This window comes from Prosthecobacter sp., from assembly GCF_044378005.1.
GTDB lineage: Bacteria > Verrucomicrobiota > Verrucomicrobiia > Verrucomicrobiales > Verrucomicrobiaceae > Prosthecobacter.
On the sequence record NZ_JBILYB010000008.1, the window covers coordinates 1 to 83,267 of the forward strand.

At 60.3% G+C, this 83,267-nt stretch carries 76 protein-coding genes and 1 tRNA gene; 34 read left to right on the forward strand and 43 right to left on the reverse strand.

Annotated features, from left to right (window positions below; all coding sequences use genetic code 11):
- On the forward strand, positions 1-1,379 hold a 1,379-nt coding region (locus AC6FTP_RS03035), incomplete at its 5' end, for a heavy metal translocating P-type ATPase (protein ID WP_497205423.1).
- A gap of 18 nt (positions 1,380-1,397) precedes the next feature.
- Entirely contained in the window at positions 1,398-2,501 is a 1,104-nt protein-coding gene (locus AC6FTP_RS03040; RefSeq protein ID WP_497205424.1) for a hypothetical protein, read from the forward strand.
- Here AC6FTP_RS03040 and AC6FTP_RS03045 read toward each other — a convergent pair whose 3' ends face one another.
- The 3 genes from AC6FTP_RS03045 to AC6FTP_RS03055 all read right to left on the reverse strand — a co-directional run bounded on the left by AC6FTP_RS03045 (position 2,502) and on the right by AC6FTP_RS03055 (position 5,418).
- The gene (locus AC6FTP_RS03045; RefSeq protein WP_497205425.1) at positions 2,502-3,422 is read right to left on the reverse strand and encodes a hypothetical protein; all 921 of its coding nucleotides are present in this window, start codon (positions 3,420-3,422) and stop codon (positions 2,502-2,504) included. It abuts the gene before it with no gap.
- A gap of 320 nt (positions 3,423-3,742) precedes the next feature.
- A complete protein-coding gene (locus AC6FTP_RS03050; RefSeq protein ID WP_497205426.1) occupies positions 3,743-4,921 on the reverse strand; it encodes a serine hydrolase domain-containing protein in 1,179 nt (392 codons plus the stop codon).
- A 17-nt stretch (positions 4,922-4,938) separates the two neighbouring features.
- The gene (locus tag AC6FTP_RS03055) at positions 4,939-5,418 is read right to left on the reverse strand and encodes a TPR end-of-group domain-containing protein (RefSeq protein WP_497205427.1); all 480 of its coding nucleotides are present in this window, start codon (positions 5,416-5,418) and stop codon (positions 4,939-4,941) included.
- Between the two features lie 118 nt (positions 5,419-5,536).
- Between AC6FTP_RS03055 and pdhA the strand changes: the two genes are divergently transcribed.
- The 3 genes from pdhA to AC6FTP_RS03070 all read left to right on the forward strand — a co-directional run bounded on the left by pdhA (position 5,537) and on the right by AC6FTP_RS03070 (position 8,046).
- Positions 5,537-6,613 carry a pyruvate dehydrogenase (acetyl-transferring) E1 component subunit alpha gene (gene pdhA / locus AC6FTP_RS03060; protein WP_497205498.1) on the forward strand — a complete coding sequence of 359 codons (1,077 nt, stop codon included), beginning with the start codon at positions 5,537-5,539 and terminating at the stop codon, positions 6,611-6,613.
- A 65-nt stretch (positions 6,614-6,678) separates the two neighbouring features.
- Entirely contained in the window at positions 6,679-7,440 is a 762-nt protein-coding gene (locus tag AC6FTP_RS03065; protein WP_497205428.1) for a Nif3-like dinuclear metal center hexameric protein, read from the forward strand.
- 3 nt (positions 7,441-7,443) lie between these two features.
- Positions 7,444-8,046, forward strand: a complete 603-nt coding sequence (locus AC6FTP_RS03070) for a DNA-3-methyladenine glycosylase (RefSeq protein WP_497205429.1) — start codon at positions 7,444-7,446, stop codon at positions 8,044-8,046.
- 119 nt (positions 8,047-8,165) lie between these two features.
- On the opposite strand, the gene AC6FTP_RS03075 is transcribed toward AC6FTP_RS03070, so the two are convergent.
- Positions 8,166-8,462: a hypothetical protein gene (locus tag AC6FTP_RS03075; protein ID WP_497205430.1), complete on the reverse strand. Its 297-nt coding sequence runs from the start codon at positions 8,460-8,462 to the stop codon at positions 8,166-8,168.
- A 33-nt stretch (positions 8,463-8,495) separates the two neighbouring features.
- Here AC6FTP_RS03075 and AC6FTP_RS03080 point away from each other — a divergent pair, with 33 nt between their 5' ends.
- Complete coding sequence (locus tag AC6FTP_RS03080) at positions 8,496-9,440, forward strand: CPBP family glutamic-type intramembrane protease (RefSeq protein WP_497205431.1); 945 nt, start codon at positions 8,496-8,498, stop codon at positions 9,438-9,440.
- A gap of 57 nt (positions 9,441-9,497) precedes the next feature.
- A tRNA-Leu gene (locus AC6FTP_RS03085) sits at positions 9,498-9,582 on the forward strand.
- A gap of 910 nt (positions 9,583-10,492) precedes the next feature.
- Here AC6FTP_RS03085 and AC6FTP_RS03090 read toward each other — a convergent pair.
- From AC6FTP_RS03090 to AC6FTP_RS03100, 3 genes are all read right to left on the reverse strand, one after another.
- Positions 10,493-11,284 (reverse strand): hypothetical protein, encoded by a 792-nt coding sequence (locus tag AC6FTP_RS03090; protein WP_497205432.1) that lies wholly within the window; start codon positions 11,282-11,284, stop codon positions 10,493-10,495.
- A gap of 198 nt (positions 11,285-11,482) precedes the next feature.
- On the reverse strand, positions 11,483-11,818 hold the full coding sequence (locus AC6FTP_RS03095; protein WP_497205433.1) for a hypothetical protein: 336 nt from the start codon (positions 11,816-11,818) through the stop codon (positions 11,483-11,485).
- Positions 11,815-12,009, reverse strand: coding sequence for a helix-turn-helix domain-containing protein (locus AC6FTP_RS03100; RefSeq protein ID WP_497205434.1), 195 nt, complete (start codon positions 12,007-12,009; stop codon positions 11,815-11,817). Before AC6FTP_RS03100 ends, AC6FTP_RS03095 begins: the two co-directional genes overlap by 4 nt.
- Before the next feature lie 304 nt (positions 12,010-12,313).
- Here AC6FTP_RS03100 and AC6FTP_RS03105 point away from each other — a divergent pair, with 304 nt between their 5' ends.
- Together AC6FTP_RS03105 and AC6FTP_RS03110 are read left to right on the forward strand one after the other, a co-directional pair.
- Positions 12,314-12,454 (forward strand): hypothetical protein, encoded by a 141-nt coding sequence (locus tag AC6FTP_RS03105; protein ID WP_497205435.1) that lies wholly within the window; start codon positions 12,314-12,316, stop codon positions 12,452-12,454.
- A 62-nt stretch (positions 12,455-12,516) separates the two neighbouring features.
- On the forward strand, positions 12,517-12,738 hold the full coding sequence (locus AC6FTP_RS03110; protein WP_497205436.1) for a hypothetical protein: 222 nt from the start codon (positions 12,517-12,519) through the stop codon (positions 12,736-12,738).
- 81 nt (positions 12,739-12,819) lie between these two features.
- Here AC6FTP_RS03110 and AC6FTP_RS03115 read toward each other — a convergent pair whose 3' ends face one another.
- From AC6FTP_RS03115 to AC6FTP_RS03130, 4 genes are all read right to left on the reverse strand, one after another.
- On the reverse strand, positions 12,820-14,280 hold the full coding sequence (locus AC6FTP_RS03115) for a tyrosine-type recombinase/integrase (protein ID WP_497205437.1): 1,461 nt from the start codon (positions 14,278-14,280) through the stop codon (positions 12,820-12,822).
- Positions 14,281-14,662: 382 nt separating this feature from the next.
- Positions 14,663-14,929, reverse strand: a complete 267-nt coding sequence (locus AC6FTP_RS03120; RefSeq protein WP_497205438.1) for a hypothetical protein — start codon at positions 14,927-14,929, stop codon at positions 14,663-14,665.
- Between the two features lie 68 nt (positions 14,930-14,997).
- On the reverse strand, positions 14,998-15,213 hold the full coding sequence (locus AC6FTP_RS03125) for a hypothetical protein (RefSeq protein WP_497205439.1): 216 nt from the start codon (positions 15,211-15,213) through the stop codon (positions 14,998-15,000).
- 225 nt (positions 15,214-15,438) lie between these two features.
- Entirely contained in the window at positions 15,439-15,705 is a 267-nt protein-coding gene (locus tag AC6FTP_RS03130; RefSeq protein ID WP_497205440.1) for a hypothetical protein, read from the reverse strand.
- 330 nt (positions 15,706-16,035) lie between these two features.
- Between AC6FTP_RS03130 and AC6FTP_RS03135 the strand changes: the two genes are divergently transcribed.
- The 6 genes from AC6FTP_RS03135 to AC6FTP_RS03160 all read left to right on the forward strand — a co-directional run bounded on the left by AC6FTP_RS03135 (position 16,036) and on the right by AC6FTP_RS03160 (position 22,744).
- Positions 16,036-16,491: a hypothetical protein gene (locus AC6FTP_RS03135; RefSeq protein WP_497205441.1), complete on the forward strand. Its 456-nt coding sequence runs from the start codon at positions 16,036-16,038 to the stop codon at positions 16,489-16,491.
- 8 nt (positions 16,492-16,499) lie between these two features.
- On the forward strand, positions 16,500-17,216 hold the full coding sequence (locus AC6FTP_RS03140; RefSeq protein ID WP_497205442.1) for an NAD-dependent deacylase: 717 nt from the start codon (positions 16,500-16,502) through the stop codon (positions 17,214-17,216).
- Between the two features lie 85 nt (positions 17,217-17,301).
- Entirely contained in the window at positions 17,302-18,708 is a 1,407-nt protein-coding gene (locus AC6FTP_RS03145; RefSeq protein WP_497205443.1) for a DUF1501 domain-containing protein, read from the forward strand.
- Positions 18,709-18,725: 17 nt separating this feature from the next.
- On the forward strand, positions 18,726-21,032 hold the full coding sequence (locus AC6FTP_RS03150; protein ID WP_497205444.1) for an outer membrane protein assembly factor BamB family protein: 2,307 nt from the start codon (positions 18,726-18,728) through the stop codon (positions 21,030-21,032).
- A 3-nt stretch (positions 21,033-21,035) separates the two neighbouring features.
- Positions 21,036-21,815 (forward strand): SDR family NAD(P)-dependent oxidoreductase, encoded by a 780-nt coding sequence (locus AC6FTP_RS03155; protein ID WP_497205445.1) that lies wholly within the window; start codon positions 21,036-21,038, stop codon positions 21,813-21,815.
- 11 nt (positions 21,816-21,826) lie between these two features.
- Complete coding sequence (locus tag AC6FTP_RS03160) at positions 21,827-22,744, forward strand: dihydrodipicolinate synthase family protein (protein ID WP_497205446.1); 918 nt, start codon at positions 21,827-21,829, stop codon at positions 22,742-22,744.
- Here the strand turns inward: AC6FTP_RS03160 and AC6FTP_RS03165 are convergent.
- The gene (locus AC6FTP_RS03165) at positions 22,736-24,127 is read right to left on the reverse strand and encodes a DUF1501 domain-containing protein (RefSeq protein WP_497205447.1); all 1,392 of its coding nucleotides are present in this window, start codon (positions 24,125-24,127) and stop codon (positions 22,736-22,738) included. The two genes, AC6FTP_RS03160 and AC6FTP_RS03165, sit on opposite strands and share 9 nt — an antisense overlap.
- A 1-nt stretch (position 24,128) precedes the next feature.
- The gene (locus AC6FTP_RS03170) at positions 24,129-27,209 is read right to left on the reverse strand and encodes a PSD1 and planctomycete cytochrome C domain-containing protein (RefSeq protein ID WP_497205448.1); all 3,081 of its coding nucleotides are present in this window, start codon (positions 27,207-27,209) and stop codon (positions 24,129-24,131) included.
- 98 nt (positions 27,210-27,307) lie between these two features.
- On the opposite strand from AC6FTP_RS03170, the gene AC6FTP_RS03175 reads away from it, so the two are divergent.
- Positions 27,308-28,165, forward strand: a complete 858-nt coding sequence (locus AC6FTP_RS03175) for an amidohydrolase family protein (protein ID WP_497205449.1) — start codon at positions 27,308-27,310, stop codon at positions 28,163-28,165.
- Here AC6FTP_RS03175 and AC6FTP_RS03180 read toward each other — a convergent pair.
- From AC6FTP_RS03180 to AC6FTP_RS03200, 5 genes are all read right to left on the reverse strand, one after another.
- Positions 28,162-29,514 (reverse strand): APC family permease, encoded by a 1,353-nt coding sequence (locus AC6FTP_RS03180; RefSeq protein ID WP_497205450.1) that lies wholly within the window; start codon positions 29,512-29,514, stop codon positions 28,162-28,164. The genes AC6FTP_RS03175 and AC6FTP_RS03180 overlap by 4 nt on opposite strands.
- 20 nt (positions 29,515-29,534) lie before the next feature.
- On the reverse strand, positions 29,535-31,064 hold the full coding sequence (locus tag AC6FTP_RS03185; protein WP_497205451.1) for a hypothetical protein: 1,530 nt from the start codon (positions 31,062-31,064) through the stop codon (positions 29,535-29,537).
- 32 nt (positions 31,065-31,096) lie between these two features.
- Positions 31,097-32,449 (reverse strand): polysaccharide deacetylase family protein, encoded by a 1,353-nt coding sequence (locus tag AC6FTP_RS03190; RefSeq protein ID WP_497205452.1) that lies wholly within the window; start codon positions 32,447-32,449, stop codon positions 31,097-31,099.
- Positions 32,446-33,474, reverse strand: coding sequence for a formylglycine-generating enzyme family protein (locus AC6FTP_RS03195; protein WP_497205453.1), 1,029 nt, complete (start codon positions 33,472-33,474; stop codon positions 32,446-32,448). The genes AC6FTP_RS03190 and AC6FTP_RS03195 overlap by 4 nt, the downstream gene beginning before the upstream one ends.
- A 99-nt stretch (positions 33,475-33,573) precedes the next feature.
- Positions 33,574-34,338: a ThuA domain-containing protein gene (locus tag AC6FTP_RS03200; protein ID WP_497205454.1), complete on the reverse strand. Its 765-nt coding sequence runs from the start codon at positions 34,336-34,338 to the stop codon at positions 33,574-33,576.
- A gap of 137 nt (positions 34,339-34,475) precedes the next feature.
- Here AC6FTP_RS03200 and AC6FTP_RS03205 point away from each other — a divergent pair, with 137 nt between their 5' ends.
- Positions 34,476-35,174: a 3-keto-disaccharide hydrolase gene (locus AC6FTP_RS03205; RefSeq protein ID WP_497205455.1), complete on the forward strand. Its 699-nt coding sequence runs from the start codon at positions 34,476-34,478 to the stop codon at positions 35,172-35,174.
- Positions 35,171-36,367: a serine hydrolase domain-containing protein gene (locus AC6FTP_RS03210; protein WP_497205456.1), complete on the forward strand. Its 1,197-nt coding sequence runs from the start codon at positions 35,171-35,173 to the stop codon at positions 36,365-36,367. The genes AC6FTP_RS03205 and AC6FTP_RS03210 overlap by 4 nt, the downstream gene beginning before the upstream one ends.
- Before the next feature lie 9 nt (positions 36,368-36,376).
- Here AC6FTP_RS03210 and AC6FTP_RS03215 read toward each other — a convergent pair whose 3' ends face one another.
- The 14 genes from AC6FTP_RS03215 to AC6FTP_RS03280 all read right to left on the reverse strand — a co-directional run bounded on the left by AC6FTP_RS03215 (position 36,377) and on the right by AC6FTP_RS03280 (position 53,599).
- Positions 36,377-37,162: a hypothetical protein gene (locus AC6FTP_RS03215; RefSeq protein WP_497205457.1), complete on the reverse strand. Its 786-nt coding sequence runs from the start codon at positions 37,160-37,162 to the stop codon at positions 36,377-36,379.
- A gap of 6 nt (positions 37,163-37,168) precedes the next feature.
- Complete coding sequence (locus tag AC6FTP_RS03220) at positions 37,169-38,473, reverse strand: YeiH family protein (protein WP_497205458.1); 1,305 nt, start codon at positions 38,471-38,473, stop codon at positions 37,169-37,171.
- Between the two features lie 127 nt (positions 38,474-38,600).
- Positions 38,601-39,941 (reverse strand): right-handed parallel beta-helix repeat-containing protein, encoded by a 1,341-nt coding sequence (locus AC6FTP_RS03225; RefSeq protein ID WP_497205459.1) that lies wholly within the window; start codon positions 39,939-39,941, stop codon positions 38,601-38,603.
- 145 nt (positions 39,942-40,086) lie between these two features.
- Positions 40,087-41,295 (reverse strand): M14 family zinc carboxypeptidase, encoded by a 1,209-nt coding sequence (locus AC6FTP_RS03230; RefSeq protein ID WP_497205460.1) that lies wholly within the window; start codon positions 41,293-41,295, stop codon positions 40,087-40,089.
- Positions 41,296-41,467: 172 nt separating this feature from the next.
- A complete protein-coding gene (locus tag AC6FTP_RS03235; protein WP_497205461.1) occupies positions 41,468-42,667 on the reverse strand; it encodes an exo-alpha-sialidase in 1,200 nt (399 codons plus the stop codon).
- 41 nt (positions 42,668-42,708) lie between these two features.
- Positions 42,709-44,097, reverse strand: coding sequence for a hypothetical protein (locus AC6FTP_RS03240; RefSeq protein WP_497205462.1), 1,389 nt, complete (start codon positions 44,095-44,097; stop codon positions 42,709-42,711).
- 39 nt (positions 44,098-44,136) lie between these two features.
- A complete protein-coding gene (locus AC6FTP_RS03245; protein WP_497205463.1) occupies positions 44,137-46,875 on the reverse strand; it encodes a hypothetical protein in 2,739 nt (912 codons plus the stop codon).
- A 7-nt stretch (positions 46,876-46,882) separates the two neighbouring features.
- The gene (locus AC6FTP_RS03250) at positions 46,883-47,407 is read right to left on the reverse strand and encodes an RNA polymerase sigma factor (RefSeq protein WP_497205464.1); all 525 of its coding nucleotides are present in this window, start codon (positions 47,405-47,407) and stop codon (positions 46,883-46,885) included.
- 26 nt (positions 47,408-47,433) lie between these two features.
- Positions 47,434-47,883, reverse strand: coding sequence for a TIGR03067 domain-containing protein (locus tag AC6FTP_RS03255; RefSeq protein WP_497205465.1), 450 nt, complete (start codon positions 47,881-47,883; stop codon positions 47,434-47,436).
- A gap of 94 nt (positions 47,884-47,977) precedes the next feature.
- The gene (locus AC6FTP_RS03260) at positions 47,978-49,378 is read right to left on the reverse strand and encodes a sensor histidine kinase (RefSeq protein WP_497205466.1); all 1,401 of its coding nucleotides are present in this window, start codon (positions 49,376-49,378) and stop codon (positions 47,978-47,980) included.
- Positions 49,375-50,052, reverse strand: a complete 678-nt coding sequence (locus AC6FTP_RS03265) for a response regulator (RefSeq protein ID WP_497205467.1) — start codon at positions 50,050-50,052, stop codon at positions 49,375-49,377. Before AC6FTP_RS03265 ends, AC6FTP_RS03260 begins: the two co-directional genes overlap by 4 nt.
- A gap of 77 nt (positions 50,053-50,129) precedes the next feature.
- Positions 50,130-51,497, reverse strand: coding sequence for a DUF1501 domain-containing protein (locus tag AC6FTP_RS03270; RefSeq protein ID WP_497205468.1), 1,368 nt, complete (start codon positions 51,495-51,497; stop codon positions 50,130-50,132).
- A 60-nt stretch (positions 51,498-51,557) separates the two neighbouring features.
- Positions 51,558-52,784 carry an MFS transporter gene (locus AC6FTP_RS03275; protein ID WP_497205469.1) on the reverse strand — a complete coding sequence of 409 codons (1,227 nt, stop codon included), beginning with the start codon at positions 52,782-52,784 and terminating at the stop codon, positions 51,558-51,560.
- Positions 52,781-53,599: an NAD(P)-dependent oxidoreductase gene (locus tag AC6FTP_RS03280; RefSeq protein WP_497205470.1), complete on the reverse strand. Its 819-nt coding sequence runs from the start codon at positions 53,597-53,599 to the stop codon at positions 52,781-52,783. The genes AC6FTP_RS03275 and AC6FTP_RS03280 overlap by 4 nt, the downstream gene beginning before the upstream one ends.
- Before the next feature lie 262 nt (positions 53,600-53,861).
- On the opposite strand from AC6FTP_RS03280, the gene AC6FTP_RS03285 reads away from it, so the two are divergent.
- The 9 genes from AC6FTP_RS03285 (at position 53,862) to AC6FTP_RS03325 (ending at position 64,490) form a co-directional block, all read left to right on the forward strand.
- Positions 53,862-58,067 carry a S8 family serine peptidase gene (locus AC6FTP_RS03285; RefSeq protein ID WP_497205471.1) on the forward strand — a complete coding sequence of 1,402 codons (4,206 nt, stop codon included), beginning with the start codon at positions 53,862-53,864 and terminating at the stop codon, positions 58,065-58,067.
- Between the two features lie 53 nt (positions 58,068-58,120).
- The gene (locus AC6FTP_RS03290; RefSeq protein WP_497205472.1) at positions 58,121-58,795 is read left to right on the forward strand and encodes a YceH family protein; all 675 of its coding nucleotides are present in this window, start codon (positions 58,121-58,123) and stop codon (positions 58,793-58,795) included.
- 143 nt (positions 58,796-58,938) lie between these two features.
- Positions 58,939-59,802: a hypothetical protein gene (locus AC6FTP_RS03295; protein WP_497205473.1), complete on the forward strand. Its 864-nt coding sequence runs from the start codon at positions 58,939-58,941 to the stop codon at positions 59,800-59,802.
- Between the two features lie 84 nt (positions 59,803-59,886).
- On the forward strand, positions 59,887-60,456 hold the full coding sequence (locus AC6FTP_RS03300) for a hypothetical protein (RefSeq protein ID WP_497205474.1): 570 nt from the start codon (positions 59,887-59,889) through the stop codon (positions 60,454-60,456).
- A gap of 46 nt (positions 60,457-60,502) precedes the next feature.
- Positions 60,503-61,438, forward strand: coding sequence for a serine O-acetyltransferase (locus AC6FTP_RS03305; RefSeq protein WP_497205475.1), 936 nt, complete (start codon positions 60,503-60,505; stop codon positions 61,436-61,438).
- A 3-nt stretch (positions 61,439-61,441) separates the two neighbouring features.
- Positions 61,442-62,083 (forward strand): SprT family zinc-dependent metalloprotease, encoded by a 642-nt coding sequence (locus AC6FTP_RS03310; RefSeq protein ID WP_497205476.1) that lies wholly within the window; start codon positions 61,442-61,444, stop codon positions 62,081-62,083.
- Between the two features lie 10 nt (positions 62,084-62,093).
- The gene (locus tag AC6FTP_RS03315) at positions 62,094-63,014 is read left to right on the forward strand and encodes an ABC transporter permease (RefSeq protein WP_497205477.1); all 921 of its coding nucleotides are present in this window, start codon (positions 62,094-62,096) and stop codon (positions 63,012-63,014) included.
- Positions 63,007-63,993: an ABC transporter permease gene (locus AC6FTP_RS03320; RefSeq protein ID WP_497205478.1), complete on the forward strand. Its 987-nt coding sequence runs from the start codon at positions 63,007-63,009 to the stop codon at positions 63,991-63,993. The genes AC6FTP_RS03315 and AC6FTP_RS03320 overlap by 8 nt, the downstream gene beginning before the upstream one ends.
- A gap of 110 nt (positions 63,994-64,103) precedes the next feature.
- On the forward strand, positions 64,104-64,490 hold the full coding sequence (locus tag AC6FTP_RS03325) for a hypothetical protein (RefSeq protein WP_497205479.1): 387 nt from the start codon (positions 64,104-64,106) through the stop codon (positions 64,488-64,490).
- A 2-nt stretch (positions 64,491-64,492) separates the two neighbouring features.
- Here AC6FTP_RS03325 and AC6FTP_RS03330 read toward each other — a convergent pair whose 3' ends face one another.
- The 6 genes from AC6FTP_RS03330 to AC6FTP_RS03355 form a co-directional block, all read right to left on the reverse strand.
- Complete coding sequence (locus AC6FTP_RS03330) at positions 64,493-65,365, reverse strand: hypothetical protein (RefSeq protein ID WP_497205480.1); 873 nt, start codon at positions 65,363-65,365, stop codon at positions 64,493-64,495.
- Between the two features lie 68 nt (positions 65,366-65,433).
- The gene (locus AC6FTP_RS03335; protein WP_497205481.1) at positions 65,434-65,619 is read right to left on the reverse strand and encodes a CPXCG motif-containing cysteine-rich protein; all 186 of its coding nucleotides are present in this window, start codon (positions 65,617-65,619) and stop codon (positions 65,434-65,436) included.
- Complete coding sequence (locus AC6FTP_RS03340; RefSeq protein ID WP_497205482.1) at positions 65,616-67,022, reverse strand: serine/threonine-protein kinase; 1,407 nt, start codon at positions 67,020-67,022, stop codon at positions 65,616-65,618. The genes AC6FTP_RS03335 and AC6FTP_RS03340 overlap by 4 nt, the downstream gene beginning before the upstream one ends.
- A 115-nt stretch (positions 67,023-67,137) precedes the next feature.
- Entirely contained in the window at positions 67,138-70,710 is a 3,573-nt protein-coding gene (dnaE, locus tag AC6FTP_RS03345; RefSeq protein ID WP_497205483.1) for a DNA polymerase III subunit alpha, read from the reverse strand.
- Between the two features lie 49 nt (positions 70,711-70,759).
- A complete protein-coding gene (locus tag AC6FTP_RS03350) occupies positions 70,760-73,255 on the reverse strand; it encodes a protein kinase domain-containing protein (RefSeq protein WP_497205484.1) in 2,496 nt (831 codons plus the stop codon).
- A gap of 56 nt (positions 73,256-73,311) precedes the next feature.
- Complete coding sequence (locus AC6FTP_RS03355; protein ID WP_497205485.1) at positions 73,312-74,241, reverse strand: SGNH/GDSL hydrolase family protein; 930 nt, start codon at positions 74,239-74,241, stop codon at positions 73,312-73,314.
- A 149-nt stretch (positions 74,242-74,390) separates the two neighbouring features.
- Between AC6FTP_RS03355 and bamE the strand changes: the two genes are divergently transcribed.
- Together bamE and hflX are read left to right on the forward strand one after the other, a co-directional pair.
- Positions 74,391-74,783, forward strand: coding sequence for an outer membrane protein assembly factor BamE domain-containing protein (bamE, locus tag AC6FTP_RS03360; protein WP_497205486.1), 393 nt, complete (start codon positions 74,391-74,393; stop codon positions 74,781-74,783).
- Between the two features lie 51 nt (positions 74,784-74,834).
- Complete coding sequence (hflX, locus tag AC6FTP_RS03365; RefSeq protein WP_497205487.1) at positions 74,835-76,172, forward strand: GTPase HflX; 1,338 nt, start codon at positions 74,835-74,837, stop codon at positions 76,170-76,172.
- 3 nt (positions 76,173-76,175) lie between these two features.
- Here hflX and AC6FTP_RS03370 read toward each other — a convergent pair whose 3' ends face one another.
- The gene (locus AC6FTP_RS03370) at positions 76,176-77,336 is read right to left on the reverse strand and encodes a glycosyltransferase (RefSeq protein ID WP_497205488.1); all 1,161 of its coding nucleotides are present in this window, start codon (positions 77,334-77,336) and stop codon (positions 76,176-76,178) included.
- Between the two features lie 83 nt (positions 77,337-77,419).
- Here AC6FTP_RS03370 and AC6FTP_RS03375 point away from each other — a divergent pair, with 83 nt between their 5' ends.
- Positions 77,420-77,791 (forward strand): TSUP family transporter, encoded by a 372-nt coding sequence (locus tag AC6FTP_RS03375; protein WP_497205489.1) that lies wholly within the window; start codon positions 77,420-77,422, stop codon positions 77,789-77,791.
- Between the two features lie 43 nt (positions 77,792-77,834).
- On the opposite strand, the gene AC6FTP_RS03380 is transcribed toward AC6FTP_RS03375, so the two are convergent.
- On the reverse strand, positions 77,835-78,629 hold the full coding sequence (locus AC6FTP_RS03380; protein WP_497205490.1) for a lysophospholipid acyltransferase family protein: 795 nt from the start codon (positions 78,627-78,629) through the stop codon (positions 77,835-77,837).
- A gap of 95 nt (positions 78,630-78,724) precedes the next feature.
- Between AC6FTP_RS03380 and AC6FTP_RS03385 the strand changes: the two genes are divergently transcribed.
- Positions 78,725-79,165, forward strand: a complete 441-nt coding sequence (locus AC6FTP_RS03385; RefSeq protein WP_497205491.1) for a 3-hydroxyacyl-ACP dehydratase FabZ family protein — start codon at positions 78,725-78,727, stop codon at positions 79,163-79,165.
- A 139-nt stretch (positions 79,166-79,304) separates the two neighbouring features.
- Positions 79,305-79,535, forward strand: a complete 231-nt coding sequence (locus AC6FTP_RS03390; protein WP_497205492.1) for a hypothetical protein — start codon at positions 79,305-79,307, stop codon at positions 79,533-79,535.
- A 43-nt stretch (positions 79,536-79,578) separates the two neighbouring features.
- On the opposite strand, the gene AC6FTP_RS03395 is transcribed toward AC6FTP_RS03390, so the two are convergent.
- The 3 genes from AC6FTP_RS03395 to AC6FTP_RS03405 all read right to left on the reverse strand — a co-directional run bounded on the left by AC6FTP_RS03395 (position 79,579) and on the right by AC6FTP_RS03405 (position 81,330).
- Complete coding sequence (locus AC6FTP_RS03395) at positions 79,579-80,193, reverse strand: hypothetical protein (RefSeq protein ID WP_497205493.1); 615 nt, start codon at positions 80,191-80,193, stop codon at positions 79,579-79,581.
- A gap of 27 nt (positions 80,194-80,220) precedes the next feature.
- Positions 80,221-80,397, reverse strand: coding sequence for a hypothetical protein (locus AC6FTP_RS03400; RefSeq protein WP_497205494.1), 177 nt, complete (start codon positions 80,395-80,397; stop codon positions 80,221-80,223).
- Between the two features lie 333 nt (positions 80,398-80,730).
- Complete coding sequence (locus tag AC6FTP_RS03405; RefSeq protein ID WP_497205495.1) at positions 80,731-81,330, reverse strand: hypothetical protein; 600 nt, start codon at positions 81,328-81,330, stop codon at positions 80,731-80,733.
- Positions 81,331-81,538: 208 nt separating this feature from the next.
- Between AC6FTP_RS03405 and AC6FTP_RS03410 the strand changes: the two genes are divergently transcribed.
- Both AC6FTP_RS03410 and AC6FTP_RS03415 read left to right on the forward strand, forming a co-directional pair.
- A complete protein-coding gene (locus tag AC6FTP_RS03410) occupies positions 81,539-82,069 on the forward strand; it encodes a hypothetical protein (RefSeq protein ID WP_497205496.1) in 531 nt (176 codons plus the stop codon).
- A 441-nt stretch (positions 82,070-82,510) separates the two neighbouring features.
- Positions 82,511-83,267: RCC1 domain-containing protein (locus AC6FTP_RS03415; protein WP_497205497.1), on the forward strand; the 757-nt coding region annotated here is incomplete at its 3' end.

An 83,267-nucleotide genomic window follows, 5' to 3' on the forward strand; every position in this document is an offset into this window, starting at 1 on the left:
CTGTGGAGAAATCCGCCGGAGCCAAGGTAACGGGCGGCACGCTCAATCAACACGGCAGTCTGATGGTGCAGGCCGAGCGAGTGGGCGCGGACACGATGCTGGCGCAGATCGTCCAGCTTGTCGGGCAGGCGCAGCGCAGTCGTGCGCCGATCCAGGCACTGGCGGACAAAGTGGCGGCCTGGTTTGTGCCTGCGGTGCTGGTCGCGGCGGCGGTGACCTTTGGACTGTGGTTGTGGCTCGGACCGGAGCCTTCACTGGCGTATGCCATTGCGAATGCCGTCGCTGTTTTGATCATCGCCTGTCCCTGTGCGCTCGGGCTTGCCACGCCGATGAGCGTGATGGTCGGCATCGGTCGTGGGGCGAAGATGGGCGTGCTTATTCGTCAGGCGGAGGCCATCGAGAAACTGGCCGCACTGAACACGCTGGCCGTGGACAAGACCGGCACGCTCACGCTCGGCAAACCCGAAGTCACCGAGGTTCTTCTCTCGCCGCAAAGCCAGCTCAGCATCGACGACGCGCTGCGTTTCGCGGCGGCCTTGGAGCGTCATAGCGAGCATCCGCTGGCCTATGCCGTCATCCAGGCAGCGGAGAAAAAGAAGCTCGCTTTGCCAGACGTGCCCGACTTCCAAGCCACGCCCGCTGCGGGTGTCAGCGGCATGGTCGATGGCAAAGCGGTGATGGTCGGCAAGGCCGACTTCCTGCGCGAACAAGGCATCGAAAATCTCGCCGCACTCGAAGCACTCGCGACATCGCATCAAAGCGAAGGCAAGTCGGCCATCTTCCTTGCCGTGGATCGTCAGGCGGCAGCCGTCATCGTCGTCAGCGATCCCATCAAGCCAACCACTCCCGAAGCTCTCGCTCAACTTCGCGCACTCGGCATCTCAGTCGTCATGCTCACGGGCGACAACGAACGTACGGCGAAGCGCATCGCGAGCACACTTGGCATCGAGCGCTTTCACGCCGGTGTCACGCCGCAGGAGAAGCACACTTTCATCACCCAGATGAAGAAGCCTGGAGTGGTCGTCGGCATGGCGGGTGATGGCATCAATGACGCACCTGCTTTGGCCGAAGCCGATGTCGGCATCGCGATGGGCACCGGCACGGACATTGCGATGGAGACAGCGCCCGTCACGCTCGTGCGCGGTGATCTGCGCGGCATCGTCCACGCCATCCAGCTTGGCCGCGCGATGATGCGGAACATCCGGCAGAACCTGCTCTTCGCCTTCCTCTACAACGCGCTCGGCATCCCCATCGCGGCTGGCATTTTGTATCCCTGGCTCGGCGTTCTGCTCAGCCCGATGATCGCCGGTGCGGCGATGAGTCTGAGTTCCGTGTCGGTCATCGCGAATGCACTGCGGTTGCGCAACTTCCGCCCCTAGGACGCGTTACGCTGAGTCATGAAAGCCATTCTTTTTGCCCTGCTGCTCATCACCCATTTCGCGGAAGCGGAGGTGCGGGTGGAGTCGGTGCCTGAGGGTGGCATTCAGCCGCAGATGCTCGTGGATGCGAAGAGCGAGGTGCATCTCGTCTATCTCAAGGGCGACCCAAAGGCTTGTGACATTCGCTACACGCATCGCGCTTCAACCGAGGCGAGCTGGGCGGAGCCGATCACGGTGAATTCTATTCCGAGATCTGCCATCGCCGTCGGCACCATCCGTGGCGCACAACTGGCACTGGGTCGCGGCGGCAGTGTGCAGGTCGTGTGGAATGGCGTGCCGGAGAAGACCGGCGAAAAGCAGCATCGCTCGGCTCTGTATCATGCGCGGATGACGGCAGGTGCAGGGCAGTTTGAAAAACAACGCGACTGGCTCGGCGATACGGTGGCGCTGGACGGCGGAGCCTCGATCGCGGCGAATTCAGACGGGCGTGTCTGTCTCGTCTGGCACGCGGCCACGGAGCCTGGATTGCGCGAAGGAGCGCGTTTCGTTTTCGTGCGTGAGTCACAGGATGATGGCACGACTTTTTCCGAGCCCAAGCTGCTGAACAAAGAACAGCCCGGTGTCTGTCCGTGCTGCTCATTGCGTGCGCATCTGGATGCGAAAGGAACGCTGCATGTGCTTTATCGTGCGGCGATGAAACCTGATGAGCGAGGCATCGCCATGATCCGCCAACCTCTAGGTGGTGCTGCCAAGATCACGCGGTTGGATGACTGGCGCATCGCCATGTGCCCAATGAGCAGCATCAGCATGAACGAAGTCGCTGGCACCCTGCGTGTCGCGTGGGAGAACGATGGCCGCATCGTGACTGGCGCGCTTGGCGGCGACTTGGAAAAGCTTGGCCCGCCAGGAGCCAAGCATCCTTCTTTGGTCACGAATGGTCAGGGTTCCACGCTGATCGCCTGCATCACCGGTTCAGGCTGGATGAAGGCCGGGCAACTGCACTGGGAACTGCGTGATGCAGCGGGCAAAGTCACCGGAACGGGTGAAGGCGGGAAGCTGCCCGTGTGGAGTTTCGCGGCAGCTTACGCTTTGCTTGATGGCAGCTTCGTGATCCTCCGCTGATCAGCGGTTTTGGAATTCCCCGCCACCGCTCTGCTTGAAGTACTCGTCACGGAGTCGGCGGAGTTCTTGCAGACGTGACATGGTGTCGGAGGTGTTCTGTACTTTCTGCTGCTGCTGGGCGCGGACGAAGTGATTGTTCGTGCCGAGATTACGCCAGGGTCCGGGCGGCACTTCGCTGACATCCACGAAGCGCCAGTCACACTTGCTCATGCTGCGCAGGCCGAGGTAATCACGAATGGCGGGGGAGATGTCGATGCCTGCGCCGTTGTTGCTGGTGTTTTTTGGGCGGGAGCTGCCAAAGACGTATTCGTGGTCGTCCGTGAGGAAGGGGCCGCAGTCCTCCCATTGAGCGTAGCAGACGCGGTTGCCGTATCGGATGGCCAGCCACTGGCCCTGAAGTACGCTTTTGCCGGAGCGCTTGAACTTTTCTTTGAACCAAGGGATGACCTTCGAGGCTTCTGACTTGTGCGAGTTGTAATCAAGGCAGTCGTTGTAAGGCAGAGCGATGTAGAAAGGATTCAGTCCGGGAGTGAAGCCAAGCGGGCAGAAGTTCGAGCCGCGCTTTGCTGGATCGGGGTCATCGTAACCGCCGAAGTTCTTTGCCCACTCCGTATCCCAGGAGCTTTTGTCATTGGGCGTGGGATTGTTTTCCGTCGGTTGCTCACCCACCCAAAAGACCGTGGCCGTGATGTCGGTCTTCCATGGATACCGCGCATATCCCATGCGCGGCATGGTGGGGGAAGTCACGCGAGGAACCGTGACGGATGGCACTGCGGCGGTGAGCGGGGTCTTTCCCTGAGTGGCAGCAGCAGCTCCCGTGGCACTGACTTTCGGCAGAGACTGCGCCATGCCAATACTCCCCAGTGCCAAGCACAAGGCTGGCAGCAATGCTGAGAAGCATGGGGTGGAGAGTGGCTTCATGCTTTCCGGGGGGGAGGGACGGGAAGTTTACCCTCATGGGGCAGGGGCAGGCAATTCTAAAAATGATGGAAGGCATTCAAAAAGCCTGTTCGTCTGACGGGTGCGGCAGGAGTTTGGTACGCGTAGTGGGACACCGGAAAGTAAAAAGTTTTTCCATTGTTTGAACCGATCTCCTCACCCCCGGTCTGACATTTCAGGTCGCTTTTCACGAGATTCGTCCTGAGCCATTTGCCTTCTTTCGCCCGGGAGCTTGAGAAGAACAAAACTCAAGACAAGAACCGCAGCGGGCCGGGATGACGCAATCCCGGCCCGTTCTGTTTTCAGGCGGCTTCGCCGTAAAGGCGCTCAATCATCCCAACGCACTTCGGCCCGGGCAAAGCCCCGGTTTCCATCTGGTTCATGGTGTAGGCGAAGCTGATTTGATTCTCTGGATCGGCGAATGCCAGACAACCGCCGGCTCCCGGATGACCGAAGGCTTTCAACGACGGCCCGTAATGCTGGCGCAGTTTTCCTGGCGGTAGGTCAGGGTTGGTTTGAAGCGGATCTTTCATGACCCCGGCACCAAAAGAAATGGGCGTGCATAGCACCAGATCCTCCTGCTCGGAGAGCGTCTCACCCAGCAGCCGCGTCACTGCGGCAGGCACGATCTCTCGCCCGTTCCAAGTGCCGCCCTGAGCGAGCATGGCGTAAAATTTCCCCAGCCCACTGGCGCTGCCCACGCCACCCATGCTGGCGTAGCCATGCTGCCACGTTCCAGGTTGATTGAAGTCCTGAACGGCATTCAGACCGAGCGGAGAGGCAAAAGTTCGCTGAGTGATGCTACCCGCTGTGCTGAAGGCTTTGAGGAATGGCCGGTCACCATCGGCGATGCTGATTTTCCCCGGATAGACGGTGGCCACCCGCTCATGCTGCGCCGTGGGCAGGCCAATCCAGAAATCCAGCCCGAGCTGGCTGCCGATCATCTCACGGAAATACTCGCCGAGTGAGTCCACCCCCGTGATGCGGCGGACGATCTCGTCCATGAGAAAGCCGAAGGTGCGCGCGTGATAGCCCTGGTTCATCCCCGGTTCCCAGAGCGGGCGCTGGCGTTCCAGCGCCTCCACCACGGCTTCGTAGTTCATGATCGAGACGCGCTCGTCGAGGGCGCACAACCCCGCCGTGTGGGAAAAGAGATGGGCAAAGCTCATCTCGCCTTTTCCTGCGCCGACAAACTCCGGCCAGATTTCACCCACCGGGCAATCGAGCGGCAGTTTCGCCTCATCCAAAGCCATCAGCGCACAGACCGCAGCGGGACCTTTCGTGGCGGACCACACCGGCACGAGGGTGTTGTTTGACCAGGCTCGTGTCCGGGCGCGGTCGGAATGGCCCGAACTCAGCGCGAGTATCTCCGCCCCGTTTTGCCAAATGGAGACGGATGCACCCAGCTCCCCGCGTTCGCGGAAATTGTCCTCGAACCATGAGGTGACGGCGGCGAGGTGACTGGACGTGGGCTTGTGCATCAAAAAGGAATCGAAGATCAAATCGTCTCCAGCTTCTGGCGCAGGGAGAGGAGGTCGGGGTCCTTGCGGGCATCGCGGCGGAGGTCGCCATCCATTTCGAAGGACTGCTTCAGCACTTGGAGCGCCTTTTCCTCCTGCCCGAGGCGGGCCAGATAGCAGCCCACATTGTAATAGTACACCGGTTTTGTTCGCAGCGCCGCCGGGCCACTGGCCAGAAGATCCAGCGCCGCCTCCGTGCGGCCCAGCTCATGCAGGCAAAAAGCTGCGTGGATGAATCCGCCCGGCTCATCCGGTTCAGTGCGGCAGAGTTCCTGAGCCAACCCCAGTGCCTCCGCCCAGCGGTGGTCGTTCATGTGACAGAGCACATTCAGCTCCATCACGTCGGGGCGCTCATGCACCTCAGGCGGCAGGTGTGAAAGTTCGCCCCGGGCCTCTTCATGGAGGCCGAGTTCCACATAGCCCTGTGCGGCCACAATGCGGCGATCCCACTCGTTCATGGTGCGTTCTCTGCTTTCACCCCCATGTGAACAGCATAGCCGCACCCGCGACAAGCCCTTTGTCACCGCCCTCGCCGCTTGCGTCCCGCTCATCTACCGCTACCATCGCGCCCCATTTATGGCCCTCGCAAAAGCCCCCACGCCGAATCCCGCCGCCGTCCCCGTGAATCAGAAGCTCACTGCTGATGATAAAATCGAGATGTATCGCAAGATGGTCCGCATCCGCCGATTCGAGCAGGTGTCCCTCCAGCATTACCAGGCCGGACGCATGGGCGGCTTCCTCCATCTTTATATCGGCCAGGAGTCCGTCGCCGTCGGCTGCGCCTCACTGCTGGGTGAAAATGACCACATGATCACCGCCTACCGCGACCACGGCCACGCCCTCGCCGTCGGCATGGGCATGAACGAGTGCATGGCGGAGCTTTTTGGCAAAGCCACCGGCTGCTCGAAGGGCAAAGGAGGCTCCATGCACTACTTCGCCCCCGAGAAAAACTACTGGGGCGGCCACGGCATCGTCGCCGGCCAGACTCCGCTCGGACTTGGTCTCGCCTACGGCCTGAAATATCGCGGCCTCAAAGGCGCCGCCCTCTGCTTCCTCGGCGATGGTGCCGTGAACCAGGGAGCCTTCCATGAATCCCTGAACCTCGCCGAACTCTGGGATCTTCCCGTCATCTACGTCATCGAAAACAACGGCTATTCCATGGGCACCAGCCAGGAGCGCAGCTCGGCCTTCGGTCAATGCCTCGCCCAGCGCGCTGAAGGTTACGGCATGGCCTGGGATCACTTCATGGGAGAGGACCTCTACGAAGTCCGCGCCCGCGTCGGCCAGGCCCTGGATCGTGCTCACAACGAGAGCAAGCCCAGCATCATCGAGATCTCCACCTACCGCTGGGAAGGCCACTCCGTCGCTGATGCGAACAAGCTCAAGTACCGTACCAAGGAAGAAGTCGAACGCTTCCAGAAAGAGCACGACCCCATCCAGGTCTGGAAAGCCACCCTCATCGCCGAAGGCGTCGCCACCGAAGCCGAGCTCAAGAAGATCGACCGCGAAGCCCAGGCCGAAGCCGAAGCCTCCGCTGACTTCGCCAAAGCCAGCCCCTATCCCGAGCCCGAGTCCATCTTCGAAGACGTGTATTGGGAAGTCGATAACAAGACCGAAGCCGGCCAGACTGGCCGCCACTTCTTCAACGACTGAGCCTGACGCACTGGCGCGGCCGACATCGTCATTCGTTCATTCGGGTTTCGTCATTCCCCACCGCCATGCCCTCGCTCGCCGACCTCACCGCCCATCTCAACACCACGCTCCGCATCGCGGAGCTGCCGGACTACTCCAATGCAGTGAACGGGCTCCAGCTCGAAAACCGCAACGGGCAGGTCACCCGCATCGCCGCCGCAGTGGACGCCACGCTGCCCGTCGTCAAAAAGGCCATCGCTGCCGGCGCGGACTTTCTCATCGTCCATCACGGCATGTTTTGGAGCGGGCTCCAGCCATGGACGGGCGGCACCTTTGAGCGCATGAAGCTCGCTCTGGAAAACAACCTCGCCATCTACAGCGCACATCTGCCGCTGGATGTGCACCCTACGCTGGGAAACAACGCCTGCATCGCCAAAGCCATGCAACTCACGCCGAACGGCGGCTTCCTCGACTACAAAGGCATGTCCGTCGGTGTCACCTGCGAGGCCGAACTGTCGCTCGATGACGTGCTCGCCCGCTTCACCACGGCTCTCGATGGTGGTCGCATCCATGTCTGTGCCGGCGGACCACGAATCACGAAAAAGATCGGCATCTCCTCCGGCGGTTCCGGGTCCGAGATCGCTGCAGCGGCCAAAGCGGGAATCGATACCTTCATAACCGGCGAAGGCCCGCACTGGAGCTACACTCTCGCCGAAGAACTCGGCATCAACGTCCTCTACGGAGGTCACTACGCCACCGAGACCTTCGGCGTGAAGGCGCTGGCGCAGCATGTGCAGGAGCAGTTCGGCCTGCCCTGGAGTTTTGTGGATCATCCGACTGGGCTGTGAGCCATGCCTCGCGGTTTCCTCAAGCCCGACTTCTTCCAGCGCGATGTCCTCACCGTCGCGCATGACTTGATTGGCGTGGAACTGGAGTGGCAGGGCTGCTCCGGCATCATCGTGGAGACAGAAGCCTATGCCGCGGAAGGAGATGCCGCCTGCCACACAGCATCCCGGCCAAGCGCGCGCGACTTTGTGCAAAAGCAGCCACCCGGCACCGCCTACGTGTACCTGAACTACGGCATGTACTGGCTCTTCAATCTGCTCGTCAAAGGAGGTGATCGAGATGGCCTCATCCTCATCCGGGCATTGGAGCCGCGTCGGGGGATCGAGGCCATGCAGCAACGGCGTAACAAACAAAAGCCGCACGAACTCTGCTCCGGTCCCGGCAAACTCGGCAGGGCTCTCGGCATCACCGGCGAGCATCACGGCACGATCATGGCGGGCCGTGGCAAACCCGCCGCCTGTGGTTTGCGTGCCGCTTCAGACACAACACATGTGGTCACGGACATCCGCGTCGGTATCAGCCAGGCCGCGGATTTCCCCTGGCGATTCCTCGCTGCCGATCATCCGCACGTCAGCGTGCCACAAGGGAAAGTGAAGGTGCCGTCGTAGAACGAGTTTTAAACTCGTACACTGGTGCCGCGGGTTTGTAACCCGCCGGTGGGTTTTCAATTCCCTTGAGACATCGAGATGAAATCTCGCTGCACCAGCCTGCGAGTTAAAAACGCGTTTTACTCCTCAATCTTCACCGCCTCACCGTTCTCATCCACGCGCCAGCCGAGGTCTGCGAGCACGTTGTCCACGGTTTGCAGATGTTTGATGGGCAGCCGTTTCCGCTGATACTTGCGGAAGAGCACATCACGCAGCGCCAGCCAGTTTTCCACGGTTGGCGACATCGGCATCCAGGCCTCGCCATCCGGGTGGGCCAGGCGGAAAAGCCATTCGCGGGAGTTCCAGTGGGCGCGGATGTATTGCTTCCGCCCGTCTTCCAAGCGTTCGTGCCATTCGTGGATTTGGTTTTTGGTCATTGAGAGCGCGCAGGATGCGCTAGCTTGCCGCCGATGCAACCCGCCATCACCCCACCTGTCTCCGCGCTGCCAAAGCTGCTCCTCTACCTCCTCGCTGTCATGCTCGGCGGGGCGCTGCTCTCTGCACCGCTTTTTGAGCTGGGGCAGAGCACCCTCGCGTGGCTGAAAAGCTCACCCATGGGTGAAAGCGGCGTCGGGCAGTGGCTCACCAAAGAAATCAACCGCGCCCACCTCACGCGCTACTTCAACCGCGCCGTCCTCGTCTGCGCCATCGTCTTCATCTGGCCCTTCCTGCGCAGCGTTCAGTTGGATCGCAGCCTGTTGCCGAGCTGGAAGCCCTTCGCGTCCGGCCTACGCCAGTGGCTGCTCGGCTTTGCGCTCGCCGCCGGGTTGCTTTTGATCATGGGCTTCGTCTTTTTTCAGCTCGGCGCTTATCGCCTCCGCCCCGAGCCGGGCTGGATGAAGCTCAGCGAGCCCATCACCGCATCCCTGGGGGCTAGCATCGTCGAGGAGTTCTTCTTCCGCGCCCTGCTGCTCGGCCTCTTGCTTCGCACCATGACCACGCGCGCAGCGGTGCTTTGGGCTACCTTCATCTTCGCCATCGTGCATTTCATGAAGCCGCCGGAGGGCTGGCAGATCGCCGATGATCAGGTCGTCTGGCACAGCGGCTTCGCCGTGCTGGCGCAAATCGCTCGCGGGTTTGGCGACATCGACTTCCTGCTCGCCGAGTTTGCCACGCTCTTCGCCGTCGGCTGGGTGCTCACCCAGGCGCGGATGCAAACTGGCTCACTCTGGGCTGGCATAGGACTGCACGGCGGCTGGGTCTTTGGATTGAAATGGTTCAGCGGACTCATGTTATACCAGAAGAGCTGGCTCCCCTGGATCGGCCCGAATCTGAAAATCGGCCTCATTCCGTTGGTCATGGTACTGATCACCGGCTGGCTGGCGCTGCGTCTGCTTCCCCGACAAGAGCGCTGACAATTCATTTGCAGGCTGCGCCGAGTCTGGAATCATGCACGCTTTGCAGCCCTCAATGCCTGAGTGGCGGAATTGGTAGACGCGCCAGACTTAGGATCTGGTTGGGAAACTAGTGCAGGTTCGAGTCCTGTCTCAGGCACCACTCCTTGATTTTCAAGGAGTTATGACTCATGCGAAAACTCGGATTTTCGAGTGAAAATTCTGCGGCTGTGCACCGGCTGTGCATCTGTAGCGACCAAAACACGCCCCGGCAGACGCTCGAGGCCCGCGCATTGGCGAGATTTCCCCGGCCTCCAAATCCATTCCAGAGGCTCCTATCTGATCCCTCTGCCCTTCGTCCGCTCCGGTGTTCCTACTTTGTCAGGAGGTGGGCGGGTGATGCAATAGACCGCTCCAACTGCTCCACAGCGCGCTGATCTGCTTTTGTGATACCTCAGCGCCCGTTGCCACTTCTGCGCTCATCATGCCCCAGAGTCGTAGAAGCTCGCCAGCGCCCACAGAGACGCCCACAGAGACGTTGACTACCTCAGCCCTGCACTTGGCTCTCCCCTGGCGTTATCCAGCGCCATCATGGCTATCTCTCATCTCATCCCCTGGCACTCGACAAAAAAAGAAAAAGGGGGCGGCCCGGCTTTGTGGCTCTTCAATGCGCTTCTGAAAATCAGAAAAAGAAAATCGTCGGTGCTGGATTGCGTAGCAACTCCGGCACCTCATTAAAGACTTCCATTTCATGCTTCCATTACCACTACCATTATAGTGGGGCGGTCTGTGGGGTAGCCTGTGGGGCGGTCTGTGAGTTTGTCGCATGGTTGCAGAGGGGGTTTGGAGCTGTTTTCCGACATCGTCGGCAAACTTCACTGCTGGAGTCGTGCTCGACTTCGTTTCGCTGGGCAGTCTAACTTCAGCGACCATCAGCAAACTGTGGATAGCGCGGTTGGCCTCCGTTCGGCTACCGATCGGCTACCGTTCGGTCTCTGCTGATTATCAAATGACTATCAAATGATTATCAAATGACTATCAGGTCCAACCTCAGGTCCACCATCATTCGATAATCACTTGCTCTGCATCCGTCGAGACAACTCCGCCTGTGCCTCCTGTTTGGCTCTCAGCTTGCCCTTGTAGCCTCCGGCCCGTTTGCCCATCTGCGCATCTGCCCACGCGATCAACTGAGTATCACTGACACCGTAGCCATAGGCGACTGGCTTCCATGCCTCCTTGCCATTCTTGCCCCTGACTCTCGGCGTGTAGCTCATCATCATATCGCCAGCACGGATACGCCTAGCACGCGCTCGGATCACATCGCGGCTGAAGGGCTTCACACCATCCTCTCGGAGTGGGAGACACCGCTCCATGTCAGTCTCAGTGAGATAGCCAAGGCTCCGGCATTGGATCTCCGGCCACGTCACAAAGGCCATTCCCCGCTCGTTCTTGGGCTTCTTGGGATCGTCGCCCACCTTTGACTTGATGGCGCATAAGACCGCGAAAAGATCCCACGTCAGCGGGCCATTATGCTTCCATCCGCAGGCGGGAAAGTAAGCCCGCCAAAACCATTCAAGCGGCAGCATCACAGAGCATCTTTTATCGCCCCGTCTGCCGCATCGCTCATCCATCACGGCCATGAATCGCTCAAGCTTTGCGTGACTTTCCAGACATTCCTTCGTGAGGATTTTTTTATTGTTCGCGCGTAGAATCTCACAGCCCAGCGCCCACGCCTGCCCATCTTCATAGCTCCACGGTCCATCCGGCTCCTCCAGCTTCTCCAGTCTGCCGGGATTCTCGATCTCGAATTTCTCCACAGCATCGCGCCCCGTTTGAATCACTGCCCAGCGGAGAAGTGTTTGCATCCTCTCTCTCTGATCACGCCCATAGGCCAGCGCCCACAGCGTGAATTTCACATAGTTTTCGTTCATCGCTCGTCATGCCTCCATATCACAGCGCGGCCTTGCGCGGCACCGTTGGCGATGGCATGATGGAGCTACCATACTGCATCATGTCAAAGCCCGGCAGCGCCGCCAAGGTGCGCCGGGTTTTGCGTTTCTGTTCTAAGTTAAAATGATAGTTAGACCGCCGCCGCCCTTCTTTTTTTCTGGCGGTATGTCAGCGGCTTCAGATGCAGGCGGAAAGCTCGCCCACTCATGCAGCACATTGATCAAGCATTCCTGCTCCTTGATCTCCGCCTGCAAATCTGGGATTACCTCCACGCCAACAGCCCGCCGCAGAGACTCAATTAGTCCCGGCAGTTCCTCCGCCTGAAAGTAGAGTGCGGGTTCCTTGTCCAGCCCTCGCATGATGCTAGAGGTCTGATCCTGCATGATCACCAGATGCCCGCCCGCGCTCCAGCAGCATTCAAATCCCAGCGGCTTTTCATCGTGTCTCATAGCGCGCCATCCCTCTCGAATCGTTCGACTTCTGCCGCCGTGATCCTGACCAAACGCCCCAGCCTCAACGGCTTGATTCGCCCCTCTCTGATCCAACGTCTGCACGTGACCGGATGTGCGCCAAAGCGGTGTGCGATTTCCGCCACGGTGTAGTGACTCACGCTCTCTTTTGCTAAGGTAGATTCATTCATAGGCGCTCATGATTGGTTCTTCAAAACACATTGGCAATTTCTGGTAGTGAAGTGCGATGAAGTTTGACGCAAGATTGCTTCATCAAAACGCATTGGCAAGGTCCGCTCCAGATTGCCCCGCCAATGTATTCTGACTGATTCTGACTGATTCTGACTGATTCTGGCGATGCTCTAATATGGCAAAACGTTAGGCGCGATTATCCATCCCAATGTATAAAATTTTGCGAGGCTGAATCCATTGAGAGGCGAGCGGGATCTGCACACCGCGCTCCCCCGCCCCCGGCATCTTGATCATGCCGACATCGTGCCGGGATTCTTGGCGGGCTTCGCCACGGGCGTAGTCACCGGTTCCGGCACCGGGAAGGCGATCACCTTCCCCGGCTCCGCCACATCGCCCAGCAAAGCGCCCAGCCCTGCCGTGATCGTCCGCCGCTTGTCCGCATAGTGCCGCGCCGTCGTGTGATCTCACTGGGGCGGTAGCCTTGACAGGCATTGTAGGGTGGGGACATGAAACTCAAAACCCGCAATTTCCTAGAAGCCGCCTCTGTCTATCTCATGAAGGGCGGCTTTCTGGCCGGATTCATCTGGGGTCTGACCTGGGATACCGAGCCTTTCTTGTGGCTTCTTCTCAATGCTTTTTCAGCGGGCGTGTGGTGCTGCGCACCTGGTGCTTTCCTCCTCTGCGGGTTCAAAGTCGCTGAGGATGAGCGCATGAAACGCGGCTGGTAGTTTGCTGCATTTAATGCTGCAAGCCTGATGGAATCAGGGGCGTGAGCGCACAAGCTTCTGACCCCTCCCCCGGCATCTTGGTCATGCCGACATCGCCCCGCGCTTCTTGGCAGACTTCGCCACTGGCGTAGTCACCGGCTCCGGCACCGGGAAGGCGATCACCTTTCCCGGCTCCGCCACATCGCCCAGCAAAGCGCCCAGCCCTGCCGTGATCGTCCGCCGCTTGTCCGCGTAGTGCCGCGCCGTCGTCTGAATGTGGGCGTGCCTCAGCACTTGCTGTGCGGCAAAGATGCCTTGCTCATTCGCCAGCACGCTGCCCAGCTCCTTCCTCAGAGTGTGCAGCTTCTTGTTATCCGTGATGCCCTGCTCTCCCAGCCAAGCATAGAGCGGGCGGAAATGCTCCTCAGCACGGTAGTAGCCCACAGGTGCCTTGTGATAGCGCGCCTTTCGTTTGCACTCGATCACGAAAGGCCCGCGTGCCTGTGCCTGCCAGCCACGCAGCAGCGCCAGCAGCTCCGCGTCACAGTCCACCTTGGCCTCGGACTCCTTCGACTTCGGCTCAAAGTGCTCTGTGCGGCAGATGTGAATCTGACCCAGCTCAAACTTCACCTGATCCCAGAGGAGCGTATCAATCTCCCGCTTCCTCAGCCCAGCCAGCAGACCAAGACAGAAAATCTTGAACTGCTCTGTGCGCGCCGGATCTCCGGCAAGGTCACGCTTTGCCCCGGCGATCAACTGCCGCGCATCCACCTTCGACACATAGCGCTTGGTCCCTTCATCCTCCAACGATACCCCCTTGAGGGGCAGCGGCTCCGGCAGTGAGAGCTTGGCCCGCAGATGCTTCAAGCGGTCCTTGCGATTCGAGAACAGACTCCGCGCACTGCGGATCATGGAGTTCACCGTATGCTTGGCCCGCTGGAGCTTCACCGGGTTCGTGCCATGCTCCGCCAGATAAGCCAGCTTCCACTTTTGCACGGCCTCATCCTTGAGCACACTCAGCGGCAGCGCATCCACCTTCGCCTGCCATGCGCCCACACCGCCACTGTAGCGGTCCCGACGTGAAACGTAGATGATGCGGCCACGGCGATCTTTGAGCACCTGCCCGCTTTCATCCACTGCCGCCTGATCACCGATGCCCGCCACGCCCGCCGCGATGGCGCGGAGTGCCTGCACATAGGCCCGCCCGGTGGACTTCCTCAACTGCACCGTCGTCTCCAGCTCCGCCAGATACTCCCCGATAGTGGCGCAACCTGACCGCCTTGCGGCCTTCGGGTTGTGCTCTGTCAGTGCCTCATCCCATCCCTTCTCCAGAATCGTGCGGTAGATGGCCTGTGCCTTGCCCGCCGCCGCCCGCTTCTCCGACGTGCGGAGCTTGAAGCGATGCCGCTTCCCGAGGTGGGCGATCTGCACGCTGTAGTTCGGACTCTCCTTGCCACCCCTGCCAGCGACCTTTTCCACCCGTTCCTGCCAGTAGCGAATATCAGTGCGGGAAACACCGCCCACACCCTTCAAAATCACCGGCTGTGCATTCTGGCTGTGCACCGGCTGTGCATCTGTAGCGACCAAAAGCGCCCCCTCATGTTCGCTCAAGTTATGAGTGCGTGTCGCTGGAAGCCTTGATCTATAAGGGTTTGTCGTGCTCATGGCCTAACTTGGCATAATCCGACGAAACCCGCAACAACTAGACTTAGGATCTGGTTGGGAAACTAGTGCAGGTTCGAGTCCTGTCTCAGGCACCACTTTGATAATCAACGAGTTACAAAGCGCGGAAGGCTAAAGTCTCAACAAAAGACACCACACTTCCAAAGAAGTCAGTGAAGTCATTGCAGATTTCTCCAGCTCATCTTGTCAGGCTGAGTTGCCACACGGCCACGAGTCTGATGAAGAATGCGGGTAGCATCAGGAGCGCCCTCGGGCGGGCGGGTCAGCTTCCGAACATCATTATTACCCGTTTCTCCGCCAGGGGAGACGCCGCTTCCGCTATCTGTTCCAGCCTCTTCCGGCTGATTTGTTGATCCTTCAGCATTTCCTCGGCCTCCAGCAACAGTTCCGCGCTTGCCTCCGCCGCGTCTTCCGCCATTTGGCTTTCCGGTGGAAACTGCTCCGCTTCCCTCTTCTGTTCCCATGCCTCCTCGAACATCTCGTAAATCAGGTCGTCCGACGCCGTCGCCAACTGGTTCTTCTGACCCATTCGAATCAGGAGTTCCGCTGTCTCTAGGTTGTTTAGTTGCGTCATTAAGTTACTCCTCGGCTGAAGTATCATTCTCCGTGGCAAGGGTTGTCAATGCCATCATAGAGGGCGCTCCAGTCGGGAATTGTGGCCGTGCGCAGCTCGCGCTTCATGCCGCCCATGATTTGCCAGATGCCGGAAACGTAGGGGCGGGACTTCCCACCAGGGAAGGTTCGCTCCATGAAAGCGGCGAATGCCTCAGGGGTGCGGATACCTGCGTCGAAGACGAGCTTTGTCGTCTGCATGATGCCAGCGATGCGCTCCTCTGGAATGTTAACTTCCTGCCGCTGTGAGGCGGAAGGACGGTCGGCGGCAGCGAGCGGGCTACTCTGGCTGGCGGAGTTGCCAACCCATGGCGAGGGACTGGATGGCTTCTCCGAGTTCCTCCCGCTCTGACTCGTTGGTGCTGGCGTTTCGCCGGGCTTTCAGTTCGGCGATCTGTTCGCGAACTGACTTTGAGCTAAATGCGGTCACATGACAATAAAGGCTTCTTCTTTGTTGCCGTCGTGAAAACCTCGAATGCCTCCGTCCTGAGACACTTTGATGCCTAGTCCGAGTTTGCTGAGTTCTTTCGCGGCGGCCAATCGGCCTCCGCCGCTACTTCCACCATCTATTTTCAAAATGGCCCCAACTGCCAAGATGCGGCCTTCAGAGTCCAGAACTGTCGCGCCATCTATGGCGACAAGTTCCTGTCTAAGGCGGCGGTCCAGCGCATAGAACCGATGATGTTCGGTCATAAGTTCGAGAGTCTTTGCCTTTGGTAATCAACAATTTACAAAGTGTGGAAGGCTAGCTAGGCTTTGATTGCGTGGAGGTGGATTACTCCAGTGGCCACCTCTCCGGTGACGGCGGCTGTTTGCTCTTGCGCGAGATGGACCGCGCTGAACGCCTCCCATGCTGGAGCCAGTCTTCTGGCAGAGCGCCGCCTTGCTTGATGAGGAAGCGGCGCTCTACACCAGCACGGCTTGGATTCGCGAGAAGGCGTGAGGAAATCTCAGATCTCGGAAAAATGAACTGGTCATTATTACGGAAGTCTCTCAGGATGGGATCTCTTACCCTATAAAACCATGAGTAACATCGACACACCCAAGGAAAAGAAAGGCATGTCCTGCCTGGCCATCGGCGGCATTGGCTGCCTCGTCATCATCGTCGCCCTTTTCCTGGGAGGTGGTGCGGTCGTGGCGAAGTTCTTCCCCCAGATCAAAGAGTTTGTCGGTGAGTTCCAAAAAGATCCGGAGCGCGCGGCCTTCATGCTCATGTTCAAAGCGAACCCCAATCTCGAGGTCGTGAATGATGACCAGGTGAAGCGCGAACTCACCTTTAAGGTGAAGGGCGAGGCCGAAACCTACACCCTGAATCTCAACGACCTCAAAAACTCCAAAGATGGCAAGATCAAGGTGAAGACCAGCTCGGGCCAGGAGATCGAACTTGATCCCAAAGTGCTCGGAGCTGGTGGCAGCCCTAGCGCCCCAGCCCCTGCGCCGCCTGCACTACCAGCCCCGGCCCCTGCTCCCAACAACTAATCTTCACCATGGCAGGGCTTACACATCCAAGCCTCGTCATTCTCTCCGGCGCCGGACTCTCCGCAGAGTCCGGCGTCGCTACGTTTAGAGGGGCCGATGGACTTTGGGAAGGTCATCGCATCGAAGAGGTTGCCACACCGGAGGCCTTCAAAAAGCAGCCGGAACTCGTGCAGCGCTTCTACAATTTGAGGCGGGCCGCTTTGAAAACGGTGGAGCCCAATGCCGCGCATCACGCACTCGTGCGTCTTGAGCGTGAGTGGCCAGGCTCCTTCCTTCACATCACCCAGAATGTCGATGACCTGAACGAGCGAGCCGGTGCACAGAAACTCCTCTACATGCACGGCCAGCTCAGACAAGTCCGCTGCACGTGGTGTCGCGCCGTGCTGACCTGGGAAGGCGATCTGGAAACCAGCAGCGACTGTCCCGAATGCGCGCGCACTGGCAAGCTGCGGCCGGACATAGTCTGGTTCGGCGAGATGCCCTACTACATTGATGAGATCATGCGTGCGCTGGAGAAGGTGGACATCTTCCTGTGCATCGGCACCAGCGGCGTGGTCTATCCCGCCGCAGGCTTTGCGCGTCTCGCCGCTGAGCATGGCTGTGCTCGACTCATCGAGATGAATCTCGAACGCACCGGCATCAGCGACCGCTTCACGGAACAGCGCCACGGCCCTGCGACGGTCGTAGTGCCAGCCTTGGTTGGGGAGCTATTGTCTGCCTTGTAACTTCAAGCCAGGTGACAGGCTCGCGCTGAAAGCAGCGTATGAACCCGCCACGCTTCCCATGCACACGCCGCTATTCCGTTCTTCCATGGATCGCCGGGCCTTCCTCACGGCCTCGACGATGGGTCTGGCGTCTCTGGGTTTCAAAGGTACGTCGAGGGCCACGACGGGTTCATCTGTCGCAGCACCCACGCTCGCGAAGCCCGCGAAATCGACGGTGCTCTTCTTCCTCTGCGGAGGTTCGTCGCACATCGACATGTGGGACATGAAGCCAAATGCACCGCTGGAGTTTCGCGGCGAGTTCAAACCCATGCGCACCACGGGCGATGACATCGTGCTCTGCGAGCATTTGCCGTTGCTTTCCAAGCAGGCGCACCGCTTCGCCATGGTTCATGGCGTGACGGACGGAGGCAAAGCGACGGGCGATCACCACGCAGGCTACTATTACAATCTCACCGGTCACGCGCCCGATCCCACTTTCAAACAACAGGGCAATGATCGTCGCCCTTATCCCGAAGACTGGCCCTACATGGGCAGCGTGGTGGCGATGAAGCGCCCGCAGCATCCATCACTGCCCTCGCTCATCACCTTGCCGCACAAGCCGAGCAAGCTGCCCTTCACCCGCCCCGGCCAGTTCGCGGGTCGCATCGGCATGGAGTTCGATCCGTTCATCCTCAACGGCAGCTTCGAGGAGCCGCTGAACTTCGCCGCTCCCACGATCTCCATGTCCGGCGGCATGTCATCGGCACGGATGCAGGATCGCAAATCGCTGCTCGGTGCCATGAATGACGCAAGTCGTGATCTCGATCATGAGATGGCCATCCAAAATTATGCGAAGCAGCAGGAGCGTGCCTTTGACCTGCTCTCCTCCAGCAGCACCACGAATGCCTTCGACATCAAATCCGAACCTCTGGCACTGCGCGAGCGCTACGGGCAGGACATCAACGGCATGAGCCTGCTCATGGCGCGCCGCATGGTCGAGGCCGGAGTGCCCTTCGTGACCGTCTTTTGGAAGGAGGACGAAGGCCTGCACAAGAAGTGCAAAAGCGCTGGTGGCTGGGACACGCATGGCAACAACTTCAACTGCCTGCGCGAAAACCTGCTGCCGCAGTTTGACCGCTGCTTCTCTGCTTTCCTGGAAGACCTTTCTTCGCGCGGCCTGCTCGATGAAACACTCGTGCTCGTCACCAGCGAGATGGGTCGCATGCCGAAGGTCGGAGATCGCCGCAGCGGTGGTGTCGGCGGAGCAGGTCGCGATCACTGGACCGCGTGCATGAGCGTCCTGATGGCAGGCGCAGGCATCCAGGGTGGGCAGGTCATCGGTGAAACCGATTCCCGCGCCGAGTATCCCAAAGACCGCCCCATCTACCCCGAAGACATCACCAAGACAGTCTATTACGCCATGGGCATCGACAACCTCGAGGCCCACGACCGCCTCGGCCGCGCCTACAACCTCCTCGATGAGGGCAAGCCTCTCACGGAGCTGTTTGGTTGATCGGTCTTCTTTGATTTATGCATCGCCACTTCCTCGCTGCCCTGTCGCTCGCCGTCACCCTTCACGCCGAGGACTGGCCGCAGTTCCGAGGCGTCAATGCGAGTGGTGTCTCCTCCTCGAAGAACCTGCCGTTGGAGTTCTCGGCTGAAAAGAACGTCGCGTGGAAAGCACGGCTCGGTGATGGCGTAGGCTCCGCCATTGTGAAAAACGGCGTCGTTTTTGCCACCGGCATGGCGAGTGACATGAAAGCAGCAGTGCATGCTTTCGATGCCGCCACAGGCGCTCCGAAATGGCGCACGGAATTTGAAACCGGCACGCTCCCACGCATCACGCCGCCGAACAGTCACGCCTCCTCCACACCCGCCACGGATGGCGAGCGCGTGTATGTCCACTTCAGCACCATCGGCTTGCTGGCGTTTGATGCTGCCACGGGCAAGGAAGCGTGGCGCTACTCCATGCCGCGCCCGGCTTATCTCATGGACTGGGGTGCCGCGACCTCGCCCATTGTGCATGAAGGCATGGTTATCTTTTGTCAGGACGACGACCTCGCGCCCTTCCTCGTCGCCATCGATGCGAAGACAGGCAAAGAGAAGTGGAAGACCCTGCGCAAAGACATGCTCGCCGGCTACGCCGTGCCGGTCATTTGCAAAGGCGACATCGTCGTGGCTGGCAGCGGCAAGATGAAGGGCTACGATCCCGCCACTGGCGTAGAAAAATGGACCTGTAACACTCTGCTGCGAACCATCATGGTCACGCCCGTCGTGCAGGACGACATCATCTACATCGCCGTGCAAAGCTACGGTGACAGCACCCGCACGCTGAAGCACGCGCTGCTGGAGTGGCTCGACACGAATCAAGACAAGATCCTCTCCCGCGACGAGACGCCGAAGGAATTCCACGAGCGCTTCGATGCCTCCGACAAGAATGGCGACAAAATGATCGGCCCCGAGGAGATCGACACCGCTTTCCAATCGCCCGACAACATGGCCGCCGGTGGAAACATCATCCAGGCCATCAAAGGCGGCGGCATTGGCGATGTGACGAAGACGCATCTGCTCTGGAGCATCGACCCCAAGACACCGTCGAACCTTTCATCGCCGCTGCTCTACAACGGCCGACTCTATCTCGTGAAAAGCGGTGGCATGTCGAGCTGCTACGACGCGAAGGATGGCAAGTCGCTGTGGGATCGCACACGTCTCGGCAACTTCGGTGACTATTTCGCCTCAGCGGTCGCTGCGGATGGCAAAGTCTATGTCGCAGGCAAGAACGGATTCATCGTCGTACTCGAAGACGGCCCTGAATTGAAGGTGCTCGGAAAAAACGACATCGGCGAAGAGATCATCGCCACACCGAGCATCGCCGATGGCCGCCTTTTCATCCGCACACGCGAGAACCTCTTCTGCATCGCCAGCGGCGCATCAGGTGCGGCACTGGCCAGCGCAGATGCGAAGACGCAAAGCCTCGAAATTGTATCTCGTCCAGTCAGTGGTTCGCGCGTCTGGAATGGCTACACCGGCAATGCGATGGGGCAGGAGTCGTGGACGGATGCTGAACTCGATCAGCGTCTCGAACAGCTCAAGAAGCTCAATTACACCGCCATCGCCATCCCGAGCAAGATCCAGCCGTTTGAACCGATTCGAGTCGATGGCGATACCGCCGGCCGCAAAGCTTTCGGCGGTGTCAAAACCTTTGCCAATCCCGATGTGGCTGCTATCACCGCACGTCTTCGTGACAAGGCTGCAAAGCTCGGCTTCGAGATCGTCGAGGCCAAACCCGCCCAGGGCTCGGTGCTTCCGCATCCGGAGTTCACCGATGAAAAATCACTGAGCGATCTCGTCACGCCCCTGTGTGGTGAAGGCGTGGCAGAGCGCATGTGGCTCGGCTTTCAGGAGATCGCCAAGGCGAACGAACTCATCGCGAAGCATGACCCCAGACTAGGCATCCCTGCGCCTGACATGCTCACGCGGCACCTGAATTCAAAAGAGATGCTGCCCGAATGGCTCACGCAGGTGAAGACGCACTACTTGAACGCCATGAACGAGATGTATCGCGCCAACACGCGTGCTCGCGAAGGCAGTCGAAGCCTCACGCTGTATCACGCGAAGAAGCTGGAGTTCACCTTTCACTTCATCAGTTGCATCGAGAACCTCTACAAAGCTCATGACTCTACCACCCGCGCCGAGTCTTTGATTGCCGCCGTCGAGTCCATCTACAACGCCCTGAACTCCTACGCCGATGCGGCCCGTGACTCTGGCGACCGTGGTGCCATCGCGCTGCTGAATGAGCATGGTTATCGCGTGCTCGCACAACTCAAAGCCAAGTGACCCATGTCCGTTCTTGATCGTTTCAATCTCACCGGACGTCGTGCTTTGATCACCGGTGGATCGCGTGGACTTGGTTTGGAGATGGCAAGGGCGCTAGGCGAAGCCGGTGCTCAAGTCATCATTGCAGGATCAAACGCCGACCATCTGCACAAAGCCTGCGAGGACTTGTGCAGCGAAGATTTACACGCAACCTCGGTCCAAGCCGATCTCTCGAAACCCGAGGAAGCCGAACGTCTCTGCGATGTCTTGCTGCGTGATCATCCGCCCATCGACATCCTCATCAACAACGTCGGCGGTCGCCGCATCAACACACCCACGGAGGATCTGGCGCTCGAAGACTGGCAGCGCATTATGGATTTGAATCTGACTCAGGCCTTCATCCTCACCAAACGCCTCGGCGGCGCGATGATCCCGCGAAATTGGGGCCGCATCATCAACATCTCCTCCATCAACGCCCTCTGGCCCGGCAAAGCGATGCGTGGTCGCAGCTACGAGACTTCCAAAGGCGCGCTGACGATGTTCACGAAAGCCGTCGCAGCGGACTGGGCCATGCACGGCATCACGGTGAACGCCATCGCTCCGGGGCCATTTTTGACGGATGCGAACCGCCGCTGGATCGGTGAGAAGCCCGAGTTCGAAGGCGAAGTCGCCAGCAGTATTCCGATGGGCAGGTGGGGCAGTCCCGAAGAGATCGCGCCACTCGCGCTCTACCTCGCCAGCGATGCGAGCAGCTACATGACTGGCAGCGTCCTCGTGATTGATGGCGGCAAGCTGCTGTGGTGAAATAAATCAACATGACTCCTTCCAAACACGAACTCCACGGCGTGCTGCCGGTTTTTCAGACGCCTTGGCACGACGATGAAACGCTCGATCTCGAAACACTCGAACGCGAGATCGCGTGGCTCTACGATTGCGGCTCAAATGGGATCGTGATGGCGATGGTGTCGGAAACGCTGCGACTGGACAGCGAGGAGCGGGAGGAGTTGGCTGAGGCGGCGTGCCGTTTCGGCAAAGATCGCGGCGTGGTCGTCATCAGCGTCGGTGCAGAGTCATCCAAAGTCGCGGAGCGATATGCAAAGCACGCTGAATCAGTCGGCGCGGATGCGGTGATGGCGATTCCGCCGGTTTCCATCGGCATCGGTGAAAGCGAGCTGCTGGCGTATTACACGCGCATCATTGAGGCGATCCGCATCCCGGTGATCGTGCAGGATGCGAGCGGGTATGTGGGCAAGCCGATGCCCATCGCGATGCAGGCGAGACTTTTGGACGAGTTCGGTCCCGAGCGCGTGCAGTACAAGCCGGAGGCGAGCCCCATCGGGCCAAAGCTGAGCGAGTTGCGCGATGCTACGCAGGGTCGTGCACGCGTGTTTGAGGGCACGGGCGGTATCGCACTTGTGGATTCCTTCAAGCGCGGTGTGGTGGGCACGATGCCGGGCGCGGATTTGATTCGCGGGCTCGTGCCGCTTTGGAAGGCACTGGAGGCTGGCGATGTGGAGAAGGCGGATCGCATCCACGGGCCGCTTTCGGCACTGATTTCGATGCAGACGAGCCTGGACGGCTTTTTGGCCGTGGAGAAGCATCTGCTTGTGCGGCAGGGCATTTTCAAAAATACGCTCGTGCGCGGCCCAGTGGGCTTCAAACTGGATGTTGAAACCACACGCGAGGTGGAGCGGCAGTTTGATCGGATGATCGCCGCTGTAGAGTCATCCTAGCAACTCGCCAACCACTCGCCCATGCACATCGGTGAGCCGTTGATCACGGCCGCCGTGGCGGAAGGTGAGACGCTCGTGGTCGATGCCCATTTGATGGAGCAGCGTGGCATGGATGTCGTGGATGCTCACGGGATCGCTGGCGACGGCGTTGCCGAAGTCGTCGGTCTCGCCAAAGGTCATGCCGCCTTTGAAGCCGCCACCGACCATGAAAATGCTGTAGCCATTTACATGATGGTCACGGCCTGCGGTGCCACTGACCTTCGGCGTGTGAGGTGTGCGGCCCATCTCACCAGCCCACAGCACGATGGTTTCATCGAGCAGGCCTCGCTGATCGAGATCGATGATGAGCGCGGCAACGCTTTGATCGGTGATGCGGGCGTTTTTTTCGTGGTTTTGCTTCAACTGACCATGCTGATCCCAGGGTGAGTTGTTGCCATCAAAGCTGGGGCAGGTGATCTCGACAAAGCGCACGCCTGCTTCGACCAATCGACGCGCTCGCAGGGCCTGCGTGGCGTAGAAGCGCTGGTGTTCGTCGGTGGAATCGACGCCATACATCTGCTGGATGTGCGCAGGCTCGTTGTTGATATCTGCGATTGTGGGGACGGCGCTCTGCATGAGAAACGCCGTTTCGTAGTTGGCGATGGCACCTTCGATGGCTAGCGCATCGGACGAGCTCGCGGCAAACTCGGCGTCCTGTGCGGCCAGCAGCGCGAGTTTGCGTCGTTGGATGGCCGCCGCGTCGTGCGGCACGATGTTATCGACTGGCACACCCTTTGCGCGGACCATCGTGGCCTGATGACTGGCGGGTAAAAAGGAGCTGCCGAAATTTTCAAGGCCACCATTTGGCACCCAATCATTGTTCAGCACGACATAGCCCGGCAGATTGCGGTTCTCGGTGCCGAGTCCATACGACACCCACGCGCCAAAGCTCGGTGCTTGGCCGAGGATTCGCCCCGTATGCAGCAAAAGATTCTGCTGCCCATGCAACGGCAACTCGCCCACCATCGACTTCACAACGCAGAGCTTGTCCGCCACTTGAGCGATGTGCGGGAAGAGATCGCTCACCCACAGGCCGCTCTGCCCACGCTGCCTGAACTCCCACGGGCTGCCCATCCACACGCGGTTCGCGTTCGACTGCGAGCGCTTTGTCACCGCGCTTTCGCCGATGGCCTTGCCCTCGTGCGTCTTGAGCATCGGCTTCGGATCAAACGTGTCCACATGACTCGGCCCGCCGTCCATGAAACAGAAGATGATGTTCTTTGCCTTCGCGCGGTTGTGCAGCGGTATGCCCGCCATCGCACGCAGCGCCAACATGCCAAAGCCTGTGGAGGCACCCGCCAAAACTTGGCGGCGCGAGCAGAGGCGATGGTCGTGCGTGATCATGTCAGCGGAAATAGATGAACTCCTTGGCATTGAAGAACGCATGAGCGAGCTGCTCCCATGCATCGGGTGTGTCTCCGCCCAGATCATTGAGTGCGGATAACCAGCGGTTCAGTTCCGCTTCGCCAGGTTGGCGGGCAAAAGCGCGGACGAACATGATGCGGATGCGTTCTTCGCTGTTCGAGGCCTTTTGCTTCGTCAGCTCACCCGCCCAATGCTTTGCCATCGCATTCACAAAGGGGTCGTTGAGCAGGATGAGTGCTTGCGAGGGTACGTTCGTGACGTCGCGTCTGCCGGTGGGCAGTTTGAGATCGGGGAGGTTGAAGCCGGTCAAAAACTTCGGTGGCTCCATGATGGACATTTGCAGGTAGATCGAGCGGCGGCCATGGCCGTCGAGCGGGCCGGTGAAGAGGCGCTTCTTGTCGTCTTCGGCGGTGCGATACGGCAGGATCGGTCGGCCGTAGAGCTGTGGATCGAGCCTGCCCGAAACAGCAAGCAGCGAATCACGGATGGCCTCGGCTTCCAATCGACGAGTGGGATAGTGATGAAGCAACCGGTTCGCTGGGTCGCGCTCCCGTGCTGCATCTGTCACGATACTTGATTGACGGAAGGTTTGACTCATCACGAGCTGGCGCACGAGCTTCTTCGTGGACCAGCCTTCGCGGATGAACTCGCGGGCGAGCCAGTCGAGCAGATCGGGGTGCGAAGGCTTGTCGCCGAGACGGCCAAAGTCATCCGGTGTGGCGACGAGTCCCGTGCCGAAGATCCACTGCCACACGCGGTTCACATACACGCGGGCGGTGAGCGGATGCTCGGGATGCAGCAGCGACTCCGCGAGATCGAGACGACTGGTGATGCGATCACTGGCGAGCATTTTTAGCGACGCGGGCTCCACCAGTTCGCCTGGGGTGTCCACATTGCCACGCACGTTGAGCGGATACTTCGCAGGCATCACATCGCGCTCGTCCATGCTGTTCACAGTGCGCGGGAAGGAGATGTTGGATTCGACGTGGCGATAGTCGGCGACGAGTTGGGCGAGCTTGGAGCCGGCATCGGCTTGGTTGGGCAGCAAGCCGTTCGCGAGCAGCCAGTTGAGCACTTGGCGGTCACCAGGCTGCGGTTTCTTCGTGTTCCAGCGCTGCACGGCGGCATTGAACCACGCGGCGATGCGTTCCCATGGATCGTTTGCGGTATTCGCTTCATACAAGCCGGTGAAAGTATCGAGTTCATCCTGAGGCGTGCCGCCAGCATCATGCGTGACGATGCCGGTGATGCTGAGCCAGCTTCGTTTGTCGTGGCCGAAGTCGTTGTTCTTGAGCCCCTTCGCCAAACCGGTGCGCGGCGGGAAATTGGGATTCAGCGCCGAAGTGCAGAACTCAATGGTGACCTGCTGCGCGCCGTTCTTCAGCTCGGCATCGGTGAAGGATTTCCACTGTGGCTCGGCGTTCGTGTAGAAGGAGATGGTTTCGTTTTGGAACGCGTGATCATCGACGACGAGATGGCCGCCAAAGTCGCCACCTGCGAGATTCAGGCTCACGAATTTGCCCGGCACGAGATGCTGCGGCGGCATGCGCAGACTGCCGGGAAGTTTCGAGCTCAACGCATGTGAATGCCAGCCACTCGGCAGCAGTTGCGCGACGACGTTTTCGCCTTCGAGGGCGATGAGTGGCGTGGCGTCGTCGGTTTGGCCGTGCGTGTAGCCATCACCTTCAAAGACCCAATTTTCGAGCGTGGCCGGTTTAAAAACCAAGTTGGCCTTTTGAGCTGCTTCGCAATCTTTTCGCCACGTAGCAGCCAGCTTCGGTAAATCGGCAGGTGTGGCGAGTGGAGTCCCGATACCTTTTAAAGCGTCTTTGTGAACTGAAGCCCAGGTCTGGAGTTTGGAAGGCTCAAAAGGTCGTGCCCAGCGCGTCGTCAGCTCCTGGCGGATGGCATTTCGTAGTTCTTTGAGCTTCGTGATCGCGGCGTCGTTTTTGCCCGGCGCATCGACGATACGCGAGGTCCAGCGCGGCGTGGTGAACATGGCGGCGAGCGCGTAGTAGTCACGTTGCGAGACAGCCTCCAGCTTGTGATCATGACATCGTGCGCAGGCGACCGTGGTGGCGAGGAAGGCTTTGGAGAAAGCATCGATCTTGTTGTTCACCATCTCCTGATGAATGCCGTTGAACATGAGGCTGCTGCCGTGGCGATGCTCGCCCAGATGGTAGAACATGGGGCCGATGAGGCTTTCGTTCGTCTGCGCCCTCGCGTGGATGCGCGGCTTTGGCAGCAGGTCTCCGGCGAGTTGCTCGCGCAGGAGTTGATCGAAGCCAATGTCGTCGTTGAAAGCGCGGATGAGGTAGTCGCGATATTCGTGGGAGCCTTTGGCGGGGTTGTCCCATTCGTAGCCGTAGGTGTCCGTGTAGCGCACGACATCCATCCAATGCCGGGCGAAGTGCTCGCCGAAGTGGGGGCTGGCGAGGAGATGATCGATGTAGTCAGACGGGTCGGACATGTCGGACGAGTCCGACGGTGGCAAGCCGGTGAGCACGAAGCTCAAACGACGCTTCAGCACCTCCGGCGAGGCCGACGGTGCCATCTCGAGCGCGGCGGCATTCAGTGAGGCTTTGATGAAGCCATCAACGCTGCCGTTGGTGGCCGGGCGCATCGGCTTGAGGCTCCACCAGTCGAGACGCTTTTGAAACTCCACTTCCCAGGCATTATCGGCGGCGAGTTCGGTCGTTTTTGTGCCCACTCGCGGATCAGGCGCGCCCTGGCGAACCCATTCGGTGAGCAGTGTGATCTCGGATGCGGGCAGCATCTTCTTCGGCGGCATCTTGAGATCTTTTTCCACATGACTCACTGCCTGGATGAGCAAGCTGGCCTCCGGTTTTCCGGGAACGATGGCCGGGCCACTCTCGCCGCCCTTTTCCCAGCCGCTCTTCGAATCCAGCGCGAGACCACCTTTGATCTTTGCCTCATGCGAATGGCATTCGAAGCAGCGCTGCTTCAGCAGCGGCCCGATCTTGGAGGCAAACAAATCAGCGGCATGAGCCATCGCCGAAGAAAAGGCGCAGATGCAGATGAGAAAGCCACGGGAAGACATGCGCTTTAACCAACGCTGCATGATCGCGAGGTCTCGTGGCTGGGCATCAAAAAGTGATGATCGGCCCGCATGGCTCCGTAATGCTCCATTGCCATCTCATGATCATCGACGTCCACTCCCACGCCTGGAACTTTCCCACCGACTTTTCGGATGACTTCATCCATCAAGCGGGTCGAGCGCGGCCGGGAGTAAAAGTGGACATGAGCGCGACCTATGAGGCTTATCGTGCCACCGCGCCCAAAGATACCTGCACGATTGTTTTCGGCGGCAAAGCGCGGCTCAGCGGCCTGTGGGTCGATGACAAGACCGTGGCGGATTATGTGGCAAAGGATGCGCGGCGCTTGATCGGCTTTTTGTCGGTCGATCCGACGCAGGGGGGCTGGGAGCGTGAGATGCATGTCGGGCACGAAGAACTCGGTCTGCACGGCATCAAGCTGCTGCCAATGTATGCCGGATTCAGCCCGGATGATTCGAAGCTGGAGCCGCTGTGGCAGTATGCGGAAGCAAAAGGGCTGCCTGTGCTGCTGCACATGGGCACCACGTTCATCGCACAGGCACCGCTGGCCTTCACATTGCCGCGCTTGATCGAGCCGGTGGCGCTGAAGCATCCCGGGGTGAAGATCATCCTCGCGCATCTTGGTCATCCGTATGAGGGCGAGTGCCTCGTGACGATTCGGAAGCACGAGAACGTCTTCGCCGATGTCAGCGCACTGCATTACCGCCCGTGGCAGCTCTACAACTCGCTCATGCTCGCGCAGGAATACGGCGTGTGGCACAAACTGCTCTTCGGCACCGACTTCCCCTTCACCACGGTGAATGCGAGCATCGACGGCATCCGCAAGCTCAACGACATGCTGGAAGGCACGAAGCTCCCGAGACTCGATGTGACGCAGATCGAGGCGATGATACACCGCGATTCGTTGGCGCTGCTAGAATTGAATTCAAGCAGAGTCTAGAAAGGCCACTTCCGAGTTCGCCAGCTCCATAACAGGAACACGCCGCTGCCAAGCAGCAGGGTCAAAGCACCGAAGCCGAGGAGTGTACGATCTGTTGTGATCAGCAGATAAATCCAGCCGATAAGCGCAACGAAAGCGGGAAGGGGATAAAGCCACATGCGAAATGGGCGTTCTGCATTTGGCTGGATCTGCCGTAGCATGATTAAGGCCCCAATCTGACCCACAAACTGCACCACGATGCGCGTGGAAAGTAGGGCGTCGATCAAGGTGCCGAGTTTCACAAAAGTGGCTGCCACAGCGATCAAGCCGACCGTCACCAAGGCAACATGAGGAAAGCCGAGACGTGGATGCAGACGTCCAAAAACACGGAAGAAGCTGCCATCTCGTGCGGCTGCATATGGAATGCGTGAGTAGCCCAGAAGCATGGCGAAGCAACAGGCGACCATGGTCCACAGCACGAGCACGGTGAATAGCTGAGCAAAGTCATTTCCATAGATCTTTGCCATCATCATTGTCACCACGGGTTTGTTTAGTCCTTCGGGGCTCACGAACTCACGCCACGGCACCACACCGATGATGGAAAGATTCACTGCAAAGTAGATCAGGGCCACCAGCACGAGGCTGAGCATGACCGCGCGTGGGATGACGCGCCCTGGACGCCTTACTTCATCGCCGATGAAGCAGATGTCGTAGTAGCCGAGGTAGTCATACATGCCAATGCGTGCTGCAGCTCCAAGTGCGACCCATTTGGCAGCATCAAAGGTCCACGCGTCTTCCGGGATATCGAAGGCCAGCTTTGGATCGAAATGCCTCATGCCTGTGAAGATGACGACGCCCATCGCCAGCAAAGCACCGAGCCATAAGGTCACCGTGATCTTCCCGATCGACTCAATCCGACGATAGAGCAAAAAGATCACAAGCAGTCCCACGCCTGCGCCAGCACACAAACGTGTGAAGTCACTGCTCTGCGGCCACAGCGGCTGCAAATACTGCGCCACACCCACATAGGCCGTGGCCAGTTCCAGTGGACCACTGAGGATGAATTGCCAGATGAAAAGGAAGCCCATGAAGCGTCCCCATTTCTCACGCCCATAGCCCTCGCAAAGGTAAACATACGACCCACCCGACTTCTGTAGATTGGCCCCGAGTTCACTCCATACCAATCCATCTGCCAGAGCGATGATCAATGCCACGGCCCAGCCAAGCATCGACTGTGGGCCACCCATGGTCAGCATCAGCGCTGGTATGGTGATAAAGGGCCCTGCTCCGAGCATGTTGGACATGTTCAGTGCGGTGGCCTGCAGGAGGCCGAATCGGCGCTCGGGCTGACGATCGGCATCTGGTGTCATAGGCGATCAGCGAGAACGCTTCATTCGAAACGGAACGAGTACACATCCGCATCCTTGAGTGCAAAACGCAGACGAACTGTCTTCCCGGCGAGCGAGCTGACATCGGTACCACTTTTCCAGACCACAGTGCGCTCAAGAGAATCACCAAAGTGATCCTCGCAGTCGCTCAAAGCGAAGCCGGGCATCGCTTTGCCATTTGCGTCCTGGATTTCGATCTTCACGCCACCGGCGGCGGAACTAGCGAAGTTCATGCTGAGGGCTTTGCCGGTGAAGGTGAAGGGCTTCGTGAGGAGCTCGCCGCCGCTCATCGGCGCATGGATGGAGATGAAGCCGTCGAGCCGCAGCGTGTAGCGGCGTAGTTCGCTGCTCTTGCCGGTCCAGTAGCTTTCGGTGGCGTAGAGACTGAGTTCGTTTGGTGCGCCTTCCATGGATGACTTTGTCTCCACGGGATGCCAGGCGATGTATTGATGACCGTAGTTCCAGGTGCCGGGACGCTGGATGCCGGGCGGGAGGAAGGCTTCATTCCAGCGCTTGAACTTCACGCCATCGCGGCTGGCCATGAAGAGGCCTTCGGTGACGACCATGCCGTAGCGGTCGCTAGCCTTCGAGCGCCATTCGCGGTGCTCGCGCTCCGGCAGTGCACGCATGCTTTCGGACCAGCCACGCTCAAGATAGCGCGTGGGAAAGCCGAGGAGAAGATGAGGGGCACGGTGGTAGGGCTTCACCTGGTTCGTGTAGAGCTGCTCGCTGGGCGAGTCGGTGTAGCTCAAGTCGTGCTGATTTTCCCAATGGATGAAGTCCTTCGATGTCGCCGTGCGGATGGCGCGATCACCGGAGGGCCTCCAGTTTTTCTCATCCGTCGTTCCACCGGTGAAGTAGCGCCAGTAGGCACGGTATTGGCCGCTGTGCGCATCCCAGAAGGCGAGATTTTGCGAATCAAAGGCCCCATCCGTGATCACCGGCGCATCGGCCATCGGCGACCAGCTTAGGCCGTCGGGCGATTTCAGGGCGAGCAGTCCTTTGGGCGAGTTTGAGCGCACGATGGCTTTGTACTTCGCATCGGCTGCAGCAGCCGGATTTTCATCTTTGAAAACAGCGGGATGGCCGCCATCGGGATCGACTTTCCCCATCTTGCCATGTGGGATGACGATGTTGTTGGCCTTCGAGCCTTTGAAGTCATTCAAACCCAGCTCTGGCTTCCGCCAATGAATGCCATCATCGCTTTCGGCGTAGCAGGTGAAGAGCGGATGCTCGCCCGTGTTCACCTTACCGGGCGCGGTGACGGTGAGCTGCCACGACTTGTAATACATCCGGTATTTGCCACCGTCCTTGAAGACGCTGTGGTAGCCGCTGCCACTGCCTTCCCATGGCATATCATGCGTGATGGCGATCTCCTGCGGCTGCGGATGATGCAGGCGCTGCTCGGCCTTGCCTGATAGCTTCTCGATCAAGAAGTCGTCCACGAACAACTCACGACGTGAACCGATATCGATGGCGTGAACAGAAGAAGCCACGATGACGGTGGCGAGAGCAAGCGGGAGGAATCTCATGCTCTGAAACTACGTGGCGGCAGGCCACGAGCTTACGGTGATAGAGTCACCGAATAGATGGCTGACTTCGGCGGCACGACGCAGCGAAGCCATGGTGCGGCGGTGGTTACGGGCATTGATTTGCCGCTGGCATCTTTGATGATGACCACTGAGGCATTCGAGGCGACAGGCATCGTGATTTCGAGAGTCAGCGGCTGATCGTAAAGCTTGGCATCAGTGGCGCAGTCGAGCTGGATGATGAGGCTCCTCGCTTCGGACTTCATCAACGTGAGCTTGGCCGAGTTGCGTTCGGTTTGATACTTGTAGATGTCTGCCATGCCGGCGATCCAAAGCTTGTCTTGCTGCTGCTTGGCGATGTCGAGCGCGGCGCGGAAGTTGGCTTCGGTGCTGCTGAGACCTTCGCCGATGTAGTGGTAATGCACGCGACACCAGAGGCCGCGCTGGAGGTGGGTTTCGAGCGCCTTTCGGAAGGCCTCGACGCGGCCGCCATAGCTGTCGTCCATGCCGAGCGAGCCACTGGAGGCGTCGAACTGATGATATTTGTCGAGGTAGTAGCGCAGGGTGCGCGTGGTGTCCCAACGCGTGCCACCGCCGAGATTGAGGGCCATAAGGTTGCTCTTGCCGGGTGTCAGTTTCCAAATCGCCTCCGCAGCACTGCCGATCTCACGCTCCATCTCTTCATCGCCCCTTGCGCCACGATGATGTGCGGAGTGGTTCGCCAACTCCATGTCGCCCTGCTTCATCACGGCCTCCCATTCGGCGAGTTGCGTTTCAAAGGAGTAGCTTTGACGGCTGCCGGGCTCCTTGGGACCGGGATTGACCATGAAGGTGCCTTTGAAGCCGTATTCGCGCAGGATGGGAATGGCCTTGCTGAGATGCGTGGGATGTGAGTCGTCGAAACGGATGCTCAGCGCGGCGGTGCGACCCTGTGGCCAGTTGGCGATGCGCACTTGAGCGCCGCTGATGGCATCTTGAATCATGCGATCCTTCTCTGAGGTGGCTCGTGGTGCCGGAACTGGTGGCATCACGGCCTGCACGATGAAAGAGCTCACCTTCTCTGTGATCGGCACGAGGAGGTTTTCCCATTCGATGCCGGAGCGCTGCACGAGCATCGCAGCGCCCGCTTCATCACACACCTCGACATCGTTTGCCGGCCAGACGTTGCGTCCGGCTTTAGGCAGCTCAACGCGCACGTTCAGCGGCTGCGTATCGCCGTTGCGGTTGACCTGCACGTGCAGCTTGAACTTGCCCAAACTTGCCGCGCTGATCGTGGCAGTGCCGGAGTAACGCTCGAGCGACACCTTCACGCCGCCGAGATCGGGCGACTGGGCGTTCAGCGTGACCGCGAGCAGAGAGAGAAACAGTCCATGCAGCAGAGTTTTCATGGCGTCGGAATGCTCTTGCCCAGACAGATGCGGAAGCCGTCACGCGAGTCCGAGTAAGTCACGTTCTTGATTCCCAGCCGGACGGCGCAGCGCGCGTTGCCCGGCACATCGAAGTAGTTTCCGCCACGGCACACGGGGCGCGATACGGCACGTTGTTCCGCGTTCTCATAATGGATGTCTTCATGCCCGCCCTTCGGATCGAAGTGGTCGATGACAAACTCCCACACGCCGCCGCACATGTCGGCCAGGCCGAAGCCGTTGCGGCCTTTCTCGCCGTAGTGATCGACGGGCGACACGAACGCGAACCCATCGCTCCACGGCACCTTGGCGAGCGGCCATGCCTTTGTGCGTCCCGGCAGGACATCCATGCTGGAGATGTTCAGCCGGCCTTCGCCGTTCTCGATCTCATTGCCCCACCAGAAGTAGCGGCTTTCCTTGCTGCCACCACGGCAGCCATACTCCCACTCCGCCTCCGTGGGCAGACGGTATTCCATGCCTTCCGGGAGCTGGCCTGCCTTGCGTTCGCGCACAGTCAGCCATTGGCAAAACGCCTTCATGTCGTTGTAGCTCACGCACACGACCGGATAGTCATCCTTGTTCGGGAATCCCCAGTTCGGATCGCGCCAGCTCTTGCCCTTCACGGATTTCCACGGATGCACCACGCTGGTCGTGAGATGATAACCATCCCATTCAGGATCGAACACCTGGGTTTCTCCACCGGGCTTCTCCGCATCGGTCACAAAGCTGGAATCCTCCACAAACCTCCGGAACTGCCTCACGCTGACCTCCGTGCGGCCCATCCAAAAGCCGTACTTCACACGCGTCCGTCGTGGTTGTTCGCCCTCAAATGATTCCCGCGTCGTCCCCGGCTGCGCACCGCCTTCGATGCCAGTGGCCCACGCTTTTTCCTCCGGCGTGCTACCCATCATGAACTCGCCCGGCGGAATGAAAACGACCTCCAGCGGCATTCCGCCGAGATCGATCGCTTTCACCGTGCCTTGGGAGGGATCTTCGGCGTGTGTCATCGCGATGGGAATAGCCAACGCGGCAATGCGGGGGAGAATTATTGCGCGGATTCGTTTCATGGCTGGTTCGTCGGGTTGGATTCGGAGGTGCGGTAGAGGTCACTTATCGAGCGTCCACGTCACCGCGTTCATCAGCAGTGTGCGCACATCCGCGATCTGCATGTCCTCGGGAGCACCGAGGCTGGTGTAAAAGATGCGTGCTTTGTTCGGGCCGTAGGTGCGCGTCCAGGCGACGGGCATCGGAGGACTGGTGTCGGTCTTGGCTATGCCGATGAGGATGGGCGTGGCGTCAGCGACGAGCGGCAAAACTTTGTAAAGCGACTGATGACCGAGGATGTTCGCGGTGTTCACACCCGGGAGCAGCGGGCTGTTTTCAGCTCCGAGGGCAATGCTGACAGCGTAAGGCAGGCCTTTCGTCTCGTAACCAGTGTTCGGTGCGCCGAGGACTTCGTCGGTGAACTCGGGCCAAGGAGCGAGGCTGGGATCGACGACCTCCTTGGGCTTGGGGATGAAGGCATGATTCGCGGTACGGATGCCGAGCAGTGGCTTGCCTGCATCGAGATGGGCGCGGATGGCGGCCATTTGATCCTTCGGCGGAAAACGGCGGCGTGAGAAAAGCACCAGGAGGTCTGCATCCTTCAACGCCTCGACGAGTCCGGCGAAGTGATGGGGCTGCGGCTTGTCGCCGTCGATGATCGTGAACCGATGACCGAGTGGCTTGAGCTGTTTCTCGGCGAAGTCACGCATGGTGCGCGGTGCTTCGTAATTGTTCGAGTCTTCGACGACCATGATGACGATGTTCGAGGCCGGAGCGAGCGCGGTGAGCGTGACAAGCAAGGCGATGACACTGAGGAGACGTTTCATGGTGTGCGTCGATTACGGACCAGTAAGCGCGATTCTTTGGCGGAGTCGGCTCCTGCGGGTGAAAGGACGAGACGTGCCGCCGCGACTCTGCGATGCGACTTCTGATGAAAAATCACCCCTCACTTTTCCTGGTACTAATGTTTGTCTGTTGTGGTCTTGCTGCTGAACCGATCAGCGAGAGGCCTGATAGCATCGGCTACACCTCGCTCTTTGATGGCACCACGTGGACGGGCTGGGATCATCCGGCGCATCTCGACGGTGTGTGGGAGATCGCGGATAGCGTCGTCAGGCTGCGCACGGATGAACCGAAGCTGGTCAGCGGGAAGGACTACAACCTTTCCACCGCGAAGAAGTACAAGGACTTCACACTGATGATCGACTGGCGGCTCACCGGAAAGCCGGTCGTGAAACCGCATCAGTGGCTCACGGACGACGGGCAGTTCCATCTCGACGCCAACGGCAAGGTGATCATGAAGGACAACCTCACCTGGGGCGACAGCGGCATCTACCTGCGCGGTGCCCGTGCGGCGCAGGTGAACATCTGGTGCCAGCCCTGTGGCAGCGGTGAGGTGGGCACGAAGTTTAAAAATCTCTCCGCCACCCAAGCGGAGCGCCTGAAGACCATGCCCAGCGTTCGTGCCGACAAAGGCCCCGGCGAGTGGAACCGCTTCATTATCACGCTGCGCGGTGATCGCGTGGATGTGACCCTCAACGGCACGCCGGTCATCCAAGGTGCCCGCGTGAAAGACATCCCCGCGGAAGGACCGCTCACACTCCAGAATCACAAGGACGCGGTGGAGTTTCGCAATGTGTTCATCAAGGAGCTGAAGCCATGAAACGCATCTTCCACACGATGCTGCTGCTTACGTGCTTCCACACGGCTCACGGCGAGGCATTTCATCGCGACAAGCTGGCGGCGCTCGACGAGGCGGTGCAGCAAGCGATTGCCGATGGCAAGATCATCGGCGCGGCGCTGTGGGTGGAGCGTGAGGGTGAGTCGTATCACAAGGCCTTCGGCCAGCGGGCGCTGAAGCCCCAGCCCGAGGCGATGACGGAAGACACGCTCTTTGATGTGGCGTCGGTCACGAAGGTGCTGGCGTCTGCCAGCGCGGCCATGCGATGCGTGGAGCGCGGACTGGTGAAACTCGACGATCCCGTCTCGAAACACCTGCCCGAATTCACAGGCGATGGCCGCGAGAAGATCACTGTGCACCATCTCCTGCTGCACACCTCGGGGATGCCGGTAAATCTTGATCCGAAGACGCAGCCGTTTCGCAACCACGAGGAGGCAATCGCCCAGCTTTGCCGCACGAGGCCGATGTTTGAGCCTGGAAGCGCGTTTTCCTACAGCAGCGTCGGCAGCATGGTGCTCGGCGCGGTTGTCGAGCACGTGACAGGCCGACGTTTCGACGACTTCTGCACTCGCGAGCTGTTTGAGCCGCTGGGCATGAAGGACACCGTGTTTCGACCTAGCGGCGAGCTGCTGAGTCGTGTCGCACCCTCGAGTGCGCCGGAGCGCGGGCTGGTGGATGACACCGTGGCGCGGCTCGCGGGCGGCGTCGAAGCTCACGCATCGCTTTTCACCACCACGGCGGACGTGGCGCGCTTTGCCCGCATGATGCTGAATCACGGCGAGCTCGACGGCGTGCGTGTCTTCAAGCCTGAAACAATCAAGCTCATGACCAGCGTGCAGAGCCCGCCGGACCTTCGCAGCCCGGCGGCAAAGAACCTGCCCGTACAGCGCGGCCTCGGCTGGGACATCAACACGCCCTACCGCACACCGCCACACGACTACACACTGCCTCGCGGCGCGTTGTTCCCCATCGGCGGCTACGGCCACACCGGCTGGACCGGGCAGATGCTGTGGATCGATCCGTTCTCACGCACCTTCGTGATCTTCCTCTGCAATCGCTACGGCCCGGATGGCAAAGACACCCGTCCCGAGGTGTATCAGCTTCACCATCGCCTATCCACACTCGCCGCCGAGGCGGTGAAGGGATACAATTTCAAATCCGCGCACTCAAAGTGACCCGCACGATCACTTCTCGATCACCAGTCCGGCTCTCGAATCGGGTTTGGCGATGAAGACCTTCGCTTGGTTGCCCTTGCCTTTCACGACGGTGTTTTGGGCGATGAGAAAACGTCCACCGCTGATCGGCGCGATGCCCACCGATGCATTGAACTCCCATTTGCTGGTGAATTGGAACTTGTCATCAGCACGCAGCAGCACGGCTGGCTTGCCATAACAGCCGAACCACCACGCGCCGTCAGCCTGCGCGATGGTTTGGATGCCCATGAGCGTGTAGCCGCTCGCGATCACATGGCGCTTCACGAACCGAAAGTTTTCGTCATACTCATAGGCGTAGTTTTCGTTCACGCCCGGCGGCAAACCGCCAACGATGATGAATTTGCCATCGTACCACGCCATGCCGCCCGCGCCGTGCACCAGCTCGGGCACGCGATGTTTGGCGATCTCTGCAAGCGTGTCACCATCATAGACATATACCCACGAATCGGCCTCGCCAGCCGGCCGGTTGAACTTCGCGAGGTTGGTGGCGACATAAACTCGCCCGGCGAGGAAGCACAAATCGCCGTGATGGTTCGCAACGGGCACCTTTTTGAGCACGCGGCCGTCGGTGTCGGTTTTCACAAGGAAATCCGTCCAGCACCAGTAGATGGCGTCTTTGTTGTTGGTGCAGATGCCTTGGAGATGCCGCGGATACGTGCCTTCGCACGCGGTGGCGTGAAACACAGGTTCTGCTGCGAGAGAACATGCCGTGAGCAACAGCCAAACTGCGACGAGGCTATATGCGAATCGTGTCATGGGCTGTCACTTCCCAAAGAGCCACAGGGCCAAAATCAGGGTCCACGCGATGTTGAAGACCTGGCCACCGAGGAAAGCGATGGCGGGGCGTCCGCCGCCGAGCCTGAAGAGTTCGCCGAGACGTGTCTCCAGGCCGATGCAGACAAAGGCGGCGGCAAACCAAATTTCACGCAGACCTTTGAGCGGCTTGCTGGCAGCCTCAGCGACGGCTGGTGATACGAAGTAGGAAAAGACGATGGAGGCGATGACGAAGCCGATGACGAACTTTGGGAAGCGCTGCCAAATGACGGCAGCCGATGGTTTCTCACGCTTGGCTGTGCCGTCTTTGCCACCACGCATGGTCCACCAGATGGAGAGCACAAAGGCCGCCACGCCGATGAGCACGTTTTGGGAGAGCTTCACAATCACGCCGACCTTCGTCGCCTCTTTGCCCACCTGCTCAGTCGCCGCTGCCACGGAGCCGCTGGTGTCCAGCGTGCCGCCGATCCATGCGCCACCGACGGCTTCAGAAAGACCGAGCTTCTGCACGGCGACCGGCATGAGGATCATCATCGGCACCGCACAGAGCAGCACGATGGAGGTGACATAGGAGAGCTTTTTCCGATCCCCCTGAATGGCACCGCAAGCAGCGATGGCTGCGGAGACACCACAGATCGAAACTGCCGTCGAGAGCATGACGCCGAACTCGTCATCCACCTTGAGCTTCCTCGCGATGAAGAAGCAGGCATACCAAACCACGGGGATCACCAGAGCGCCCTGAATCAAGCCCGGGAAGCCAGCTTTCATCATCTCCGGCAGCAGGATCGTGGCTCCGAGGAGAACAATGCCGACCTTGATGAAGAACTCCGTGCGCACTGCCTCACGCAGCCACTCAGGCACCGGCAGCAGGTGACTCCAAACCATTCCGAGCCCCAAGGCGAAGACGACATATTCGATGCCCCACACCTTGATGCCCGCATTGCCTGCGATCCAATGCGACAGCCATCCCAGAACAAAAACAACGGTGGCTCCACCGAGGAAGGAGAGGATGCGTTTTCCCAACGAAGCCGCGAGAGCCAGAGTCGAGATCACAAGAAAGACAACCAGCAAGGTGCCGCTGAGCGCGAGATTGTCAGTCGCAAAGGCCTTGGCTACTTCGGCTGTACCGCTCCAACCCATCGATGGCATCTTCGGGCTCCAACCATTTGCCACAGCGATCAAAACCGGCAGCGCTGCGAGCACGGCAAGCCAGTCTTCATTCTGCCACCAGCGTGCGGTGGAGGGACCTGGAGAAGGATAGGCGGAGTCGGAGGCAGCAGCGTTGGCAGACATGATGATGGGAAGAGTATGTGTATGTGCGGCTCGCAACGAGCGAGTGTTATCAAACGAGTGCGATGATGGTTGTTTTGCGTTTCATTGCCGCTGCCCCCATGCGATTTTCATCACGGAGAATCGCGGTTCAGTCCGCTCCATGCGCGAGCTTGTTGTTGGCCAGCGTGTTGTCCTTTCCGCCTTCGATGCGGATGGAGGGTGCTGCAGCGCGATCAGGGCGGCGGTCGGCGATGAGGCAACCGGTGATGATGCTGTTGGTCACGTTCTTGAGCAAGAGGCCCGCGCCATCGCTGTCGAGGATGGTGCAACCGGAGAGGTTGAAGGTGTTGCCGTTCTCGATCTGCACAGCGGCGGGATGGCTGCGGATACCGTCGATGTGCAGGCCGGTCAGGGTGATGTCGCGTGAGTCACGGAAGACGAGCCCGCCCTTCGCCGCCTCAGCTTTGCCGCGATAGTAGGGCGGGTTGCGGTCGAAGGTGTTGCTGCCGACGGCGATGTTGCTGCAATTCGTCACGAGCAGGTCGTGCTCGTAGCCGCCGCCGAAGGTGTTGCCGGTGATCACCGCGCCGCGCACATGCTGGAGGTCGATGTTCACCTCCACGTCGCTCAGCACGTTGTCGGAGATGCTCAGGTGGCCCCATTGCGTGGTGTCGTCGTCGCCACGCGGCTTGCCTTTGCCAATGAAGCGCACGTTCGCAGCGCCTGGCGAGGGATTGTGCTGGATGGTGCAGCCGACGATGCTGACTTCGGCGGTGGAGCCGTCGGTGCAGTCGATGAGCACATTCGCCGTCGGCGGTGCCTCGGACGTCATGTTGCTCTCGATGTCGCAGGTGCCGATGTGCAAGTTGCGCACGCCACCGCCGTGAGTGACCACACCGCCGCCTGCGTTGTAGCTGATGTGGCTGCCGATGATGTTCGACTGGTGGAGATCGACGTTGTCGTAAAACACGCCGATGCCGGTGTTGTGATACAAATGGCAGTCGCTGATGATGACGTTGCGATTCCGCACGGTGAGATGGATGCCATGCCGCGCTTCATGCACCGCCACGCGCGTGATGGTGATCTGCATCGTGCCCGTCGCCTCGATGCCATCCGCCTCAGGATGTGCGCCAACGATCTCGATGCCGTCCACCATCGGCGTGCGCTGCCGCTCAAAGATCTCCGGTTTCAGGCTCTTCGGATCCGCCGTGCCGCCATGTGTGCCTTTGAAATGAAACGCCGGTCCCGCGCCTTCCATCACGAAACGCGCCACGCCATCGCCGTTGATCGAGATGAAGACAGTCTTGTTGAGATCGACGACGATGGTTTTCTTCAGCCGGTAGGTGCCGCGCGCAAAACGCACTGCACCGCCAGCATCGACAGTCGTTTGCACCGCCGAAGTGTCATCGGCCTTGCCATCGCCGACCGGTTGGGCGTGCAAAGCGAGTGAAAAAGCGATCAGCGTGAGAAGAAGGAAGCGTGAAAACATGAGATGACCTCATACGCAAATGAGGTGGCCGTTTGCGCGACGCAAAGTTGGCCTCTCACTCCGCGAGAGGCACTCAGCACTGGATTCACTGCCAACGCTCTCGCCTGTCGAACGCCTCATGCTCATCGTGCGGAGAGAGAGATGGCTACTTTGCCGCGAAATACGCCTCAAATGTCTTCGCTAGCCCTTCGCCGAAGGTGATCCAGTGCCTGCCCATCGCGGGCTGCTTGAGCCCTTCGATGTAGTTGCAGTTGAACTCGAGGATGACCGCGTCGATGCCAAAGCGCTTGCACCAGCCCTCGCCAAGTGTGCCTGGATTGTGAAACGAAGGCTTCGTGGAGCCGACGGTGAACCAAGTATGGTTACGCAGGCTTTGCTCAAAGCGGGACATGCGGGCCAGATATGCATCAATGTCGGGAATGTCCGGCCGACTGATGTGAAGCATGCCGTTGCCGTCGTTGTGTAGATCCATGGCAAAGGCCGGTCGACGCCCCTCTTTGATCTCGCCAGCGAGCCAATTCTCCAGCGCGGCGTTTTCGGGTGCGAGTTTCGGATCGGCGGGCTTGTCCCACTTCCGGTTCAGATCCCAGCCACCGAGGTTGAAACGTGTGCCGCCACGCTCGACACCATCCTTGTTAGCCATCGGCAAAATGCACACATTGTAGAGCGCTAGACACTTCTGCGCGTCCTCGTCGCCCTTCAGCAGGCGGCGCACAAGGCCCTCGACTACCCAGTTGCCCACCGGCTCCCACGGATGTGCACGGGCGCGGATGAAGACTTGATTTGGCACGTTGTCTTTACCCACACGGATGATCTCGAGGTCGCGACCCTGTACCGTTTTGCCGATGGTTTCGATTTTCACCAGCGGACTTGTTTTGATCTCGGCGAGGAAGCGGTTCAAATCCGACACGCGATACGGTTCAGCCCGCGCGACGAAGAGCGAGGTGCCAGGCATCTCCAAAGTGACGCGCACACGGCCTTCCTCGGGCGATTCTGTCAGCACAGGCGTCCAGTTATTGCCATCTTGCGAGACGACAACCTGTTTGATCTCCTTCGCCACTGAGCCGGCCTTGCTGTTCCAAACGTTGGCCATGTTTTTCAGCTCCAGCGTGATTTTTTGACCCTTTGCAGCCTGAATGCGGAAGTGAAAATGCCCCGCCGCGCGATTCGGCGAGAGGCGCTCTTGGTCGTAGAGCAGATAGACCAACACCGTGCCGTCCTCCGCGAACTCATACCACAGCGGCGAGGCATTCTCGAAGCTGGTGTCGATGAAATCGAGCGGCGTGGGCGGTGCATCGGCGGCGGATGCAGAAGCGAGCAGCGATGCGAGAAGGATTGAGACGAAGCGAGTCATGGTGATGGAGAGAGTTACTTTACAAACGGCTTATACTCGCGCGCGGCTTTGATGACACGAATGCAATCACCCGCACCGAGCTTTTATAGACCTGCTTGGTCCGCTCAAAGGCTGGCGGAAGCTTCTGCGCGAGCAAGCTCATGGCGATGGAGGATGCACAGTGCGTGTGGTTTCATGGTAAGGATTGGTTGGGCTTTGACCAAAGAATGCGTGCCACAAAGGTCGCGCCCTCGGCCCCGCGTTTGGCGGAGTCCTTCATGAACATGCCTTCGGAGACAGTGACCCAGGACTCATTCGCGTTGATGGCGCTGGCACCGAAGTTGCCCATCTCCGCGCCGCGCTCAGGCACCACGATCTTTTCACTGCTGCGGATGATGTGCAGCTTGTCCGTGTTCAACCGTGCCATGAAGAGCGGCGCGCGATGGCGGACGATGTGGTCGTTGTTTGCACCACGTCGGGTGTAAACGAGAAACAAGCCGTCGCTGTGCGTCAGCCAGTGCTGCTGAGTGTTGTAGCTGCCGAGTTCGGCACCGTCGTCGAAAGTCCAGGGCTTCGGCTCGGCAAACTGAAGGCCATCGTCGCTCACACTGACGTAACCACGAACGTCATTGCGCAGGGTGAGGTAGTAGCGACCTCCAAACACGGTCAGCGAAGGTTCATAAAGTCCGCGGGCGACATCCAGCCGCAGCACGCTGCCGTTTTTGACAAACGCGAGCTTGTCGCCGTCGAAGCGGCACTCGGCCACGGTGGTGCTGAAGCGATCCTTCGTGCTTTTGCCGATGTAAAGCGGCACGAGCAAGGTGCCGTCGGGCTTCACGAGCCATTGTGCGCAGGCGTTGCGGGCGAAGTTGAACTCCTCACCCGCTGGCAGCTCCAGAATCCGCCACGGCGTCCATTTCGAAGTCTTGGGATCGTACACCGCATACACCGTCTGGTGCGCGCGCTTCACATCGTCGAGCTGCTTGCCCGCCGGGCTGTAGCGGACACGCGCGCCGATGGCGATGAGTTTGCCGGTCTTCTCGTGCCAGCCGGGCGTCACATCAGCCACGCTGAGCGTCACACCATCAGGCTGTTTCAGCCAATCCAGCTCCGGTGTCAGCAGCGGCCCGGTCCATGCTCCGTCCACGCCCTCGCGCGTCATGAAATGCAGACCGGAGTAGTAGTCGGAGACTTTGAGATGCTTCTGGATCGTCATCATCACACCGCCGGGCATGGCGGTGGCGCGTGGATGGAACCAGAGGAACTTGCCGTCATCATGTTTCATCACCGTTTCGAGCTTCACGGTGAATTCGACTGGCTCGGCAGCGTGCGAGTGAAGTGCCGCAGCAATCAATAGGATGCTCAGGAAGTGGAGTCGGCTAGCGGATCGCATGTGACTTGTCTCGTGGGTTCTTCGTTGAGTTGGAATCCGGTTTACTTGAGCTTCGCAAACAACTCCTCTAATCCCGCGATGATCTTTGTGGAGGCATCGACTTCGAGGCAACTGGAGCGGGCACGCCAGGTTTCGTAACCGCCAAGCGCGTGATGCTCCGGCGTTGGCAGATAGCCGTGATAGGCGTTCGCCAGCGAAACACTGAAAGTCGGTGCATGACGTTTTTTGAGCTCCAGACCGATCTCGACGAAGACTTCGGCGGGAATGGCCGAGACATGAAGATCGCCTATTTTCATGATCTGAAGCGGTGCGGAGACTTCTTTGGGGAAGTCGGCCAGCAGCACGGTTTCACGTGCATAGACCTGCTCCATCGTTTCCATGCGAGGTAAGAGCATGGAGGTCTTCATGACCTCGCGGGCCTTTTCGACTTCGTCCTTGGTTGGAATGCGCAAACCAAGCTCGAATTCCTTCTGTGCGACTGCGAGCGGTACCGTGTCAGCATGCTTCACGGTCTTCACCGCTGCGGCGACGGCTTGCGCGACATCGTTGGCGACGATCTGGATGCGGCCATACGGCGCTTCTTTGGCCTGACTACCTCGAAAGTCGATGTTGTTGATGTCGCCACTGGTGCCGTTCGACATGATGCCGACGAACTCCGGCCCAGCGCCGAGCAACTGGCCGATCTTCACCGCGAACGCGCCGAAGTAGTCCGCCGAGATGTGCCCGGGGCCGACGCCGCCGACGTAGTGCAGCGAGTAATTCGCGAGCAACGCGAGCGGCTTGCCGTCGGCGCTTTGAACACTGATGAAACAGACTTCGGGATCAGTGGGACCGGCGGGTTCAACGAGGTTCGGGTTGTTGATGCCGGGATTGGTCTTCACCTGATCCGTCGTGACGCCCAGCGGTGTCGGGAGAATGCTGCCGGGTTTCATCTTCCATCGACGATTGAAGACCTGCTGCGGCACCGAGGCGCTGCCGTGGCCGATTATCGCCGGTGCGAGGTTGTTCAAGGCACGCCTCACACCATCGGCGATACGCCGGGCCACGAAGCGCTGATAAATCGGGTTCGGCTCGCTCTGACCGACGGCTTGCAGCGTCCCACACGAATGCGAGTGCGTGGCAGACATCATCATGTTCTCCATCGGCAGCCCAGTGGCCTCGTTCACCATCTTCTTGGCCTCATCAAAGATGCCGCGACCAATGACACAACTGTCCGCGACGACGAACACGAGCTTTGTTTTGCCATCATCGAGCGCGAGGCAGCGGGCATTGAGTTCATCGTGAATGACCGTGGCTTTTCCATCCTGAAAGCCACCGTTGATTGAGCTGCCGAGTTCCGGCGTGATATTGCTGGTGGCGGCACCGGCGCGGAATTCAGCGGCTTGGACAGTGGCGGCAAAGAATGCCAAAAGGGTGAATAGGTGCTTCATGCCCCTTTGATACGGAACTTAGACAACAACCTTCGCGAATCACGGAGAGGTTGTGACACGAAGCCGGATGAAACGCCTTGTTGAGGAATTCATCGGCACACTGTCGCGGGCGCTGAAGGTGCTGCCGTTGTCGATGAGGGTGACGGTTTGCTCGGGGTGCCAGGTGAGGAGGTCGTTGCTCGATTCAGCGCTCCATGTCACGCCTGATGCGAGTGCGTTTTTGTTGATGTTGAGGCTCAGGTAGCCGCCGCTGTGACTCGTGGTCCAGGGTGATGACGAGCTTTGGGCGGGGTGCGATCCCACAGCGTATTCGAGGAGATTGGCGAGGCCGTCGCCATCGGGGTCGGCATCGTCGGCGGCGCTGCCGGTGCCTGCGACGGTGCCGAAGTGCTGGTAGCGCCAGGCTTGGCGGGCTGGCGGTGTCCATTGCAGCAAGGTCATCGAGTAAGGCGGCAAGGAGAGCGGCTGGGCGGGATCAAAGCTGGTGAGCGTCTGCGATGTCGGCGCGACGATGTCGGCGGTCTCGTTGTTGTCGGTGATGTTGGTGGAAGTGAGGCGGCGCAGCGTCAGTGTGCCTGCGGGGGCGTTCGGGCCGGTGAAGCGCACGTCGAGCGCGCTGGTGCGATGGAGATTGAAGACGACGAGGCCGCGCTGGGTGCCGTTTTGAAAGGCGAAGCTCTGCAAGTGATGCGCGTTGGTGAAGGTGACGCGGTTCATGTTGTTGATGCTCCATGTGGGGTTGTCGCCGCTGTGCTGGGTGGCGACGAGATCGCCAGCGAGCACGTCGTTGAGCATCTGCATGGCGTGGTAGTGCGGGCGCTTGCGGTTCGTTTTGCCCATGTCGAGAACAGAGCCCCAGAGTCGTGCGGTGCGGCCATCGCCGATCGAGTAGCTGTGACCGGCGAGGGAGAAAAAGACCTGCTCGCGGCAGTTCAGCTCCTTCAGCATGGTGAGCATGTGATCGGCCACCGCGATGGCGGAACCGACGGAGGGCGTGAAGCTATCGAGGGCGCTCTGGCTGATGCTGCCGGTGGTGGTGTGGAGGTTCACCTCATAGACGTTGAGCGGCACAGGACGGCTGGAGGATTGCAGTTGGTCAAAGGCGTAGCGCATCAAGCCGCTCGTCGGAGATGGGTTGAAGCTCCACCACTCCGGCTCGGCAAAGAGCGGGCCGAAGAGATCTTCGTTCGTGGCGAAGTTGTCCACGCGATAGGCCATGTAAGGGGCGAGCGTGAAGACATCGTGCTGCGAGGAGGCATTGTGCAGCGCGGAGTTCAGCCCGGCGTTGCCGTTTTGGCCGCCGAGGATGCACTGGACCTGCGCGGCGTTGTAATGCGGCGAGGCTTTGATGGCGCTGAAGACCTCGCTGGCACGCTGGCCGCAGGGCACAGGCTGCGTGATGGCGGCACCGCGATAGGCGCTGTTGTTCCAGTTCTCATTGCCGAACTCGAGATGGATGCGGCTGAAAACGCTGGTCCATGGCGCGGGATGGCCGCGTGCGTCACGCAGGGCTCCCATCGGCGTCGATGTGGGGCCGCCGAGGTATTCCATGAGGGTTGCGGCCTCTTGCGGCGAAAACGGCGCAGGCATCGAATACCATGGATTCGCGCCGAGATGCTCGCACAGCACGAGATACTCATGCAGGCCTGGCATCATGTTGTTTTCACTCGTCGCATAGACCGAGTAACCGGTGCGCTTGCGGCCAAACAGCGGCGAGAGTGCGTTCGCGAGCGAGTCACCCACCTGTTGCCAGTTCACATAGCGCAGGATGCCGGGGCGCAGGCCTTCGAGCGTGCTCACCACATCGTCGCGAAACTCGGTGGGATTTGTGGCGCTGCTATCGGTCTGCCGCAGACTCACATCGTCGATGAGGATGGCACTTTGATTCGTGGCGGAAAGGCCCACGCTGATGGTGCCGGACGTGTTGATGGCCTCGCTTACGGAAAACGGCAGCGAGTAGTCCGCCCACTCGCTCGTGAGCTGCACGGTCTGGCTGAGGTAAGGCGTGAGCGAGCCGCGACGCACGGTGACGAAGGCACGATTCGCACCGCCGACGCCCTTCGCTTTGAAGGCGAGTCGGAACTGGCCATTGAGCCGAATGAAACCAGTCAGCGTATCAAAAGCGCCTGTCACGCCAGCTTGTTGGCCACTCGCTGCGGCATCGAGTCGAGCACATTGCTGGCCTGCGGTGCCGGGAGGTAGATCGGTGGTCTCGCTCGTCACTGTGCCGCCGCCGCCAGCGCTCACGGACCAGCTCGCAAAGGCCGCGCCACCGCCGCTGCCGCCCACCTCGGTTTTGCGCAGCACCATGTAGTCGCCATCGAGCGGAATGCGCACGGCATCGTTGTCGGCAAAAAGATACGTCGTGCCCTGGGCGCTGCCGCTGGGATCATTCGGCGGATTGGCCCGATTCGGCGCGAGCGAGTTCGTGATGGTGCCGCTGCGACCCTTGGTGTTGCCAGACGACCAGATGATCTCATACGACGCCCCCGCCCAGAAGCCGCTGGGCCATTGCGTGAAGGCCTGGTCCTCGATGGCGCTGCTCGCTGTGCCACCCTGGCCGAGGCGCACGACGGATTGATAAAGCAGCCCCTCGAACCCCGGATTGCGAAAGAGCAGCTCCTTCATCATCTGGTTCGAGTCGTAGTAGTTGTGCTGCGCGAGGCCAATGCCGAAACGCTGCACGCCGGGGCGCAGCACGGTGTTGCCCACGTTGATGACGGTGTCCGCGTGCGTGAGCGCTGCGAGCGCGAGGAGGGTGAATGCGATGGTTTTCATGGTGGGATCAGGATTGGTTTAAATGGGTGCGCAGACGTGTGCGGGCGCGATGCAGCGCGACGCGATGCGCGGGTGTTTGAGCGCTCGAGATGCCTTCGAGCAGGTGGCGATCGCGCTCAGAGAGCTGGCTCAGGGCTTGCGTCAGGTGAGTCTTCTGCTCCTTCCGAATGAGCTGGGCATCCGGGGCTGTTTGCGTGCTTGGAGTTTCGTCGAGCAACTCCTGAGCACCGTCTTCAAAGCCTGCGCTGAGCTTGTGACGATGACACCAGTGCCGACGAAGCTTTGCGCAGGTGTTTCGCGCAATGACTGACAACCAATGCGCAAACGGCATACTCGGCTCAAAACGAGGCAAAGAACGAAACACACGCAAAAACACCTCCTGCACCACATCCTCCTCCATCCAGTGCGGTGCTCCCCAGGAGCGTGCCGCGCGGAGCACCTGCGGGCGATGCTCATTCACCAGCCAGGCCGCCGCGTTTTGATCATGACGGCTGAGCCAGCTCTGAATCGCGATGATAGGATCGTCGAACATGGCGGTGGTGGTTTTGATGTTCGCTCTCAGTCCTTCTTGCGGGTCAGGATCATGAGGTAGGGGCCGGACGAGCGGGTTTTGAACTCGGTGGGCCTCGGCTTGCCGCCATTCGCGCTGCACCAGCGGAGGGTGTTGCCCTCCAGCTTCCAGATGCCGAGCATTGTCTGGTTCATCGCGGGTCCATTCACACCCGTGGCATCAATTGTCAGAAGGCCGCCCTCCTCGGCGAGTTTGTAGCTGCCTTCCCCGAGACTGCGGCCATCGCCATCGGTGGCGCTGATCTTATCCATCGTGATCGTCAGCTCACGGATCGTGGCGCGGCGTGCGCCTGTTTCTTCATCACTCACGACGGCACCTTCCCAGGTTCCGAGCAATTGCTTTCGCCATGCGGCGTCATCCGCGTGAGCGAGACTGAGAGCAGAAAAGAGCGCTGCGCACAGAAGTCGCAGCCCGGCGGGGAGAAGGTTTGTTTTCATCACGCTCCGAGACTCGCTCCCGGAGCATGAAACGAAGATGAAAGGCAGATGAAAAGGTTTTCATCTTCGCCGTCGTGCGAAGCAAAGCGGTCCTCTAGCTCATCAATGGGAGCTGCACGGTGAAGGTCGTGCCATGTCCCACGACGCTCGCAACGGCCACCGTGCCTCCGTGTGCTTTCACCAACGCCTCGACGATGGCGAGACCAAGGCCAGCGCCGCCGTGCTCGCGGGCACGGGCTTTGTCCACGCGATAGAAGCGCTCGAACAGATGCGGTAGATGCTCGGCACCGATGCCAGGACCGGTGTCGGTGACGGTCAGCACGGCCTCGTTACCTTCCGCGATCACTCGCAGCATCACGCTTTCACCCGCAGGCGTGTAGCGGATGGCGTTTTCGGTCAGGTTCAGGCACACACGCTCTAAAGCGACGGCATCGCCATTGACGCAGATCGGCTCGGCAGCATCGACACTCAATGCGATGCGTTTTGCCTCGGCCTGAGCTGCCAAGGCATCGCGCACACGTCCGCACAGGGCGGAAACATCTACCGCCTCACGAGTGGCGATGGATTCACCCGCGTCCGATCTCGCAAGTGAAAGAAGATTCTCCGTGAGCTTCGTGAGCCGCTCGATCTCCTCGCGGCTGCTCTCCAGCACCTCGCGATATTCCTCCGCAGGCCGCTCGCGACGCAGCGCGACCTCGATCTCGCCACGCAGCACGGTCAGCGGCGTGCGCAGCTCATGCGAGGCATCGGCAAGGAAGCGCTGCTGCGTGCCGTGAGCGGATTCGAGCTTGTCGAGCAGCTCATTGAAGGCTCGTGCCAGCCGAGCCACTTCATCTTCATCCGACGGCACGAACAACCGCTCCCGTAATGTCTCGCCCGAACCGATGCGGTGCGCTGATTCCGCCGCCGCATCCACGGAACGCAGCCAGGCTTTCGCCAGCACATGGGCCAGCAGCCACGCCACAAAAGTCGCCGCCATGACCGCGCCGAGGAGTCGCGTCAGGACAGCATGAAGCCGCTCATCGCGGGCCGTCTCCGGTAAGGCCACCTGCGCAAAGCCGATCACCGCGCTTTGACTGTCGCGAAACGTCGTCACCGGCACCGAGGCAAGGCGCACCAGCGTGCCATCCTTCATCTTCAAGGTCTCCGTGAAGGACGACATGTTCGTCGTGGCCGCATCGCGTGCGGAATCCGAGAGCGGCAGAGTTTCCTTCAGATTCGCCGACTGGGTGAGCACGGTTCCATTTGGATCAACGACCTGCACCCGCAGGCCAATTTTGTCCGTCTCCAGAAACGCCTCCATCCATGGTGCGAGGCGCATCGCCATCGGCGTCACCGATTTGGAGAGCACATAGGCTCGGTCACGCAGCAGGCGATCCGTGTCATCGCGTAGCGCCTCGGCACTTGACTGAAAAACCCACGCCGCCACGAGGGCCGTCACCACCGCCGTCAGCAGGGTGAAGCTCAGGACGAGTCTAGCGCGGAAGGATTTCATGAGGCGGAATTTTTCAAAACATACCCCACGCCGCGCACGGTGTGAATCAGCGGCGTGGCAAAGCCGCGATCCACCTTTTCACGCAGATGGTAGAGCGTCACGTCGATCACATTTGTCATCGAGTCGAAATGCTGATCCCACACCTGCTCCGAGAGCCGCGTGCGGGAGATCACCTCGCCCTGATGCCGCATCAGATGCTCCAGCACGGCAAACTCGCGAGCGCTGAGCGCCACTGGCTGGCCTGCTCGCGTTACCTTGCGTGCCTTCACATCCAAAACGAGATCGGCAAAGCTCAGCGTCGTCGCCTCCGCACCGCCCGAACGACGCAGCAGCACCCGCACGCGGGCCAGCAGCTCCTCAAACGCGAAGGGTTTCACGAGATAATCATCAGCGCCGCCATTCAGGCCGCGCACGCGATCCTTCACCGCATCCCGCGCCGTGAGCATCAGCACCTTGCAGGGCCGTTTGGACGCCCGCAGCGCCTCCAGCACCTCAAAGCCATCTTTTTTCGGCAGCATCACATCAAGGATGACGAGGTCATAAGCATGCACCAGCGCCAGATCGAGCCCCTCTTCGCCATCAAAGGCCGCATCCACTGCAAAATGCTCCTCCCGCAGCCCGCGCTCAATGAAGCGGGCCACCTTGGGTTCATCCTCGACGATCAGCAGGCGCATAAAATGAATCTAGGGGCATGAGTCTGATCCGGCAAGGAGGCGAATGCAGCCACTCGAATTTGAGATCTCTCCCCTTATCAAATCAGCTCGCGGATCGGCAAGGCACCGTTTTCGACGAGGTAATGCTGGCGGCCTTTGGTGTCGGTGACGGTGGTGGTGGCCACGTCGATGCCGAGATTGCGATACAGCGTGGCAAAGACCTCCGCGAACGTGACGGGGCGGCTGTCAGCCTCGCCACCGAGGCGATCCGTGGAGCCGATGACCTGCCCCATCGGCATGCCACCACCAGCGAGCAGCGCCATGGCGACGCGGGGCCAGTGATCGCGGCCGACTTGCTTGCTGATGACCGGCGTGCGGCCGAATTCGCCCCACACGAGCACCGTGACATCTTTGTCGAGACCGCGCTGATGCAGATCCTCGACGAGCGCGGTGATGCCTTTGTCAAAGATGGGAAAGTCCTCGCGCTCGCGGGAGAAAATGTCGTTACCAGCTCCGCCGTGCCAGTCCCACTTGCTGTAGTTCACCGTGACGACACGCGCACCGGCCTCGACGAGCCGACGCGCGGTGAGGAAGCTCTGCGGCACGCGTGGGGCACCGTTTTCGTCGATACGCTTCACGATGTCGCCGGTGCCGTAGCGCTCGACGAGGCGCGGGTCTTCTTTGGAAAGATCGAGCGCGTCCGCCAGCTTCGAGGAAGTGAGCACGCCCATGGCCTGCTGCGTGAAGGTGTCCATTGCCTCCATCTTTCCGCTCGAATCGATATCGCGGCGGAAGTTATCGAAGCTTGTGAGCAGCTTCGCACGATCGGAGAGGCGATCATAGGTGATGCCTTGCAGCGTGAGATCGCCACGGCTCGGACCTGTGTGACGGAACGCTGCGCTGGCAGAGCCGAGCAGGCCGGGGCCGGGCTCATTGTAAGGACCGTGCGTACAATCGTAGCACATGCTGACGAACGGAGGCACGGCGGGATCAAAGGCGCCCTTCAATTTGCCAACCACACTGCCGAACTGAGGCCAGCCGCCGGGCGGAACGGTGCCGGTGCGATTGGGGAAGCCGGTGTAGCACTGGATCGCATCATGACCAGCCTGGGCACCGACGAGCGAGCGAATGATGGTAAACTTGTCCATCATCTTCGCCATCTGTGGGAAGAGTTCGCAGATTTGGATGCCGTCCACATTTGTGCCGATGGGCTTGTGCGGTCCGGCGATCTCGCGCGGTGCATCTGGCTTCAGGTCAAACATGTCCTGATGAGGCGGACCACCGACGAGATAGATCAGGATGACGGATTTGTGCGAGTTGCGGATGCCCGCCTGATTTTCCAGTGCCAGCAGCTTGGGCAAAGACAAGCCGATGGAGCCGAGGCCGCCGACTTTGATGAAGTTTCGACGCGAGACGCCATCACAGAAGGCGCTGCGTTTTTCGGCGGGAGCGAGAATCTTGAGCATGGCAGGTGCGGCGATGGACGCCGAACAAGTATGGAACTCACGCCTGCTTTCTTTCGGCTGCTATGACAGGTCCTCCTCCTTTGTGACGGGTGCCCACCAGATGACGATGAGACCGAGGGCGTAGATGGAGGCGCAGATCGTCCCGACGCGCGGATAATCGCCACCAAGCGCGGTGAAGAGAAAACCAGCGGCGAGAACGCCAAAGGCCGTGGCAAAGCGGCCCGAATTATAAGCGAGGCCGCTGCCGGTGGCTCGAACACGCGTGGGAAACAGCTCCGGCAGATACAAGGCAAGCCAGCCGAAGAACAGCGTGGCCACGAAACCTTGTGCGAACACGATGGGATGAAACGACGACTGCAAAGGCGCGGTGAGCTGGAACATCGCGAAGGTGATCATGACGGTGGCGAGGCTGATGAGGCCATAGCTGAGCCGACGTCCGAGCCAGCTCGCGAGTTGGGCACCTGCGAAGCTGCCGAACGTTGCTCCGAGCGCCCACCAACCCTGCGTGGCGGCTTTGTAGCCGACGTTCGTGGCTCCGGCGACTTTGTCGGCCCACGGAATCATCCACTTGCTGGCCGACCACGCGCCGATCATCGGAATGGAGCTGAGAAAGATGCCGATGATCGTGAAACGGATGAGCGAAGGCTGAAACAGTTCGCGCAGCGGGGCGACTTTTTGTGTCACGCCACGATTGGCGAGCCATTTCGGCGACTCGGGCAGCGCGATGAGCACAAAGATGCCGAGCAACGCCGGTGCGCCCGCAAATTGAAACAGCCAGCGCCACGAATCCGGCGTGATGGGCCATGCGCGGGCGAGTTGGGACAAGAGAAGGATGCCGGCATTGAGTCCGGCCATCATCGCACCGGAGACGAGCGGGCGTGACGCCCCGGACCAGCACTCCGAGACAAGCGCGATGCCATTCGGCCACAAACCGCCGACACCGAGGCCGACGAGAAAGCGCAGCGCGAGCATCTGCTCCTGCGTTTGCGCATACGCGCCGAGCGCGGCGAAGATGGAGTAGAACAGGATGCACACGCCCATGGCACGCGTGCGACCAATGCGATCTCCAAGGCTGCCAAGCATGATGCCGCCGATGGCCGCACCGAGCATCAGGGCGGCGGTGAAGCGCGCAAACCACTCGCCACCGAGTTCCGGCGTGAATGCAGCCCCGAGCAGGCTCTTTGAAACGGAGAGCGATGCCACGGGCATGAGGCCGAGTTCGACGCCGTCGAAGACGAGCGCGAGGAAGCAGGTGATGAGGACGAGGTAGCGTTGCGAGGCGCTCATGGTTCCAAAAGGGCTTTGATGACGGCGCTGTTGTCCGCGTCGCCGAAACCGAGTGATTCGGCTTTTTCGAGCAGTTGGCGGTGTGTTTCGCTCAACGGCAAAGGAATTGAGCTGGTGGAGAGCATGAGGCGCACGTCTTTCAAATGCTGCGAGAGCTTCGCCTGCGGTGTGAAGTCCTGCGTGATCATCTTCTCGCCCTTCGTGTCCATGATACGGGAATAGGCCATGCTGCGGCGGAGGACATCGAGCGTCTCCACCGGGTTGAGGTCGAGGTCCCACGCAAAGGCGAGTCCTTCCGCCAGCGCGGCGCGATTGAGGCCGAGCACAAGGTTGGTCACGAGTTTCATCTTTGCTCCATTGCCGCAGGGGCCGACGTGGATGGTCTCGCGGGCGAATTTGGCGAAGAGAGCATGGCATTGCTCAAACACCGCCGCTTCGCCTCCGACTATGACGAGCACGTCACGCTGCAACAACTGCGCGCTGCTGCCGGAGATGGTCGCGTCGAGGTAATGCACGCCTTTGTCAGCGAGTTCAGCACCGAGCGCGGCCATTTCGGCAGGATCGCCGGTGGTGGTGTCGATGAGGATGAGGCCGGGCTTCAAACTCGCCGCTTGGAGCACGGAACGAACGATGTCGGAGTTTGGCAGGCAGAGGAAAACGACGTCGCAGTGCTCGAAGACTTCATTCACCGTTGAGGCATTCACGCAGCGGCTCGCATCGATGTCCCAGCCGCGTGAGGCACCGGTTATCCGCATCAACGCGGATCCCATGAGGCCCATGCCGATGATGCCGATGGTTGGTGATGCGGGAATCATGAGCAGAGCTAAACGCAGCCAGGGAAGGAGTTCCAACGTCCACTGCATCGCGAGGAGCCGAAATCGAGCATTGCTTGGGTCTTGCCTGAATGCTCCCAAGTCTGCCGGGCATAAATCGCTGGAGAAATGGGTAAATCACCGCCTGAAGTTAATAATTTCCACAAATTAAGCTAGCGAGGGGGTGACTCGTGAGGGAGATTTTATGGAAATTATGGATTCAACCCGCCTTCCTTTCTCACCCAGACGCACTCTGGCGGCTCTCTTGCTGTTCTTGATCGTGGCTGGCGGCCTTGGCTGGAGATGGGCGACGACTTATCAGGACCTATCCGCCGTCGTTTCGGCGGAGCAGACCGCCAACGAGGAAGAGGCAATGCCCGTCGAGCCAGCGCTGCCAGGGATGCGTCTGCCGGTGCGTGATCAGACGCCACGCCAGTCACTGGTGCCGGATGACGAACCCGAGCGGTCGCTGTTGGAGACGGGTCGGGTGACGCTGCGGGAGAGTTCGAGGGCGGTGCGGCGCTATCGTCTGGCGTTGGATGAGATCTACGTCATGACCTCGGGGAGCGAAGGACTGCGCCGCATTCCAGTCCAGCCGAGCGCCCATGCCTTGGCTGACTACACGGCAGCGGAGGCCGGACGAGGGACGCCGTGGCCTGCGATGGTGCTTTATCCAGAAAAGGGTCCGGCGGACAAGGCCACCCGCCGCATCCTCACCGGGAAGATGCTCGTGGCTCTGGAAGATGCGGCAACAGCTGTCCCGGCACTAGCTGCAGCAGGGCTGGAATTGGTGGAACGCCCCAGCTACTCGCCGGATCATTTAATCACGCAAAGCAGGACTGGCAGTCCGCTGGAGGCGCTGGCTAGCATCCGCAAGCTGGGCAATCTGGCGAAGGTCGTGTCCGTGTCACCGCTGCTAAAACGGGCGGTGGAAGCCATGGCTCTGCCGAATGATCCCCTGTTTCAGCACCAGTGGCATTTGCTCAACTCCGGTCAGGGCAAGGGTGTCGCAAAGATGGATGCGCATGTCACGGAAGTCTGGGACCAGTATCAAGGCGATGGCATCCACGTCGCGATTGTGGACACGGGCATCCAGATGCTTCACGAGGATCTGGTGGGCAATGCAGAGGACTTTGGTCATCTGGAGATCAGTGCCCGGGAGGTGGGTGCTCCTGGTGAAGACGTGGACGGTCATGGCACGGCGGTCGCGGGGATCGTGGCCGGAGTGGGAAACAACAGCCTTGGCGGCAGTGGCGTGGCCCCACGGGCAAAGCTGCACAGCCATCGCATCCTCAACGGGGCTGCGGCACTGGATGACAGCCAGATCGCAGATGCCACGGTTTATGGTGCCTATGACACAAGGACGGTAACGGACGAGCTAGGTAACACGACGACCTTTCCCAACACGAGATTCATCGAGGTGAAGAACAACAGCTGGGGATGGGTCACCGGCCCGATGACACTTGGAGAAAGCGGACCGCTTTTCCAGGATGCGATGAAGTTCTCCGCAGAGCTGGGCCGTGGCGGCCTCGGAGTCATCTCGGTGTGGGCTTCCGGCAATGGCAGGACGAGCTATGAGCAGGGCAACAAAGGCGGTCTGGCCAATGACATCCATGCCATCGCCGTGGGAGCGCTGACGAACACGGGCAAGCTCGCCACTTATAGCGAAACGGGGGCGCATCTCACCTGCGTCGGCCCCTCGGGTGGTGGCACTCTTGACATACTCTCAACAGACATGGTGGGCCTTGAGGGGATGAATCCTGATCCAGAGCATCCCGACCTGGAGGGCAATAATTACAGCTACACCCGCAACCTCCAGGGAACCTCGTTTTCAGCTCCTGTTGTTTCCGGTGTCTGCGCCCTCATGCTTCAGGCGAATCCGAATCTGAGCTGGCGGGATGTGAAGGAGATCCTGCTGCGCTCCTCCTTGCAGGTCGATCCGAGGTCCGCGACCTGGGTGAAGCGCACGGGCAATCAGCCGCTGCTCCCGCCGATCAAACATAGCAATCTGTATGGCGGAGGTCTCGTGCAGGCCAAGGCGGCGGTGGACATGGCGCGGAACTGGACGCCGCTCGGCCCGCAGATCAGCGTGAGCAAAAAGATCGATCCGAATCTCGCCATCAACTACACTGGCACGCAGCCTAAGCCAGACACCGTTGTGGCAGCCAAGCACGCCACCATCATCACGCCGCCGGAGAAGCCAAAGCGCAGGACGCTGAAAACGCAGTTCGACATGCGCGGCATCCAGCCCATGCGAGTCGAGAACGTATCGGTGACGCTGGACATCTCGCACGCTTACCGTGGAGACATGATCATCATCTTGCGCAGTCCGTCGGGAGTCACGAGCACCCTGGCCAATGCCAGCGAGTGGGATTTCGGGGCGGACTATGCGAACTTCAGCTTCAGTTCCATGCGCCACTGGGGTGAGTCCGGCCAGGGTTTGTGGACGATCGAGATTACCGACAAGTACATTGAAGATGATGGCACCTTCGAGTCTGCCGTACTTTCCCTCACTGGGGCGGCTGCCCCGGCGGCAGAGATTATCAGCCAGTCGGGCCCGCAATTAGTGGCCGAAGGCATGCCAGCCACCCTGTCTGTGAATTCCGAGCTTTCCTCCGAAGGCGGCACGCGGGTCTGGCGCAAAAACGGCAAGGTCATCCCCAAACAAACCTTGGCGACACTGCCAGGCGTTGGCCAAAAGGTGACGGATGCGGGCACTTACGATCATTTGATCTCCAACCAGTGGGGGCACATCGCCTCCACAGTCATCCCCATCGCTGTGCTCCGGCGCAGCGTACCTGCCATCTCCCTGGTCGAGGGCAAAACAGCCATCTTCAGTGCTGTCGCCTCGGGTGCTGGGCTCACCTACGAGTGGTATCGCAGCTCCAGCACGGACCCGCTTGTGGACAACGGGCGCGTCACCGGCACACGCACGCCCAAACTGACGATTCAGGCCGCCACAGCACTGGACGAGGACACTTACTTTTGCCGTGTAACCATGCTGAATCCGAACTTTGACCCGGAGACGGAGGAGCGACTGCCACCGTATGGGGTTATGAACACTCTGCCCGCCCAGCTTTCACTCCGCCGCCGTCCCCAGGTCAATGCGGCAGCCCTCACCACACCCAGCATCGTGAGCGAAAGTGTGCTGCGCCAGCTTACGGCGAACAGCGAAGTCACACGCTGGACCATCACCGGCCTGCCCCCAGGAGTCACTTACAACAGCAAGACCGGAGCCATCACCGGCTCTCCCACCACTCCCGGCTACTACTGGGTCACCATCACCGTGAGCAACTCGCTCGGTGCGGGCACTCCCGTCGGTCTCACTTGGGAGGTCAAACCACTGCCCACCGGTGTGCTCGGCACCTTCCACGGACTCGTGGACCGGAACACCCGCTACAATGGCGGCTATGGAGGGGCGTTCACCCTCACGACGACCAGCACCGGAGCCTACTCCGGTACCATCTCTCGTGGCATCCATCAGCACAGCTTCACTGGCCGCCTCTCCACCATGGCCACGGATGGAGCACCGTTTTCCGGGCAGGTCTCCCTGACCCGACGCGCCCCGTACGGACCGCTGACCTTCCGCTTTGATCTCCTGGCTTCCGAAGGTCGGCTCGACGGCAGCCTCACCGATCCTGCCATCATTCCCGCCGATATCGCACTCGTCGAAGGCCTGCGCGCAGCCTTCAGCGCGACGGTCCCCGCCACCGCCTATGCTGGCCGCTGGAACACTGCGTATGAGCTGCCGTCACCGCTTCTCAGCAACAGCAGCTACCCGCAGGGTGCTACCTGGGGCACGCAGACGGTCAGCAACTCAGGCTTGGCCACTTGGGCTGGCCGTCTCGCCGATGGCACCGTCATCACAGGCAGTGCGGGCATCGCTGCGGATGGCTCCACCCCTTTGCACGTCATGCTCTACGATTTCCTTGGCTCGGTTCAGGGCTGGCAGGCGCTCGACTCTGGCACGCAGGAATCCAGCGGAGCCCTGACTTGGGTGAAGTCTCCCATCTCCACCACCCGCAGCTACGCCGCCGGTTTCCCCACCCATGATCTGATCGGCAGCGGTGCGCTCTACTCCGCACCCACCACGGGCGAGATGCTCTTCGGCATCAGCCCAAGCACGGACAATGCCAGCCTCACCTTCACCGAGGGCGGTCTTGCCGCGCCCTTCGCGCAAAGCTTCAGCCTGGGCACAGGGAACCTCATCACTTTCCCCACTGGCAGCGCCAACCCACACCAGATCCAATTCGCGCTCGACCTCGCCACCGGCATCCTCACCGGTACCGGCACCGCGATGGACATCGACCCGCTGAACCCCGCGCTGAATCGTCAACGCCCCGGCACCTTCAGCGCGCTTTTGATCCCCGTTCGCGAGCAGGCAGTCGGCCATTTCCTCCTGCCCACCAGCCAGAGCAACACCGCCCCCATCCTTTCTGGCAAACTGATCGGAGCTGAGGCGCAGCAGTAATTTTTCGTCATTCGGGCTTCGTCATTCGCCTTTTGGAATTACAGATTCCGCGCATGTCCGCCACCGACCCGCTCAGCACCACCGAAGCCCGCATTCTCGGCTGCCTATTGGAAAAAGAGATCACCCTGCCCGACTACTACCCGCTCACGCTCAACGCCCTGACGGCCGCCTGCAATCAGACCACGAATCGTGATCCCATCATGACCCTGGATGAGAACCAGGTTCGTCGCGCCGTCGAAGCCATGAAAACTCGCGGCTGGGTCTTCGAGATCAGCATCGTCGGTGCGCGCGTCAGCAAATACCGCCACAACCTCAAATCCAAGCTCCCCGGTCTGGAGCGCCCCTCCACCTCGCTGCTCTGCGTCTTGCTGCTGCGCGGCGAGCAGACCCTCGGCGAGCTCCGCCAGCGCACAGAGCGTCTTCATGCCTTCCCCGATCTCGAAAGCATCGAGGCCGAGATCATGAAGCTCATCACCTACAGCGAAGGCCCGTTGGCCGCCTGTCTCCCAGCTGGCCCTGGTCGGCGAGTCGCCCAGTATGCCCAACTCCTCACCGGCGAACCCGAAAGCAGCCACGTCCCACGCGCCGAGATCGTCATCGAGCCCGCTCCTGCCGCTGCGCCAGCTTCTGCGGATGATCAGGTCTGGAAGCAGCGCATGGAAATGGAGATCGAGATCCTCAAAGCCCAGCTCAATCGTCTCAAAGTGAGGCTGGGAGTCGAGGACTGAGACTGCCTGTGGGCGCAGGTGCCGATGAAAATATTCTAAATCTGTTCGTAACGATCAGCCCATTATCCGGTAATATCTATATAGCTGGACAGTCTCTGGCCGATCACAAGCCTCATCCGATTAACATTAATCATCAACTACCTATGAAAACACAACTCACCACTGCTCTTGCCGCACTGACATTGTGCGGTTCTGCCTTCTCCCAAGCCATGTGGGGTTCTACCGGGGCACTAACCGTCGCTCTGACCATTTCCTATGAGGAAGAGGCGCTTCTACTGAAGGAAGTGAATGAAATGGGAAAACTGGTGACGGTCATCGACCCAGAAACCAACAAGCCCGTCCCGACTTTCGAGAACTTCTACACCATCGCAACACCCGTCGATACTCCGACGAAGATCGTCGATACGCAGGAATACGGCTCCAAAATCAGCACCGCCAAGTGGGGAAATGCCGATATCATCCGTTATCTTGTGGAGAACGACTTGCTTCCTACCAAAGGCAAGGCTCCCCACATCGCTGGCTGGTCTCTGATCGTGGTCTATGATGGCGTGGAGGGTTTTCCCATGGCTTATGCCAGACACACCGACAAAACCACCGTCGAAGTCCCAGACATCCTTTTCGGCGGCGATGGATTTGATGTGGCGACCATCACGGACAAGACCGTGACAACCACCAACATCAACCCGACCTCAGGCGATGAGACCATAACGACGGTGCATACCTATTCGGATACCTTCAAGGGCATCGGCGGCGCCAGTGTCCCTTCCTATGTGGGTCCGATCGATTGCACGGGTCTGCTCACGGGTTCCAACAAGTTTGTGCCGAAAACGGAAACCTTCGATGGAGAAAGATTCACCACTGAAGTTTTTGTTCCGGGGGCCATTAAACTCGACAAGATCTTGGGCGTTCTGGATGGGCCGAACGGGCAGGAATTGGTTGAAGGATCCATCAGCATTGCCGCAGGCGTTGTCGTTGATTTAAACATCTTCTTCCCACCAGAAGTTTGATTTCACGTCAGAGGCGTCTCTGATTCATGAACACCTCCCCCTGACGGGTGGAGGTGTTTTCTTTGATACCCTTCGTTTTAAGCCATGAACAAACTCACGATTCTCGGTCTGGCACTGGCTGGCAGCATCCTGCTCTGCGCTTATTGGCTCGCCGGTCCAGACACGCCCCTGCCGCCCAAGCAACCCGTGGCGGCCGCTCCGTCAGCCCAGGCTGGCAGCACTCACTCATCCGCGCCGCCGCAGGCAGGCAAAGCCTCCCTGCCACCAGTGGCGTCGCCCGTCATGGCTCCGGCACCTTTGCCGCCCGCTACGGATCGTCAGGTCATTCTTCAGGCCATCCACGAGGCATCCATTTCGTATGACCCCGTCGATCTACCCCGCATCCAGCCTTACCTTTCCCACCCTGATCCAGAGATCCGGGTGGCCGCGCTGAATGGCATCGTCGTCCTCGGCCATGCATCGGGTGCCCCGCTGCTGAGAGATGCCGCCAATCGAGCCGTGTCGTCCCAGGAAGCCGCTCTGCTGCGGGAGAAAGCAGACTACCTCGAGCTGCCGAGCGCCTATGACCTCTTGAAGGCCAAAAAACTGAGTTTGCCCAAAACCAAACGTCCCGAAAGGAAAGGCAAGTCAGCCACGAATCTGCCGCAGCCCTAGTTGTTCACAGCCTGCCCGTTTGCCATCGCCTTGATCCCGGCTTTAAATGGCCGCCATCAAACCCATGGATTGCCGACAGGAAGAGATCGTTCAAAGCCTCATGGCCTCGTATTGCGAGGTCGGTGGGATCAATCACGTCGATAGCGGTAACCTGCCGTCCAAACGCGCCATCTCGGTGCTTTGCGAGGACCTTTTGCAGGTGCTCTTTCCCGGCTTCTTTTCAGAAGATGCACTGTCCTCGCAGGACCTCGAACTCCTCACCCACGAGCGCGTCGCCGGGATGCGTGAACGGCTGAATATCGAGGTCCGTCGCAGCCTGCGTCTGAGCGATGGCAAGAGCGACAACCACCGCGAAGAAGCCATGAAGCTCGTGTGCGACTTCATGGTGCGTCTGCCCGGCGTCCGACAGCTCCTGCAAACCGATGTGCAGGCGGCCTTCGATGGCGATCCCGCCGCGCGCAGCTTTGAAGAGATCATCCTCGCCTACCCCGGCCTGGAGGCCATCGCCATCCAGCGCAGCGCCCACCTTTTGTACAAAGCCGGCGTGCCTCTGCTGCCGCGCATGATGACCGAGTGGGCCCATGGCCGCACCGGCATCGACATCCATCCCGGCGCGGAGATCGGCAGCCATTTCTTCATCGACCACGGCACCGGTGTCGTCATCGGAGAGACCTGCCAGCTCGGCGCGCATGTGAAGCTTTACCAAGGCGTCGGCCTCGTCGCCAAATCCCTCGCCGCCGGTCAGGCGCTCGCGGGGAAAAAGCGCCACCCCACCCTTGAAGACAGCGTCACCATCTACGCCGGAGCCACCATCGTCGGCGGAGACACCGTCATCGGCGCACGCAGCATCATCGGCGCGAACGTCTTCCTCATGGAAAGCGTGGCCCCAGACATGGTCTATGCCCTCGGCGATCAGGAGCACCGCATCCGCGACCGCAAACAAACGCCTCTCAAAAAGTCCCCGAACCTCGGCGACGCCTGAGCCATGAACTTCGCGCGGAAAATCTCCCAGCTCTTCTTCGACTTCGGCTCCCAGCCGCCGTGGAAGCCTGCGGATGGCACCCTCTTTGAGCGCAGCTCCGAACCACGCCCAACCCGCACAGACGAGACGATCAAAGAACTCACCGCTGACGAGTCCCTCACCCAGACCTGCCGTGAACTGCTGATCCAGCTCGACCTGACCGGCATGGCCAAAGTGGTGCAGGTCTTCTGGAATCCCCGCCTGCGCAGCACCGCCGGTTACGCCTCCTATCCGAGCTGGCGCATCGAGTTGAATCCCCGCCTGCGCGAGTTTGAAGGCCAGACCGAGCGCACCCTGCGTCATGAGCTGGCGCACCTCGTCGCCTACCACCGCGCCGGGCGTCGGCGCATCGAGCCCCATGGCGGCGAGTGGAAGCTCGCCTGTGCCAATCTCGGCATCCCGGGCGAGTCTGCGCGCCACACGCTGCCGCTGCCGCGCCGGCAGGTGAAGCGGAACTACGTCTATGCCTGCGCGCACTGCGGCGTCATCTCCCAGCGCGTGCGCAAATTCCGCCGAGGCAGCGCCTGTCGGAAATGCTGCGACGACCTCAACGGCGGCAAATACGACGCGAAGTATCGCTTCGTGCTGATCGAAAAGGCGAAGTGATCTCCCTCCCATGGCCGCCTTCCTCCTGCGCCGCCTGCTGAGCAGCTTCCTCGTGCTCTTCTTTGCTGTGTCGCTCACCTTTCTCCTGACGCGACTGCTCCCCGGCGGGCCGTTTGACCGTGAAAAAGGCGGCTCCGCAAAGGTCGAGGCGGCGCTGCAGGAGAAGTACAAGCTCAACGGCACGCTCTGGCAGCAGTACACCTCCTACCTCGGCGATCTGGCGCGGCTCGATCTGCGGGTGTCCACGAAGTATCGCGACTGGAGCGTGGCGGAGATCCTGGCGCAGAAGATGCCGTCATCGCTGAAGCTGGGTGGCATCGCCTTCATCATCGCCAGCACGCTCGGCGTGCTGCTGGGCTCCATCGCTGCCATGCGGCGTGACACGCCCATCGACTGGGCGGCGATGTTTGGCGCGCTGGTCGCCATATCGATCCCGAGCTTCATCACCGGGCCGTTTTTGATCGCCATCTTCGCGCTCTGGCTGCGCTGGTTGCCTGTCGGCGGTTGGGGAAATGTTTCTCATCTGGTGCTGCCGGCGATCTGCCTCTCCGCGCCTTACATCGCCTACGTGGCGCGTTTGATGAGAAACAGCCTGCTCGATGTGCTGAAGAGCGACTTCCTCCGCACGGCAAAGGCGAAGGGGCTGACGGAAACTCAGGCGCTCTCCCGCCATGCGCTGAAGGTGGCCATCCTGCCTGTGGTGACCTATCTCGGGCCGCTGGCCGCACATCTGCTCACGGGCTCCATGGTCGTGGAGACGGTCTTTAACATCTCCGGCGCGGGCAGCATCTTCGTGAACTCCATTCAGAACCGTGATGTCTTCCCGCTCTGCGGTGCGGTGATCGTCTATTGCACGCTGCTCATCGTCTTTAACCTCATCGTGGACCTGCTCTACAGTGTCCTCGACAAGCGCATCCGCCTCCATGCCTGACGCGCCGAAAACATCCGCTCTGACCCGCCCGGATGGCTGGGACATCGTGCGTCGGAACCGGCCCGCGATGATCTCGCTGGTCTTCCTGGTGGCGATGGTGCTGCTGGCTTTCACCGTGCCCTTCTTCCTGCCCGCTGCGCTGAAGACGACGAGCAATGGGGCCTTTCTCCCGCCCCTCTCCACCGGTGCGGACGCGCCCGTGACGCACCTTTGCGGCACCGACAAAAACGGCCAGGACCTCTTTTATCGACTGCTCACCGGCGCGCAGGTTTCGCTCGGTGTCGGCATCGTCGGTGCGGGCATCTCCCTCATCATCGGCACGCTTTATGGGATGATCAGCGGCTTTGTCGGCGGGCGACTCGATGCGCTGATGATGCGCGTGGTGGATCTCATCTACGCCGTGCCGCGCATCCTCTTCATCATGATCTTCATCGCCGCGTTTGATGGCATGTTTAAAGACTGGCTCGATGGCATCCGCCTCAGCTCGCAGCAGTCCGGCTGGAGCAGCATCGAGACCGCCGCACGCTACCTGATGCCCTACTCCAAGATCGTGGTCATGATCCTCAGCCTCGGTCTGGTGGAGTGGCTGACGATGGCGCGCATCATCCGTGGACAGGTGCTGGTGCTGCGTGAGCTGACCTTCGTCACGGCTGCACGCGCGATGGGACAGAGCCCCTGGCAGATTTTAAAGAAGCATCTGCTGCCGAATCTCAGCACGATCATCCTGACCTACCTCACGCTGACGATCCCCGCCGTCATTCTCGACGAATCCTTCCTCAGCTTCCTCGGTCTTGGCATCGAAGACCCCGCCGCGAGCTGGGGCTCCCTGCTGAAAGACGGCGCGCAGGTGATCAACCCCATCGAGAGCAAGTGGTGGCTGCTGGCCTTCCCCGCCGTGCTGATGTCGCTAAGCCTGCTGGCACTCAATTTCCTCGGCGATGGCCTGCGAGATGCCTTTGACCCGAAGAGCGGCGACTGATGCAGGGATGAGAGTGCCGCGTGACATGTCACACTCACGCCGCTTGACGGGAAGTGGCCGAGTGCCTTCTTCTCAGCCCAGTCCCCCGACTGCTTCATCTTTCCTGTCTTATGGCAAATCACGGCCAACACCCGCAGGACACCTCCACACCGAAACGTGGCGGAGGCGGGCAGGCCATTGTGGAGATGTGCGAGGTCACGGACACCAGTCTGACCTTCTGGTCGCGCCATCGTTTTCAGATCGGCGCGGAGCTGCAAATGCGCCTGAGCACGGCGGAGCTTCCGTCTGCTTTGGCTGCCCCGGCTGGCAAGGAGCCCTGGGTCATGCTGCGCGGCTTTGTGGTGCAGTGCCAGCATGTGCGGCGTGACGATGGCGTGCAGGGCTTTCGCGTTGTGCTGCTTTTTGACTCAGCCCTGGCCCAGCCACCGAAGCCGAAGTGCAGCCGCATTTTCATGCGCAAGCCTCTGCCCTGCTGCTGCTCATTCGGCCTGAACTGAATTCACAGACCCGGCGGACGCTCGGAGATGTTCTTCCCACCGACCCTTTTGCCCGCCATCTCGTCGGGCTTGCTCGGATCAAAGTAGGTTCCACCCGCGATCTTGATCTCTCCCTTCGAGGTCTGCTGCATGATGGGGCGGCCCGCCTTTTCATCGTTGTAGTAGGAAAGCTTGATGAGCTGTCCGTCCGGACCGACGATGGCATGGGCAAAGACATGGGGCTGGGCCATGAAGACGACTTGCAGTTGGTTCTTCATGTCGAGCGTGATCTGCGGATCATGGATCATGCTGAGCGGGCCGAGCCGGTAGGTGTTGAGCCGGTCGCCGGTTTTGTCGTCAATCAGGCGGAAGTACAGAGAGGTCGTCTCGTAGTCGCGAAAGGTGTAGAGGGCATAGCGCCGGGTTTTGCCTGCGTCCTTCATGCCCTCAGGAACGCCGAAGCTGCGCTCCCACATGGGCTTGATTTCGATGATGCTGAAGCGGGCGCGGTTGCTCTCGAAGTAGTCACCGGACTGGGGATGGAAGACGCGGGCCTTGAGGGCATAATTGCCCATTTCCGAGGGGGCGTAGGCTTTGGTGACGACGATCTTCTGCTCCACCGTGCCGCCGGCAGGCACCTGCACGATCTCGGCACCGTCCACATCCATCTGCGCGACCGCCGTGCCCTCGCTGGTGGTCATTTCAAAAGAGAGCCAGTCGGCTCGTCCAGGCCCGCCGAGCACCGCGGTGGTCCCAGTGCGGTTGGTGATGGTGACCGTGGCGGTGATGGCTTCGAGCGCCATGAAGTTTGCACGCGGCAGCTTCAGGGAGATGTCATACTGCGCGTGGGCACAGACTGTGCCGAGGAGGACGAAGAGAGCGATGATGTAGCGCATGGGTGGGTGGGGGGAGAACGATTGAAACCTGAAATCAGGCAAATGGGAACACTAAAGTTCAGCCGTGTTCAGTCTCCGAGGCCGTAGGCAGTGCCGATGACCTCCCCATCCTCCTCGTCAAAGGCGATGCGCATGGGGCGGCAACAGATCTCGCAGTCGTAATCCACATCACACGGCACCTCGGTGAAGTGTGGTGCAGGCACCTCGAATTCCTGGAAGCAAGCAGGGCAGGTGACGGGCGTCGTGGCGGTCATGCTCTGACTTCGCTGAGACGTTTTCGACGGCGCTCCATGACCTGGTTTACCGTGCGCACCAGATCCTCGCTGTCGTAGGGCTTGGGCAGCACATCGGCGAAACCATGGGCGCTGGGCTGGAGCATGGCAGGGTCGGCCCGGTTGCCGCTGGAGACGATGGCGTCCACCTGTGGGTCCATTTGCAATAGGAGCTGCATCGCACGCGCACCGCCCATGCCGAGCGGGATCGTGAGGTCGATGAGCACGAGGTCAAAGGCAGACTTCGCGATCATGGCCTCGCTGTAAACCTTCACCGTATCGCTGCCATCCGAGGTCTCGGTGGTCTCGTAGCCTTCTCGTCTCAGCGTGCGGGTCATGAGATTCCGCAGCAGCACATCGTCTTCGAGCACGAGCACGCGCCCGGCGAAGGGTTTTGGCGCTGAAGCAGGGCCGCTGGAGGGTTTCGTGTAGGAAGTGGCAGGTGCGGCTGGCATGACCACGCTGGGTGGCTCGGCGATTGCCTGTGGCGCTGAGGTCTGAGTGGCCAGCAGCTCTGCTTTGAACTCCGCCGCCGATGACTGACGTTGTGAACGATCCGGCTTCAAGGCACGCGTGATCACGGCGTCGAGACGAGGGTCACACGCGATGATGGAGGACGGCGGATGCCAGGCTCCACGCGGGAGCTGACCTGTGATGGACTGGTAGAGCACCACACCAAGGGCATAGATGTCGGCACGGTGGTCGAGCACGGCCTTCGAGTCGTATTGCTCAGGCGCGGCATAGTCAGGCGTGCCCATCGCCATGTTCGTCTGCGTGAGCATGGTGCCCTTCTGGTCGAAACGTTTCGCCAGTCCGAAGTCCGCCACCTTGATGCGCCCATCATTGGCGATCAGGATGTTCGCCGGTTTGATGTCGCGGTGAACGATGCCTTTCGAATGCGCGAAGGTAAGGCCATCGCAGACCTTCGCGAGGATCTCGATGGCTCTGGCGGGCGAGATCACACCGACGGAGAGCTGCTGATGGAGATCCACCCCTTCCACATACTCCATCACGTAGTGCAAATACTCGCCCACGAGACCAAAGTCGAACACGCTCACGATGTTCGGGTGGTTCATCTGCGCGAGAGCCTGTGCCTCGCGGCGGAAACGCTCGGCATAGGCATAGTCGGTGCCGTGATCACGATGCAGGATCTTGATCGCCACAGCGCGGCCGAGGTTCAACTGCCGTCCGCGATACACCGCCCCCATGCCGCCCTGGCCGATCATGAGATCAAACTGATACATGCCGCCGGGCATAATCTGGGTCAGTTCCTGAGGCGTCGGGTAGGGCTTCACCGGCATCCATCCTCCCACCCCTTCCGAGACCGATGGCACGCGCGGAGGCGGTGTGGCGGCTCGTTTACCGAAGGAGAAAAGACGTTTCATGTGGGGTGAAGTCAGGAGGAGGCGCAGAATGACTCAGCGACAGGTGGGGGCGCAAGTTATCGTTTCATCAGGTAATCTCTCCTCGTGGGCGCTTGCCCTCGTGTGTCCCACCCGGCTACATCCAGATCATGAGCTGCTGGATAAGATCCTTGGTCTGGCTGATGCGGAACTCTTCGCCGACTTCGAGCCTCACTTTGCTGCCGCCGTTGTAGGCGAACTCGAAGATGACGGGGAGGTCGCCAGGGTTGTTGAGGAGGACTTCGTGGATGCGGTCGAGGTCGATCTGGCTGTGGCGCTTGCTGTCGAGGCGGAGGAGCAGGGGCTTCGGTGGCGCGGGTGGGGTGATGGGCTTTTCGGCAACGTTGGTGGCGGCATTTGGATCGCGGGCTTTTTTCGCCTTGAGCTCCTTGGCATCGCTCATGGTGACGCGGTTGCCTTCGGCGCGCTGATCCTTCATGCAGCGGCAGCGCAGGCCGAGCACTTGGCCGGGCTGGAGCAGGTCTTTGAATTTCTCGTACTCCTCGCTCCAGGCCATCATCTCGATCTGGCCTGTGAAGTCTTCAAACGTGAAGGTGGCGAAGGGGCGGTTGTCTTTCTTCGAGTACTTCACCGACATCGTGTTCACGATGCCGACGAGGAAGATGGTCTGCGGTTTCTGCGCTGTATCGACTTCGTTGATGGCGATGATCTTGGTGATCTTCGTGGAGTCGAAGTGGCCGCGGAAGTCATCGAGCGGATGGCCGCTGACGTAGAAGCCGAGCAGCTCTTTTTCGAAGTCCAGGATCTCGGTGGCGGTCCAGGGTGTGACGGCGACGGCCTGGGCTTTCGTGCTACTCCGCTTCGGGGCCATCTCGAAGGCATCGAAGAGGCCGCCTTGTCCTGACTTGAGGTCTTTCTGCATCGACGCGGCGCTGGAGAGCGCTTGGTCAATGCGCGCGAACATGGCAGCGCGGTCTTCCTTCGTGAAGTCGAAGGCACCGGCCTTCACAAGAGACTCCAAGGTCTTCTTGTTCACGGACTTGGTGTCGATGCGTGAGCAGAAGTCTTCGAGGCTTTTGAAGTCGCCGTTTTTGCGTTCCTCGATGGCGGCGGCCATGGCTGCCTCACCGACGTTTTTGATGGCGGCGAGGCCGTAGCGGATGGCGTTGGGAACGCCGGGTGGAGTTTCGGCGTCCTTCGTGCGTTCGGGGGCAAAGACGAGCAAACTCTTGTTCACGTTCGGCGGCAGAATGGTGATACCCATGCGCTGACACTCGCTGACGAAGTTGGCGATTTTCTCGGTGTTGCTGACTTCGAGACTGAGCACGCCGGTCATGAACTCGACCGGGAAATTCGCCTTCAAATAGGCCGTGCGGTAGGTGACGATCCCGTAGGCGGCGGAGTGGGATTTGTTGAAGCCGTATTGCGCGAACTTCTCCAGCAAGTCGAAGATTTCGTTCGCCTGTTTGTTGCCGATGCCATTGGTGGCTTCACAGCCGGCGACGAAGACGAGGCGCTGCTTCGCCATCTCCTGCATGTCCTTTTTACCCATCGCTCGGCGGAGCAAATCTGCCTGACCGAGGCTGAAGCCGGCGAGCAAGTTTGCGGCCTGCTGCACCTGCTCCTGGTAAACCAAGATGCCGTAGGTTTCCTTGGCGATCCTTTCCAGCAACGGGTGCGGATACTCGACCTTCTCCAGGCCTTTTTTACGCGCGATGAAGTCGGGGATGAACTGCATGGGCCCTGGTCGATACAGGGCGAGAATAGCGATGATTTCTTCGATCTTGTCCGGGCCGAGCTGCTTGCAGGTATTGACCATGCCACCAGATTCCATCTGGAAGACGGCGACTGTCTCACCGCGCTGGATCATCTCGAAGGTTTTCAGATCATCGAGCGGTGCTTCGGAGGATCGGAAGCCATGAACGCGCTTTTGAATCCACTGCTCGGCCTCGTGAATGACAGTGAGCGTCTTCAAGCCGAGGAAGTCCATCTTCAACATGCCCAGCTCGGTGAGCGGCTTCATGGCGAACTGGGTGACGATTTCCTCCTCCTTGCCTCGTGTGAGGGCGATGAAGGTGGAGAGCGGCTTGTCACCAATGACGATGCCCGCTGCGTGAATGCCGGTGCCGCGCGTGCTTCCTTCGAGGAAGGTGGCATGCCGCCAGAGTTCCTGCGTGCCGCTGTCTTCCTCGACAAGCTTTTTGAGGTCGGGGTTCTTTTCGAGCGCGCCTTTGAGGTCGATGTTCAGCTCGTCGGGGATCATCTTCGAAAGACGATCCGCGTCGTTGTATCCCCAGCCGAGCACACGGCCTACGTCACGAATGACGCTCTTCGCGCCCATGGTGCCGAAGGTGATGATGTGGCTCACGCTGAGCTCGCCGTATTTCTGCCGAACATACTCGATGACCTCGGGACGACGAGTCTGGCAGAAGTCGATGTCGATATCGGGAGGGCTGACACGCTCGGGATTGAGGAATCGCTCAAACACCAGCTCGAAGCGCAGCGGGTCGATGTCCGTGATCTCCAGCACGTAGGCGACGAGCGAACCTGCCGCCGAACCACGACCTGGTCCGACAGGGATGCCGTGCTCTTTGGCCCAATTAATAAAATCCCAGACGATGAGGAAGTAGCTGGTGAAGTTCTTTTCATTCAGCAACGACAGCTCATAGTCCATGCGTTTGCGCAGCTCTTCGTCATTGAGCGCGCGATCACGGCCATAGCGCTTGATGAGTCCTTCTTCGCAAAGATGGCGCAGGTAGCCGGCGCGGTCGCTGCCATCCTCGGGGTTGTAGAGCGGGTAGCGGTCGATGCTCGTGGCATCGAGGCGGATGTTCAGATTGCACTTCTCGGCGATCTCGAGTGTGGCATCGCAGGCCTCGGGGAGTTCGGCGAAGAGGGCGCGCATCTCTTCCGCCGTTTTGAAATAAACCTCGGGGGAGTAGGTGACGCGGTTTTGGTCATGCACGCTGGCGCCGGTGCCGATGCAGATGAGCAGGTCGTGGCTCTCATGATCCTCGCGGTTCATGAAATGCACGTCGTTGGTGGCGACGGTCTTCAGCCCGTAGCTTTTGCCCCATTCGAGGAGCTGCTTCGTCACGGTGCGCTGCTGCTCCATGCCGTGGTTTTGCAGCTCGAGATAGAAATGATCCGTCCCGAAGATGTCCACGAACTCCCGCAGACTCCGCTCCGCCTCGTCGGGGCGGTCCGTGAGCAGGAGCTGATTGATCTCGCCATTGATGTTACCGCTGAGGCAAATGAGGCCCTTGCTGTGCTGGCGCAGGAGATCCTTGTCCATGCGCGGCTCATACCAGTTTCCGAAAAGATGCGCCTCCGTGACGATCTTGGAGAGGTTTTCGTAACCCTCGTTGTTTTCAGCCAGCAGCGTGAGGTGGGAGGAGCGTTTGCGCCCCGTGATCTCCTTCATTTCCCGCATGGGGCCGGGGGCCAGATAGACCTCGCAGCCGAGAATGGGTTTCACGATTTTCTCAAGCTGCTCGGCGGTGGCCTCCTCACCCTTTTTCAGCTTCGGCTTCGTCTTGAGAGCCGACATGTAGAAGTCGATGGCGCCGTATAGATTGCCATGATCGGTGACGGCCACGGCGGGCATTTTCAGCTTCTGCGCCCGCTTCACGAGGTCATCGATTTTGCACGCTCCATCGAGGAGGGAGTAATCGGAGTGGACGTGAAGATGGACGAAGTTGTCTGCCATGAGCGGGGGTCAGACTAGACGGCGATGGAGCCGGGGCAAGGCGTGGAAACTACTTCCGCTTTGCTTTGGCATCGAGCTCTGCCCAGACCTCTGCCACGGGGCGGTAGCCGTGGTCATTATAGTCGATATGGCTGAGGCGTGGATGCTGGCGCAAAGGGGCGAGCAGCGCGGCGGTGGCGCTGGTGGCGAGACGTTCGAGGGTGGTGACTTGCAGCAGGGGGCGGAAGTCCTTGAGCTGGCGGCAAAGGAGGAGATTGAGCTGTCGCAGCGGTACTCCGGCGAGCGGTGCCAGATCGGTGACGGGCGTTCGGGCGAGGTTCAGAGTCTCCAGTGGCATGGCGCGGAGGGGGGACAGGTCTTTGACCTGGCTGGACATGAGGTGGAGGGAGCGCAGAGGCAGGCCCTCCAGGCCGGTGAGGTCGGCGATGGCGGTGTTATTGGCGTAGAGTTCCTGAAGCTGGCGGCTTTTGGCGAGGCTTCGCAGGTTGGTGATGCGGGTGGCGGTGATGTCGAGCCGCTTCAGGGGCATCTGGTCGAGGCCGTCGAGACTGGCGAGCGGGGTGCCATCGACGTGCAGATCCTGGAGGGGTAATCCACGCAGCGGGGTGAGATCCACGACGCGGGTTTTTGTGAGGTCGATGAACCTCAGCGGCATCGCGGAGAGCGGGCTGAGGTCGCTGGTGTCAGTGCCTTCGACATCGAGCCAGGTGAGGGCCATCCCGCGCAGTGGGGTGAGATCCCGGACGCCGCTGCTCTTTGCGCGCAGGGTGACGAGTTTCATACCCTGAAGCGGTTCCGCACTCCACTCGCGGTGGCCGTCCATGTAGAGAATGTCGAGCGGCAGGCCGCGCAGGTGATCCAGTGAGGTGATGGGTGAGCGGTTGGTGTTCAGCGTGATGACTCCGGCGGAGATGCCCGCGCCCTCGGTGCCGACGCCGAGTTCTTTGAGGCGCTTTTCCACGAGGGCAAAACGTGCCGCGCCGTCGAGTTGGAGATGCCGGGTGAGACTGAGGGCCTCCCCGCGCGCGCCGACGCTTTCGAGGAACTCCATCAACGGGGTGATGTGCTCTGCTGGGAAAGGCCCCGAACCCTGTTTCGCCAGCGCTTGGAGGGTGGATTGGATGCTGGCGAGGGATTGATTCGCTGGATCTTGTACGGCAGCGAGGCGGAGCGCCTTGGAGGCCTCTGCAAAACGATCCATGGCGGCGAGTGACCACGCGCGCCGCCAGTAGCCGGATTTCAAACCGGGATCGAGAGCTAGTGCGGCGTCAGTTTTTTCTAAGGCGCTGTCGAAGTGCTGGGCGAGCGACTCACTCTCGGCGAGAGCGAGGAGGCGTGGGGCCGTGCGGCGGAGGTCCTCCAGGGCCTGCTCGGCGCGGTTTCGTTCGCCGAGGACCTTGGTCGTGAAGGTGGCGGAGACGATGATGAGAAGCAGAACGCTCGCCGCGACGGCGATGGAGACGGCGCGATGTCGGCGCACAAGGAGCGTGAGCTGCCGCCACCACCCCGCCTCTTCCGCGCTCGTCGCGAAGCCGCCTTGGTACGCGGCGATGTCTTTTTGCAGCGCCTCGACGTTCGGGTAGCGGCGCTCGCGTTTCACCTGCAGCGTCTTCATGACCACGGCGGAGAGGGACTGCGGCACCAGTCCGTTCGGGCAATGCGGGAGTGTTTTGACCTGCGCGACTACATGGGGCGGCACGGTCTTGCCACTGCGGATGTGATCCAGGATGGTCTCGGTGTCCGGGCCGTCAAAAGCGGGTTGGAGGGTGAGCATCTGGTGCAGGATGGCACCGAGGGCAAAGATGTCGCTGCGCGCATCCAGCGTCGCTGTTTCGCCGCGAGATTGCTCGGGAGACATGTACTGCGGGGTGCCGAGCAGCACGCCCTCGATCGTGCCGTAGCAGTAGGAAAGATCGCGGCGGGCGCTGGTTACAGCAGTGGGTGCGTCCCGCTCCTTCGCTCCGAGCACACGGGCGAGCCCCCAATCCATGACGAGCACTTCACCGTAGTCGCCGATCATGAGATTCGCGGGCTTCAGATCGCGATGAATGACGCCACGGCTGTGGGCGAAGGCGATGGCATCGCAGACCTTTTGGTAAATGGTCAGCAACGTGGCGAGAGGGTACGCAGCGACGATGGCAGGCTCACGGTTGGTGAGGCCGTCAATCACGCGCTGGAGTGTGATGCCTTGCACGAGCTTCATCGTGTAAAAGGGTCGGCCCTGCTCATCGAGAGCGAGGTCGTGTACGGGCACGATGTTCGGATGCTGGAGCTGGCCGGTGATCTGTGCCTCCTCGATGAAACGCAGCCGGCTGTTTTCATCATCGCTGCCGAGCATGACCTTCATGGCCACCTGGCGCCGGATGGCTGGCTGCTGGGCACTCATCACCACGCCCATGCCGCCATGGCCGATCTCGCGTCCGGTTTCATAGCGCGCACCGCTTTTCAGCTCCTCGGGCATTTCATTGAGACCCTGAGCCGTGGCCATGAACATGCCCAGCCGCACCGTTTCAGGGAGCGCATGGGAGTTGGTCGTGGACGGCATGGTCAGGAGGTCCGCCCATCTCAGCGAACCGCCGTGCCAGTGTCAAGCCGCTGGACTCAAGGTGTGGCGATCTGAAATCCGAGCACCTGCGTGAGGATTTCCTCATCGCCGAGAGGTGTCATGACCGTGCGCGGATACTTCGCGGCGAAGGCTTCGAGGATCAGTTGAGCGATTTTGGCCTGAGCGCTGGTGTTCGGGTGGAAACCATCACCGGCAAAGACGTATTCGGGCCGGGCATCAGCATCTGCGGCATTGATAAAAGAGTAGCCGCCGATGGTCAGCGGCTGGGTGATCATGGACTTCGTCATTTCATAGACACCGGGCACAAAGGCGATGCCGCGCTGTTTTGCAAAAAGGGCGAGCTGGGCATTGAGCGAGTCCAGTGCTGCGGTGACGCGCTGCGTTTTCACCGCATCTGTCGGATGCGCGCTCTGGATGTCCGGCGTGCAGCCCACATGCGGCACGGAGACGAGAGCGATGGGGATGGTGCCCTTCACCTTGCGGACGTAATCGACGATCCACTTCAGGTTATCGCGGATGGGGTTGATGTAGGGGGCGGCGGCCTTGCCGTTGTAAATGGAGGGGTAGTAGCGGTCGATGTCATTGCCGCCGGCAAAGATGACCACACGCTCGGCAGAGCCTCGGATCTGGCTTTGCAGGTCACGCGTCCACCAGAAGTTCCAGCGGTTGTTGAGCTGGCTTTTGATCTGCGCGGTGCTTGAGCCGGGGAAGGCCCAGTTGTGCTCATGACCGAGGATGCGCGGATCGGCGAAACCGCTCCACTTGCCGGTATCGAACCAAGTTCCGCGATGCTGATCCAGGATCTCGATCCAGTTCCGCGAGTCCCAGGCTTCCCGATTGTTGCGGAAGAGGATGGGGAATTCGACCTCGTATTCCTTGGAGAGGCTGTCGCCGATCACGAGGCACTGCTCGGCACGCAGCGTGGCGCTGAGCACGAGAAAGACTGCAAGCTGGGAGAGTTTCATGGCGGTGTGAGACATAGGATACGCTCGAACCATTCACTTCAAGACGCAGAAGTCTGCGCCGCCGTTGCCATCGGGCCAGCTTTGCTTGGGGTTTGCAGAAGTTGGCTTGCATCAAAATGGCCGCTTTGGCAGCATCGCGGCTCTTTCCCATGAAAACCCTCCGCCTCCTCTCCCTCGCCGCCACGGCAGTGCTGCTCAGCCAGTGCGCCAGTTCCGAATCCACCCCCGCCTCGACGGCTGCCGCAGCGCCTGCGCCAGCCGCCTCTGGCGAAGCCGATACCACCCTCACTCCTGGAATGACGAAGGCCGAGGTGCAGGCGAAGTGGGGTGAGCCCTCTTCCACGAAAAAGACCGCTGAGGGTGAAGTCTGGCGCTATGCGAACCAGAACTGGAAACGCCACGTGCCCTACTACGGCACCTTTGCCCATGTGGAGGAGCACTTCGTCCTCTTCGGTGCTGACGGCCGCCTGATCAAACAAGGCACCGAAGACTACGGCAACGCCTTCCAGGAACCCTGGCGCCGTGCGTTCGGCACGAACTGAGCTTTCCCTTTGATAGCTTGGCAAGGACATCGCCCACGGTAATGGTGGGCGATGTTCGACATTCGCGAAAAGCCCCAGTTAGTTCAGCGCGCCTTCCTCATCGGGGCCTACTTTGACCGTCGCAAGTCCGACGAAGCGAATGAGTTGCTCATCGAACTCAAAGAACTCGTCGAGACACTCGGCATTGAGGTCATCAGCGCGGACCTCATCTTCGCTCGCGAGCATACCGCGCGGCATTTCATCGGCAAAGGCAAGGCCGCCGAGCTGATGGCGAAGGCTCACGAGTTGCAGGCCGACTGCATCATCTTTGACAACGAGATCTCCCCCGGCCAACAGCGCGCCTGGGAAGGTGAGTCAAAGCTCTGCGTCATCGATCGGCACGAGGTCATTCTCGACATCTTCAACATGCGCGCCAAGACCCGCGAGGCGCGTCTCCAGGTGGAGCTGGCCCGCATGGAATATTCCCTGCCGCGTCTCACCCGCATGTGGGCTCACCTTGACCGTCAGGGCGGTGGCTCAGGCGGTGGAGCTGGTGGTGGTGGCAGTGGTGCCGGTGGCAGCGGCGGGGCCGCGCGTGGTGAAGGTGAAACGCAGCTCGAAGTGGACCGTCGTATGGCTGACAAGCGCCTCGACAAGCTGAAGGCCGAACTCGAAGAGGTGAAAAAACAGCGCGACACCATGCGCAAGGAGCGCACGCGCGTCCCCGTGCCTCAGGCCGCCATCGTCGGCTACACGAATGCTGGGAAATCCAGCCTGCTGAACAGGCTCGCGGGTTCCGATGCACTCGTCGAAGACAAGCTCTTCGCCACGCTGGACACGACCACGCGGCGTCTCGATCTGCCGGACGGTCAGGCCATGCTGCTCACCGACACCGTCGGCTTCATCCGTAACCTGCCGCATGACCTCGTGCAGAGCTTCCGCGCCACGCTGGAGGAGGCCGTGCTCGCCGATTTCCTCATCCATGTCATCGACGCCAGCTCCTCCCAGGCGCTTGAGTTTTATCAAACCACCACCCAGGTGCTCGCCGAACTCGGTGCGGGTGAAAAGCGCGTGCTGCTGGCACTGAACAAGATCGACCTCATCGACGACACGCGGCTCACCGAGCTGAAGCGCCAGTTTCCCGACGCCGTGCCAATCTCCATCCGCACCGGCCAGGGCATCGACGAGCTCTTCCATCGCATCCACGACATGCTGATCGACCGCGTTTCGCGCCTCGATCTCTGCATCCCACTCGACCGCATGGACCTCGTCGCTTTCCTGCACGAGCAGGGCAAAGTGCTCAGCGAAGACTACCAGCGCGGCGTCGCCGACATTCAATGCGTGGTGCCGAAACGCTTCGAAGCGAGGTTCACGCCCTTCGTGGTGGTGCCGAAAAAGAAAAAGAAGTGAGGCTCAAAACCTCGCCTTCGCAAATTCAGCCAGCGCCTTCGCACGCTCCTGCCAGGTGATCTGGGCGCTGCGGGCGCGGGTTTTTGCCACAGCTTCGGCATAGGCCTGGGGATCGTCGAGGAGGCGCAGGGCTTCGCGGACGAAGGTGTCGTGATCGCCCTCGGGCAGGTAGGTGCCGGCATCGTCGAGCACCTCGCGCACGGAGGGGATGTCCGTCCCGAGCGCGGGGATGCCGTGCGTGAGGTAGTCGAGCGCCTTCACAGGGCAGGTGAGGTAGCGGTTGTAATAAGTATCCGCCAGCATCACGACGCCCAGGCTTGCCCGCTCGGCCAGGGCGGCGTGAAGCGCGCTGGGTGGCTGGAAGGGCACGGCTTCGATCCAGTCGCTCAGGCCATGTTTCGCCGCGGCATCGCGGATGCGTTTGGCGTCTTTTTCATAACCGCCCCAGAACTCAGTGCGCACGCCCTGGGCGGCCAGAGCGATGGCGGCTTGTTGCAAAAAGGCAGCCCCCTTCGGCCCGTGCATGTGGCCGACATAGACCACGGTCCGGGCACGACGTTTGGCCTCGGGATCGGTGGCGGGCAGGACCTTCGTGCCGAGCGGCTGGGCGATGGTGGCCTGACGTGGAAAGATCTGCTGGTAGCGCTTTTCCATCTCGCGCGTGATGCACAAGAGCCCGGAGATGCGCGGCAGGAAGAGCCGCTCCAGCCACTTTTCACGCAGCTCTTTCGCGCGCGGCTTGGTCTCGCGCCAGGAGAGGTCCGCCCAGAGGTCGTGCAGTTCGTAAAAGCCACGGATGCGCGGACTCCGGCAGAGCCAGGAGAGCTTCGCGAGGAAACCACATTCACGGGTGAAGACGGCCACGTCGTCCTTCTTTGCCAGTTCGCGGATGAGCCTGGCACCGGCGCTGTAAACCGAACCGCTGGCGCTGCCGCCGAAGAGGCCGCTCTTTCTCGGCACGCGATGCACGGTGAAGTTCGGCAGCGGCTCCAGGGCGTAAAAATCGCGCAGGTCGGAGTCGGTATCTGAGGGCGCATCGCCAGCCCCCAGGCAGAGGTGCGACTCCAGGCCGATGCTCGCGAACGAGTGCGCGTTGTGGACGCTCATGTTCACGATCGGCCCCGGGTGCTTCCAGTTGCGCTTGTTGATCCAGACGATGGTCATGCCTCAGTGGAGAACACGGGACAGTGGATGAGGCAATGACGAAATCCGAATGACGAATGACGAATGCCTGCTAATGCCGCCCCATGACCACCACCACCCTCCTCACCTGTCTCGGCATCGGCATCATCGCGGGAGTCGTGGCGGCTCTCTGCGGTGTCGGCGGAGGGGTAGTAATGGTGCCCGCCTTTGTCACCCTGCTGGCGCTGCCGCAAAAGACGGCCGTTGCTACGAGTCTGGCCATCATCATCCCGACAGCTCTCATGGCGACGACGCAGAACGCGAAGAATGGCTTCGTGGACTGGAAGGTGGCGGCCATCACGGCGGTTTCGGCCTCGATCTTCGCCTACTTCGGTGCCGACTGGATGAAGTCGATGGGCAACACGACGCTGACTCGCATCTTCGGCGCCGTGCTCGTCATCTTCGGCACGCGGATGCTCTGGCTTGGCAAAGCCTGAGCCGGCGTCAAACGAACTTCCGAGTTCGTGTTCTGGCGGCCCTTTACCTGAGATCGAACTTGGAAGTTCGATCTACTTCGCTCACCCCACATCCGGCATCCAGATAGCTCTGGCGGAGCCGATCGAGGAAAAGCTGCGCATCGTCCTTGGGGCCACAAGTCACTAGTTCACCGACTCTGAGCTGGATGCGGATGGGCTCCGTGGGCAGACGCCAGATGGGCCAGCCTTTGCTCAAATAGCGGCTGCTCGTCTGCACGATGATCGGCAGGATGGGAGCGCCCGAGTTCCGCGCGATGATCGCCAAGCCGCCAAAGAGCGGATTCATCCGACCATGCTCGGGCCGGGTGCGCGTGCCTTCCGGGAAAAAGAGGATGCGCTCGCCACTGCGCAGCAGCTCGATGCAGCGGCGCAGCATCGGATGTGTCGGCTCATTCGGCACAAAGCCCGCCGCCCGCGCGCCAAAGGTGAGGAGCGGATTGCGCATGAGCGAGGCCTTCAGCACACAGGCCGCCTGGTCCACCTCCGCCAGCACGAAGACCGCATCCCAAAGCGCTGGGTGATTCGGCGCGAGGATCACGGGGCCGAGATGTGCCTTCACGCGATCAAAGCCGTGGTAGCTCACCTCGGTCACTCCGAACCAGCGCAGGATGCCCGCCACGCCCCTGAACATTTGTTTCAAAACAGCCTGCCCGAGCTCACGACGACGCGGCTGGCACCTCAGCAGGAGCACGACATTCACCAGAGGCAGCAGCACGAGCGAGCAGACCGACCAGTAGGCCAGCAAAACCAAGCCAGCGGTGATGAAGCGCAGACGATCCGTCCAGGTGGCACGCTGCAAGTGCGATGATGCGCTCGGGGAAGTCACGCAGGATTCCGAGGGTAGTGGGATTGCCGTTTGTCAGACACAGACTTCATCGCTAAGACGCGGTCAGTATGCCGCAGCCCGCTGATCTTTTCCAAGCCCTTTCCTCCCTTCCGCACGGTCCATCATTCCGCTTCGTGGATGAGCTGGTGGAGCTGCTGCCCGGCATCTCCGCCACCGCCCGCTGGACGCTGAAAGGTGACGAAGCCTTCCTGGAGGGTCACTTCCCCGGCCATCCGCTGCTGCCCGGCGTCATCATGATCGAGTCACTCGCCCAACTCGGCGGCGTGCTCGCGCAGAGTGATCGAGGCGAGAATCCGCTGCGCAACGTCCGCCTCACCGCCGTGCGCCAGTTCAAGATCCTAGGCAGCATCCCCCCCGGCCAGACTTTGACCCTCCACGCCAAGCGCGATGCCGTCATGCCCGGCCTCGTCCAGATCAGCGGCGAGATCCTCACCTCCGATGGCACCAAGCTCGCCAGTGGCAGCATCGTGCTGAGTGGAGAGGAGTGAGGAGGCCAGGGCACAAAGCCTATCACCAGTGAGGACGCCGAGCGACTCCAGGACGAAGCCTGATTCTTGATCCCCCACTGGCTCCTGTGTGGTATCTCCACGAGCTTGCCAGCACCCAAAGCCAGACTAACCCTGGCCCATGTCCACCATCACCGTCCCACTCCCCGACGAAGATTATCAGTTCATGAGCGACTGGACCCAGCAGCAGGGGACGACCGTCGCCGAGTTCTTTGCGCTTGAGGCGCGCAATCTGCGGCAGCACCTGCAAGCACCGCTCCATCCCGATTTGAAACGCGCTACGGGCGTCCTTGCCGCAGACCTTGAGGGAGAATCCGCGAATCTGGATCACTTGGACCACAAGCACGTATGATCATTCCACCTTCGCCTGCCTGCTCGGGCCAGGAATGGCCCGGTTACCGCCTCAGCGCCAACACCAGATCATTGTAGGCCTGCCGCATCATCTCCATGTCCGCCAGTGTCGGCGGGTCATTAGTGAAAGGGTTGTTCAGAGTGCCCACGGTGTTCGTGTTGTTGCTCGTCTGGCTCAGCGTATTGAGCTGGGCATTGTTCAAGTCCACCTGCGTCACCTCACCATTCTGACCCGTCGCCCCCGTGGCACCATCTGCACCGCGCGGGATGCCGAAGGTGAAGCGCACGTTCGTGCCATCAAAGATCAAACCCACCGTCGCAGGCTCACCGGGATTCAGAGTGTTCACCGCATCCACGATGGCATTGGCAAAGGGCGGTCCCTGGGGGCCTTGGGCACCGTCGTTGCCATTGCTTCCCGAGGCACCTTGCGCCCCGTCATTCCCACGCGGGATGCTGAAGCTCAGGTGCAGGGTGCCGCCGCTCACGCTCACAGACACATTCGCCGGATCACCAGGATTCAGCGTGGTCACGCCATCCACCTGCGCGGCGGTGATGGTGGCGATGTTGTTGATCAGATTAAACAGCGCCTGGAACTGATCGCGGATCACCTGCGATTCGAGCGGCGAGTTGGGCAGTGGAAGGGTGGGATCGTAGGGCATGGTGGCTTGGGTGGTGGCGTAGGCTTTCTAGCCTGCGGGTTTGGAAAAGGTGTCGGACACCTGGCTTGGCTCAGGATGGATCTCGGCTTTCAGGTTCAGAGGCACGACTTGGCAGTTCGTCGGCAGATGTTTCTCGTTCATCGCCTCGGCTTGCGGGTTCAGGACGGGCGCTTGCTCGCTGGAGGCGGGATGTTTCTCCTTCAAAGGGACCAATTAGGAGTTCCGAGCTTCCAATTGCTCGGTCGCCAGGACTTGTTTCTCCCTCGGAGGGAGCTTTTTCTCTCTGGCTGGGACATCTTAATTCCTGGGAGGGAGCAATGAGTCCCTCGCCGGGGCTTTCAGGGGGGTGGCAGTGACTTGTTAAGTCCTGGCCGGAAGTAATTAATTCCTGTGCGGCAGCTTTTTCTCCCTCGGAGGGACCTTTTAGTCTCTCGGAACTCCTAATTGGAGGCCCGCCGGGACTAATTAGGTCCCAGCGGGATACTTTTAACTCTGAAAAGCGCCCAATTTTATGGCTATTCAGAGTTTCCGGCGGTTTTAGGGCGTCGGGGGCGTGGGTGGCTCGGCTTTCGGGCGACCGGGGAAACGAGTCTTGAGGTCGTCGTAAATCGTGTCCGTGCCGGGCACGCCGCGCTTGGCGGCCTGCTTCACGTTCTGGTGAAAGGCGAGGTCGGCCACATACACGTCGGAGTAGGCCAGCGTGATGGTGTCTTCCAGGCCTTCGCAGATCGGGGCGATCTCGCGCAGGCAGGGGAGCAAGTCGGCGATGAGGGCGCGGTCCTTGGTCAGCTCCGCCACATCGAGGAAGCTGGGGACCAGCTCGGGACGGGCGGCCATGTAGGCGGCGCACTTCTCATCAAAGGCGATCGTCTTGTCGCCGATCTTCGGCAGCGTCTGGCGCTCGTCCTTGGTGAGGTTGATAGTGATGCCGTCGAGGGCGGTTTTCAACGCCGTGACAGCATTGACGATGGCGGTCTTCTGAGCCGGAGTGATCTCCAGCGAGATACGGTTGTCTGAGGCCATAGGTTTGTTAGGTTTGATGTTAGGAGCCACCCCATCCCACGCGAGCGACCCGGCGGAGTCCCAAAGAAGCGGGGCTCCGTTCAAAGTCATATCCCAGGTGAGTGCGGTTGGCATGGCGCGGATAAAGCCACCTCGGAAAAGCCCCGCGATTACAATTCCACGCGGCGTTTGGAAGGCTCGCCACAGACTCCCAGCGCCCCCATGCTGGACAAAACCCATTTTTATTGCCTGGGTATGGCCTAGAAAAGTAAACCGACACCCGTGAACGAACAAACCTCACGGGCCTGTTAGCCATCTGAACCGTTCACTCAAGAAACAGACCATGGAACTAGATACCATTTTCAACACGCAACTTGTGAGCATTACGTCAACAGTTCTTGCTCCATTCGTTCTCTATCGCCTCCTTGTCTCGCAGAAGGATAGTGTGATTCAGCTACTGAAAGAACGTCTGGATGGAGCCACTGCCAAGATCAAGGATCTTGAATCGAGTTCCCCTGACCAGTTGCTTCAATCCTTAGACAGTCGTGTCGCCATCATAAACAAGGAATTGGAACGAATGAAGGCTGATTCCTCAACGAAGCAGGCGGAGATTGCCTCACGTGAACTGGAGATTTCAGCGATTCGGACAAGACTCTCCGATTTGATGACTTTACTTGATGACACTGATTTATTGTGTCCGAGCTGCCGGGCCCCCCTATCACGGAGGGATTCGAGAACAATATCGGGTTATGCTGGTGAACGCGAGGTGGACGCTGAAGTTGAATATACCGAATATGAGTGTGGAGCGACATATAAAGATCGGCAGCGCCTTACTCCATGCAAATGTCCACCGACTACAGGGAGCGCTGCATGACGCAATCCATACTAACACTGAAGGCGAACATTAAATGGTGCAGACAACGGCTCGAATCGCATTGGTCGTGCCATCAACGCTGCCCCCTCGCCTTCGCGCCTAATACGTGAGGCCCAACCAAATGCCATGAATCCTGCATTCTACGCTTTACTGCTGACATCATTTCTGGAAGTCATGAAGCCGTGGTGCCTCTCCCCATGCGAAACGAACTGAGGCGCGGCAGCGTCCTGGAGTGCTCCAGACCTCTGGAGCTTTTCCGCAGGCCAGGGGAAATCCGGAAGCGCTGGAGGGCCAGCGCAGTCCAGGACGCTATCGCGACTTTCAACCCTCCTCATTGAGGTCAGCCCAATTCCTCGAACCCAAGGGCGTGAGCCGCCATCAAGCCACAGCCCTTTGATTTCCAGTCGTGACAAAATTCCGCAACTCCCTACTCTCCGCCCCATGATCCCACGCCTCTTGTTTACCCTGATCTGCTTCATCGTATTTTTCACCAGCCCTGCACCGGCAGTCGCGGCCACGGTTGAAACTCAGTTAGTCATCTGGGGACAGCAAAAATACGACAGCCGTGATTTCGACAAACCTTTCACACAGATTAGTTCAGGTGCTCAACATAACGTCGCGCTCAAAATTGATGGCACCGTCGTGGCTTGGGGAGGCAATAGTTCCGGCCAAACGACGGTGCCAGAGGCCCTAAGTGGCGTGCAAGCCATCGCGGCGGGCGCTTGGCATACCGTCGCGCTGAAGAACGACGGCACCGTTGTGGCTTGGGGATCTTATGAAGGCGAACAAACAACGGTGCCTGCTGGCCTAAGTGACGTGCAAGCCATCGCGGCGGGTGCTCACCATTCCGTCGCGCTAAAACACGACGGCACGGTCGTGGCTTGGGGACGACGATATGATTCCATCGTAACGACGGTGCCTGCTGGCCTCAGTAACGGCAAAGCCATCGCGGCGGGTCTTCAACATTCCGTCGCGCTGAAGTACGACGGCACGGTCGTGGCTTGGGGAAACAATTCTTCTGGCCAAACGACCGTGCCAGCGGGCCTCAGCGGTGTGACAGCCATCGCGGCAGGAACTCTCCATACCGTTGCACTGAAGAACGACGGCACAGTCGTCACTTGGGGAGGTAGTTCCGTGCCAATAGCGGTGCCAGCGGGCCTCAGTGGCGTGACAGCCATCGCGGCAGGATCTCTCCATA

Bases quoted from the DNA above. Each gene is read 5' to 3' on its own strand.
- AC6FTP_RS03040 (WP_497205424.1), top strand. From the start codon at position 1,398: ATGAAAGCCATTCTTTTTGCCCTGCTGCTCATCACCCATTTCGCGGAA.
- AC6FTP_RS03045 (WP_497205425.1), bottom strand. From the start codon at position 3,422: ATGAAGCCACTCTCCACCCCATGCTTCTCAGCATTGCTGCCAGCCTTG.
- AC6FTP_RS03050 (WP_497205426.1), bottom strand. From the start codon at position 4,921: ATGCACAAGCCCACGTCCAGTCACCTCGCCGCCGTCACCTCATGGTTC.
- AC6FTP_RS03055 (WP_497205427.1), bottom strand. From the start codon at position 5,418: ATGAACGAGTGGGATCGCCGCATTGTGGCCGCACAGGGCTATGTGGAA.
- pdhA (WP_497205498.1), top strand. From the start codon at position 5,537: ATGGCCCTCGCAAAAGCCCCCACGCCGAATCCCGCCGCCGTCCCCGTG.
- AC6FTP_RS03065 (WP_497205428.1), top strand. From the start codon at position 6,679: ATGCCCTCGCTCGCCGACCTCACCGCCCATCTCAACACCACGCTCCGC.
- AC6FTP_RS03070 (WP_497205429.1), top strand. From the start codon at position 7,444: ATGCCTCGCGGTTTCCTCAAGCCCGACTTCTTCCAGCGCGATGTCCTC.
- AC6FTP_RS03075 (WP_497205430.1), bottom strand. From the start codon at position 8,462: ATGACCAAAAACCAAATCCACGAATGGCACGAACGCTTGGAAGACGGG.
- AC6FTP_RS03080 (WP_497205431.1), top strand. From the start codon at position 8,496: ATGCAACCCGCCATCACCCCACCTGTCTCCGCGCTGCCAAAGCTGCTC.
- AC6FTP_RS03090 (WP_497205432.1), bottom strand. From the start codon at position 11,284: ATGCAAACACTTCTCCGCTGGGCAGTGATTCAAACGGGGCGCGATGCT.
- AC6FTP_RS03095 (WP_497205433.1), bottom strand. From the start codon at position 11,818: ATGAGACACGATGAAAAGCCGCTGGGATTTGAATGCTGCTGGAGCGCG.
- AC6FTP_RS03100 (WP_497205434.1), bottom strand. From the start codon at position 12,009: ATGAATGAATCTACCTTAGCAAAAGAGAGCGTGAGTCACTACACCGTG.
- AC6FTP_RS03110 (WP_497205436.1), top strand. From the start codon at position 12,517: ATGAAACTCAAAACCCGCAATTTCCTAGAAGCCGCCTCTGTCTATCTC.
- AC6FTP_RS03120 (WP_497205438.1), bottom strand. From the start codon at position 14,929: ATGGGTCAGAAGAACCAGTTGGCGACGGCGTCGGACGACCTGATTTAC.
- AC6FTP_RS03125 (WP_497205439.1), bottom strand. From the start codon at position 15,213: ATGCAGACGACAAAGCTCGTCTTCGACGCAGGTATCCGCACCCCTGAG.
- AC6FTP_RS03130 (WP_497205440.1), bottom strand. From the start codon at position 15,705: ATGACCGAACATCATCGGTTCTATGCGCTGGACCGCCGCCTTAGACAG.
- AC6FTP_RS03135 (WP_497205441.1), top strand. From the start codon at position 16,036: ATGAGTAACATCGACACACCCAAGGAAAAGAAAGGCATGTCCTGCCTG.
- AC6FTP_RS03140 (WP_497205442.1), top strand. From the start codon at position 16,500: ATGGCAGGGCTTACACATCCAAGCCTCGTCATTCTCTCCGGCGCCGGA.
- AC6FTP_RS03145 (WP_497205443.1), top strand. From the start codon at position 17,302: ATGGATCGCCGGGCCTTCCTCACGGCCTCGACGATGGGTCTGGCGTCT.
- AC6FTP_RS03150 (WP_497205444.1), top strand. From the start codon at position 18,726: ATGCATCGCCACTTCCTCGCTGCCCTGTCGCTCGCCGTCACCCTTCAC.
- AC6FTP_RS03155 (WP_497205445.1), top strand. From the start codon at position 21,036: ATGTCCGTTCTTGATCGTTTCAATCTCACCGGACGTCGTGCTTTGATC.
- AC6FTP_RS03160 (WP_497205446.1), top strand. From the start codon at position 21,827: ATGACTCCTTCCAAACACGAACTCCACGGCGTGCTGCCGGTTTTTCAG.
- AC6FTP_RS03165 (WP_497205447.1), bottom strand. From the start codon at position 24,127: ATGATCACGCACGACCATCGCCTCTGCTCGCGCCGCCAAGTTTTGGCG.
- AC6FTP_RS03170 (WP_497205448.1), bottom strand. From the start codon at position 27,209: ATGTCTTCCCGTGGCTTTCTCATCTGCATCTGCGCCTTTTCTTCGGCG.
- AC6FTP_RS03175 (WP_497205449.1), top strand. From the start codon at position 27,308: ATGATCATCGACGTCCACTCCCACGCCTGGAACTTTCCCACCGACTTT.
- AC6FTP_RS03180 (WP_497205450.1), bottom strand. From the start codon at position 29,514: ATGACACCAGATGCCGATCGTCAGCCCGAGCGCCGATTCGGCCTCCTG.
- AC6FTP_RS03185 (WP_497205451.1), bottom strand. From the start codon at position 31,064: ATGAGATTCCTCCCGCTTGCTCTCGCCACCGTCATCGTGGCTTCTTCT.
- AC6FTP_RS03190 (WP_497205452.1), bottom strand. From the start codon at position 32,449: ATGAAAACTCTGCTGCATGGACTGTTTCTCTCTCTGCTCGCGGTCACG.
- AC6FTP_RS03195 (WP_497205453.1), bottom strand. From the start codon at position 33,474: ATGACACACGCCGAAGATCCCTCCCAAGGCACGGTGAAAGCGATCGAT.
- AC6FTP_RS03200 (WP_497205454.1), bottom strand. From the start codon at position 34,338: ATGAAACGTCTCCTCAGTGTCATCGCCTTGCTTGTCACGCTCACCGCG.
- AC6FTP_RS03205 (WP_497205455.1), top strand. From the start codon at position 34,476: ATGTTTGTCTGTTGTGGTCTTGCTGCTGAACCGATCAGCGAGAGGCCT.
- AC6FTP_RS03210 (WP_497205456.1), top strand. From the start codon at position 35,171: ATGAAACGCATCTTCCACACGATGCTGCTGCTTACGTGCTTCCACACG.
- AC6FTP_RS03215 (WP_497205457.1), bottom strand. From the start codon at position 37,162: ATGACACGATTCGCATATAGCCTCGTCGCAGTTTGGCTGTTGCTCACG.
- AC6FTP_RS03220 (WP_497205458.1), bottom strand. From the start codon at position 38,473: ATGTCTGCCAACGCTGCTGCCTCCGACTCCGCCTATCCTTCTCCAGGT.
- AC6FTP_RS03225 (WP_497205459.1), bottom strand. From the start codon at position 39,941: ATGTTTTCACGCTTCCTTCTTCTCACGCTGATCGCTTTTTCACTCGCT.
- AC6FTP_RS03230 (WP_497205460.1), bottom strand. From the start codon at position 41,295: ATGACTCGCTTCGTCTCAATCCTTCTCGCATCGCTGCTCGCTTCTGCA.
- AC6FTP_RS03235 (WP_497205461.1), bottom strand. From the start codon at position 42,667: ATGCGATCCGCTAGCCGACTCCACTTCCTGAGCATCCTATTGATTGCT.
- AC6FTP_RS03240 (WP_497205462.1), bottom strand. From the start codon at position 44,097: ATGAAGCACCTATTCACCCTTTTGGCATTCTTTGCCGCCACTGTCCAA.
- AC6FTP_RS03245 (WP_497205463.1), bottom strand. From the start codon at position 46,875: ATGAAAACCATCGCATTCACCCTCCTCGCGCTCGCAGCGCTCACGCAC.
- AC6FTP_RS03250 (WP_497205464.1), bottom strand. From the start codon at position 47,407: ATGTTCGACGATCCTATCATCGCGATTCAGAGCTGGCTCAGCCGTCAT.
- AC6FTP_RS03255 (WP_497205465.1), bottom strand. From the start codon at position 47,883: ATGAAAACAAACCTTCTCCCCGCCGGGCTGCGACTTCTGTGCGCAGCG.
- AC6FTP_RS03260 (WP_497205466.1), bottom strand. From the start codon at position 49,378: ATGAAATCCTTCCGCGCTAGACTCGTCCTGAGCTTCACCCTGCTGACG.
- AC6FTP_RS03265 (WP_497205467.1), bottom strand. From the start codon at position 50,052: ATGCGCCTGCTGATCGTCGAGGATGAACCCAAGGTGGCCCGCTTCATT.
- AC6FTP_RS03270 (WP_497205468.1), bottom strand. From the start codon at position 51,497: ATGCTCAAGATTCTCGCTCCCGCCGAAAAACGCAGCGCCTTCTGTGAT.
- AC6FTP_RS03275 (WP_497205469.1), bottom strand. From the start codon at position 52,784: ATGAGCGCCTCGCAACGCTACCTCGTCCTCATCACCTGCTTCCTCGCG.
- AC6FTP_RS03280 (WP_497205470.1), bottom strand. From the start codon at position 53,599: ATGATTCCCGCATCACCAACCATCGGCATCATCGGCATGGGCCTCATG.
- AC6FTP_RS03290 (WP_497205472.1), top strand. From the start codon at position 58,121: ATGTCCGCCACCGACCCGCTCAGCACCACCGAAGCCCGCATTCTCGGC.
- AC6FTP_RS03295 (WP_497205473.1), top strand. From the start codon at position 58,939: ATGAAAACACAACTCACCACTGCTCTTGCCGCACTGACATTGTGCGGT.
- AC6FTP_RS03300 (WP_497205474.1), top strand. From the start codon at position 59,887: ATGAACAAACTCACGATTCTCGGTCTGGCACTGGCTGGCAGCATCCTG.
- AC6FTP_RS03305 (WP_497205475.1), top strand. From the start codon at position 60,503: ATGGCCGCCATCAAACCCATGGATTGCCGACAGGAAGAGATCGTTCAA.
- AC6FTP_RS03310 (WP_497205476.1), top strand. From the start codon at position 61,442: ATGAACTTCGCGCGGAAAATCTCCCAGCTCTTCTTCGACTTCGGCTCC.
- AC6FTP_RS03315 (WP_497205477.1), top strand. From the start codon at position 62,094: ATGGCCGCCTTCCTCCTGCGCCGCCTGCTGAGCAGCTTCCTCGTGCTC.
- AC6FTP_RS03320 (WP_497205478.1), top strand. From the start codon at position 63,007: ATGCCTGACGCGCCGAAAACATCCGCTCTGACCCGCCCGGATGGCTGG.
- AC6FTP_RS03325 (WP_497205479.1), top strand. From the start codon at position 64,104: ATGGCAAATCACGGCCAACACCCGCAGGACACCTCCACACCGAAACGT.
- AC6FTP_RS03330 (WP_497205480.1), bottom strand. From the start codon at position 65,365: ATGCGCTACATCATCGCTCTCTTCGTCCTCCTCGGCACAGTCTGTGCC.
- AC6FTP_RS03335 (WP_497205481.1), bottom strand. From the start codon at position 65,619: ATGACCGCCACGACGCCCGTCACCTGCCCTGCTTGCTTCCAGGAATTC.
- AC6FTP_RS03340 (WP_497205482.1), bottom strand. From the start codon at position 67,022: ATGAAACGTCTTTTCTCCTTCGGTAAACGAGCCGCCACACCGCCTCCG.
- dnaE (WP_497205483.1), bottom strand. From the start codon at position 70,710: ATGGCAGACAACTTCGTCCATCTTCACGTCCACTCCGATTACTCCCTC.
- AC6FTP_RS03350 (WP_497205484.1), bottom strand. From the start codon at position 73,255: ATGCCGTCCACGACCAACTCCCATGCGCTCCCTGAAACGGTGCGGCTG.
- AC6FTP_RS03355 (WP_497205485.1), bottom strand. From the start codon at position 74,241: ATGAAACTCTCCCAGCTTGCAGTCTTTCTCGTGCTCAGCGCCACGCTG.
- bamE (WP_497205486.1), top strand. From the start codon at position 74,391: ATGAAAACCCTCCGCCTCCTCTCCCTCGCCGCCACGGCAGTGCTGCTC.
- hflX (WP_497205487.1), top strand. From the start codon at position 74,835: ATGTTCGACATTCGCGAAAAGCCCCAGTTAGTTCAGCGCGCCTTCCTC.
- AC6FTP_RS03370 (WP_497205488.1), bottom strand. From the start codon at position 77,336: ATGACCATCGTCTGGATCAACAAGCGCAACTGGAAGCACCCGGGGCCG.
- AC6FTP_RS03375 (WP_497205489.1), top strand. From the start codon at position 77,420: ATGACCACCACCACCCTCCTCACCTGTCTCGGCATCGGCATCATCGCG.
- AC6FTP_RS03385 (WP_497205491.1), top strand. From the start codon at position 78,725: ATGCCGCAGCCCGCTGATCTTTTCCAAGCCCTTTCCTCCCTTCCGCAC.
- AC6FTP_RS03390 (WP_497205492.1), top strand. From the start codon at position 79,305: ATGTCCACCATCACCGTCCCACTCCCCGACGAAGATTATCAGTTCATG.
- AC6FTP_RS03395 (WP_497205493.1), bottom strand. From the start codon at position 80,193: ATGCCCTACGATCCCACCCTTCCACTGCCCAACTCGCCGCTCGAATCG.
- AC6FTP_RS03405 (WP_497205495.1), bottom strand. From the start codon at position 81,330: ATGCCAACCGCACTCACCTGGGATATGACTTTGAACGGAGCCCCGCTT.
- AC6FTP_RS03410 (WP_497205496.1), top strand. From the start codon at position 81,539: ATGGAACTAGATACCATTTTCAACACGCAACTTGTGAGCATTACGTCA.